Source organism: Flavobacterium pisciphilum (assembly GCF_020905345.1).
GTDB classification, from domain to species: domain Bacteria; phylum Bacteroidota; class Bacteroidia; order Flavobacteriales; family Flavobacteriaceae; genus Flavobacterium; species Flavobacterium pisciphilum.
On record NZ_JAJJMO010000001.1, the window covers coordinates 461,372 to 576,714 of the forward strand.

100 protein-coding genes, 2 tRNA genes and 3 rRNA genes (2 of these 105 running past the window's edge) are annotated in these 115,343 nt (G+C 33.5%); 69 read left to right on the forward strand and 36 right to left on the reverse strand.

Translation table 11 applies throughout. The annotated features are described in order from the left end of the window. Positions 1-424 carry the 5' portion of a TetR/AcrR family transcriptional regulator gene (locus LNQ49_RS01935; protein WP_229987098.1) on the reverse strand. Its footprint begins 173 nt before the window's first position, so only the first 424 of its 597 coding nucleotides appear in the window; the start codon lies at positions 422-424; its stop codon lies off the left edge, out of view. Positions 425-698: 274 nt separating this feature from the next. Between LNQ49_RS01935 and LNQ49_RS01940 the strand changes: the two genes are divergently transcribed. The 7 genes from LNQ49_RS01940 (at position 699) to LNQ49_RS01970 (ending at position 6,542) form a co-directional block, all read left to right on the forward strand. Then, a complete protein-coding gene (locus tag LNQ49_RS01940) occupies positions 699-1,430 on the forward strand; it encodes a YggS family pyridoxal phosphate-dependent enzyme (protein ID WP_229987099.1) in 732 nt (243 codons plus the stop codon). A gap of 30 nt (positions 1,431-1,460) precedes the next feature. Continuing rightward, positions 1,461-2,168 (forward strand): AAA family ATPase, encoded by a 708-nt coding sequence (locus tag LNQ49_RS01945; RefSeq protein ID WP_229987100.1) that lies wholly within the window; start codon positions 1,461-1,463, stop codon positions 2,166-2,168. A gap of 225 nt (positions 2,169-2,393) precedes the next feature. Next, entirely contained in the window at positions 2,394-2,693 is a 300-nt protein-coding gene (locus tag LNQ49_RS01950; protein ID WP_229987101.1) for an ArsR/SmtB family transcription factor, read from the forward strand. Between the two features lie 13 nt (positions 2,694-2,706). Next, on the forward strand, positions 2,707-3,813 hold the full coding sequence (locus LNQ49_RS01955) for an NADH:flavin oxidoreductase (protein WP_229987102.1): 1,107 nt from the start codon (positions 2,707-2,709) through the stop codon (positions 3,811-3,813). A gap of 95 nt (positions 3,814-3,908) precedes the next feature. Next, the gene (locus tag LNQ49_RS01960) at positions 3,909-4,646 is read left to right on the forward strand and encodes a DsbA family oxidoreductase (protein WP_229987103.1); all 738 of its coding nucleotides are present in this window, start codon (positions 3,909-3,911) and stop codon (positions 4,644-4,646) included. Positions 4,647-4,811: 165 nt separating this feature from the next. Further along, positions 4,812-6,092 carry an acetyl-CoA C-acetyltransferase gene (locus tag LNQ49_RS01965; protein WP_229987104.1) on the forward strand — a complete coding sequence of 427 codons (1,281 nt, stop codon included), beginning with the start codon at positions 4,812-4,814 and terminating at the stop codon, positions 6,090-6,092. Between the two features lie 6 nt (positions 6,093-6,098). Beyond that, the gene (locus tag LNQ49_RS01970; RefSeq protein ID WP_229987105.1) at positions 6,099-6,542 is read left to right on the forward strand and encodes a DoxX family membrane protein; all 444 of its coding nucleotides are present in this window, start codon (positions 6,099-6,101) and stop codon (positions 6,540-6,542) included. A gap of 14 nt (positions 6,543-6,556) precedes the next feature. Here LNQ49_RS01970 and LNQ49_RS01975 read toward each other — a convergent pair whose 3' ends face one another. Further along, positions 6,557-7,471, reverse strand: a complete 915-nt coding sequence (locus LNQ49_RS01975) for an EamA family transporter (protein WP_229987106.1) — start codon at positions 7,469-7,471, stop codon at positions 6,557-6,559. A 106-nt stretch (positions 7,472-7,577) separates the two neighbouring features. Between LNQ49_RS01975 and LNQ49_RS01980 the strand changes: the two genes are divergently transcribed. The 3 genes from LNQ49_RS01980 (at position 7,578) to LNQ49_RS01990 (ending at position 10,291) form a co-directional block, all read left to right on the forward strand. Then, complete coding sequence (locus LNQ49_RS01980; RefSeq protein ID WP_229987107.1) at positions 7,578-8,999, forward strand: aminotransferase-like domain-containing protein; 1,422 nt, start codon at positions 7,578-7,580, stop codon at positions 8,997-8,999. A 172-nt stretch (positions 9,000-9,171) separates the two neighbouring features. After that, positions 9,172-9,753 (forward strand): TetR/AcrR family transcriptional regulator, encoded by a 582-nt coding sequence (locus tag LNQ49_RS01985; protein ID WP_229987108.1) that lies wholly within the window; start codon positions 9,172-9,174, stop codon positions 9,751-9,753. Positions 9,754-9,805: 52 nt separating this feature from the next. Then, positions 9,806-10,291 (forward strand): acyl-CoA thioesterase, encoded by a 486-nt coding sequence (locus LNQ49_RS01990; protein ID WP_229987109.1) that lies wholly within the window; start codon positions 9,806-9,808, stop codon positions 10,289-10,291. A gap of 261 nt (positions 10,292-10,552) precedes the next feature. Here LNQ49_RS01990 and LNQ49_RS01995 read toward each other — a convergent pair whose 3' ends face one another. The 3 genes from LNQ49_RS01995 to LNQ49_RS02005 form a co-directional block, all read right to left on the reverse strand. Continuing rightward, positions 10,553-12,811, reverse strand: coding sequence for an acyl-CoA dehydrogenase family protein (locus LNQ49_RS01995; protein WP_229987110.1), 2,259 nt, complete (start codon positions 12,809-12,811; stop codon positions 10,553-10,555). Between the two features lie 108 nt (positions 12,812-12,919). Beyond that, complete coding sequence (locus LNQ49_RS02000; protein ID WP_229987111.1) at positions 12,920-13,705, reverse strand: SDR family NAD(P)-dependent oxidoreductase; 786 nt, start codon at positions 13,703-13,705, stop codon at positions 12,920-12,922. 61 nt (positions 13,706-13,766) lie between these two features. After that, positions 13,767-14,339: a Crp/Fnr family transcriptional regulator gene (locus LNQ49_RS02005; protein WP_229987112.1), complete on the reverse strand. Its 573-nt coding sequence runs from the start codon at positions 14,337-14,339 to the stop codon at positions 13,767-13,769. 277 nt (positions 14,340-14,616) lie between these two features. On the opposite strand from LNQ49_RS02005, the gene LNQ49_RS02010 reads away from it, so the two are divergent. Beyond that, positions 14,617-14,847, forward strand: a complete 231-nt coding sequence (locus LNQ49_RS02010) for a DUF4287 domain-containing protein (RefSeq protein WP_229987113.1) — start codon at positions 14,617-14,619, stop codon at positions 14,845-14,847. A gap of 335 nt (positions 14,848-15,182) precedes the next feature. Here LNQ49_RS02010 and LNQ49_RS02015 read toward each other — a convergent pair whose 3' ends face one another. From LNQ49_RS02015 to susR, 3 genes are all read right to left on the reverse strand, one after another. Then, positions 15,183-16,625 carry a DUF1254 domain-containing protein gene (locus tag LNQ49_RS02015; protein WP_229987114.1) on the reverse strand — a complete coding sequence of 481 codons (1,443 nt, stop codon included), beginning with the start codon at positions 16,623-16,625 and terminating at the stop codon, positions 15,183-15,185. Positions 16,626-16,933: 308 nt separating this feature from the next. Continuing rightward, positions 16,934-19,150: a glycoside hydrolase family 3 C-terminal domain-containing protein gene (locus tag LNQ49_RS02020; RefSeq protein WP_229987115.1), complete on the reverse strand. Its 2,217-nt coding sequence runs from the start codon at positions 19,148-19,150 to the stop codon at positions 16,934-16,936. Between the two features lie 219 nt (positions 19,151-19,369). Then, complete coding sequence (susR, locus tag LNQ49_RS02025; protein WP_428978331.1) at positions 19,370-21,028, reverse strand: SusR family glycan utilization regulator; 1,659 nt, start codon at positions 21,026-21,028, stop codon at positions 19,370-19,372. A gap of 227 nt (positions 21,029-21,255) precedes the next feature. Between susR and LNQ49_RS02030 the strand changes: the two genes are divergently transcribed. From LNQ49_RS02030 to LNQ49_RS02060, 7 genes are all read left to right on the forward strand, one after another. Further along, a complete protein-coding gene (locus LNQ49_RS02030) occupies positions 21,256-21,798 on the forward strand; it encodes a hypothetical protein (protein WP_229987117.1) in 543 nt (180 codons plus the stop codon). Between the two features lie 153 nt (positions 21,799-21,951). Next, positions 21,952-22,629, forward strand: a complete 678-nt coding sequence (locus LNQ49_RS02035; protein WP_229987118.1) for a response regulator transcription factor — start codon at positions 21,952-21,954, stop codon at positions 22,627-22,629. Continuing rightward, the gene (locus tag LNQ49_RS02040) at positions 22,622-23,884 is read left to right on the forward strand and encodes a sensor histidine kinase (protein WP_229987119.1); all 1,263 of its coding nucleotides are present in this window, start codon (positions 22,622-22,624) and stop codon (positions 23,882-23,884) included. Before LNQ49_RS02035 ends, LNQ49_RS02040 begins: the two co-directional genes overlap by 8 nt. Positions 23,885-23,954: 70 nt before the next feature. Then, positions 23,955-24,383: a PepSY-like domain-containing protein gene (locus LNQ49_RS02045; RefSeq protein ID WP_229987120.1), complete on the forward strand. Its 429-nt coding sequence runs from the start codon at positions 23,955-23,957 to the stop codon at positions 24,381-24,383. A gap of 172 nt (positions 24,384-24,555) precedes the next feature. Continuing rightward, positions 24,556-26,970 carry a TonB-dependent receptor gene (locus LNQ49_RS02050; protein WP_229987121.1) on the forward strand — a complete coding sequence of 805 codons (2,415 nt, stop codon included), beginning with the start codon at positions 24,556-24,558 and terminating at the stop codon, positions 26,968-26,970. A 9-nt stretch (positions 26,971-26,979) separates the two neighbouring features. Further along, positions 26,980-27,723 carry a COG4705 family protein gene (locus tag LNQ49_RS02055; RefSeq protein ID WP_229987122.1) on the forward strand — a complete coding sequence of 248 codons (744 nt, stop codon included), beginning with the start codon at positions 26,980-26,982 and terminating at the stop codon, positions 27,721-27,723. Positions 27,724-27,817: 94 nt separating this feature from the next. After that, on the forward strand, positions 27,818-28,699 hold the full coding sequence (locus tag LNQ49_RS02060) for a diacylglycerol/lipid kinase family protein (RefSeq protein ID WP_229987123.1): 882 nt from the start codon (positions 27,818-27,820) through the stop codon (positions 28,697-28,699). Between the two features lie 95 nt (positions 28,700-28,794). Here LNQ49_RS02060 and LNQ49_RS02065 read toward each other — a convergent pair whose 3' ends face one another. Further along, positions 28,795-29,493: a DUF1963 domain-containing protein gene (locus LNQ49_RS02065; RefSeq protein WP_229987124.1), complete on the reverse strand. Its 699-nt coding sequence runs from the start codon at positions 29,491-29,493 to the stop codon at positions 28,795-28,797. A gap of 325 nt (positions 29,494-29,818) precedes the next feature. On the opposite strand from LNQ49_RS02065, the gene LNQ49_RS02070 reads away from it, so the two are divergent. Further along, positions 29,819-32,200, forward strand: coding sequence for a TonB-dependent receptor (locus LNQ49_RS02070; protein WP_229987125.1), 2,382 nt, complete (start codon positions 29,819-29,821; stop codon positions 32,198-32,200). Between the two features lie 57 nt (positions 32,201-32,257). Further along, a complete protein-coding gene (locus LNQ49_RS02075) occupies positions 32,258-33,370 on the forward strand; it encodes a PepSY-associated TM helix domain-containing protein (protein WP_229987126.1) in 1,113 nt (370 codons plus the stop codon). A 35-nt stretch (positions 33,371-33,405) separates the two neighbouring features. Here the strand turns inward: LNQ49_RS02075 and LNQ49_RS02080 are convergent, their stop codons facing one another. From LNQ49_RS02080 to LNQ49_RS02110, 7 genes are all read right to left on the reverse strand, one after another. Further along, entirely contained in the window at positions 33,406-34,524 is a 1,119-nt protein-coding gene (locus tag LNQ49_RS02080; protein ID WP_229987127.1) for an ABC transporter permease, read from the reverse strand. After that, a complete protein-coding gene (locus tag LNQ49_RS02085; RefSeq protein WP_229987128.1) occupies positions 34,521-35,627 on the reverse strand; it encodes an ABC transporter permease in 1,107 nt (368 codons plus the stop codon). Before LNQ49_RS02085 ends, LNQ49_RS02080 begins: the two co-directional genes overlap by 4 nt. Before the next feature lie 106 nt (positions 35,628-35,733). Then, a complete protein-coding gene (locus LNQ49_RS02090; RefSeq protein WP_229987129.1) occupies positions 35,734-36,474 on the reverse strand; it encodes an ABC transporter ATP-binding protein in 741 nt (246 codons plus the stop codon). Continuing rightward, positions 36,474-37,382, reverse strand: coding sequence for an ABC transporter ATP-binding protein (locus LNQ49_RS02095; protein WP_229987130.1), 909 nt, complete (start codon positions 37,380-37,382; stop codon positions 36,474-36,476). Before LNQ49_RS02095 ends, LNQ49_RS02090 begins: the two co-directional genes overlap by 1 nt. A gap of 3 nt (positions 37,383-37,385) precedes the next feature. Beyond that, on the reverse strand, positions 37,386-38,273 hold the full coding sequence (locus tag LNQ49_RS02100; protein ID WP_229987131.1) for an HlyD family secretion protein: 888 nt from the start codon (positions 38,271-38,273) through the stop codon (positions 37,386-37,388). 7 nt (positions 38,274-38,280) lie between these two features. Further along, positions 38,281-39,546 (reverse strand): TolC family protein, encoded by a 1,266-nt coding sequence (locus tag LNQ49_RS02105; RefSeq protein WP_229987132.1) that lies wholly within the window; start codon positions 39,544-39,546, stop codon positions 38,281-38,283. Between the two features lie 61 nt (positions 39,547-39,607). Further along, positions 39,608-40,210: a TetR/AcrR family transcriptional regulator gene (locus LNQ49_RS02110; protein ID WP_229987133.1), complete on the reverse strand. Its 603-nt coding sequence runs from the start codon at positions 40,208-40,210 to the stop codon at positions 39,608-39,610. A 159-nt stretch (positions 40,211-40,369) separates the two neighbouring features. On the opposite strand from LNQ49_RS02110, the gene LNQ49_RS02115 reads away from it, so the two are divergent. Then, positions 40,370-41,200, forward strand: a complete 831-nt coding sequence (locus LNQ49_RS02115; RefSeq protein WP_229987134.1) for a helix-turn-helix domain-containing protein — start codon at positions 40,370-40,372, stop codon at positions 41,198-41,200. Between the two features lie 288 nt (positions 41,201-41,488). Here LNQ49_RS02115 and LNQ49_RS02120 read toward each other — a convergent pair whose 3' ends face one another. Continuing rightward, positions 41,489-42,247 (reverse strand): phosphatase PAP2 family protein, encoded by a 759-nt coding sequence (locus tag LNQ49_RS02120; protein ID WP_229987135.1) that lies wholly within the window; start codon positions 42,245-42,247, stop codon positions 41,489-41,491. A gap of 62 nt (positions 42,248-42,309) precedes the next feature. Continuing rightward, positions 42,310-42,465, reverse strand: a complete 156-nt coding sequence (locus tag LNQ49_RS02125) for a hypothetical protein (protein ID WP_229987136.1) — start codon at positions 42,463-42,465, stop codon at positions 42,310-42,312. Positions 42,466-42,703: 238 nt separating this feature from the next. Between LNQ49_RS02125 and LNQ49_RS02130 the strand changes: the two genes are divergently transcribed. The 5 genes from LNQ49_RS02130 (at position 42,704) to LNQ49_RS02150 (ending at position 45,941) form a co-directional block, all read left to right on the forward strand. Next, positions 42,704-43,252, forward strand: coding sequence for a DUF2199 domain-containing protein (locus LNQ49_RS02130; RefSeq protein ID WP_229987137.1), 549 nt, complete (start codon positions 42,704-42,706; stop codon positions 43,250-43,252). A gap of 252 nt (positions 43,253-43,504) precedes the next feature. Further along, complete coding sequence (locus LNQ49_RS02135; protein ID WP_229987138.1) at positions 43,505-43,918, forward strand: hypothetical protein; 414 nt, start codon at positions 43,505-43,507, stop codon at positions 43,916-43,918. Positions 43,919-43,968: 50 nt separating this feature from the next. Then, positions 43,969-44,349, forward strand: coding sequence for a hypothetical protein (locus LNQ49_RS02140; RefSeq protein WP_229987139.1), 381 nt, complete (start codon positions 43,969-43,971; stop codon positions 44,347-44,349). A 57-nt stretch (positions 44,350-44,406) separates the two neighbouring features. After that, positions 44,407-45,426, forward strand: coding sequence for a TQO small subunit DoxD (locus LNQ49_RS02145; RefSeq protein ID WP_229987140.1), 1,020 nt, complete (start codon positions 44,407-44,409; stop codon positions 45,424-45,426). Between the two features lie 119 nt (positions 45,427-45,545). Further along, positions 45,546-45,941 (forward strand): VOC family protein, encoded by a 396-nt coding sequence (locus tag LNQ49_RS02150; RefSeq protein ID WP_229987141.1) that lies wholly within the window; start codon positions 45,546-45,548, stop codon positions 45,939-45,941. Positions 45,942-45,999: 58 nt separating this feature from the next. On the opposite strand, the gene LNQ49_RS02155 is transcribed toward LNQ49_RS02150, so the two are convergent. Then, positions 46,000-46,473 (reverse strand): hypothetical protein, encoded by a 474-nt coding sequence (locus LNQ49_RS02155; RefSeq protein ID WP_229987142.1) that lies wholly within the window; start codon positions 46,471-46,473, stop codon positions 46,000-46,002. A 221-nt stretch (positions 46,474-46,694) separates the two neighbouring features. Between LNQ49_RS02155 and LNQ49_RS02160 the strand changes: the two genes are divergently transcribed. Further along, positions 46,695-47,399 (forward strand): DUF4328 domain-containing protein, encoded by a 705-nt coding sequence (locus tag LNQ49_RS02160; RefSeq protein ID WP_229987143.1) that lies wholly within the window; start codon positions 46,695-46,697, stop codon positions 47,397-47,399. A gap of 17 nt (positions 47,400-47,416) precedes the next feature. On the opposite strand, the gene LNQ49_RS02165 is transcribed toward LNQ49_RS02160, so the two are convergent. Together LNQ49_RS02165 and LNQ49_RS02170 are read right to left on the reverse strand one after the other, a co-directional pair. Continuing rightward, the gene (locus LNQ49_RS02165) at positions 47,417-47,806 is read right to left on the reverse strand and encodes a DUF1634 domain-containing protein (protein ID WP_229987144.1); all 390 of its coding nucleotides are present in this window, start codon (positions 47,804-47,806) and stop codon (positions 47,417-47,419) included. Positions 47,807-47,810: 4 nt separating this feature from the next. Then, positions 47,811-48,647, reverse strand: coding sequence for a sulfite exporter TauE/SafE family protein (locus LNQ49_RS02170; RefSeq protein ID WP_229987145.1), 837 nt, complete (start codon positions 48,645-48,647; stop codon positions 47,811-47,813). A 378-nt stretch (positions 48,648-49,025) separates the two neighbouring features. Here LNQ49_RS02170 and LNQ49_RS02175 point away from each other — a divergent pair, with 378 nt between their 5' ends. From LNQ49_RS02175 to LNQ49_RS02195, 5 genes are all read left to right on the forward strand, one after another. Beyond that, complete coding sequence (locus tag LNQ49_RS02175; protein WP_229987146.1) at positions 49,026-49,697, forward strand: response regulator transcription factor; 672 nt, start codon at positions 49,026-49,028, stop codon at positions 49,695-49,697. Between the two features lie 2 nt (positions 49,698-49,699). Then, the gene (locus tag LNQ49_RS02180) at positions 49,700-51,058 is read left to right on the forward strand and encodes a sensor histidine kinase (RefSeq protein ID WP_229987147.1); all 1,359 of its coding nucleotides are present in this window, start codon (positions 49,700-49,702) and stop codon (positions 51,056-51,058) included. Between the two features lie 96 nt (positions 51,059-51,154). Beyond that, entirely contained in the window at positions 51,155-52,441 is a 1,287-nt protein-coding gene (locus LNQ49_RS02185) for a TolC family protein (RefSeq protein WP_229987148.1), read from the forward strand. A 51-nt stretch (positions 52,442-52,492) separates the two neighbouring features. Continuing rightward, on the forward strand, positions 52,493-53,581 hold the full coding sequence (locus tag LNQ49_RS02190) for an efflux RND transporter periplasmic adaptor subunit (RefSeq protein WP_229987149.1): 1,089 nt from the start codon (positions 52,493-52,495) through the stop codon (positions 53,579-53,581). A gap of 37 nt (positions 53,582-53,618) precedes the next feature. After that, positions 53,619-56,723, forward strand: a complete 3,105-nt coding sequence (locus tag LNQ49_RS02195) for an efflux RND transporter permease subunit (RefSeq protein WP_229987150.1) — start codon at positions 53,619-53,621, stop codon at positions 56,721-56,723. 674 nt (positions 56,724-57,397) lie between these two features. Here LNQ49_RS02195 and LNQ49_RS02200 read toward each other — a convergent pair. Next, the gene (locus tag LNQ49_RS02200) at positions 57,398-58,240 is read right to left on the reverse strand and encodes an AraC family transcriptional regulator (RefSeq protein WP_229987151.1); all 843 of its coding nucleotides are present in this window, start codon (positions 58,238-58,240) and stop codon (positions 57,398-57,400) included. A gap of 101 nt (positions 58,241-58,341) precedes the next feature. On the opposite strand from LNQ49_RS02200, the gene LNQ49_RS02205 reads away from it, so the two are divergent. Together LNQ49_RS02205 and LNQ49_RS02210 are read left to right on the forward strand one after the other, a co-directional pair. Continuing rightward, the gene (locus tag LNQ49_RS02205; protein ID WP_229987152.1) at positions 58,342-59,274 is read left to right on the forward strand and encodes a ketopantoate reductase family protein; all 933 of its coding nucleotides are present in this window, start codon (positions 58,342-58,344) and stop codon (positions 59,272-59,274) included. Positions 59,275-59,714: 440 nt separating this feature from the next. Next, positions 59,715-60,131, forward strand: a complete 417-nt coding sequence (locus LNQ49_RS02210; RefSeq protein WP_229987153.1) for a TetR/AcrR family transcriptional regulator — start codon at positions 59,715-59,717, stop codon at positions 60,129-60,131. An 8-nt stretch (positions 60,132-60,139) separates the two neighbouring features. On the opposite strand, the gene LNQ49_RS02215 is transcribed toward LNQ49_RS02210, so the two are convergent. Continuing rightward, positions 60,140-61,048 carry an IS1595-like element ISBbi1 family transposase gene (locus LNQ49_RS02215; protein ID WP_005807145.1) on the reverse strand — a complete coding sequence of 303 codons (909 nt, stop codon included), beginning with the start codon at positions 61,046-61,048 and terminating at the stop codon, positions 60,140-60,142. A 541-nt stretch (positions 61,049-61,589) separates the two neighbouring features. Between LNQ49_RS02215 and LNQ49_RS02220 the strand changes: the two genes are divergently transcribed. The 16 genes from LNQ49_RS02220 (at position 61,590) to LNQ49_RS02295 (ending at position 74,993) form a co-directional block, all read left to right on the forward strand. Beyond that, the gene (locus LNQ49_RS02220; RefSeq protein WP_229987154.1) at positions 61,590-62,732 is read left to right on the forward strand and encodes an efflux RND transporter periplasmic adaptor subunit; all 1,143 of its coding nucleotides are present in this window, start codon (positions 61,590-61,592) and stop codon (positions 62,730-62,732) included. 11 nt (positions 62,733-62,743) lie between these two features. Beyond that, the gene (locus tag LNQ49_RS02225) at positions 62,744-65,905 is read left to right on the forward strand and encodes an efflux RND transporter permease subunit (protein WP_229987155.1); all 3,162 of its coding nucleotides are present in this window, start codon (positions 62,744-62,746) and stop codon (positions 65,903-65,905) included. Between the two features lie 130 nt (positions 65,906-66,035). Further along, positions 66,036-67,454, forward strand: a complete 1,419-nt coding sequence (locus LNQ49_RS02230) for a TolC family protein (RefSeq protein WP_229987156.1) — start codon at positions 66,036-66,038, stop codon at positions 67,452-67,454. Between the two features lie 261 nt (positions 67,455-67,715). Next, on the forward strand, positions 67,716-68,321 hold the full coding sequence (locus tag LNQ49_RS02235; RefSeq protein ID WP_229987157.1) for a Crp/Fnr family transcriptional regulator: 606 nt from the start codon (positions 67,716-67,718) through the stop codon (positions 68,319-68,321). Positions 68,322-68,384: 63 nt separating this feature from the next. Further along, entirely contained in the window at positions 68,385-69,125 is a 741-nt protein-coding gene (locus tag LNQ49_RS02240) for a GNAT family N-acetyltransferase (RefSeq protein WP_229987158.1), read from the forward strand. A gap of 192 nt (positions 69,126-69,317) precedes the next feature. Next, a complete protein-coding gene (locus tag LNQ49_RS02245; protein WP_229987159.1) occupies positions 69,318-69,692 on the forward strand; it encodes a DoxX family protein in 375 nt (124 codons plus the stop codon). A gap of 18 nt (positions 69,693-69,710) precedes the next feature. After that, on the forward strand, positions 69,711-69,920 hold the full coding sequence (locus LNQ49_RS02250; RefSeq protein WP_229987160.1) for a hypothetical protein: 210 nt from the start codon (positions 69,711-69,713) through the stop codon (positions 69,918-69,920). 91 nt (positions 69,921-70,011) lie between these two features. Then, on the forward strand, positions 70,012-70,392 hold the full coding sequence (locus LNQ49_RS02255; protein ID WP_229987161.1) for a VOC family protein: 381 nt from the start codon (positions 70,012-70,014) through the stop codon (positions 70,390-70,392). A gap of 29 nt (positions 70,393-70,421) precedes the next feature. Further along, positions 70,422-70,931: a DinB family protein gene (locus LNQ49_RS02260; RefSeq protein ID WP_229987162.1), complete on the forward strand. Its 510-nt coding sequence runs from the start codon at positions 70,422-70,424 to the stop codon at positions 70,929-70,931. A 39-nt stretch (positions 70,932-70,970) separates the two neighbouring features. Next, positions 70,971-71,444, forward strand: a complete 474-nt coding sequence (locus LNQ49_RS02265; protein WP_229987163.1) for a DUF1440 domain-containing protein — start codon at positions 70,971-70,973, stop codon at positions 71,442-71,444. Positions 71,445-71,515: 71 nt separating this feature from the next. Next, on the forward strand, positions 71,516-72,211 hold the full coding sequence (locus LNQ49_RS02270) for an alpha/beta hydrolase (protein ID WP_229987164.1): 696 nt from the start codon (positions 71,516-71,518) through the stop codon (positions 72,209-72,211). 51 nt (positions 72,212-72,262) lie between these two features. Beyond that, positions 72,263-72,712 (forward strand): SRPBCC domain-containing protein, encoded by a 450-nt coding sequence (locus LNQ49_RS02275; RefSeq protein WP_229987165.1) that lies wholly within the window; start codon positions 72,263-72,265, stop codon positions 72,710-72,712. Beyond that, positions 72,713-73,276 (forward strand): YdeI/OmpD-associated family protein, encoded by a 564-nt coding sequence (locus tag LNQ49_RS02280; RefSeq protein ID WP_229987166.1) that lies wholly within the window; start codon positions 72,713-72,715, stop codon positions 73,274-73,276. A 49-nt stretch (positions 73,277-73,325) separates the two neighbouring features. Next, the gene (locus LNQ49_RS02285) at positions 73,326-74,120 is read left to right on the forward strand and encodes a helix-turn-helix domain-containing protein (RefSeq protein WP_229987167.1); all 795 of its coding nucleotides are present in this window, start codon (positions 73,326-73,328) and stop codon (positions 74,118-74,120) included. Between the two features lie 86 nt (positions 74,121-74,206). Continuing rightward, positions 74,207-74,632, forward strand: a complete 426-nt coding sequence (locus LNQ49_RS02290; RefSeq protein WP_229987168.1) for a DoxX family protein — start codon at positions 74,207-74,209, stop codon at positions 74,630-74,632. Between the two features lie 16 nt (positions 74,633-74,648). Continuing rightward, positions 74,649-74,993 (forward strand): cupin domain-containing protein, encoded by a 345-nt coding sequence (locus LNQ49_RS02295; RefSeq protein ID WP_229987169.1) that lies wholly within the window; start codon positions 74,649-74,651, stop codon positions 74,991-74,993. A gap of 60 nt (positions 74,994-75,053) precedes the next feature. Here LNQ49_RS02295 and LNQ49_RS02300 read toward each other — a convergent pair whose 3' ends face one another. Then, positions 75,054-76,013 (reverse strand): bifunctional helix-turn-helix transcriptional regulator/GNAT family N-acetyltransferase, encoded by a 960-nt coding sequence (locus LNQ49_RS02300; protein ID WP_229987170.1) that lies wholly within the window; start codon positions 76,011-76,013, stop codon positions 75,054-75,056. 179 nt (positions 76,014-76,192) lie between these two features. Between LNQ49_RS02300 and LNQ49_RS02305 the strand changes: the two genes are divergently transcribed. Further along, on the forward strand, positions 76,193-76,627 hold the full coding sequence (locus LNQ49_RS02305) for a DUF6526 family protein (RefSeq protein WP_229987171.1): 435 nt from the start codon (positions 76,193-76,195) through the stop codon (positions 76,625-76,627). A gap of 29 nt (positions 76,628-76,656) precedes the next feature. Here the strand turns inward: LNQ49_RS02305 and LNQ49_RS02310 are convergent, their stop codons facing one another. Continuing rightward, positions 76,657-77,367, reverse strand: coding sequence for a LytR/AlgR family response regulator transcription factor (locus LNQ49_RS02310; protein WP_229987172.1), 711 nt, complete (start codon positions 77,365-77,367; stop codon positions 76,657-76,659). Next, positions 77,368-78,405 carry a sensor histidine kinase gene (locus tag LNQ49_RS02315; RefSeq protein WP_229987173.1) on the reverse strand — a complete coding sequence of 346 codons (1,038 nt, stop codon included), beginning with the start codon at positions 78,403-78,405 and terminating at the stop codon, positions 77,368-77,370. 164 nt (positions 78,406-78,569) lie between these two features. On the opposite strand from LNQ49_RS02315, the gene LNQ49_RS02320 reads away from it, so the two are divergent. The 5 genes from LNQ49_RS02320 to LNQ49_RS02340 all read left to right on the forward strand — a co-directional run bounded on the left by LNQ49_RS02320 (position 78,570) and on the right by LNQ49_RS02340 (position 86,383). Next, positions 78,570-79,955, forward strand: coding sequence for a TolC family protein (locus tag LNQ49_RS02320; RefSeq protein ID WP_229987174.1), 1,386 nt, complete (start codon positions 78,570-78,572; stop codon positions 79,953-79,955). 12 nt (positions 79,956-79,967) lie between these two features. Next, entirely contained in the window at positions 79,968-83,252 is a 3,285-nt protein-coding gene (locus LNQ49_RS02325; protein ID WP_229987175.1) for an efflux RND transporter permease subunit, read from the forward strand. Further along, positions 83,242-84,330, forward strand: coding sequence for an efflux RND transporter periplasmic adaptor subunit (locus tag LNQ49_RS02330; protein WP_229987176.1), 1,089 nt, complete (start codon positions 83,242-83,244; stop codon positions 84,328-84,330). Before LNQ49_RS02325 ends, LNQ49_RS02330 begins: the two co-directional genes overlap by 11 nt. A gap of 1,099 nt (positions 84,331-85,429) precedes the next feature. Continuing rightward, a complete protein-coding gene (locus tag LNQ49_RS02335) occupies positions 85,430-85,873 on the forward strand; it encodes a hypothetical protein (RefSeq protein ID WP_229987177.1) in 444 nt (147 codons plus the stop codon). 72 nt (positions 85,874-85,945) lie between these two features. After that, positions 85,946-86,383, forward strand: a complete 438-nt coding sequence (locus LNQ49_RS02340; protein ID WP_428978332.1) for a DUF6896 domain-containing protein — start codon at positions 85,946-85,948, stop codon at positions 86,381-86,383. Positions 86,384-86,561: 178 nt separating this feature from the next. Here LNQ49_RS02340 and LNQ49_RS02345 read toward each other — a convergent pair whose 3' ends face one another. After that, complete coding sequence (locus tag LNQ49_RS02345) at positions 86,562-86,801, reverse strand: hypothetical protein (protein ID WP_229987179.1); 240 nt, start codon at positions 86,799-86,801, stop codon at positions 86,562-86,564. Between the two features lie 596 nt (positions 86,802-87,397). Between LNQ49_RS02345 and LNQ49_RS02350 the strand changes: the two genes are divergently transcribed. Then, positions 87,398-87,802: a hypothetical protein gene (locus LNQ49_RS02350; protein ID WP_229987180.1), complete on the forward strand. Its 405-nt coding sequence runs from the start codon at positions 87,398-87,400 to the stop codon at positions 87,800-87,802. Between the two features lie 89 nt (positions 87,803-87,891). On the opposite strand, the gene LNQ49_RS02355 is transcribed toward LNQ49_RS02350, so the two are convergent. Continuing rightward, a complete protein-coding gene (locus LNQ49_RS02355) occupies positions 87,892-88,518 on the reverse strand; it encodes a hypothetical protein (protein ID WP_229987181.1) in 627 nt (208 codons plus the stop codon). Between the two features lie 272 nt (positions 88,519-88,790). Between LNQ49_RS02355 and LNQ49_RS02360 the strand changes: the two genes are divergently transcribed. The 8 genes from LNQ49_RS02360 to LNQ49_RS02395 all read left to right on the forward strand — a co-directional run bounded on the left by LNQ49_RS02360 (position 88,791) and on the right by LNQ49_RS02395 (position 94,749). Beyond that, a complete protein-coding gene (locus LNQ49_RS02360; protein ID WP_229987182.1) occupies positions 88,791-89,240 on the forward strand; it encodes a GNAT family N-acetyltransferase in 450 nt (149 codons plus the stop codon). Positions 89,241-89,355: 115 nt separating this feature from the next. Next, on the forward strand, positions 89,356-90,213 hold the full coding sequence (locus LNQ49_RS02365) for an EamA/RhaT family transporter (protein ID WP_229987183.1): 858 nt from the start codon (positions 89,356-89,358) through the stop codon (positions 90,211-90,213). A gap of 4 nt (positions 90,214-90,217) precedes the next feature. Continuing rightward, a complete protein-coding gene (locus LNQ49_RS02370; protein WP_229987184.1) occupies positions 90,218-90,709 on the forward strand; it encodes a DNA-deoxyinosine glycosylase in 492 nt (163 codons plus the stop codon). A gap of 74 nt (positions 90,710-90,783) precedes the next feature. Further along, positions 90,784-91,353 (forward strand): pentapeptide repeat-containing protein, encoded by a 570-nt coding sequence (locus LNQ49_RS02375; RefSeq protein ID WP_229987185.1) that lies wholly within the window; start codon positions 90,784-90,786, stop codon positions 91,351-91,353. Positions 91,354-91,487: 134 nt separating this feature from the next. Then, entirely contained in the window at positions 91,488-92,012 is a 525-nt protein-coding gene (locus tag LNQ49_RS02380; protein ID WP_229987186.1) for a GNAT family N-acetyltransferase, read from the forward strand. Between the two features lie 400 nt (positions 92,013-92,412). Beyond that, positions 92,413-93,174 (forward strand): MlaE family ABC transporter permease, encoded by a 762-nt coding sequence (locus LNQ49_RS02385; RefSeq protein WP_229987187.1) that lies wholly within the window; start codon positions 92,413-92,415, stop codon positions 93,172-93,174. Between the two features lies 1 nt (position 93,175). Next, on the forward strand, positions 93,176-93,952 hold the full coding sequence (locus LNQ49_RS02390; RefSeq protein ID WP_229987188.1) for an ABC transporter ATP-binding protein: 777 nt from the start codon (positions 93,176-93,178) through the stop codon (positions 93,950-93,952). A gap of 20 nt (positions 93,953-93,972) precedes the next feature. Then, entirely contained in the window at positions 93,973-94,749 is a 777-nt protein-coding gene (locus LNQ49_RS02395) for an MlaD family protein (RefSeq protein ID WP_229987189.1), read from the forward strand. 1,037 nt (positions 94,750-95,786) lie between these two features. Here the strand turns inward: LNQ49_RS02395 and rrf are convergent. The 8 genes from rrf to LNQ49_RS02435 form a co-directional block, all read right to left on the reverse strand. Next, positions 95,787-95,896 (reverse strand): 5S ribosomal RNA (gene rrf / locus LNQ49_RS02400). Positions 95,897-96,042: 146 nt separating this feature from the next. Further along, positions 96,043-98,926 (reverse strand): 23S ribosomal RNA (locus LNQ49_RS02405). A 130-nt stretch (positions 98,927-99,056) separates the two neighbouring features. Continuing rightward, positions 99,057-99,130 (reverse strand) — tRNA-Ala (locus LNQ49_RS02410). Positions 99,131-99,238: 108 nt separating this feature from the next. Further along, positions 99,239-99,312: transfer RNA gene (locus tag LNQ49_RS02415), tRNA-Ile, on the reverse strand. Between the two features lie 123 nt (positions 99,313-99,435). Continuing rightward, positions 99,436-100,949 (reverse strand): 16S ribosomal RNA (locus LNQ49_RS02420). The 16S, 23S and 5S rRNA genes sit together here with 2 tRNA genes alongside, the layout of an rRNA operon. Before the next feature lie 487 nt (positions 100,950-101,436). Beyond that, on the reverse strand, positions 101,437-101,709 hold the full coding sequence (locus LNQ49_RS02425; protein ID WP_229987190.1) for a hypothetical protein: 273 nt from the start codon (positions 101,707-101,709) through the stop codon (positions 101,437-101,439). Between the two features lie 107 nt (positions 101,710-101,816). After that, complete coding sequence (locus LNQ49_RS02430) at positions 101,817-108,716, reverse strand: S8 family serine peptidase (RefSeq protein ID WP_229987191.1); 6,900 nt, start codon at positions 108,714-108,716, stop codon at positions 101,817-101,819. Between the two features lie 319 nt (positions 108,717-109,035). Next, positions 109,036-109,719 carry a DUF4294 domain-containing protein gene (locus tag LNQ49_RS02435; protein WP_229987192.1) on the reverse strand — a complete coding sequence of 228 codons (684 nt, stop codon included), beginning with the start codon at positions 109,717-109,719 and terminating at the stop codon, positions 109,036-109,038. Positions 109,720-110,372: 653 nt separating this feature from the next. Here LNQ49_RS02435 and LNQ49_RS02440 point away from each other — a divergent pair. The 4 genes from LNQ49_RS02440 to LNQ49_RS02455 all read left to right on the forward strand — a co-directional run. Then, positions 110,373-111,869, forward strand: a complete 1,497-nt coding sequence (locus LNQ49_RS02440; RefSeq protein WP_229987193.1) for an ankyrin repeat domain-containing protein — start codon at positions 110,373-110,375, stop codon at positions 111,867-111,869. Positions 111,870-111,947: 78 nt separating this feature from the next. After that, a complete protein-coding gene (locus LNQ49_RS02445) occupies positions 111,948-112,433 on the forward strand; it encodes a DUF2271 domain-containing protein (RefSeq protein ID WP_229987194.1) in 486 nt (161 codons plus the stop codon). A 14-nt stretch (positions 112,434-112,447) separates the two neighbouring features. Beyond that, positions 112,448-114,637 (forward strand): PepSY domain-containing protein, encoded by a 2,190-nt coding sequence (locus LNQ49_RS02450; protein WP_229987195.1) that lies wholly within the window; start codon positions 112,448-112,450, stop codon positions 114,635-114,637. A gap of 22 nt (positions 114,638-114,659) precedes the next feature. Then, a protein-coding gene (locus LNQ49_RS02455; RefSeq protein ID WP_229987196.1) for an FAD:protein FMN transferase crosses the window boundary here: on the forward strand, positions 114,660-115,343 show its 5' portion. The gene runs 336 nt beyond the window's last position; only the first 684 of its 1,020 coding nucleotides appear in the window; it begins with the start codon at positions 114,660-114,662; its stop codon lies beyond the right edge, outside the window.

Here is a 115,343-nt window from a genome sequence, read left to right on the forward strand (position 1 = left end):
TATTTTGTAATGCATTCGTAATAAATTGTTTCATGATTATCCTAAAATCAGAGAATTTGGTTGTAGAATTCAATATATCATCAGCGTGTGGGGACTGCTTAATTACTTCAAAAAAAGCAACTTTTTTAGGGTGCTTAAACGTAAATGCCGCACGATTTTGCCATTGTATCCATAATCCTTCTTCAAAAGCCATATCTGGAGAAAAATTATCTATTGTAGAAGCAAAGAATTCTAAGGCTATCTCTGCTCCAATTTTCTTAATCAAATCATCTTTGTCTTTGTAATAAATATAGAGAGTCGCTACTGAAATATTACAGGCTTTGGCTAGCTTATTCATGCTAAATCCTTGAAAACCATACTCAACAATTAATTCAATTGCCTTAACCACAACCAGCTTCTCTTTATCTATATCTCTTACTCTCATAATTGAAATTTTTTAGCAAATATAAAAACATTAAATGAATGAACATTCTTTTATTAATGTTTTTTTTCATTAAATCAAAAAAAAGGCATTTCTATAATTTAGTTTAAAACACAAAACAAACCCTTAATAAACAAACATACCCAGTGATTTCAAGCGCTAACATTCACAAAACACAACTGAAAACCAACAGATTAAAAATAAAAAAAACTGGACTATTAACAATACTCAAAACTGGATTATTTTCAGAAATACATAACTTCCTACCTTTGCTCCTATGAAGGAGACGATTATTTTAAATTTGAAAGATGTTCATCAACGCATCGAAAATGCTTGTAAATTATCAGGCAGAGACATATCGGATGTGCAATTATTATTGGCAACCAAAACTGTTCCTGCAGAAAAAATACGCATCGCTATTGAAGCTGGCGAAACTTTGATTGGTGAGAATAAAATGCAAGAACTAAGAGATAAAGATTCCGAATTAAGAACATTAAATATCGAGCGCCATTTTATTGGGCACTTACAATCCAACAAAATAAAGGATGTTTTAAAATATGTTACATGCATTCAATCCCTAGACAGAATAAGTTTAGCTGAAGAACTTCACAAACAACTACAAAAACAAGGAAGAAATCTGGATGTCTTTGTACAAGTAAACACATCATACGAAGAAAGCAAATTTGGACTTGCACCAAAAGAGGTCATTGCATTTATTAAAGAAATAAAAAAGTACGATACACTAAATGTAAAAGGCTTAATGACAATTGGATTATTAGATGTACAAAAAGAAAAAATGCAACCTTCCCTAAGATTACTTCGAGAGATAAGAGATGAAATTTATGCTGAGGGAATAGAAAATCAGAAAAAACTACTGCTTTCTATGGGAATGTCACAAGATCTAGAACTAGCCATAGCCGAGGGTTCTAACATGGTGAGAATAGGCACATCCATCTTCGGAAACCGATTTTTAGGAAAAGACATATGGAATGAGAATATTGCAGAATAAACCATAATTTTGCATCAAATAAGAAATGAGATGAATCTATACGAACTTACCGTAAACGATACCGAAAAAATAGCCTTGAATGATTTGTTTTTCAGTGAAGAAAATAAAGCTGCATTGTCGCAAACCATAAAAGAACATCAATATCTTGACGAATTAAAAAAATACAATCTTAAAGTAGATAATAAGATATTATTATACGGACATTCGGGTTGTGGAAAAACAACCACAGCCAAAGCCATAGCAACTGCATTGAATAAAAATATTGTGATAATAAATCTTAGCACATTAATCAATGCTAGAATCGGAGAAACTTCCAGAAATGTAAAGGCAATATTTGATAAAGCGATTAGAGAAAGGGCAGTTTTGTTCTTAGATGAGTTTGATCAAATTGGAAAAAGTCGTGAAAGCGATGATAAAGACGTAGGCGAAATGCGCAGACTCGTAAACACAATCATACAATTAATAGATTATTTTCCAGAAGACAGCCTGCTGATATGCGCAACAAACCACTATAATATTATAGATACCGCACTATTGAGAAGGTTTCAAATACGATTAAAATTTGAAATGCCTGATGATAAAGAATTAGATACATACTACGATAAATTATTAGCAACATTCCCAATACATCTGCAAGATATTCCACGCAGGTATAAAATTTCATATGCCGAAACCAAAGATTACATTCATACAACAATGAAAAAACAAATCATCGAAGAACTGGAACTTCAAAAGTAAATTCTTAGTCAATTTCATTTAAACTCCTTTCAGACTTCCCTCCATTAGTCAATAATTATATATTTATACCCTAACAGTTTATACAAAATCTGTTAGGTAGACTCTACAAACACCTCTATTATCCCCCTAACTAATAATAAGTTAACAACTCCTTACCTATCTTAAATTTTTGCTAAAAATGCATTCCAATATTGGCATATCGGGAAAAGTCGATATATTTGCATTATGGAACACATCGAAATATTTAAAGCATTATCAAACAAGTCCCGTCTACAAATGTTGGAATGGCTAAAAGAACCCGAAATTAATTTTCCGAGGCAACAATCTTGTGGCTTTGAACACGGTGTATGTGTGGGAGAAATACAAGCCAAATCAGGACTTACCCAATCGACTGTTTCAGAATATTTATCTATTCTTCAACGTGCAGGATTCATAGAATCAACTCGTGTTGGACAATGGACCTATTACAAACGCAATGAAAAAAGATTTGCAGAACTAAGTAAAATAATTGAATTCAATTTATAAAAAAAGCATTAATATGAGCACAGATAGTTTATTCACGCCTTTTAAATTAAAGACGTTAGATCTTAAAAATAGAATTGTAATGGCGCCTATGACGCGTTCATTTTCCCCTAATGGAGTTCCTACAGATGATGTAGCAAATTATTACCAAAAAAGAGCTGAAGGCGAAGTCGGTTTGATTTTATCAGAAGGAACTGTTATAAACAGACCTTCATCATCAAATGATGCTAATATACCTCACTTTTACGGGGATGAAGCACTAGCAGGATGGAAAAAAGTAATCGATGGGGTTCATACAGCTGGAGGAAAAATGGGACCACAAATTTGGCATATGGGTATCATGGACAATCACCACTCTGGATGGGTTCCACCAGTACCTTTTGAAGGACCATCAGGGTTAAATCGACCAGGTTTTAGTAATGGTATAAGTATGACAACCAAAGATATCGAAGATACAATCCTAGCTTTTGGACAAGCTGCTGCAGATGCCAAAAGATTAGGTTTTGACTGTGTTGAAATACATGGAGCACATGATTATCTTATAGACCAATTTTTCTGGGATGCTACAAATCACAGAACTGATGCTTACGGTGGTAAAACACTTGCAGAACGTACCCGTTTTGCTGTAGAAGTAATTAAAGAAGTAAGAAAACAAGTGGGAGAAGATTTTGCAATAATCATCAGACTTTCACAGTTTAAACCAGCAGATTATACCTATAAGTTAGCCAAAAATGCACTAGAAATGGAAGCTTGGCTTGCTCCACTAGTAGATGCTGGAGTAGACATCTTACATTGTTCACAACGTCGTTTCTGGGAACCAGAATTTGAAGGCAGCGACTTAAACTTTGCTGGATGGGCTAAAAAAATTACAGGTAAACCAACAATTACAGTAGGTTCAGTAGGACTTTCAAGTGATTTCTTTGGTGCATTTGCTGGCGAAAGTTCACAACCAACATCTTTAGACGAATTAACAAGACGTATGGATAGAGGTGATTTTGATCTTGTAGCAGTTGGAAGACCAATACTAGCTGATCCAAATTGGGTTGCTAAAATAAAACATGGAAAGACAGAAGAACTAAAAGGCTTTACAAAAGAAGCTTTAGCACAATTAGTTATTGAATAAATTATATGAAACAAGTATAAGTTTCAAAAGAAAGCTGATTACTTTGACCCATTTAAGTAACCAGCTTTCTAATTAAAAAACAAAAATAAAACATTATGGAAATAATAGAAACACCTAAAATGAAAGTAGAAGTTTGGAGCGATATCATGTGTCCGTTTTGCTACATTGGAAAACGAAATTACGAAACAGCACTTACCAAATTCGCCGATAATAAAGACATTGAAATTGTTTGGAAAAGCTTCCAACTAGACCCAAATATTCCTGAACATTTTGACAAAAAAGAAAATGTTTACGAATATCTAGCCAACAGAAAAGGAATGAGCTACGAAAGTTCAGTAAAAATGCATCAAAACGTAGTTGAAACTGCAAAAAATGCAGGATTAGAGTACAACTTTGATAATGCAGTTGTAGCCAATTCATTCAATGCACATCGAATGATACAACTAGCCAAAACAAAAGGCCTTGGTGACCAAGCAGAAGAACGTTTGTTTTATGCTTATTTCACCGAAAGTAAAAACTTTGGAGATCCACAAGTTTTAGAAGAACTTGGAAAAGACATTGGTTTATCAGCCGAAGATGTAAAAGAAGCTTTAACTGATGACCAATATGCAGAAAAAGTAAAAAATGATGTTCAAGAAGCACAACAACTTGGTATAAATGGAGTTCCATTTTTCATTTTCAATCGCAAGTATGCTATAAATGGGGCACAATCACCAGATACTTTTTTACAAACATTGGAAAAATCATTTGGAGAGTGGAGAAAAGATAATCCAGCTACAAATCTTGATATAATCAATGGGCAGTCTTGTACTCCAGACGGGAATTGCAACTAATTAATATCAAATAATTTTGACATAAATAAATCTTCAGTTTTAAATATAAAGCTGGAGATTTATTATTTATACATAACTCAATACATTTGAATCTAAATTATTAAATTTATTATTCTAAAGTAAAACTTTAATAGTAAGACTTTCATTTAAATAAAATCCTAGACTATGAATAATAATGACAAAATAAGAAAAGTAGCAATCGTAGGATACAATAGAATTCCTTTTGCAAGAGCAAATACTGCTTACGCCAAAGTAGGAAATCAAGATATGATGATTGCAGCTCTAAATGGACTTATTGAAAAATACAGACTACAAGGAAAACTACTTGGTGAAGTTGCTGGAGGAGCAGTAATAAAACACACATACGACAGTAATCTTATTAGAGAGTGTGTCATGAAAACTGCTCTTGATCCTGCTACCCCAGCTTGTGATTTACAACAAGCCTGCGATACAGGAATAGAAAGTGCCATATATATTGCTAATAAAATAGCTTTGGGACAAATAGAATCTGGAATAGCTGGTGGTGTAGATTCTATAAGCGATATCCCAATTGCAGTAAGCGAAAATTTAAGGAAGGTGCTTCTCAATGCTAGGAAAGAAAAAACTTTGGGTGGAAAAATAAAACAGTTTTTCAAGCTACGTCCTAAAGATTTCACTCCTCTAGTTCCTCAAAATGAAGAACCACAAACAGGACTCTCTATGGGTGGTCATACAGAGATTACAGCCAAATATTATAAAATAGCCCGAGAAGATCAAGATGCCCTAGCCTTACAAAGCCATTTAAATATGGCAAAAGCCTACGATGAAGGATTCTTTAATGATATGATTACACCATTTCAAGGACTTGACAAAGACAATAACCTAAGAAAAGACAGTACTCTTGAAAAACTAGCAAAGCTACCTCCTGCATTTGATAAAACCAATGGTACACTTACAGCTGGTAACTCTACTCCTCTTACAGATGGAGCGTCGTGCATTCTTTTGGCTAGTGAAGAATGGGCAAAAGAACAAGGACTTCCTATTCTTGCCTACATCACTTTTGCTGAAGTTGCTGCCATCGAATATGTAAAAAATCAACAAAATCTTTTATTAGCCCCTCTATTTGCAGCAAGTAGAATGCTCGATAGAGCTGGATTGACATTACAAGATTTTGATTATTACGAAATACACGAAGCCTTTGCTGCTCAAGTTCTGGCAACATTAAAAATTTGGGAAAGTCCAGAACTCAGTAAAGAATTAGGACTAAAGAAAAGTCTTGGAGCAATAGACAGAAACAAACTCAATGTAAAAGGAAGCAGTCTTGCTGCAGCACATCCTTTTGCAGCCACAGGTGGAAGAATAATTGGAGTCATGACAAAACTACTCAACGAAAAAGGCTCTGGTAGAGGCTTTATATCAATTTGTGCTGCTGGTGGGCAAGGAATAACTATGATAATAGAAAAATAAATACAAATGAAAAACACACAACAATTTGCTCAAATCTTTCTAAGATTAGCACTAGGAATTGGCTTTATTTTACCCGTGATGGATCGATTAGGAATGCTTGGAGCAGCAGGAGAACCAAATGTAGGTTGGGGAAATTGGGCTAATTTTGTCGATTATACAAACTCCTTAATGCCTTACCTAAATCATGATGTAACTAATGTTATGGCGATTATCGCAACACTAGCAGAAATCGTGTTTGGAATCTTATTAATTATTGGTTTTAAGATCAAAACTACAGCTTATGGAAGCTTTCTGTTAACATTATCATTTGCTTTAAGCATGCTGATTTTTGCAGGATACAGAGCACCATTTAATTACTCTGTATTTACTGCAAGTGCTGCTTCTTTACTATTGGCTTCAATTCCATTTTACAATTGGAGCATTGATAAATTGATTGCTTCTAAAAAATAATCAATTTAAGACAATCAACTGCATTTTGTCAACGGAATCTCCTTTTGTTTATTTTTAAAAAGATGGTGTGAATTAAAAACCAATACCGAAATAAAAATGATTCCGTATGATAAGATTTGTAACGCCCCTATTTGTTCATGAAAGACAAAAGTTGCCAACCCAAAAGCGATCATAGGATTAATATTCAATAACATTCCTACTGTAGATGAGTTAAGACCTGTAAGGGCAAACAAATTCAGTAATAATGGGAAAATAGTAAAACCAAGAGCAATTATTTCAATACACAAATAAAATTTGAATTCAGTCGGAACAGGTCCGCTGTATGCAGGGAAAAACGGCAATAAAAACAATGCAGATAAAGTGATGTGAAAAGTAAGCACTATAAATTTATCAAAACCAACATTAACTCTCTGACTAACCAAATAGCTTGCATAAGTTAATCCAATTATAATGCTAAAAAACATATCCATGATATTAGCATACGACAAAAGCAAACATCCTGTAATGCTCAATCCTACTGATACCCATTGCGTTTTTGATAGTTTTTCATGCAAAATAAAATAAGCCAATAAGGTCGTTAGGATAGGACAAACTAAATAAGCAAGTGACGTTGCTTTAACGCTCACATGATTCATCACATATATGAATGTAAACCAGTTAGCCGTTAAAAAGATGCTCCCTCCTATATTTAACAAAATTGTTTTTCGTTTTTTATCAAGTGGTAATGCTTTAAAAGTTGCAACAGCTTCTTTTAGTTTTTTTCGTTTAAAAACAAAAGAGATTAATAGTAATAATATGCTACAACTAAAAACGCGATAGAACAAAATATCCAAAGACGCATAAGAATGTATTGGTTTTAATACCAAACTAAAGAATCCCCAAATTGTATATGCAGTAATAGCTGCTAGGTAATATTTCGAATTCTTCATTGGATTTTTTATTTACATTTTGTAATACTGCAAATTTCTCAAAAATAAAATAGCAATACAGATACAGTTTTATTAAATTGCAGCGCAACAGTTAATCATTTTAAAAATGAAAAACACCAACTATCTATATTTACAATTTGCTGATCGAATAGAGAAACAAATTAGATCTGGGCTCTTTAATGTGGGTGATAAACTTCCGTCCATAAGAGAAATATGTGCCGAAACCGGCTATAGTATGAGCACTGTAAGTAAGGCATACTATGAAATGGAAAGCCGTTCGCTTATAGAATCCAGACCTCAATCTGGTTATTATGTGAGTAATATTTCTTCAAGAACAATACCTGAGCCTACACCCAGTAGCCCAATAATAAGTTGTGCTAATATTGAACGAGAAGATTTAATAGATCAAGTTTACGGCAGTATGATGGACAAAAATGTTACAGTACTTTCGTTAGGTTGTCCTTCAAACGACCTCTTGCCTATTGCTAAATTAAATAAAGGGATGGTGCAAGCCATGCGTCAATTTCCAAATAGCGCAACTGGTTATGATGAAGTACAAGGAAATCTCAATCTAAGGAAAGAAGTGGCAAGATGGTCCTTTACTTGGGGAGGTACAATAACCGAAGATGATGTAATTACCACTCCGGGTTGCATTGGGGCAATATCACATTGCTTAATGACACTAACAAAACCGGGAGATACCATTATTACCGAAAGCCCAATTTATTTTGGAATATTACAATTGGCAAAATCATTGGGATTGTACATAATGGAATTACCTACCAATATGACAACTGGTATTGAACTAGATGCGCTAAAAAAAGCACTTTCTAGTAAAAAAATAGCGCTTTGCCTCGTAATGAGTAATTTTAGCAATCCATCGGGAAGCATGATGCCTGTTGAGCACAAAAAAGAAGTTGTTCGATTAATAGAACATTATAACGTTCCTCTTATTGAAGATGATATTTATGGCGATTTATACTTTGGTTCAAGCAGACCCACTAATTGTAAAACGTATGATGAGAGTGGCATTGTACTTTGTTGCAACTCCGTTTCCAAATCACTAGCTCCGGGATATCGTGTGGGCTGGGTTATGCCGGGGAAATTTAAAAAAGAAATATTACGTACCAAACTGTACCACACTATCTCCTGTCCTACTATTACCCACGAAGTAGTTGCAGATTTTCTTAAAAATGGCAGATACGAAAATCATCTTAGAAAAATACGTCAAACGCTACATCACAACAGTATTAATTACATCAATACCATTCTAGAATCTTTTCCTGCTGGAACAAAAGTTAGTCAGCCACAAGGAGGTTTTTTTCTTTGGTTGGAATTGGATAAAAAAATCGACACAGCTGTATTTTATCAGCTAGCGATGAAGCATAATATTAGTATTGCACCAGGGCGAATTTTTACATTTCAAGACCAATTTTGTAATTGTATGCGCTTAAGTTATGGATTGCCTTGGAGCAACGAACTACGCCAATCTATACAAACATTGGGCATGCTAGTAGGTAAAATGTAACTCGTGAACCCAACTGAAGTATATAAAACTTTTATTTATTTTAGTTACTCTGTGGTTTTATAAAACATACAACCCCAAAACTTTAGTCAAAATAAAATTTATTTTTTCACATACCGATTGGTATTTGTTTATTATATTTGTTATCTAACTTATTCAAAAATCGAAAAGAGCTATGAATACTTCTGAGTTTATTTTAGATAAAGTTGCCCCTATTTTTAACAAACAAGGTTATATCGGTACGAGTTTATCAGATATTACAAATGCAACAGGCCTTACCAAAGGGGCTATTTATTGCAATTTTTCTAATAAAGAAGATCTAGCATTAAAGTCTTTTCAACTCAATGTGAGTGTAGCTATAATACCGCTCTTTAAATTAATTGCTGCTACAGAAGGCAGTATAAACAAACTACGCGCAATAACTAATTACCATCGTACTTATTATGATTTGGTAAAAGACAGAGGCGGCTGCCCGATGCTAAGAGTTGGTGTTGACACCAAATTTGTCAATCCGTTATTATTTAAATCAGCCGAAAAACTATCGCAAAAGTTTATTACTGGATTAATCGACATCTTAAAAGAAGGAATTGACTCTGGTGAAATCAAACCAGATATAGATATAAATAAATATGCCCAAATAATTTTGTCGCTAATCGAAGGCAGTTCACTCTTGGCTTTCACCCATAATGATGAAACCTACATGAGCAATGCAATGGATTGTGTTGATGAAATGATAATAAAAACTATAAAGAAGTAAAAAAATTTAACTCTCTATATACCAATTGGTATGTGGTGTAATTTAACAACAAATGGAAAAAGTATTAAAGACAAAAACAAAAATCAGATTTCAAGATTGTGACCCATTCAATCATTTAAACAATGCTAAATATTTAGAGTACTTTATTAATACTCGTGAAGATCAAATTGCAGAGCATTATGACCTAGACATATTTAAACTCATGAAAACATCAGCACTAAGTTGGGTTGTTGCATCAAACCAAATAAGCTACATGAGACCAGCATTTACAATGGAAACGGTTCTAATCGAATCCCAATTAATTCAATACACAGATAATGTACTGCTAGTTGAGATGAAAATGTGGAACGAAGACGAAACGGAATTAAAAGCTGTACTATGGATTAAGTTTATCCACTATAGTTTTCAGACAAAAAAAGTAGCCAATCATTCTGATGATTTAATGCAATTATTTCAAGCTGTACTAGTTCCTGTTGAGCAAACTATTTTTGAAAATCGCTATATGGAAATCATAAAAAGATTAAAAGAAACAGCATAAACTGCTCTATTTAAACCACTAAGAGAGTAAGGTAAAGACTTAACTCTTCCTACTCTCTTAGTGGTTTCTTGTTTTTAAAATATTATTACTTGCGTAACTTCTTCTAATTCCTAAATCTGCTAAATCTGCGTGCGAAAACCTTAAACTTGTTATTCTGGATAAAGAAGAATCACATATCAAATTTGATTGTAATATCTACACCGCTTATATAATTCTTCGCTCTTCTAAATGAGAAAAATGAGAAAATAAAATAATTCAGTATTATTTTAAAATTGGTGCTGCTAGGCAACTTTCAGGAATATCAAATGCATTTACCAATGCCACTGCATCTGGTCTTATATCCCAACATAACTGATTAACCATTTTACGAATCGCTTTTGTTTTTACAGCTTCCATATATCCATCTTCAAGATACCAACCTTTGTTTTTCTCAATTTGTGCTAGCGCATACAATTGACATAATTTTGATAAAACATCTTTAACATTTTGGTCTTCAACACCCGCAATAGCAACTTGAAATTGCTCTAAAACAATTCGTTCAAGATAGGCTTGAGCAACATCAATCATTTGATGTTGAACCACGTTAAACGCATCATAAGGCTCTAATCCGCTATCAATAAGTTTTTTTATACGCTTTGCAGCAGATGCCAATGTTGTTTTTTCTCTGTGCTGAAATGCTAGCAAATGAAACTCATTGTCAAGTAAATGAGCATCATCTGTTTTACGAGTTGCAATTGGGTTTTTCTCAGAAATTACAGTTTTGGCATTTTCATAAACATAATTAATGATTCCCACTGCTCCCATTTCGCCAAATGATTTTCTAAATTCAGATAAGCGATTTTTGGCTACCAACTGCATCAATACCGTATTATCTCCTTCAAAAGTGGTATATATTTCGGTATCATTTTTTAAGGCGTCAATTCTGTTTTCAGATAAATATCCTTTACCGCCACAAGCTTCACGGCATTCTTGTAAAATATCTCTTGTGCTCCAAGTCGAATACGATTTCATTCCAGCAGCAAGTGCTTCGATTTCCTGCATTTCAGATTCTTCCTTATTTAAGAAACGACTCGTAAGGTATTGCAAAGCAAAATGTACAGCATAGGTTTTTGCTAGTTGCGGAATCAATCGGCGTTGGTGCATACGATAATTCAAAATAGGAACTTCCGATCCTCCTTCTGGGCCAAATTGTCTGCGTTGATCGCTGTATCTAATTGTTATTGCTAATCCTGATTTGGCTGCTGCCAATGCTGAACGAGGAATCCCAATTCGACCACCTACCAAAGTTCCAAGCATGGTAAAAAATCGTCGGTTGTCACTCGGAATTGGACTCTCAAATTCACCTTTCTCATTTACAGAAGCAAATCTGTCTAACATATTTTCTTTAGAGATAACAACATTATCAAAGCTAATAGTACCGTTATCCACACCATTTAACCCCATTTTATGCCCGCAATCGCCAATAGTAACTCCTTTTATGGTATGACCAGTTGCATCCCTTAAAGGCACTATAAATGCATTCACACCATAGTCAACATCATTGATTATTAGTTTTGCAAATACAGTTGCCATTTGTCCATGTACAGCTGCGTTACCAATATATTCTTTTTGTGCATTCGCATTCGGAGTATGAATAGTAAATGTCTGGTTTTCGTGGTTGTATGTTGCTGTCGTTTCAAGCCCTTTAACATTCGAACCATGATGCGTTTCAGTCATAGCAAAACAACCAGGTAGTTTTAATGAGCCTATATCTTTTAAATACTTACTATAGTGTTTTTCTGTTCCCAATGATTGTACACTCATTCCCCAAAGTCCAAATTGTACACCAAATTTTATCACCAAACTTAAATCATGATAGCTAAGCGTTTCCATAATAGCAAAATAATCGGCTATATTTTCTCCTCCGCCGTATTGCTTCGGATATGCCATATTACCTAAATTTTCATTGGCAAGGATTTTACACCATTCGTATACTTTTGCTCGATATACATTAATATCTGTAGAAGTTTCATATGCAAATTCAGGTTTACTGATAACCGATTTTACTCTTTTTATAATTGAAGCTTGTTCTCCATCTAAAATCTCAGTTAATTTATAGGTATCAAAACTACTCTCGGTTTTATAATTTGAAGTAAATGAAGTTGCTGTTTTTTTGAAAGCACCAATGGCCTCTTGACCAAAAACCCCAAGGTCGTTTTCAAGTTTTGTAAAAGCAGGCTCTAATTCTTTAAGACTCTGATCATCTCCCGAAAGAGCCACAACAATATCAAATATTGACTTAACCGACTCTTTATCTTGAATACTTTTCTCAATATCAAGTTTCCAATTTGTGAGTTGCTCTCTTGATGGCGGTACTGAAATATCAATTTTAGAAAGTAAAACGTCTTGGTCTTCTTTTGTAAGCCAGTTTTGTGATCGAATAAACTCTTGTAATGTAATGAACTCCTTTTGGGTTAAAAGATCATCCGACCAAACAAGATAAAAAAGAGGTATAAAGGATTTGAGTCTTGAATTTTCCATAGTAAACTTAAATTTTAACTTTCCATAAATTAATGAATTTAAACAACCAAAGTGCGTTAACAATGTCTTAATTAATTTAAAAAAGAGCTCTTATGTTAACTATTCCATCTAATTTACCTTGCTATTCATCATTCCGCTAACAATAGTAATCATAGTTTTTCTAGGTAATAATCTCGGTAAAAATGATTGCAGATAATTCATAGCACCTACAATTTTAAAGCTTTTATCTCTTAATAATGCTGAAATTCCTTGTTTAACAACTGTTTCTGGAGTATCAGCTGCCATCCCCTTAGTATTCGCTTTTGCAACCAATTGAAAACCTGTAGTAGTGTTTCCAGGACAAAGCGCTACAATGGTAACTCCTCGTTTAGAATATTCACCATACAATGCTTCAGAAAAATTTAATACAAATGATTTACTTGCGCAATATGTTGCAACGTAAGGACATGGTTGTAAAGCTCCTGTAGAAGCAACATTTATAATTCCACAATCCCCTTTTTGCAACATCTCAGGCAGCACTAAATGACATAATTTCACAAGTGCATTAATGTTTATTTCAATCATTTTATCGTAACCTTCTATACTTTCATCTAGAAAATTAACCCACTTACCAAATCCTGCATTGTTTACCAATAAATCAACCGACAATCCAGCTTGTTTAATTTGATTGTAAAGCTTCTGTGGAGTATCTTTTTGTAAAAAATCACCGGTGAATACTGCAACTTTTACATTGTATTCATTTGTAATTTTGTTGGCTATAATTTGTAATTTTTCTTCTGATCGAGCTGTTATTATAAGATTTGCTCCTTGCTTTGCTAATTCATAAGCAAATGCTTCGCCAATACCAGATGATGCTCCGGTAATAAGTACTGTTTTATTTTTTACTGTTTTCATTTCTTTATTTATTATCTGATACAAAATTCAGTAATAGTCAAAGAAATCTACTTGATGTATGTTAGGAAATTATTTGTTTTCTAATTCGGCTTAAACTTTCTGGTTTAATACCTATAAAAGACGCTATATATTGTAATGGTACATTTTGAATCATCGCTGGATTCTCTTTTAATATTTTCAGATACCGCTGTTCTGCCGATAAAGCAATAATTTCATTGGTTCTTTGTTCATTATAAACCAAAGATTTTTCATAAATAATTCTGGCAAAATCTGCCCACTTTTGGCTTTTATGACATAATACATCAAAGTTCTTTTTTGTAATTCGCAATACTTCGCATGCAGTCACACACTCAATATTATCTACCGCAGGAGTACCTGTAACAAAACTATTAAAAGAAGTAATAAATCCCGAAGGGCAATTAATATGTGTAGTAATTTGATCCCCATTCTGGTTGTAAAAAACTCTAATAAAACCCAAATTAATAAAATATAAGTACTGAGCTACTTTATTTTCATTTTCTAATATTTTTCCTTTACTATAACTTACAGGCTCAAAAAAACTTTCGACCAATATAACATCCGATTCATCAATAGCAATAATTCCTGCTATAAGCTCAAGTAATTTCGTATACATAAATTATTTTATTAAAACTGCTGGCTGTAATTATTTTTAACACAGGCCTAACACTACAAAGCTACAAACTCTTTCTGAGTAAAAAGAGTATACCATCAAGCAAGAAAAAAGTTTTGGCTAAAAGCCAAACAAAGAATTGAATGAGGGAATGGAATTTGAAATAACAGAAGGACCAAAAACCGTTGGCCATGGAAAAATAATTCAAATTATAAATTCTAATCTCAAAAATAAAATTTAATTTTAGTTTATCAAAAATTAACTAAAAAACCATCATTTTATGTCATTTCAAGCATATTTAAAAACTATTAAAGAAAAAACGGGCAACGGTCCAGCCGAGTTTAGAGCCTTGGCAGAACAAAAAGGATTCACATCAAGCGGAAAACTTACACCCACAACAAAAGCTGGCGATATTACAAATTGGCTTAAAGAAGATTTTGAATTAGGTCAAGGACACGGAATGGCAATCTATGCCCTGCTTAAAGGAATCAAAGACGAAAATAGTAAGTAGCGGGTCAAAGTTGCAAAGGTTCTGAGGCTCTGAGGTGCTAAGGCACTAAGGTCCAAAGTTGCAAAGGCTCAAAGCAGCAAAGGTTCTCTCCCCAATCTTGTCATTCCGAGGAACGAGGAATCTCATCAAGTGGCTTGAGTGTAACGGAGGAACAAAGGCTTTTTTAAGGCTCTGAGGTACTAAGGCACTAAGGTTCTAAGTTGCAAAGGGACAAAGTTGCAAAGGTTCTGAGGCTCTAAGGTTCTAAGAAAAGTGAAAACTATCATCACAACTGCAAACCGTCACTGCAAACTGAGACTGAAAACTGTCACTGAAAACTGAGACTGCAAAACTTATTATTCTATTGCTGCTACTACTGGGATTGGAACTATCTTTTTAATCGAAGGTATTGTCCATTTCCCTTTTAGCATTTGTTCTTTTGGAGAATATACACGCAATACTAAATTAAAATCTCCAGACGATACTGGCAACCAATTGCTTTCTCTGATTTTTCCTGGGTAGGATCTTTGGAAATAAATATCTATCGAACCATCTGCATTTCTAATCAATGAATCGCGATTGCCTATTGTAAAACGATTCAAAGGATTAGCAACTAATGCTCCTTTTGAGTCATAAGCTGTTAATGACCAAAAAGCATTAGCTAATGGAACTTCGTCTTGATTAAAATGAATAATATATTTATTAGTCCCATTAAGTTTATCGCCACTCTCATCTGCCATACAAGAAGAACTGATTATATCCTGAGGGAGGCTCACTTCAAGCCCTTCGTATGAAACCCTTGCTCTATGCTCATAATCGGTTCCAAAAGCCCCTAATTTTAAATCTATTGGAGTCCATCCATTTTCAAGCTTTGGAGACATTGCAATCTCTTTATTAAGTGTCTTCAATATTTTGTCAGGAAGTGTTCTTACTGTTGATTGCACTGAACTATTTAAAGCACCCAAATTGAATTTAGTTCCGGGTTTAATACCAATCGTAGCAAACATTTTTATTGTTTCGGCATCTTTATCACTTGGTGGATTATTAGCCATTAACTGATTTACATAATTAAAAAATTCCCCAATAGGTATTTTCGAAACAACATCATTTGGTGAATCTTTCGGAACTGATGAATCAATTTTACCCTTTGGAGCAATATAATCGGTAGCCCAACTACTCAGTGGAATTAATTTGTATTGACGTTGCAGCTTATAAACTTTTAATCCATCAACATAACTATTCATTTGAATTCTATTAATGATACGCACTATATTGGTAGGTGATTTTATCTCTTGCATTCCTATCGGAACTGGCTCACTAGATTTGGGACCTGTAATTAAAAAATTGGCAGCTCCTGTGCCTGTTCTTCTTTTGCTTAATGAGGAAAAAACATTGGTGTAAGCATCTTGCATTGAAAGCTGGTAATATCTCCCATAAGTATCAGGAACGGAAAGTACAACAGGTCCTTTACCTAAATCTAACCAAGCTGAAGAAGAATAAGTATCAGCATTAAGTTGTATACCATTTTTAAGAGTTGCATCGGGAAATGTAGATTTATGAACAAACTGATTTATAGGTGCTCCCATAGCACCAGCTTCTTCGACATTGGTTGCTTGTCTACGTTTAATGTCCATTAATACTAATGGCAAACCATACAAATAAGCCATTTCGGCTGTTTTGACAATTGTACTATCATTTTCAACAATAGCTACTTTTTTTTCACTAGTTGCCTTTTTTTCTTCTTTCTTACAGCCAATGAATGAGTAAATTATAAAAATTATTAGAATAAAGTTCTTCATGTTTTCTGAATTTAAATGCAAAGCAACTATACTTTGCGATTAATAAATATTTTAAGAACAATCAATAAACTCTTTTATATTATGTATTTCTCTCTACTATTAAGCGGGAACACTTTAAAAATTAATTCTATTTTATAACTTAACCTATCTGAACAGATGAAATTTGTTTGATTAAAAAAAACGAAACTGACATAGTAAATTTAAGCAAAAAAATCCCGATTACCACAAAAGATAATCGGGATTGTGCAAACTAACTAACCAACTATTGAAGTACTAATTATGAAACTTCAAAAGCATCTTTTGTGAATCTATTTTAAAGTAAATTTCACTTTCGTTTTAATATCTGTAGAAGAAGCTCCAATTAGTGCCTCAAAGTCACCCGGTTCGGCAACCCAGTCATGCTTAACAGGGTCAAAAAAGCTTAAAGCTGCTTTGTCAACTGTTATTGAAACTGTTTTTTCTTCTCCAGCTTTCAGACTTACTTTATCAAATCCTTTCAATTCTTTAATCGGACGTGGTAAAGAAGATTTTAAATCGCTTATGTATAACTGAACTATTTCTGAACCGTCTTTAGTTCCTGTATTTTTAACTTTTACAGTAAATGTAATTTTATCAGCAGCAGTTATTGTTTTTGCATCAGCAGTAACTTTACCGTATTGGAAAGTTGTATAGCTTAATCCATGTCCGAAGCTGAACAATGGTTTTACTTTTTGCTTATCTGCCCAACGGTAACCTACAAAAATACTTTCGTTATAAGTAACCTCTTCTTTTCCTGGAAATTCTCCCAAAGCATGCGCTCCGTTATCTTTTAATTTTACAGGGAAAGTAAATGGTAATTTTCCAGAAGGGTTTGTATCTCCAACTAAAACTGAAGCTAGAGCATTTCCTGTCTCAGATCCTAAAAACCATCCTTGTACAATTCCTGGCACTTCATTAACCCATGGCATAGCTACTGCGTTTCCAGAGATATTTATGAATACAAGATTTTTATTCGCTTTAAGTAATTCTGTTACAATTTTATCTTGATTGTACGGAAGGTCTAAACTTAAACGGTCTACTCCTTCTGCATCTTGATAATTACTTTTGTTTAATCCTCCGATAAATAAAACTACATCTGCTTTTTTAGCAACATCTATAGCTTCTGCTAATAATTGTTCAGCCGAACGTTTTTCTGATAAATCTTGTCCAGATGCAACACCATTATAGCTGCTTTCTGCATCACCTATATAACCACGAGCATAGATAACCTCTGCTTGTGTACCTACTCTTTTCTTTAAACCATCTAATGGCGAAATCTCATATTTTGCTTTTAATGATGAACTACCACCACCTACTGTCATCATCTTGATTGCATTTTCTCCAATAACTGCAATTTTCTTAGTTTTGTTAAGATTAATTGGCAATATGCTATTTTTGTTTTGCAACAAAACGATTCCTTCTTCAGCAATTTTACGACCTGCAAGACCATGCTCTTCTGTACCAAACGAACCATACGGTCTGTTTTTATCCATGTTAGTAAGGAATGCTAATCGAAGTATATTACGTACTTTTTGATCTAATTCTTTAGTCCCTACTTGTCCAGATTTAATTAAATCCAAATATGGTTTTGCTAAATAATAATTGTCATAAGCATTACTTGTTCCTGCAGATAAACCATTAGTCCAAGTTCCAAATTCCATGTCTAGCCCATTAGTAATTGCTTGACGTGTATCACTAACACCACCCCAATCGGCAACAACAGCACCTTTAAATCCCCATTCTCCACGAAGAATATCATTTAATAAAAACTCGTTATGACAGTTAGGCTGTCCTTTGTATTTATTATAAGACCCCATTATAGTCCAAGCATCTCCTTCTTGAACAGCTGCTTTAAATGCTGGTAAATATATTTCGTACAATGCACGATCATCTACATTTACATTCACTGTATGGCGGTTTGTTTCTTGGTTATTCAATGCAAAATGTTTTACACAAGCTGCTACACCATTTTGCTGCACTCCTTTGATATAAGGCACAACCATCTTTGAAGCCAAAAATGGATCTTCACCCATATACTCAAAGTTACGTCCATTAAGTGGTGATCTATAAATATTTACACCTGGTCCTAATAAAACTGTTTTATTACGGTAACGTGCTTCCTCTCCTATTGATTTACCATATAGTGAAGACATTTCTTTGTTCCAAGTTGCCGCAAGAGCTGTAAGCGCTGGAAAAGCAATACATGAATCATTTGTCCATCCTGCTTGATCCCATTCATCCCATAACACTTCTGGGCGGATACCATGAGGACCATCTGTCATCCAGAAATCAGGAATTCCTAAACGTGGTACTCCAGGTGAACTAAATTTAGATTGTGCATGGACCATTGCCACTTTTTCTTCTACTGTCATTCGTGCAAGTGCATCTTCGACACGTTCTTGAATTGGCTTTTTATCATCTAGATAAACGGGCACTTTATTTTGTGCATTCATTCCGAATGTACCTAATAAAAGCAAAACAACAACTGCTTTAATGTTTCTAAACATAACTACTTATTTATTAATAATTTATTTTAATACAAAGACAAAATTTAAATCCTAGTTAATCTTAAATAAGATTCCTGCAATTATATTGTAAAGCTAAAACGATATAGTATACTTAAAAAGTCCTATTATAGAAAAGTAGCGAAGTAAAAACATAACACACTAAATACAAGTGTATTACAATTATTTAAAGGTCTAAAAAAGTAGTGGAATTGAAATGAATTATTGAGCTTTTACCGCAATTAAACCGATTTTAACAACCATTTCTTCAAATTCATTACGAGAAACAGCCGCCTTATTTCTAGCTCGTGTGCGATAATTGTAAATAGTACTTAAAGAGTAACGAAGAAAAGCTGCAATTTTTACACTATCGTTAATACCAAGTCGTATTAAAGCAAAAATTCGCAGTTCAGTATTTAATAATTCTCCTTGTTTAAGTACGATTTGTTCTTCGCTAATAAGCAATGAATTAAAATCTTTTACGAAAGTAGGATACAGATTTAGAAAAATGGTATCAAAATTCTTGTACAACTCTTCTAGTTCATTATCAACCAAAGTATTTGATTTTAGAATCTTATACAATTCATCAAACTGTTTGGCTGTAGCTTTCTTATTTAATGTAATGCGGTAATTTTCGAGCTTATTGATGTAAGTAGAACATAAGCTAAAGAAATGAGCAATATACTCCTCTTTAATATGATTGGACTCTGATAATTGAGCGTTTCTTTCTTGTAGCTGATTGTTTGTTTTACTAATGTCAGCATTTAATTTTACTAGTTCTTCACTTGTTTTCGAAAGCTCTTCTTTTATTCTGGAAACTCTCTTCATCTGCTTATAAACATAAATCACTGCCAACACAAGAAACCCTGAAAGTACACTTATTAATATCAAATACAATTGCAACTGGCTTTTACTTTTAGCCTCTTTGTCTAAATAAGCGGTATTGATAATCGAATATAGTTCTGACATTTGAAGCGTACGGAATTGTACATTACAAAAAATAGCATCTTCAATAGCCGATTTTGTCAATTTATAAGCAGTATCTACATCACCTAATTTGTAATAAACCAAAGCCAACTCTTGAATTGAGGCATTATCTTTTATTGAGTTTTTTAAATCTGCTGTTGCTGATATAGCGAAATAGGTCTTTTTTAATTCTAAATTCTCTTTCTTTTTATTAATACTTCCCAAAAGATAAGCAATCATAGCATACTGCGGATTGTTCTCTTTTGTTTCTTTTAGTAATTGTACCAACTCTTTCTCAGTACGATCAATTTGTCCTTCAGCAATATTCTTTTCTGCTAGATTAATTTTGTACTTCAGCGATTGAGGGTCTAATATTCCTAATAATGAATCACGATATTTTATAACCTGCTCTACATACATCGGATTATAACTATTGGTAGAATAATGCGAGAAAAACTCACGGTATCCTTCATAGTAATCTGGAAGTAATTGCGGTGATAATAACTTCTTATTTATGCTTTTTAAGATTTCTTCAGACTCACGATATCTTCCTGATGAAGAATAAAGATTTGCTAACTGCAATTGAGCTGTTTCTTCTAAATCTTTTTTATGCAATTCCTTAGCAATCTTTAGATTCTTTTTGACATATAAGATGGCCGAATCTGAATTGAATTTTTGGTATTCTTTGTATAAACTTTTGTTATAATTGTACTCTTGATAATCAGATAAATCAGTAGACTTTATCTTTTTAAAATTAGCAATTCGCTCTTCTTTTAAATCTACGTATTTCTGTTTGTTTTTCAACGCCTGATTTAGTTTTACAAATACCGAATCGACCCTGTTCCCAGCATAAGCAGGATAGCATATAATAACTAGGAAAAGAAGTAAAAAAGTATTTTTAAAAACCGTTTTCAATGTAAATAATTAGGATAGCCAAAGATAGTAAAGTGTAATTAAAGAAATATTTTTTTTTAAAGGTTCTCAAGGACTACTATTTTTTAAAGGTTCTGAGAAACTAAGGCGCTAAGAAACTTTGCGTAAATCTTTGCTATCAAAAAAAGATCGCATTAATTCTTTCGTTGTTATTAAAAAATTCTAATAATTCATATCTTCGTTTTATCAAAAACCTCAAACAATCAACTATGTACAAAGTAAATTTTCTGGCTCTTATTTTCCCTTTACTATCGAGTATAATGGTAATGCAAAATGAAAAATCGCAATCAAAATACTATTCTAATAAAAGTATAAATCAAACGGTTATTGAGCAAAAAACAGGAGATCAGGATCAGGAAAACGCAAAAAAATGGTTGATAAAAGCTATTGAAACTAATTTTAGTAAAGAAACTTTTAAAATGAGTGATATCACAACCAAAAACTATGCGGAGTATAAAAGTGATGCCATAAATATAGAATATGATAATGGCCTTACGCAAGAAACCTTTGAAAAGAAATGGAAGAATAAATTTGATACTAAATATGTTGGTACAGAAGCTTTCCTTATTCCTACACAAGATTATGGAAAAATAAAAGTTATGAGTTGCAAATTTTTATCGTTAACCAAAGACAAAGCATATATTTTTGAAACCGTAGTTAGAGATCTTACTTATAAACAAAGCTATAAAAGAGATATAAAAGTGATCCAATCTGGCAAGTCATTTTTAATAGCCGATGTAAAAGAATATTAAAAAAAATGAACCATGCGAGTTATGTAAGTTCGTTTAAACTAAGCCCTTTAAAACTTATATTTTCCTAAATAACTTATATAAGTCAATTATATAAAAAAGCACCCAAAATCATAAATTCAGATTTCATTCAAAATTGAATCGTTAAATTGCGGTATGAAAATTTTGATAATAGAAGACGAATTAGAAATAGCAGCAAGTATAAAAAGCTACTTTAAGCCCAATGGTATTCATTGTGAGACCTCTGGAACTTACAAAGATGCCCTTGACAAAATTAATCTTTATGATTATGATTGTATATTATTAGACTTAATGCTTCCTGATGGTGACGGATTTGATATATTAAAAGAATTAAAAAAAAGAAATAAAACCGAGGGGGTTATTATTATCTCAGCCAAAGAAACATTAGATACCCGAATTGAAGGATTTAATCTTGGTGCCGATGATTATTTAACGAAGCCCTTTCATTTATCTGAATTACTAGTAAGAATCCAAGCGCTTATACGACGCAAAAATTTTAAAGGAAACAATATTGTTGCTTTTAATGAGATTGCCATAGATATACTATCTAAAACAGTATCGGTAAATGATATAAAACTAGATATCACAAAAAAAGAAATAGATTTATTACTATTTTTAATAGGCAATGAAAACAAAGTACTCTCCAAAGGGGCTATTGCTGAGCATCTTTCGGGAGATATGGCTGATATGCTAGACAATCATGACTTTGTTTATGCGCATATAAAAAACCTAAAGAAAAAACTAAACAAAGCTGGAAGTGGTGACTATATAAAAACGGTTTATGGTTTAGGATACAAATGGGACAATGAATAAAAAGCTACTAAATAAAACAACAACAACCTTTTTGATATTTTCAGTTTTTATACTGCTAATAGCTGTTCCTGCTTTTTATTATATCACAGAGCGGCTGTATATTGAAGAAACCGATGAAACCCTCTCTTTACACAGAGATGAATTCTTAAATGAGGAATTGCCTAAAATTAATATCAACGATATTGCATTATGGAATAAATACAATCGGAATGTTCAAATTATCCCATCACATATCGTTAGTAAAGACACGATTTTTGATAAAATATATTTTGATGAACTAGAAGATGAAAACGAACCTTATAGAGAACTTAATTCTCCAATAGTTATAAAAGGACAGCCTTATACCTACGTAGGAAGAATTAATCTGATAGAAAAAGAAGATTTAATTGTTAGTATTGCATTATTGTTTTTAGTCGTAATTATCATTTTACTTTTAGGAATATTGATAATTACTAAAATTTCATCCAAAAGACTTTGGGCTCCTTTTTATGATACATTAAATCAAATTCAAGGATTTGAAATTGATAAAAACAAGACGCCTAACTTTATGCACACAGATGTAGAAGAGTTTAACAGACTTAATAAAAGTTTAGATCGTCTTATTGAAAAAAATACCGATATTTATAACAATCAAAGAGAGTTTGTCGAAAATGCAGCACATGAATTACAAACACCATTGGCTCTTTTTCAAACAAAAATAGATACTCTTTTTCAGCTTGATGTCACCAAAGAGCAATCAGGGGTTTTGAGTTCTCTAAACAAAGATGTTTCTAGATTAAACCGATTAAACAAAAATCTTTTGTTGTTATCTAAAATTGAAAATGGTAATTATCTAGACAAACAACCTATTGTTATAAATGAATATTTAAAAAAACATCTTGATTTTTTCACTGAGCAAGCAAAAGCAAAAAATCTCAATATAGTTATAGAATATGCTGAAAAATTAAAAATAGAAGGCAATCCTTCATTAACAGAAGTGCTTATTAATAATTTGTTTCTTAATGCCATTAGACACAATATCAAAAATGGAGAAATCATTATTATAATCACTGGAGAATCTATCACATTTTTAAATACGGGTCAGGAGACCTCATTGGTTATCGATAAATTATTTAATCGTTTTTCTAAATCAAATCCGTCTTCGCAAGGGAATGGTCTGGGAATGGCAATTATAAAGAAAATCACCGAAATAAGTCATTGGAAAATTGATTATGCTTTTGAAAATAATTTACACCGTTTTACCGTTAAATTTTAAAAATTCAAACTTCCTACAGAATCATGCTCTAATTTTGCACTGTAGATTTATTAATTGAAACTAATAACATATGAAAAATTTACTAATATCGCTATTCACAATACTAATTTCAACTTTTACCATAGCTCAGGATTTATCTCAAAAAGATGTTCCCGGAATTGTAAAATCGACTTTTTTAATCAATTTCCCAGATGCTACTAATGCAAAATGGGAAAAAGAAAAAGACAACTACGAAGTAACATTTACTTATGAAAAAGAAACTCAATCGGCTTTATTGGATAGCTCAGGAAACCTTATTCAAACCGAAGTAAAAATAACAAAAGATGAGTTACCAAAAAGTATTTTACCATACGTAAAAGTGAATTATCGTCGTAAAAAAATCAGAGAAGTTGCCAAAATTAAAGACGCAAACGGTAAAATATTTTTTGAGGTAGAAATCTATAAAAAGGCTCTAATATTTGATCACAAAGGAAATTTTGTAAAAGAAATAGCCGAATAAATCCTATCGCTTTTGCCTAAAAATGTATTAGAATTTCACTAACATCAATACATTTTAAACTAAGAAACATTTTTGACAACTTAATTTATACAAGCTATATAGAGCAGCTCTCTATAATTAGCATAGAATTTTATTGCCTTTTTTTTGAGGGCAAAACAAATCACATCAACTAATGAAAGCAAACGTAATCATATTCTTTTTTTTGATAGTACTTGTAGTTTCAAAGACAACTGCTCAAAACAAATCGGTCACAATCTCGGGAATGATAAAGGACAAGAATTTAAAAACATCTATTGCCTATGTCAATATCACGTTAAAATCATCCAAGAATCAGACATTTGTTGCTGGAGTAGTTAGTAATGAAGAAGGACGTTTTACATTTTCAAATATTAACTCTGGAAATTATATACTAGAGATTAGTTTCATAGGGTATAAAACCAAAACACAAGCCTTATTTGTTGGAACATTATCAGACTATCTCGATTTATCGACCCTAGAACTTGAAGAGGATATTAATGCTCTAAATGAGGTAATAATAAATGCGTCTAAAGCAGACGAGGTAAGTTCTAAAATGGATAAAAAAGTCTTTTCTGTAGCCGATAATATTACCCAAAGTGGTGGATCAGTACTGCAATCTATGCAAAGCCTTCCAGGCGTTACAGTCCAAGACGGAAAAGTACAGTTGCGAGGTAACGATAAAGTAATGGTTCTTATTGATGGAAAACAAACTGCACTAACTGGTTTTGGTAACCAATCAGGATTGGACAATATTCCTGCATCAGCCATTGAAAAAATAGAAATCATAAACAATCCTTCTGCTAAATTTGATGCTAATGGCAATGCTGGTATTATTAATATTGTTTACAAAAAAAACAAACAAGAAGGCTTTAACGGAAAAGTAGGTATTGCCTCTGGATACGGCGCCTTGTGGCAACGTAAAACCAATTTACCTACAATACGCCCTCAATACGAAGTTACTCCTAAAATAAACCCTTCGCTTTCGCTTAATTACCGTAAGAATAAAATAAACACGTATTTACAAGCCGATTATTTATATACAGAAACGCTAAATAAAAACGAATTTGTTACCCGAACTTATGATGATGGCACAGTTGTAAACCAACAGACTAAAAGAAATCGTAACACTCATTTTACAACTATTAAAACTGGAATTGATTGGAATTATAATGAGCAGAATACATTTTCGTTTTCAGGTATGTTTGGAAGTGAAAAGATTATTGATAATGGAGATCAACCTTTCTTTAATCAAGACTACTCGCAACGTTTACGCCTATGGCAATTTTTAGAAGATGAATTAAAAACAACTGCAATGCTATCAGCATCTTACCAGCATAAATTCAAAGAAGCTGGACATAAACTAAATGCAGGAATTAATTATACCTATCATAGAGAAGATGAAAAATATTTCTTTGATAACATTATGCCCACTTTTACTGGTAAAGACTCTTTTAAACTACTTTCTGACGAAAAAGTAATTGATATAAATGTCGATTATATTCAGCCTTTAAAATACGGACGTTTTGAAACAGGATTAAAATTTAGAAATAGAGAAATTCCAACAAACATGCAGTTTTATCCAGGGATAAATTCTCCTTTAGATCCTGATGCAGGTGGCTGGGCTACTTACAAAGAAATTATTCCTGCATTGTATGGAAACTATATCTTTGAAAACAACAAAATCGAAGCCGAAGTTGGTCTGCGTGTAGAATATGTAAAATTGCAGTACGATGTAAACCCAGATCATCCTACATACAAAAGTGATGGTTATGACTATACACAGCCCTTCCCTAGTGTGCGATTTGGATACAAGATTAACGATACTAATAAATTAACTGCTTTTTATAACCGTAGAGTCGACAGACCAAGTGAAGTAGACATCCGAATTTTTCCAAAATATGATGATGCTGAAATTATAAAAGTGGGGAATCCTGCCCTTAAACCTCAATTTACTACTGCATTTGAGCTAGGGTATAAAGCAACTATTGGCAAAGGATATTTATTTACATCACTCTACCATCGTTTTGTAAACGGAACAATTAGCCGAATTGCTACAACTGCTCCGGGGAGTAATCTCATTTATGCTGTGTTCCAGAATGCAGGCAAAAGTTCTTCTACTGGTGTAGAAATGGTATATTCTAAAGAAGTTAATTCATGGTACTCTTTTAATCTAAATGGAAACGTATACCAGAATGAAATAGATGCATTTACCGTGACAAATTTATACCCTGTTCCAACGATCTACTTTGGCGAAAAACAACGAATTGTTTCTGGAAATGCAAAATGGAACAATACTTTTCAGTTTAATAAAACGGTTAGTGGGCAATTATCAGCAGTATACCTTGCTCCTGATGTTATTCCGCAGGGAAGAATAAACTCTCGTTTCTCAATAGATTTAGGGGCTAAAAAATCAATACAAAAAGGAAAAGGTGAAATTTTCCTTAATGCAACCGATATACTAAACACACTTGTAATTAAGAAAGAAATACAAGGTAATGGATTTAGCTACAACAGCAAAGATTACTACGAAACGCAAGTTGTCCGATTTGGGTACAGTTATAAATTTTAAAAAGTAACTATGAAAAAATTACCTAAAATTACGATTGCATTTTGGATTATTAAAATTTGTGCCACTACTTTAGGAGAAACTACTGGTGATTTAATGTCTATGACTCTAAATATAGGCTATGGTTGGAGTTCTATCATTCTTTTGCTTTTATTTATAATTGTTTTATCAGCACAATTAATTTCTAAAAAACATATTCCACCACTTTATTGGGCTGTTATATTAGCAACAAGTACAGCTGGAACTACCATGTCTGATTATATGGATCGTACTCTCGGTCTTGGCTATGCAAAGGGATCCATGCTATTAGTTATACTCTTAGCTTCAACTCTTTTTCTTTGGAAGAAAACAGAAAAGTCATTAAACATTACAACCATAAATAGTTTCCGAGGAGAAATATTCTACTGGACAGCAATCTTATTCTCGAATACTCTAGGAACTGCCTTAGGAGATTTTATCGCTACTAATACTGGACTAGGTTTTCTTGGTGGTGCTCTTTTAATAGCAAGTTTGCTCTTAATCATTGCTCTATCCTATTACTTTCTTACAGTCTCACATATTGTATTATTTTGGCTGGCTTTTATTCTCACACGCCCATTTGGCGCAACATTTGGTGATCTACTTACGAAACCAATTGAAAAAGGAGGTTTAAATTTAGGTACAATTGGCTCGTCGTTACTTTTATTTATTATTCTTTGTAGCTTAATATTTTTTTCTAATTTTAAAAACAAAAACACTGAAAAAGTTGCAGTTTGAAATCCAAAAAATTCTACTTAAAATTTAAAACTATTTTATTCATTAAAAATATTTAGATTGCAAACAGTATCTTTACAAACAAATTTTTAGAATAATGACATACATCCATTTTATAGTTAACCCGATTTCGGGAAATGGTAAACACAAAATTACAGACACATTTTTAAGAAATACTTTTCCAAGTTCTGAGTTTAAAATTGAAGTTGATAATACAAATCATAAAAAACACGCCATCGAACTAACGAAGGCTGCTGTTGCCAATAACCCTGACTACATTGTAGCTTGTGGAGGTGATGGTACTATAAATGAAGTTGCATCTTGTCTGATTGGTACTTCTATTAAACTAGGTATTATTCCTGTTGGATCCGGAAATGGTTTGGCTTCAAATTTAAATATCCCTAGAAACTTTGAAAAAGCAATCGAAATTATTCGAAAAGGAGCTGTATCTACCATTGATGTGGGTAAAATAAATGATCATTATTTCTTTAGCAATACCGGAATCGGGATTGATGCTTTAATCATAAAAAAATACGAACACTCAGGAAATCGTACGCTTATTGCTTATGTAAAAGCTTCTTTATCTTCTAGTTTAGAATTTAAAACTCGCAATACGTTATTGTCTTTTAATGATAAAAAGATAAATGCAAAACCATTCTTATTGTTCATTTCTAATTCAAATGAAATGGGGTATAATATGAGCTTAACGCCAAAAGCAAGTTTAAATGATGGTTGGTTGGATTTAATTATTGTTCCTAAATTATCATTTATCAAAAAAATGGCTTTGGGATATCATGTATTGCGCAATAGTGTTGAAAAATTTAGAAAAGCGGAGCATGCTCTAATACAAAATCTTGATATTGAAGTTCCTGATGCTACACAACTGGATGCTCAAATAGATGGTGAATCATATATTTTTGACACCAATAAAATCAACATATCAATTATTAAAAACGGACTTACAGTTATAACTGACTAACGAGATTCGTTTATTTATAAAACAGCATCCATTTTATGGATGCTGACTATTCAAATTAAGAGCAAATAGCTCTATTGTCACTTACCAAATTGAGACTAATAAAAATCACAATAATACCTCCATTCATCCGTCTTTGAGTTTTTAGCTAAAAAAATAATTCCATTATCTACAATATTCAAATTAGCTTTTTCATCCGAAGAAACTTGAATTAAAAACTCAAAATCATCACCAAAATAAATTCCAGATTGGCAAAATGTTGGGTACCCTCCTACCTTATGTCCAAAATTATTCTCTACCATATCATAATAATCTTCGATTACACCAGAATTTTCAAGTTCTAAGATTTCATCTTCAATTTCATCTGGTATTCCACAATCATCCCAAACAGGATAATCTTCCTCTATAATTTTTGGTTGTAATGGGAATGCTTTTATATGAGAATTCTCGTTTGTTAACTCTTTAACAATTAGCTCATCTGTTTTTTTATACGTTCTAATGAGCCAATTAGCACCATTTTCTGTTAGATCAAAAGGCAAATCGGCAGCTATAAAAATGGTTGCTACTTTTATGTCGGATAAAGCACTGGGTACAAAAGGAAGATCTTCAAAACAAAGCTGCATTAAGGGCAGCATTAAATTGCCTTTATCGTCTTTTGGAATTTCTTCATTTTCAGCATATAAATAAACACGTCCAATCCAACTTTCATTAACTGAATTTGTTGGTTTAAATCCTCCTGTAGTAAATGTCGTTGCTCTCTTAGCGAGTTGATTTTTTATTGATTTTGCGTCAGTCATATTTGTAAGAATAATAAATCAAATATACTCAAAAATTGATATACAGTATATACTTTACTATACTATTTCCTTTTATAAATAAATACTCTAAATATAAACGGAAACCTTAGTTCTGACAACTGCAACATTCTTTTTCTGGCTAATAGCAACATACGAGTAAAACCTAATTTATGAAGAAAATAGCTCCTAAAGTACTATATGTCATTAAACTAAAAAAGAACTGTTGCCAAAAATAAAAAAAAATTTAAGACCTAAAATTATCATAATTAACACCATTTTATATATTTGTAATCAGTCTAAATAAGGATAACGAATTAATTTTTCTATGAAAACAATAACCAAAACACTTAAAAACAATGTTTTAGCAAAAGTGTTTCTTGTGTTTCTTGCACTCTTTCTCTGCTCAGAAACAGCTTTTTCTCAATCTCATTTGGGAACAATTACAGGTAAAGTAATTTTAAAAGACGGAAATTCTGTACAAGGTGCTAGAGTGAAAATTTCTGAATTAAATAAAATAACAACAACTGATTCTGACGGGAAATATGAACTTAAAAACATTCCTTTTGGAAGTTATGTCGTTGATGTTCTTATGAACGGGTACGACTCTTCACCACTACCTGTATTGATAGATCAGAATACTACTTCTGTTAATCTTGATTTTGAACTTTCTTATACTTCTCAAAAGCTAGAAGAGGTAATTGTGAGTTCTGGTGGAAATAGATTTGCGAGGAAAGAAAGCGAAGAGGTTTCGAAAATGAACCTGCGAAATATGGAAAACCCACAAGTTTATACTATTGTAAGCAAGGAACTTATGAAAGAACAAGTTGTAACTGATTACAATAGCGCTTTTAAAAATGTCCCTGGTGCAGGTATCGCCGAGGTTAGAAACCAAGGAAGAACTACCAGTATTTCAAGAGGTTTTGCAACGCCTCAATTGGTAAGAAATGGTGTGGGAAGTTTTACTTATAATACAATTGACCCAGCAAACTTAGAGCGTATTGAAGTTATTAAAGGCCCATCGGCTACTTTGTTTGGTAGTACAATTTCTTCTTTTGGAGGTTTGTTTAACAGAGTAACAAAAAAGCCTTTTGATTTCTTCAAAGGTGAAGTTGCATATTCTACTGGTGACTGGGATTTAAATCGTTTTACTGCTGATATAAATACACCTATCAATGCTGAAAAAACGGCTCTTTTTAGAATAAATACTGCTTTACATAGTGAAAGAAGTTTTCAGGACGCAGGGTTTAATAAAAGCTTTTTTATCGCACCAAGTTTTTCTTATCAAGTAAATGAAAGATTGTCTTTACTTATTGATGCTGAATTTAGCGCTTCAAAAGGTACCTCACCTACTAGATTGACTCCGTACTCGGGCAAAGACGCTACAGCAAAAAGCATTACAGATTTAGGAATTCCGTATAAACTTTCATTTGCAAATAATACAGTTAATTATACAGGACAGCAATACAATATATTCGCGCAATTAAAATATAAAATATCTGATGCTTGGACTTCACAGACTATTGTCTCTCGTACAAAATCATCTTCTGAAGGATATACTGTAGCTTTAACGGCTATCAGCAACGAAACATTGAGACAAACTGTTACAAATCAAGATTACCCTTATTATGGAACTGATATTCAACAAAACTTTAATGGTGATTTCAAGATAGGTAAATTACGCAATAGAGTTGTTGCTGGTTTTGACTTTTATAGTCTTCGTGCAACCCGCAATGATGCATCGATAAACATGCCTGCGATAAACTTCAAAAAACCTGGTGATGCTTACAACAATTTTAATGCTGCCAAAATAGAACCACTATTTGCAACTGCTAAATACAACAATTTTGTATCTAATAACGAACGAACATATAGTGCATACGTTTCGGATGTATTGAATGTTACAGATAAATTAATTGTAATGGCTGGGGTAAGAGTTGACAGATATATTAACAAAGGTGTTTATTATCCTAGTCGTGATTCTATTGCAGGAAGCTATAATCAAACTGCATTTTCTCCTAGATTTGGAGCGGTTTATCAAATTATTAAAGATAAAGTATCTGTTTTTGGAAATTACATGAACGGTTTTAATAATGTTGGAGGATCAGACTTTAGCGGAAATACATTTAAACCCAACCAAGCAAATCAATTTGAAGGTGGTTTTAAATTTGACTTTAATAAAATCAGTGCTACTTTTAGCTATTATGATATTAGTGTGACAAATATTACTCGTGATGATCCTGATCACATAAATTTTCAGATTCAGGACGGAACACAACTTAGTAAAGGTTTTGAAGCCGAACTTATTGCAAATCCAATTCGCGGCTTAAATATCGTTGCAGGTTATACATATAATGATAGTAAGTATACTAAAGCAAATGCGACAATTGATGGATTGCGTCCTACGACTGCTGGCTCCCCAAGAACAGCAAATCTTTGGGCTAGTTACCGACTCGTTGAAGGTCCAGCATCTGGTCTTGGAATAGGATTTGGAGGGATTTACGGAAGTGAATATTACCAAACAAATACTACTGCCTTTAAATTTAGTATTCCATCTTATACCGTTTTAGATGCATCTGTATTTTATGACAGACCAAAATATAGATTGGGTTTAAAAGTTGATAATCTTACAAATGAAAAATATTGGTCGTACCGTTTAGCAGCGCAAAATCCTACAAGAATTACAGGTAATATTACATTGAAATTCTAGATGCTTCATCTAGTCATTTCTAATGATATTATTTACATTTGGATTTTATTATAAATTATGACCAAAAAGTTTAAAAAAGCAATAAGACAAATACATTTGTGGCTCGGTTTAGCATCGGGCCTCATTGTTTTTATAGTGAGTATAACCGGATTTCTTTATGTTTTTGAAAATGAAATCCGTGAGTTTTCACACAAAGAATACTTGCATGTACCAGCCATGCAAAAAGATTTTATAGGTCTTAAACCTATAATTGAGAATTACGAGCGTTTGGAGCCAAAGCAAAAAATAGCTGCTATAAAAATAATTAAGAATGAACCCAACGCAACGGTTCAAATTTCTACTAAGAAGAAAAAAACATATTATTTTAATCCTTATGACGGAACTTTAGTCAACCAAAAAGGAGCTGATTGGCTGAATATTGTTTTAGAAATCCATCGTACCCTCTTACTGGGAGAAGTTGGTGGACTCATTCAAGCTTGGTCGATAGTTATTTTTCTTATTATCTTAATAACTGGGCTTATATTATGGTTCCCAAATCAAGTACGCTTATTAAAGCAATCGCTAACAATAAAATGGAGTGGTTCTTTTAAAAGAGTTAATTTTGACTTACATCAAGTTTTAGGATTCTACGCATCCCTTTTTTTACTTATAATTGCTTTTTCGGGAATCTATTTTAAATTTGATACTCCCAAAGATATAGTAGGCTTAGTTACTGGATCTACTTTAAGAAAAGGGGATGAAGTATTGAATACCAAAAAAATTGATTCTACAACAATTCCTGTTCGTTACAGCCAAATATATGAAGATGTAAACTCCAAATATCCGGGTGCCACTTCAATATCATTTTCAATTAGAAAAACTGGAGAACTTAGATTAAGAATGATTTATCCAAATAAATGGGCAAGAAATCATAACATTATGTTCTATGATGGAAAAACAGGTCAATTATTACGAACTAAACTTTACAAAGACAATAATGCAGCTGATCTTTATGAAGCAAGCAATTATGATTTGCATACGGGCGAATTTTTTGGTCTTACTGGAAAAATAATTTGGAGTATTGTCAGTTTAATTGGTGCATCCTTAACCATAACTGGATTTATTATCTGGTGGAAAAAAGGAAAAAAATCCAAATCAAAAAAGGTAAAACCTAAAAAAGCCTTTAGATAACAAACCTTATAAAACGTCTTAAGTTATACATTAACTTAAGACGTTTTTCTATAATTAAAAATCGCAGCAGTATTCAATACAATTGCAAAGCAAACGATGATTCCTAAATGTTGCTTGATGTCATTAAAACCACTTCCCTTAATGATTACCATTCGCATAACATCGATAAAATAACTTACTGGGTTAAATCTTGAAACTGTTTTTGCCCAATCTGGCATACTGTCTATTGAGGTAAAAAGCCCGCCCATTAAAACAAATATCATAATAAAGAAAAACATGATTAGCATGGCTTGTTGCTGGGTTTCGCAAAAGGTGGAAACCAAAAGCCCAAATCCTAATATAGCAAGCAAATAAATCGTTACAAAGCCATATAAGACCAAGATACTACCCAACGGAACTATACCATAAAAAATCCAAGAAACGATTAGACCTAATCCGAAAACGATGTTTCCTAGAATCCAAAACGGAATTAATTTCCCTAAAATAAAATGATACTTTTTTATAGGGGAAACATTAATTTGCTCAATTGTTCCGCCTTCTTTTTCTTTAACAATATTTAAAGACGAAAGAAATCCTCCAACTAAGGTTACTAGCATTGCCAATACACCCGGAACCATATACAAGCGATAATTTAGATACGGATTATACCAATTTGAAGATGTTATTTCGATAACAGGTATTGGATTGAATTTACTGGATGTCGTGTTTTTTATTCTAATTTGATTATTAAATTTCTGAATAATAGCAGCAATATAGCCACCTCCTAACCCTGCTTTTGCTCCATTTACAGCATTTATGGCAATGAAAAGTTTTTGTTGATTTTCACGCAATAATTCCTGTTCAAAATTATGTGGGATTTCAAGAATAATATCTGCTTTGTCTTCTTCAACCAATTGTATCGCTTTGTTGTATGATTGTGAATAGCCCGTTAATCTAAAATAACCCGAAGAAACAACTTTGGTGATTAAGTCTCTCGAATAATCGGAGTGGTCATTATCTATCACTGCTAAATTGATATTCTTAACTTCATAGTTTGCAGCAAGTGGCAAAATAATAAGTTGCACTATAGGCATTGCAAGAATAATGGCTAGTATAGCGCGGTTTCTGAATATTTGCTTGAATTCTTTAATAAGTAAAAATCGTAATATTCTCATGACATACGTATTTTAAAGCTTTTTAGGCTAATAAATAATAAAACCAATGTTGTACCTAAAAGGATCAACGTTTCTTTCCATACATCCGAAAAACCTAGTCCTTCGATCATAATTCTTTTAACAATGATATAGTACCATTTTGCAGGAACAATATTCGAAAATAGTTGCAACGGTACTGGCATATTTTCTACAGGAAACATAAAGCCACTGAATAATAATGTAGGCAACAACATTCCCATGAGGGAAAGTAACATTGCGGTTTGCATAGAATCCGTTTTTACCGAAATAAATATTCCGAGTGTGAGGCAAGTAATGATAAACAAGATACTTTCGCCAAAAAGCAAAAATAAATTGCCTTTTATAGGCAACTCTAAAACAAAGAAACTCAACAATAAAATCGAAACTACATTTATAGTCGATAGTATTAAATACGGAACTGCTTTTGAAATGATTACTAGTAATGGTTTGAATGGTGAAACCAAGAGGATTTCCATCGTTCCCATTTCTTTTTCTTTTACAATAGAAATGGCAGTCATCATAACACAAATAAGCATCAAGACCAGAGCCATAACTCCGGGTACAAAGTTGGGAGCTCCTTTTAACTGTGGGTTATAAAGCATTTTTATTTCAGGCTGAATGCGATATGGGACTCCATTGAGTTCGTTCATTTGCATTTGGTAATCACTTATAATTGACGAAACGTAATTGGTGAGTGTGGTTGCCTGATTTGGGTCTGATGCATCAGCAATAACTTGAATTTGAACTTTATTCTGATGCAAAAGAGTGTTGTTGAAATTTTCAGGAAATACGATTGCCATCTTTATTTTTCCAGTTTTAAAAGCTGCTTCTAGCTGATTGCTTCCCTTTAAAACCTCATCAATTTCAAAATAACGACTGGCTTCAATTTTGTTAATTATTTTTTGAGAAGCTATATCTTTAGCATTATCTACAATTACAATTTTTGAGTTTTTAACCTCATTTGTTAAGGCAAAACCAAATATCAGAATCTGAACTATTGGCGTCCCGAAAAGAATAAATAATGTTTTCCTGTCACGCAGTACGTGCAAAAATTCCTTTTTTACAAATGTTAGAAACTGTTTCATTTATGTAGATTTTATTTTTTATAGGTCATAAATGGTATCACTTACTATCTTTTGATTTTTGTTTATAACAAAAGTATTCCTAATGGCGATTTCATTTATGTAGACTTTATTCTCCTCGTTTTGCTGCTCTTGCAAGATGATAAAACACCTCATCCATACTATCAACTCCGTATTGTTTTTTTAAGTTAGCAGGGCTATCCAATGCTTCTATTCTACCATCAACCATAATCGAAACGCGATTGCAATATTCGGCCTCATCCATATAATGTGTTGTGACAAAAATGGTAATTCCATTTCCTGATGCCTCATATATTAAATCCCAAAATTGCCTACGTGTCACGGGATCTACTCCTCCAGTTGGTTCATCTAGAAATACAATTTCTGGTTTGTGAATAATTGCTGTAGAGAATGCTAATTTTTGTTTCCATCCCAACGGGAGCGATCCAACTCTCTTATTTGCCTGATCTTCCATTCCTAATTGTGCTAAAAGAGCTTCGCTATTTTCTTTGATAGCCTTATTACTAAGACCATAAATCCCTGCAAAAAAAGTAATATTTTCTAATACCGTAAGATCGTCATACAAAGAGAACTTCTGACTCATATAACCGATGCTTTTCTTAATCTTTTCAGTTTGTTTGTACACATCAAATCCTGCAATATTGGCTTCGCCTGATGTTGGTTTAGACAAACCACACAACATTCTCATTGCAGTTGTTTTACCAGCTCCATTCGCCCCTAAAAACCCGAAAATCTCTCCTTTTTCTACTTCAAATGTAATCTTGTCAACGGCGATAAAATCACCAAATCGCTTTGTTAACCCTTTACAAATAATCACTTTATTTTCCATTAGCTCAGCAATTTTATAAAACTGTCTTCAATCGTTACATTCGCTTCTTTAATTTCAATTTCGTTCAGCCCTTTTTCTTTAAGATATTTTTCTAAACCTGCGCTATTGGGATTTCCATTAAACGAAAAATGAGCAAATTCACCAAATGCATAGCTTTCTTTCCTTTCTGGATATTCGGCTAAAAAAGGCAACAGTTTACGCATATCATTTGCCTTAATAGCAAATAAGGGATCCGGATAACTTTTTATGATGTTTTCAGGGGTATCCATCTGCAATATCTTACCATTCTGAATAAGAGCAATTCTATCACAAAGATTAGCTTCATCCATATAGGGTGTCGAAACAATAATGGTAATATCTTGTGCTTTTAAACGTTTTAGCATTTCCCAAAATTCCTTTCTAGAAACAGGGTCAACCCCAGTTGTTGGCTCATCCAGAAATAGCACATTTGGCTTATGAATTAATGCGCAACATAAAGCCAGCTTTTGTTTCATTCCGCCTGATAATTTGCCTGCTCTTCGATCTTTAAAAGGCTCAATCTGAATATAAATATCTTTGATTAAATCATAATTTTCTTGAATTGTTGTGCCAAATAATGTTGCAAAAAAATTAAGGTTTTCTTCAATCGTTAAATCCTGATACAATGAGAACTTTCCGGGCATATACCCTATCGTGCTCCTAATTTTCTTATAGTCTTTTACAACGTCTAATCCATCAATAGAGGCTTCACCGCTATCGGGTAGCAAAACTGTGGTTAGGATTCTAAAAATACTTGTTTTACCAGCCCCATCAGGTCCGATAAGACCAAAAAGTTCGCCTTTATCTACTGAAAAAGAAACACTATCGACTGCTATCTTTTTTTCCTTACCGTAGGTTTTCGTAATATCTTTTACAATAACAGCTCCCATACCTTAGAATTTTATTTCGCCGTACATTCCAATTTTAAGATAACCATCGTTCTTTACTCTTACTTTAACAGCATATACTAGATTGGCTCGTTCGTCTTTTGTTTGAATCGTTTTTGGTGTAAACTCAGCTTTATCGCTAATCCACTCTATAACTCCTTCGTGTTCTTTATACGTTTTGTCTGTAGCATCTACAAACACTTTTACTTTGTCATTCAACTTTACATTGGGTAATTGATCTCCCGTAATATATACTCTTAGCACAATGGTCGACAAATCGGCAATTTTATATAATGGCTTACCAACAGTTGCCATCTCTCCCATTTCAGCATATTTAGTAAGTACCGTTCCTGTAATTTTATTGACAATTTTAGACTTTAATAATTGGTCGTTTATCTGACTTACCTGTACTTTCAGTGTTTGGGTTTCATCATCAATTCCTGTTGTATTAATATCCAATTGTTTTTGCAATGCATTGATTTGTTTTTGCAAAACTGCTACTTTAGTGACAGCATCATCCAATTGTTTTCTTGTTGCAGCATCAGCTTTTACCAAATTTCGCATGCGCTGCTCGTCTATATTGGCTTGTTTTAATTGCTCTCTGTATACATCCAATTGCGAGTTAATATCTGGCTTCTTACTTTGGGTCGCTTTTATCTGAGCCAATAATTGTTCTCGCTTAAGCGAAAGCTGTATCGTATCGATATAACCGACTACCTGACCTTCTTTTAATGTATTCCCTTCTTCTACTTTTAATTCTTTGATTATCCCACTAGCTTCTGCAGGAATAATTGTTTCTACAGCTTCAAAAGTACCAGTTGCATCAAATTCATTTTTATTACCAGAGCATGATATCACTACTGCTGCTGTTATTATAAATATTACTTTTTTCATCTTAAGATTAGTTACCAGTTATTAATTTTTGTCTGTATTGTGCCAAGAGTAATTCTGTTTCGTGAATGATTTTATTCTGTTTTGCTTCGTTTTCATCATTTACATTTTTTAGATAATCATTAGTATTAATGACTCCGTTTTCAAGCTGTGCCAAAGATGCTTTTTTTACATTAGCACGCAAATTCACAATCTCCCCATCAGAAACAAGATATTCTTGTAGCTTGCTTATTTCAGCATTTTGCTGTTTTAAAGATTGTTTGGTATTAAAAAGAAAAGTCTCTTTATCCGCTTCGACTTCTAGCTTGTTGATATCAATAATTTCTTTTTGCTTTTTAGAGGTATATAAACCTGTCAATGACCAATTAAGTCTTAGTCCACCAACATAATACCATTCAAAACCTTCTTGCAAAAAATTCAGAGCTGGATTAGCAATACCGCCTTGTACAAAAAAGTTAAGCTTAGGTCTGTTTCCTGCATTAATAGACTCTTTATTAATCTCAATACTTTCATCTCTAAATTTAAAAAGGGCTAATTCTGGACGATTTATTTCTTGAATTGAAATAATAGTTTGTGGTGTTTCTAATTTTGTATCGCTACTTAGTTCTTGATTCATAAAAAGCCCCAACATATCAAGATAAGCTTTTTTATAACTGCGAATACTTATTGCCTGCTGATCGGCTTTTAGATACTCCGCTTTAAGCAAATCAAGACTACTTCTGTAGGCCGTTCCGTTTTTAAGCTGTGCTTCTACAGTTTTCATTCCGATAGAAATATCATTTTTAAGCAAAGCATTTTGTGCCAATTGCTCTTCATATATTAAAATCCCAAAATAAATATCTGTCACCCTTTGTTTCACTGCATATAAATCTACAGCTAGTTGTTGTTGCTGGACTTTACTTTGTGATGTTACAATTTCTTTTTGTTGTTTGATATTACCGCCATCATATATAACCTGATTAACTTCCCCATACGCTTTATATTGATCTTTATTTAAAGTTGGAACATCAATACCAGGTAAACTAATTGGTAGTTTCGTAACATCCGATTGATAGGTAGCTTGTGCATTAATATCAATTTTTGGATAATATCCTTTTGCAATATTGCCAATCGTAAACGCGCTGCTTTTAGCAATGAGCTCTCTCTTTTTAGACAGCGGATAATTTTCTTCTGCTGATGCATAACAATCCTGAAGTTTTAACAACTTAGAATCTTGCTGTGCATAAAAATAAAGTACAGGAAAAAGAACCAGTATAATTACAAATAACCTTTTCATATTCAATTTTTTATTATTTAATTTTAAATTTTAATATCTTGAAATTTAAACTATAAAATAGCTAGGCTTCAATCATTACTTTAAACCAATTTACAATCAAAACTTTTCTTTCTTCTACGAATGAATTTAATTCTGTAGCGCTCATAGCCCCTACCGATTCGAAAATTGGTCTGATTATAAAAGGAAAAATCGACATGGATAAAACATTTACAATAAAATGTAAAGGATGTATGTCCGGTCTCTTTTCCATAAGCTGTTTTACAAAAAAAGATTCATTTATTAATTTCCCTGCTTGTATTCTGTTCTCAAAAAGCGCTGGGTTATTCCGTATTTCACTAAACACGAATAATGGCAAGCCGGGATTTTGACTTAACATTGTGATATAAGCTTCAGCTAATAATGCTACTTTTTCTACCAAAGTTGTTTTTTGATCATTAACAACTGGTACAATTACACCAAATAACTCACTAAGTTTTTCAACCATTACTAGCTCAAAAAGTTTCTCTTTACTTCTGAAATAATAGTTCAACAAAGCCAAATTAATACCAGCTACTTCAGCAATATCACGAGTGCGTGTAGCTGAATATCCTTTTTGAGTAAATACTATTCTAGCTGCTTCTTTAATTTTTTCCTCAGTACTTGCGTCTTTATTTTTTGCTGCCATAACTATCTAATAATCTTTAGCAAAGTTAAAATTTATTCTTAATTAAACAAAAGATTTAATCATTTGATTAAAATTAAAACAAAAAAAATCTTCAATGCATATTTTGATTATATTTGAAAGCTAAATCGATTTAAAAAACCACTATTATCTCATCACAATATGGATCTAAAACTTTTTGTTCCTCAAAGTAAATTGTTGAAAAATTATATCGATTATTTTTACATTCTCAAAAAGTCCCCTGATTCAGAAAACATAAGCTACTTTACTTTTCCTTATGTTAATACAATAGTATCTATTAATCAATATCCAGAATTCATATTCGAAGAAAACAGGCTAACGGTTAAAAAAAACACTAACAATCCAATTCTTGCTACATTATTATGTGGGTATACAAAGCCTATCGAAGTTAATATTCCAGACTACATCCATGAAATAACTATTAGTTTTAAACCTCTTGGAGTAAATGCTTTTTTAGAAAATAATCTGAATTTTTATAACGACAAATCGTTTACTTACTTTAACCCCTTTAGTGATTTTACAGCATCCATGACAGAAATCATGAATACTGCTCTGGGTGAAGAAAAAATAAAAAAATTAGAGCAATACCTTATCAGTAAATTCAATGGATTTAGCCACCCATTTTTAGGTTCTATCTTAACAGACATGCAGCATACAGAAGGCAATTACACAATTAAAGACCTTGCTGATAAATACAAAATAAGCCGCAAGACATTATGCAAGCATTTTGAGATACATATTGGAAAAACACCATCTGAACTTCGAAAAATTATTAGGTTCCGTCAAACGATGCATCAACAAATGAATATTAGCACAAAGAATAACCTTTCTGACGTTACTTATCAGCTTGATTTTTTTGACCAATCCCATCTTATCAAAGATTTTAAATCTATAACTGGTTTTACTCCTAAAAATTTCTTTAAAAAAATAACCTCGCATGAAGATGGAAACATCAATTGGCTGTATATATAATTACCCTAGGGTTACATTTTTACAATTTTAAATAACTTCAACTAGATATTTTTGTTAGATAATTCTCATCTTTTATAATCACAATCAGTATGCTTGTATCATTAATAACATATTTGTTTAGAATTGTCTTAAATCTGATTTAAACCAAACAAAATTATTTAAATCAGACTATTTCCAAAAATATAAATACAAATTTAACTCCATAATAGACCAGAAAACCAGTAGATTGAAAAATGCAAAAATAGAACCGCGCTATTTTTGCATTGTTATTTTCAAAATTGGAATCCTCTAAAACATCATTGCAAATCCAAATCCGATTTGTTTACCATTATAAAAAGGAGTTATTACCGAGGAAACATTTTTTTCTCTCTCTCCAAAGATTTTCTTAGTAACGTAAGGACTTACCCAATAAGCGATTTTTGTACTCATTATTCCTATCCCTGCTCCTGCTGCAACATCAGTAAGCCAGTGTCTGTCATTAACCATTCTAAATACTCCTGTTCCTGTAGCAACAGCATAACCTGCAATACCATACCAGATGGACTTATCCTTATACTCTTGATACAAAAATTCAGCTCCAGCAAAAGCTGTTGCAGTATGTCCTGAAGGAAACGAATTTTTTGAACTCCCATCTGGTCTTTCGATCTTTGTAATAGATTTAAGTCCCAATATTGTAGCTGTCATAATTACATAAGACGTACCCAATATTATGGTTCTGTCTTTTAAATTATTCTTCCCTTCAATCCCTAATCCATTCAGAGCATAAACAGTAGCTGCAGGGGCATATTGCGAAAAATCGTCAATAGTTATCCTTTTATCTATATCCTCTTTTACCTCATCATGAATTTGAGAATTGAAACCTTTTAAATAATCACTTTCAAGACCTATAAGCCCATAGCCAATTAAAACACCCGGAATAATAAGCTGTTTGTAATTAAACTTCAAATTCTGTACTGTATCATTTTTTACAGTTACTGTATCTTGCACAGTATTTTGAGCATTAATACTCATAATGCTCAACAATGAAAACAGGATGATTTTTTTCATTTTGTTTTTTAAAATTAAAGATTAATAAGACATGAATTGATAAATAAACATGCGTCAATTTTTTAAGAATGATTTCCTACCAAATGACATTTATAACAATGCAGGTCTAAGTAATCCCAAACCCCATTATCAGTTATTATTTTTGAAATTTCATTTTTTTGAGCACTAGTCTTAGAGACATCAAATGCCAGAATCAATAAAAGAAAGATGTTTTTCATTTTTAATTGTATTTAATGAATAAAAAAACATTTAACTAATTCTGTGGTATTCTACTATTTTGAACAACCATATTTTACCTAAATATACTACAAATTTCATATCCAATTTTGAATAAATTCTGTATTTTGAATAATCTCTACTTTTTTATTAAATAGAAATTATTAACTTGTGTTTTACTGATTGAAATTTCCTAGTCGGACTTTCACTTAAATACTAATAAAACTAATTTTCAATACATTGAAACTGATTCCATTTTTAAATACAGAAACTAACAGAACGGCTTATAAATGCAATTGCTGTGATAAGATATATAATGATCTTCCGCTTTGCTTTGGCTCTGATTATCCTGAATATTATTTTTCTGTTCCTCCCGAAGAGAGAGAGCAAAGAATTGAATTGGAAGAAAGTTTATGCGTTATTGATAACAAATATTTTTTTCATCGTGGTCGATTGACGATTCCAATTATTAATCACCATGAAGATTTTGCATTTGATATTTGGACATCTATAAGTCCAGAGAATTTTGAAATCAGAATAAATTTGTGGGAAGATGAAGATCGTACCAAACAAGAACCGTATTTTGGTTGGTTACAAACTATGGTTCCAAATTATGGTGAAACACTAAGCCTAAAAACAATTGCAATCGAACAAGGAATTGGTTTTATTCCTGAAATAAAATGCATAGAAGAAAATCACCAACTTACTATCGATCAAGAAAACGGAATAACCTATGAAAAAGCAATAGAAATGGTTGAAAATATATTGAGAGATTCCCATAAATTATAATAAACTGAGGTAAATCTTAATTAAAAAAAATGAAAAGAATCCTTTTATTTCTAATATTCCTACTCTTTGTATCATGCAATGAATCTGAACTAAAAAGACAACGGATTAAATCAGGATTCATTAATAAACTAGAAATACAGAGTTTAGAAAAGAATTAGAACTCAAAAGCACATTCACAAATTGTAAATCATTTAATTAATCAAAAATATTTTTAAGGTGATTCTATAAAACAACAATGTCTAAACTAGCTCCATGAAAACAAGCCATTCATTTTGTATTGTAATTATTCTATTCTCCTTTCTGTTTACTTCTTGTATAGAGAAGAATTCCGATGACCCAAATGAAGTATATCAATTATGGTCAGGGCGCGAACCCGAAAAGGATGTGAAGATTCTTAAAGGGCAATATTGGCAATCTGCTCATTTTACACTAGAGTATAAAATGTATATACAACTATATGCAACTGAGAAATGGTTAAAAGAATTCATCAAAATAAATAACTTAAAAGTTCACACCTCAGAAATCGATTTACCAGAAGACGCTCCTTCTTGGTTCCGACCAAAAATAGGTTTAAAAGCATTTTCATCTCCCGAAAATAATCAAGGTTCAATTTATTTTATAGATTTGAAAACGGGATATTTACTTTTTCATGAAATTCAATTATAAGAAGTAACCTCATAATCTTTCTTACCAAAAATACCCTATCTTTGAAAAATATGGCAAACAAACGAACCTATTCCCAAAAAATGCGACTTGTCGTGATACTACTTACAGTAGTGTTTGCGCTTGCTCCGTGTTCGGTTAAGAGTTCTTTGTTTTCTGTTTTTGATATCGAGTACTTCCAGACCCTTAATAAGAACCAAACAGCACAAACTGGAACTTCTTATTGCGAAGTACAAGAATCTAACGTTAATCAATCAGAAAATAGTGTTACAAAACTCAAGAAACAAATTCCTGTTTTACCTGTTTCTGTCCCTCAAAATCAAATCTTATTAGCAACTGCATTACATAATCCCCATATTAATGTAAATGTATCAGCTGTAAATAAACCTCCTTTGTATATTTTATATAAACGATTAAAATCCGATTTGGCATAATCAAGAGCTATCGCGCATTTTATTTACCCAAGTTTAAAAAAATTAAAATATACACTCATGAAAAATATTCATACGAATCAGCCCTATACAGTGGCTGGTCTTTTTACGCTTTCTATTAGGCTAGTTATTGGTTGGACTTACTTTTCGGCTTTCTGGAGAAGGCTTGTTCTTGAAAACAAATTAATTCAGGATGAAGCTGGATATATTGGCGAAAAATTCAATCATTTCCTTCCGAATGCCTTAGGAATTAAACCTATAATCGAATATTTAGTTACCAATCCCGAAGCACTTTGGTGGTCAATGGTAAGCTTTACTATTATCGAAGCTATTGTAGGTTTACTCATTATGCTGGGCTTCTTTACTCGATTAATGAGCATCGGAATATTTAGTTTAGCCATGGGGATTTTATTAGGCTCTGGTTGGATTGGAACTACTTGCTTGGACGAATGGCAAATTGGTGTCTTAGGAATTGCTTGTGGATTTACGCTCTTCTTAAGCGGAAGCGGTTCTTATTCGTTGGACAATTACTTCATGAATAAAAATTATGTTTTCACTAAAACAAAATGGTTCTCATGGCTCGGTTCAGGGCCTTTACATATTCCTAAACTTAAACCAATTGTTTTGGTTGGTTCATTACTGATATTGGCGCTTACATTATATACCAACCAATATTTTCATGGTGGTGTATTTGGAAAACTACATAACAAATCGGTAAAACCAAAAGTAGAAATCAGTGATGCAACTATAAAAAACAATTCTTTGCAATTTCAAATATATCGCACAGAAGGTGTAGATGTTTACGGTTCTTTTTTAATCGGAATCCAACTAAAGGATGAGCATGGAGCTATCGTTTTGGATTTAAAAGGAGCTGATTTGGCTAAGTTCCCAAAGACTGATATAAAAAACAAATATGTGACTAAAGTAAAACCGGGTAAGCATAGTTTAATCATTCCACTTGGAGCAAAAGCGATTCTGAATATTGATTTAACGAATCTACACCTGCAAGAAAACACCAATCACACTATAATCTTAACCGACATTAGTGGAACGGAATGGACAAGCACTGTTCTAAAATAAAGCATAAAATTTAGGCTTAACGAAATAGAAACTTATTTTTATTTGTATTTTCGTACAATAAGACATGCTTTTCTATTTCGTTAGGCTTATAAAACTAAAAAAAATTAAATAAATTCAAAATGGTAAAATTCGGTTATACAATATTATATGTTAGTGATGTAAACAAATCAATTTCATTTTATGAAAATGCATTTGGCTTTACAAGGAAATTCGTAACTCCAGAAAATGATTATGGAGAACTTAGTACAGGAGAAACTACAATTGCGTTTGCATCAAAAGAACTAGCAAATTCAAACTTAAAAGATGGCTTCATAGAAAGCGATTTAACCAACAAACCTTTCGCTACAGAATTGGGTTTTATAACTGATAATGTAGATGAAGTAATTGCAAAAGCTAAAGAAGTTGGTGCAACCATTTTACAAGAAGCAAAACAAAAACCTTGGGGACAAACTGTTGCTTATATCAGAGATATAGACGGTTTTTTAATTGAGGTTTGTACACCAATGGGAATTTAAAAAGAAAGGGCAAAATCAGAGATATTTGCCCTTTCTTCATCATATATCGATTAGAAAATTACTTTTTTATTAAATCATATTCCTCTTTCTTAATTAAATTATTCTTAACCATTTTAGCCAACCACTCTTCTGCCAATTTCCTTGAAGCACTATCCATTTTAACCAAACTAAGAGTTGAGTAATTACCATAATCATAACTTATATTGGACTTTCTGCATAATGCTTGAAGATAGTCGAAATAAGCTTTTTCATATTGAAATTTTTCAGCCATAATTTTCGCATAGAACATTACACTATCTGTACTTACCGGCTCGACTGTTTCCATCATATTATAAAAAAGTTCATCATACGAATCTCGATCTCCTTTTTCGCGAATTCTATAAATCAAAGTATCTTCGTTGGTAGTAAGTTCATTCATCGTAATGACTTCCTCAGGATTAACTTCAACCGTATCATTGGCTATGTTATTATTGGGAGTATGTATATTCTCTTTACATGAAAACAAGGAAAAAAGAAGTAAAATATATGCCATTTTTGATTTCATAATTTTCAAAATTAATGAGTGTTCAGTTTCAGTATTCGGTCTCAGTATTCAGTTTCAAGTTTCAAGTTTAACTGCGATTGTAAACTGTAAAGCGTACACTGCGGCTATAAACTGCAAACTAAATCATCAAATTTAAATAGTATTTGTATTATAAAATAGAATATATTCGCTCTACTTAAAAAACCAACCAAAGATAAACAAAACTACAGATGGAAGAATTAAGACCTAACGGTCAAAGAGCAAAAAACGCAATCTTGTTAATATGGATTGTTTTAGCAATTAATGTTGTTTCATTAGTTTCAAATCTACTTCAATACAATTTACTACATACGGTTGGCAATGGAGGTTTTATAACGCCAGATGAAGCAAATGCAAATGACAGTACACAACAAATTATTGCTATCATTTTTCTTATTGTTTATATCATTTCAGCAGTAACTTTTATACAATGGTTCAGACGGGCTTATTATAATCTTCATTTAAAAGTTGGCCATTACTTATCTCATAATGAAGGTTGGGCTGCTGGAGGCTGGTTTGTTCCAATAGTATGCCTTTATAGACCTATACAAATAATGAGAGAACTATACGATGACACTGCTCTTTATTTATCAGGTAAAGGAATAAAAACAGATAAAAATCTCACAAATAAAGCATTGACTCCATGGTGGACACTTTGGATTGTTAGTAGCATAATGGGACAATTTATTTATAGATATGATGCAGTTGCAACATCTATTGATGAATTAATTAATAGTACAATTGCAAATATTATAATGGATATTATTGGAATACCACTTGCCTTAATTACTATAAAAATCATCAAAGATTATTCTCAAGTTGAGCCTTTATTAATTGAAACCAAAGAGAATGAAGAAGAGCCTCAACCGGCAGAACTTTTAGTGGAATCAAACTAAAGATTATTTTTTAACCACTAATGAGAAAATCCTAATGAAACACTTACTAGAATTATAAAAATTACAATTAGAGTAATTACTACATACAGATAATCTTTCTCTAGTAAAAAAGAAAATAACGACAACAATACGCGTAACACAGGTGTGAGAAAAAGAAGTATCACACCAAAAAATATAATTGATTCTCCATTTCCTTGAAGGACTCCGTTATAAATTGCTGTTATTACTTCAAAGATGTTTCTGTCATTTTCCTTAAATACCGAATAATCTTCAATATCGCCACCGTGATTCATCAGATAAATGATGCCTCCAATAAAAGCTACAGATAATGAAATCCATACTCCGTAGCGCAATAAGTTTCCTATAATAGTTTGAAAATCTTTTTCTCCAAATTTTTCGTGTATCATACCCTTAGATTTTTCCATTAAGTCCATTATAGATCATGTTTATTGCAAGTACAAAAATAAGACAGGCAAAAAAGATACGAAGCTTTTTAGGATTTGTTTTTACTAATAACTTAGCACCAGCCATGGCACCAAATAATACACCTATAACTACTGGCATACATATTCCTGGTTCAATATACCCTTTCTGGATATAAATCACAGAACTAGCCATTGCTGTAACTCCCATCATAAAATTACTAGTTGTGGTAGATACCTTAAACGGAATTCTCATAATATTGTCCATTGCAATTACCTTAAAGGCTCCAGAACCTATTCCTAGTAATCCCGACATCATCCCAGCAATTCCCATCATACTAAATCCACCAACAACATTTTTTGTTCCATAACTTACTACTTCCCCATCATGTGTGGGATAGGTTCCTTGTAAATGTAGCTTCTTTGCCAATGGACTTGACTCTAAAACAATGTGCTCTTCCTTTTTTCGCAATGAATTAATAGCTGAGAAAATTAATGTAAGTCCGAATAAAACAGCAATAAAAGAGGTTGGTGCAATTGTAGAAAGTAATGCGCCACCAACAGCACCAATAGTAGTTGCTATCTCAAGGAAAATTCCCAAACGCATATTGGTAATTCCCTCTCTTACATACGCTGCAGCGGAACCTGATGAAGTTGCAATAACCGATACTAAAGCCGCTCCAATAGCATAATGGATATCGACTCCCAAAACAACTGTTAATAAAGGTATAATGATTATTCCGCCTCCTAACCCTGATAATGAACCTATAAAACCTGCTAAAAAAGCACCAAAAAGCATAATCAGAGTAAATGTAAGTACTGTCATTCGAATGTATTTATATCGCCACTAATTTACGAATTGATATTAATTATTAGAGAATTCTGTTTCATAACAAAATATTAAAAAAACCTCATCGTGATTATAACCTTAAATTTTAATAGTACATTCCCGCAATTAAGTAGTATTTTTGATAATCCTTATAAAATAATTTGTGCTGATTACGTCAAAAATAAACGTTGATTGCTAATAAAAACGCAGATGATACCGATTTTCCGAAGAGAAGATGCTGATAAAACATTTTTTCTTTCCCTTATTTTCAAAAATCCGTTTAATTCTGAATTTTCACCTTAGCGAATCTGTTTAATTCACGTTCATTTTAGACAATCTTTACAATTTGAATAAATATAACAAACAAACGATTATATGAATGTTTTACTCATTGAGGACGATAGACGCATAAGTGAATTTATAGTAAAAGGTTTAGAAGAAAACAATTTTACAGTGCATTTGGCCGAAACTGGTGAAATTGCCAGAGACTTACTTCAAGAAAACACTTGGGATATTATCTTAATGGATATTATGCTACCGGGCATAGATGGGATACAGTTAACCAAATTAATGCGTTTTAAAAAAATCTACACTCCCATATTAATGCTTAGCGCACTTAGTAATACCGATGATAAAGTAAATGCTTTAGATTCTGGTGCAGATGATTATCTTGTAAAACCTTTCCATTTTCAAGAGTTAATTTCCAGAGTCAATGCACTCACCCGAAGAACTAAATTTAATTATGATAAGGTTGAAACATTATACACTTGTGGAAGCCTGACTATAAACCCAGAAGAGCATAAAGTTACTGAGAACAGCATCCCTATTGATTTATCTCCAAGAGAATATAAATTACTATTGTTTCTGTTAGAAAATAGAAATAAAGTAATGTCAAGAACCCAAATTCTAAATGCAGTTTGGGGAATTAATTATGATAATAATACCAATGTGGTCGATGTTTACATTTCTTATTTAAGAAACAAAATCGAACAAAACCATAAATTTATCCATACCATAAAAGGAACAGGATATATGATCAAAGAATAGTCATGAAAATACGCAATAGATTTACATTAATATCATCATTCACTTTTAGCATCGTATTTATAATTGCTTCGATTATAACATACTTATCGTTTTATAGCTATTCAGAAAAGATAATGTATAATGAACTTCAAAAAACGTGTTTGCTTACTGGTATCTTCTATTTAGAAAAAGATGAATTACCAGAAAATCAACATTTAATCATTGGGCAACAATTCAAAGAAAATTCTCTGGAAATAGTGACCCGCGTTTATAATAAGCAAAACGAAATTGTTTATGGCGAAAAAGAAAGTGATAAGAATATAACTGCTGGAAGGCTAGATCATATTAGAAAATATAAAAAATTAAGCTTTAAATCAAAACATCATTTTTATTTCGGAAGCTATTACCGTGACAACCAAGGAGATTTTGTGGTTTTTGTTAAAAAGAATGATCTTGAATTTAAAACTATTACAAACAGATTACTAATCATCATGATACTGGTTTTAGTCATTGGACTTATAATCATATATGTGGTTAGCCGTAAACTATCAAACCTTGCTTACAGTCCGATTAAAAACATTGTGAATCAAGTAAACGAAATCGAAGCTTCATCACTAGATAGACATATTATATCGCCAGAAAGCAAAGACGAAATACAAGAACTTATAGAAACCTACAACAACCTGTTTAAGCGTCTCTCAGATACTTTTGTAATTCAAAAAAACTTCATAAACTACGTTTCTCATGAATTTAAAACGCCTCTAACTGCAATATCAGGGAACCTTGAAGTATTTGCACAAAAAGAAAGAACGAGTGCAGAATATAAAGAAATGTCTGAAAAAGTGCTAGAAAATGTATATCAAATAGAAGATACTCTCAATACCCTTATGATGCTTTCAGGTCTAAGAGATAATACAGAACTTAATGAGGTTTTTAGAGTCGATGAACTCGTATGGGATATTAACGACCAATTACCAGATGTACACAAACTAAAAGACGCCCAAATACAAATTGCAATAGAAATCACTAATGATAAACTCCTTTCTATAAAAGGAAATAGCAATGAGATTAAAATTGCACTGTATAATATCATAGAGAATGCTGTTAAATACTCTAATGGCAATCCTATAAAAATAAGCTTATTACAGCAAGACAACCAATTAAAAATTATAATAGAGGATCACGGAACTGGAATTAGCGAAAACGACTTGAAATTTATCAAGCAAACTTTTTACAGAGGTGAAAATGTAAATGAAATTAAAGGTAGTGGCGTAGGACTTTCTTTGGCAAACATTATCTTCAAGCAAAATAATATTCATTTTACAATTACTTCTAAAAAAGACGAAGGCACAACGGTAACACTACTTTTTCCGCCACTCTAATCGTTTTCTAATGTTGGTCTAATCCTCTTTTAATATACATCAAATTATCATTTAATATACCGCAAGTAGCTTTGCAATATATTAAAACAACATAATTTGAAACGTATAATCTTAACCCTACTCGTTATTGTATCGCACAAAGCTGTGGCACAAATCACTACAAAAAACGATACAATTGTTCTTTCTCGAACACAGGCCGAGGCTTTGTTTCTAGACAAGAACCTTTCTCTTATTTCCGAAAAACTAAATATCGACATTGCCGATGCACAAGTTATTCAGGCGAAGTTATGGCCAAATCCCACTCTTAATGTAGGCGAGATAAATCTTTGGAAGAACTCTACTGTTGAAGACCTACCTCCTATGCTGGGTAATTTTGGTAGAACAACTCAAGTTAATGTCGAGTTAGAGCAACTTATCCAAACAGCGGGAAAAAGAAGAAAGATGATCGCCATGGAAAAAGTTGGTGTAGATATCGCTAAAGAATATTTTAAAACTTTTCTACGCAATCTGAAAATTGAGTTTAGAGGAAATCTAACCGAATTGCAATTTGTACAAGCTCAAGAGGCTGTTTACCAAAAACAACTTTCTTCGATGCAAACATTACTCAAAGCCTATAGCAATCAAGTTACACAAGGGAATATCGGTAAAGGGGAATACATTAGATTAAAAGCATCTGAATTACAATTCTTAAAAGAGATAAGCGAACTTAAGAAAGAAAATAATTCGCTGCAAAAAGAACTTAAAGTTCTTATGAATCTACCTGCAACAAGTTATATCAAACTTACTGATGATGGTTTTCTTCCTGATAATAAGAACATCGATTCTATAAATCTAGGCAATCTTTTAGCTTCTGCTGTAGAAAATAGACCCGATATGAAAGTGCTTAAACTAGAGAATGAATACAATAACAACAAGTACAAGTACGAAAAAGCCATGCGAACGCCTGATGTAACTCTAGGTGTGACTTATGATCGTGCTTCAAATATCATGAAAGATTTTGTTGGAGTAGGTTTCTCAATGGACCTTCCTTTTTTAAATAGAAATCAAGGAAATATAAAAGCTGCAAAAATAAGCATCGACCAAGGTAAATTACTAACCGAAGAAAAAGTAATAAGTGTACAAGCAGAAGTTTTACAGGCGTATGAAGATTTAATAGTTACCAGAAAACTATACGAAAGTGTTGATTCTAATTATGAAGGTGATTTGGATAAACTTTTAGAAAGCTATCGCAAAAACTTCATGCAGCGAAACACCAGCATACTAGAATATCTTGATTTTGTAGAAGCCTATTTGGAGAACAAATCAATACTACTGAATTCTAAAAAAGACCTTAATAAAAACCTTGAAGAACTACGCTATATCGCAGGTCAGGAAATTAACTAATTATCCGAATCTAGAATACTGCACTAATTGTCTAAAATAATAACAAACATAATGAAGAAACATATTTTACTTCCTATCCTTGGATTAATGCTCGTTTACGGATGTGGCAAAAAAGAAGAAATTAAAGATACAAAAGACGAGAAGTTCTGTATTGATAAAGACTTAAAAGAAAAAATCACTATCGAGTCTGCACAAAAACGTGCCGTTAGTGAATCTATAAATCTTACTGGAAACATTACTTATAACAATGACCATGTAGTACAATTTAATAGCCTTGTAGAAGGAATTATAACCAAAACTACTTTTTCATTAGGTGATTATGTAAAGAAAGGGCAAGTACTAGCAGAAATAAAAAGTACAGAGCTTAACAGTATGCAATCAGAAAGTAAATCAATACAATCACAATTATCAGTTGCTAAACGCCAATTACAAGCTACAAAATCAATGTTTGATGATGGAATTGCATCACAAAAAGATTTAATGCAAGCACAAAGTGAATTGGATGTTTTAAAATCTTCGCTTGAGAATGTAAAAGCAAATCTAGCCATGTTTAGCGCTAGTAGCGAAAGAGCCGTTTTTCAGATCAAAGCGCCAACTGAAGGTTATGTGGTTGCTAAAAATATTAGCCCCGGAATGCAGATAACTAGCGGTAGCGAACCCCTTTTTACAATTTCTGATCTAAAAGAAATTTGGGTATTGGTAAATGTTTATACCAGTAATCTAAAAAACGTATCCGAAAATATGCTAGTAGATGTTACAACGCCAGCTTACCCAGGAGAGGTTTTCAAAGGAAAAATAACCATGCTATCTAAAGTTTTTGATGCCGAAGAACATGTGCTAAAAGCAAGAATTGTAATGGAGAACAAAAACTTAAAATTGAAACCGGGAATGACTGCCGATATCATTATCGATAAACGCTTAGGTGACGAAATGTTAGTTGCTATTCCTGCAAAAGCAGCCATTTTTGACAATAATCGCGACTATATCTTAGTCTATAAAAATGATTGTACAATCGAAACCAGAGAGATAAACCCAATTATAAAAAACAATAACTGGATTTATTTTAATAAAGGAGTTAAAGAAGGTGAAAAGGTTATTACTAAAAATCACTTGTTGATTCACGAAAGATTAAAAAACTAAGTATCCTCCATAAAAACGGATAAACACAATACAAGACATGAAAAAATTTGTACAAGGTTTAGTGGCATTCTCGTTAAAAAACTCACTCATAGTTTTTTTCCTGACAGCAGTGTTACTAGTAGCCGGAATTGTAAGCTATATCAATACGCCTATAGAAGCTTTTCCCGACGTAACCAATACCCGAGCAAGAATAATTACACAATGGCCTGGAAGAAGTGCTGAAGAAGTTGAAAAATTCATCACACTGCCTATTTCCAAACAAATGAATACAATACCAAAAAAAGCCGAAGTACGCTCTATTTCGCTATTTGGACTATCGGTAGTAACCGTATTATTTAATGAAGATGTTGATGATTTTTACGCACAGCAATATGCTTCCAATCGCCTTAACGGATTAGACTTACCCGAAGGAGCCGATGTAGATATTGAACCGCCATCCGGAGCAACAGGAGAAATATTCCGATATGTTATAAAAAGTGATTTACCAATACGCGAAATCAAAGCCATTCAGGATTGGGTAATTGAAAAAGAATTGGTGTCAGTTCCGGGAGTTGCCGATGTAGTAAGTTTTGGTGGAGAAGAAAAAATCTTCGAAATAAAAATCAACCCTACACAACTAGAGAATTATAATCTATCAGCACTAGATGTTTACGAAGCTGTCTCCAAAAGCAATGTAAACGTTGGTGGTGATGTAATACAACGTGGGGATCAAGCGTATGTAGTAAGAGGTGTTGGTCTTATCAATAAAATAGAAGACATTGGTAATATACTTATAGAAACCAAAGGAGCATCGCCAATATTAGTAAAACACGTAGCCGAAGTAAAGATATCTGCTAAACCAAGATTGGGTCAAGTAGGATTAGATGGAGATGATGATGTAGTTGAAGGAATTGTAATTATGCTTCGTGAAGAAAATCCAGGTGAAGTTATAAAAAAGCTAAAAGACCGCTTAAACGAACTTAACGAAAGAGTACTTCCGGATAATGTAAAAATAATTCCGTTTATAGACCGTACTCAATTGGTAGATACAACAGTAAAAACGGTTACAAAAAACCTTATCGAAGGGATATTACTTGTATCCTTAATAGTGTTTATTTTCCTTTACAATTGGCGTACATCATTAATTGTAGCATCAGTTATTCCGCTTTCATTCTTGTTTGCAATAATCATGTTGCGAATCCAAGGATTGCCTGCTAACTTAATATCTATGGGAGCTCTGGATTTTGGGCTTCTGCTCGAAGGAACACTGGTCATAGTCGAACAGGTCTTTGTGTCGCTGGAAAAGAAAGCGCATAAAGTAGGCATGGAACGTTTTAATAAGATGAGCAAAATGGGGCTTATCAAGAAAAGTATTGGTAGCGTAGCTACTTATATTTTCTTTGCTCTAATTATTTTGATTGTTGCGCTTATGCCAATATTCTCTTTCACTAAAGTAGAAGGAAAAATGTTCTCTCCCCTAGCCTATACTTTAAGTTATGCATTATTGGGATCATTAATATTGTCACTTACTTATGTACCAGCAATGTGTAAAGTAATGTTGACCAAAAATATTGTCGAGAAAGAAAACATGATTTCGCGTTTCTTTAGAGAAAACCTATTTAAATTATTTAAATGGAGTACTCGCCACCGTAAAGCAACCTTATATGGTTTCTTAGTATTGCTTGCTGTATGTTGTGCAAAATTTGCATATTATGGTTCAGAATTTATTCCGAAACTAAATGAAGGAGCAATATATGTAAGAGCAACTTTGCCTAACAGTATCAATCTTGATGAAGCCGTGAGACTTACAAAAGAGATGAAAGCTAAAATAAGGAAATTTGAAGAAGTAAAATTTATACTTACGCAAACAGGAAGACCGAATGATGGAACAGATCCAACAGGATTCTTCAATATCGAATTGCATATTGAATTGTTGCATCAGGATGAATGGAAACGTAAAATTAGTAAAGAGGACTTGATCGCTGAGATTAAGAAGGAGCTGGATGTATATCCTGGAATTGGCTTTGGTTTTAGCCAACCTATTCAGGACAATGTAGAAGAATATGTCGCAGGTGTGAAAAGTCCTCTTGTTATAAAAATATTCGGAAATGACTTATTCCAACTAGAAGAAATGGCAGCAAAAGTTGCTACATCTATCAAAGACGTAAGAGGAATTGAAGATATAAATGTCTATAAAAATATTGGCTTACCAGAATTAAGAATACAGCTTCATGATGAAAAAATGGCACGTTATGCTATAACAACTGCCGATGCACAAGCTGTAATCCGAATGACTATTGGAGGACAAGCGGCAACCAAGTTTTATGATGACGAAAAGATCTTTGATATTAGTTTACGTTTTGAGAAAGAATACCGAGACTCAAAAGAAAAGATTGAAGACATACTTATTCCGACCATGAATGGCAAAAAGGTTCCTTTAAAAGAAATCGCTACTGTAGAATACAAAACAGGTCCAACATTTATATATCGTGAAGGAAACAGCAGATATATTGCTGTAGGGTTTAGTATCGAAGGTCGAGATTTAGGAAGTACAATTAGCGAAGCACAGAAAAAAGTGGCTGCTGAAGTAAAGCTACCTAAGGAAAATGTAATGAAATGGGCAGGAGAATTTGAAAGCAAAGAAAGAGCATCTAAGCAATTGGCACTTATTGTTCCAGTAGTATTAGTGTTGATATTATGTCTGTTGTATTTTAACTTCGGTAACTTTAAAGATACCCTAGTAGCGATAAGTGCAATGCCGTATGCCTTTATTGGTGGTTTCTTATCATTATGGATAACAGGAACAGTGTTTGGAATATCGGCAGGAATAGGTTTCATTATACTCTTTGGAGTCAGCGCGATTGATAGTATTGTCCTCATCGGAATCATAAAAGAAAATATGAGAGCCAATATGCATCTAAAAGACGCAATATCAAATGGTATTTACAGCAGAATACGTCCTATCGTAATGATAGCACTTATGGGATCCCTTGGATTATTACCCGCAGCATTGTCTACAGGAATGGGTTCAGAGGTACAAAAACCATTGGCAATTATGATTGTAGGAGGATTAATAACTTGTATGATATTATCATTAACAGTATTACCACAAGTATTTTACCTAGTATATCGTAAAAAAGACACCAGTACTATAGATTCGTAATCATCTTACTTATATTCAATTCAAAAACACCTTTAAGCAAAATGTTTAGAGGTGTTTTTTTTTATAATTATGTTGCATCAGAGTTATACCGCAAAGAATCACAAAGAGAATACGCAAAGTATCAAAAACTAAGTTTCCCTTTGCACCTTTGAGCCTTAGCAACTCTGAACCTCAGAACCTCCATCACAGTCAAGTTCCATAATGAGATTCCTCGTTCCTCGGAATGACAAGATTGAGGAGAGAACTTTGCCAGTACGCTTATAAAACTTAGAACCTTAGAACCTCAGTAACTCAGAAGCTAACCTTTGCCCCTTTGAGCCTTAGCAACTCTGAACCTCCGAACCTCCGTCACACTCAAGCTTCTTAATGGGATTCCTCGTTCCTCGGAATGACAAGATTGAGGAGAAAACTTTGCCACTATGCTTATAAAACTTAGCACCTTAGAACCTCAGTAACTCAGAAGCTAACCTTTGCCCCTTTGAGCCTTAGCTCCTTTGTCCCTCCATCACACTCAAGTTCCTTAATGAGATTCCTCGTTCCTCGGAATGACAAGATTGGGGTTTGGTTTATGTTAAAAAATGTTGCCACTATGCTTATAAAACTTAGAACCTTAGTACCTCAGAGCCTTAGCAACTTTGCTCCTTTGCTCCTTTGTCCCTTTGAGCCTTAGCAACTTAAACCAACGCAGTCTTCAATAATTTCTTAAATTCAGATGGAGATTTTCCGGTACTGCGCATGATGAACTTATTAAAATGGCTACTGTCTATGAAACCCAAATCATTACTTATTTCAGAAAATGTCAAATTGCTTTTACCTAATTTTTCAGTTACAACCTTAAGTTTTGTTTGTTCGATATAATCTCTTAGAGTTATATTTAAATGAGTTTTAAAATACTCCCCGATATAATTAATAGAAACATTAAAATAGCTTGCCATTTCTTTTTTCTTCAGCAAGTGGGGATTGGCAATATTCGAGCGGATGTAACTCAAAATAGTATCGATTTTTAAAACCTCAGTTGATTTAATATTAAAATCGTTTTCATTAAAGCTGGCATTCCTTCGTATTATCTGAATAAGCGACATCATCAGGCTCTTAATTATAATTTCGTTCTGTTCTTTTTGTTTGGCAACTTCGTCCAATATTTTCAAAATAACCAATTCGCAAAATGCTTTATCTTCATCCAGCAAAATCAAATTTCCATTGAGCTGATTGTGGTAATAAAACAGTTTTTCTATTTCCTCTATTTCCTTTTTATTTGAAAAGAAATTAGGCAAGAAACGCAAACAATGAAATTTAGTCGGTTCGAGTGTTTTAAAAGAATGATAGTCTTTTGGCGTAAGCAAATAGATATCATGCTGTTTGTAATTATGATGAATAGAATTTAGGATATGATTCCCTGTACCATATTCGATATATAGCAACTCAAAAAAGTTATGCCTATGCAGTTCTTTCTTCCAAGTTAATTCTTCAACCGAATAAATTTCGAAGTCCTTATATATAAAAAATGTATTATTCATAATCCTTAAATTATACAAATATAACCTATATTTTTACATCAATTAATGAATGTGAACCTATTTACTTTGCATCTATAATTTAAAACCTTAAATACTAAAAGATGAACTCAGATACAATAAAAATAGGAATTCTTGGAATTGGTGGAATCGGTGGATTTGTAGGCGCACCATTGGCAAAAAAGTACAAAGACAGTGCGACCCAAATCATATTTATTTGCAGAGGCGAAACTAAAGAAGCCATACAAAATGAAGGTTTACTATTTGAATCTAAAAACACAACTGAAACCATATTCCCTTATTTAGTATCAGATACTCCAGCAGAAATCGGAATCTTAGATGTATTACTAATTACTAGCAAATCATACTCTATAAGCGAAATAGTGAACACGTATAAAGATTGTATTAGTGCAGATACAATTATAATCACTTTACAAAATGTGGTTAATGCCAAAGAAATCATCCGAGAAACATTGCCAACGCAGGGGCAAATTATGGAAGGATGCATTTATGTCGCTTCGAATGTAAAAAAACCGGGAAGAGTCCAGCATGTTGGTGGACCAGGAAAGATTTTTGTTGGTGGAGAAAAAGAAAACAAATGGGTAATAGACCTATTAACAGCAGGAGGATTAGACATTACTTATGTTCCTAATATTAATCAGATCCTTTGGAAAAAATACTTATTTGTAGCTCCGGTTGCAGGAATAACATCGGCTTACAAAGTTACTTTTGGACAACTTTTAGAAGATAAAAACCTAATGCGTATTTTAGAAAATATGATGATTGAAATTCAGTCCCTTGCAAGCAAGAATAACATTAGCTTGACAGATGAAGACATTGAAACTTCAAAAGATTTATTGACAAAATTCCCATTTGAATCCAAGTCATCTTTACAATTGGATTTTGAAAACAACAACCAAACCGAAAAGTATTACTTAGTCGATTATGTAATCGAAAACAGCCATAAAAACGGAATCCCAACTCCTTTTTATGATGGCATAAATGAAAAGATTATTTCACAAAGTTACGTGGTATAAACTCAAGATTAGAGTAATTCCTTCAAGGTTATAAAGCCCTTGAAGGAATTAAATAAATTTAAAGGATTCCTCCTTTCGCTTCTCTCATCTAACATTTCACAATTCTCATTTCACTTCCCCCATCTCACCTCTCACATTTCCCCCTAACATCTAACTTTTCACATTTTACCTCTCACATTTCACCCCAACATCTAACTTTTTTCATTCTACATCTCACATTTTCACAAAAAACACCCCATTTTAGGGCTATTTATGGAACGATAAGAAAAAACTATGAAAGAAACATTTTTTAATTCTAAAATTCGTCATACATTTGCCTAACGGTGTTAAACAATTTAATACTTTATAAAAATGGCAAGCAAAGATCGAATTTTAAGACAAAAAGAAGAGACCAGAAAAAACATTCTGGATGCTGCCTGTACTATTGTAAAAGAAGATGGATGGCAAGGTCTAGTATGCGAAAAATTGCAGATAAGATTGAATACACTGCTCCAATCATTTATGAATACTTTTCGAACAAAGAAGCAATATTACAAGAATTAACAGGTAGAGGTTTCGTTAAGCTGACAATCGACCTAGAAAAAGCAAAAGCTAAATTTGACAATCCAGAAGAGCAGTTAGAAGCTATGTGGATGGCTTATTGGGATTTTGCATTTACTAATACCGATATGTATCAATTGATGTTTGGAGTACAAATGACTTGCTGTAATGAGCGATGTTCTGCTTCAGAAGCACCATACAAACTATTCGTAGCCGTTATTTCAGAAATAATGAAAGATAGTAAACCATCAGAAGAAGTAATAAAACAAAAATACTTTACATTCTTTTCAGTTATACACGGTTTAATTTCAATCTGATTATCCGTTTATGCACCTGTTATATTCGCAATTACTAGTCTGTCAAAGAGTTTGTCTCCAAAATACCGTCTGTTTAATTTGTAAATAAACTCGTTGAGATACAACTGTAAGTATTTCCTTTTGATTTTATGGTAGTTGCCCAGCAATGTCCGTTTTGCATTACTGATTGCGATATGCACCCATTTGAGTGTTTCCTTGGTGGTTTTGGCGTCTGATTTCTCGGTGACGTGCAATTCCACCAGATCGGAGATGTCAACGTAAGAAGTGCTTTTGTCCGAAAATACGATGGCATCATCCTCCATGCAGTCCCTGACCACGCCGTTGATTCCTTCACTTTGATGGCTATCCAGTACCCTGGCCTTGAAATAACGCACATGCTTCTCCTTTTTGCCCGTTTCGATATCTTCCAACGGGGTGCTTTCGGCCATCACCGCAACGTTCTGCTTTCCCTCGGCTCCCCGGCCACGTGTACCCTTGCCTCGCTCGATTTCCTTACTGGCCACCGAAAAGTAACCCTCATCCAGTTCTATCATCCCTTCCAGTGTATACCTTGCATCCCGGTTGCCCATCGCCCTGCGGAGTTTGTGTACCATCGCCCATACCGGTTCGTAACGCTTCAATCCTAATTGCTTCTGGAGTTCGTTGGTGGAGAATCCCTTTTTTGTGCAACTCATCAGGAACATCGTTTTGTACCACACCAGAAACGGCAGCTTGGAGCTCTCCATGATCGTACCGCTGCGCAACGAGGTGCGGAAACGGCAACCTTTGCATTCATAACTCCATTTACCCTGTAACCAATAATGGGAAGTGCCCCCGCATCGCTTGCAGACAACCCCTTCCTTATCACGCTGCTCCTTGAAATGCAAACGACAATCTTCCTCCGAACCGAAATGAGCCGTAAAACTGAATATGTTCATAATCCCTGCTTTTTGAGCGCTAATATACTAAAAATATTAGGTGTGTTTGCGGAGAATCAGAATTTCAATCAACATTATCAACAAAAGTGAAACATTAGAAAAAATAAACGTACAAATTTTAAAAGATGCCATTGGTGGAATCATAAAATCGATACGTTAAAAAAAATTTAATCCTCACTTAACACTGATAAATAATTTAATGTAGTAATTTTGAACCAAATTTTGTCATCTACCACGGAGTCAAAATTTTTTTTTCCTTTTCTACTTAACACCGATAAATAATTTAATACAGTTTTCAAGTCCAATCCTTATTAGTTAGAATGGAATTGAAATTTTTTCAAAACTTCACTTAACAGTGATAAATAATTTAATACCGATTATAATTCACTTATAACTGGAAGGAATAATTATATGGATTTTTACAACTTATTACTTAACACCGTTAAATAACCTAATGCAATTAAATGTGAATCAAATAAATACAAACCCCAATCCGAATTTAAATAACTCAAATGTTCAACAAATTAAAATCAATGCTAAAATGAAAAAAATATTTTTAACCAGTATCCTGCTTGCCCTAGTTGTAATGGGATGCGCAGATAAGGCTCAAGCACCAGCTCCTGCAGCCCCATTATTACCTGTACTAGCAATTAAAAACACAAATGCTACAACAGATTCTGAATATCCAGCATCAATACAAGGAACAATTGACGTAGAGATTCGCCCACAAGTAAGCGGAAACCTAGACAGAGTTTTAGTCGATGAGGGTGCATACGTTTCAAAAGGACAATCATTATTTAAAATAAACGAACGTCCATTTCGTGAGCAACTTAACAATGCACTAGCAAATCTTCACGGAGCCGAAGCAGCATTAATCAATACTCAATTAGAAATTGATAAGCTAACTCCACTTGTACAAAACAAAGTAGTTTCAGACTATCAATTAAAAACTGCAAAAGCTTCACATAGAATCGCTGCTGCAAATATTGAGCAAGCCAAAGCAATGGTAGAATCGGCAAAAATCAACCTAAGCTATACTACGATTACTGCTCCAGTGAGCGGGTACATAGGAAGACTTCCAAAAAAACAAGGAAGTTTAGTTTCAGTATCTGATGTAGAGCCGTTAACAAAACTATCAGATGTTCATGAAGTATATGCTTATTTCTCATTGGGAGAAACTGACTTTATCAATTTCAAAACACAATATTCAGGAAATACTGTAGGTGATAAAATCAAAAACCTCCCTCCTGTTTCATTAATCCTAGCTGATGGTAATGCATATACACAATCAGGAAAAATCGATATGGTTGATGGACAATTTGACAAAAACACAGGAGCAATTACACTAAGAGCAACTTTCCCTAATGCAAACGGGACATTACGTTCAGGAAACACAGGAAAAATCCGTTTAGGAATTCAGCATGATGATGCAATTTTGGTTCCACAATCTGCAACTATAGAAATGCAAGACAAAGTTTTCGTTTATACACTAAGCAAAGAAAACAAGGTAAATAAAATGCCAATCACAATTATGGGTAAAACAGGAACAGATTATCTTATTAAAGATGGTGTGAAATCTGGTGATCAAATCGTATTAAGCGGTGTCGACAAACTACAGGAAGGACAAGTAATTCAGCCAGAGAAATCGACTGCTAAAGTTGCCCAAATAATTAACAAAAAATAATTTAGCGAAAAATGTTCAAAATATTCATACAAAGACCTGTACTGGCAACTGTTATCTCCATTCTATTGGTGATATTGGGTGTACTTGGACTTACAAAATTACCCTTACAACAGTTTCCCGATATTGCACCGCCATCGGTTTTGGTAACAGCAGTATATCCGGGAGCAAGTGCCGAAACGGTCTTGCGTTCAGTAGCACCATCACTAGAAGAGTCTATAAATGGTGTGGAGAACATGACCTATATGAGTTCAACAGCCAGTAATGATGGTACACTAGCGATTACAATTTTCTTTAAATTGGGTACAGATGCCGATCAAGCTGCAGTTAACGTTCAGAACAGAGTTGCCCAAGCAACAAGTCAGCTACCCTCAGAGGTAGTGCAGCAAGGGGTAACTACTGCAAAACAACAAAATAGCTTTATTATGGGTATTGGTTTATATACCGAAGATGAAGCAAAATACGATCAAACATTTATTGCCAATTATGCACAAATTAATATTATTCCCGAAATAAAACGTATTCCAGGAGTAGGTTCAGCAAGTATATTTGGTGGAGTAAGAGATTACTCAATGCGTGTATGGTTAAACCCAACACAAATGGCAACGTATCAGGTTACACCAAATGAGGTGATGAAAGCCATACAAGATAAAAGTTTAGAAGCAGCTCCGGGTAAATTTGGAGAACGAAGTAAAGAAGTTTTTGAGTACGTTATTAAGTACAAAGGAAAGCTAACCAAACCCGAAGAATATGAAAAAATAGCTATACGCTCTAATGCCGATGGTTCGATACTACGTTTAAGAGATGTGGCAAGAGTAGAACTTGGAGCCTATTCATACAACAGTTTAACTCGTTTAAATGGTAAAAAAGGAGTCGTAATAGGTATTATACAATTAGCAGGATCAAACTCAAACGATATTCAGGTAGCTATTAACAAGCTAATGGAAAAATCGGCTAAAAGCTTCCCTGCTGGAATAAAACAAAACGTATTCTATAGTACAAAAGTTTCATTAGACCAATCAATAGATCAGGTAAAACACACATTAATAGAGGCTTTTATATTAGTATTTATAGTAGTATTTATATTCCTGCAAGATTTTAGATCTACATTGATTCCAGCAATTGCAGTTCCAGTAGCTATTTTAGGTACCTTTTTCTTCATGCAGTTATTTGGCTTTTCGATAAATCTATTGACCTTATTTGCCTTAATCCTAGCGATTGGTATCGTCGTGGATGATGCCATTGTCGTCGTCGAGGCTGTGCATGCAAAAATGGAACATAAAAATTTATCGCCAAAAGCAGCTACAAATGAAGCAATGCACGAAATTACAGGAGCAATTATTTCGATAACCTTAGTAATGGCAGCCGTGTTCTTGCCAGTAGGATTTATGGAAGGTTCTACAGGAGTTTTCTATCGTCAGTTTGCCTTCACGCTAGCAATTGCAATTTTAATTTCGGCTGTAAACGCATTAACTTTAAGTCCAGCACTTGCTGCTTTATTCTTAAAAAATAATCATGCAACACATAATGATGATGCTGAAGCAAAAAAAGGATTTAAAGAAAAGTTCTTTATAGGATTCAACAAAAGTTTTAATTCATTAACCAACCGTTATGTAGGGAGCTTAAGATTCTTAATTCGTAACAAATGGGTTAGTTTAGGAGGATTAGCAGTAATAACAGCTGCAACAATCTTAATGGTAAAAACAACTCCTGCTGGATTTATCCCAACAGAAGATCAAGGGTTTATTGCAATTGCAGTTAATACACCATCAGGAACATCATTAGATGGAACTCAGAAAGTAATGACTGAGGCAGAAAACACACTAAGAGGATTAGATCCTTCAAGATTCGTTACTGCAATTTCAGGATTTAACTTATTAACGAATTCAACAAGTCCATCATCGGCAGTTATTTTCGTATTGCTTAAACCAAATGAAGAGCGTGGAGAGATTAAAAATATCGATCAAATTATGGCTGATGTGCAAGCAAAACTAGGTGCAATTTCAGGAGGTAGTTTCTTTGTGTTCAGCTTCCCTACCGTTCCGGGTTTCAGTAATGTAGAAGCATTGGATTTAGTACTGCAAGATAAAACAGGAGGTAAACTAGATAAATTTAGTGGCATCTCACAGACTTTTATCGGCGAACTAATGAAACGACCAGAAATAGCTGTAGCATTTACCACCTTTAAAGCCGATTATCCACAGTTGCAATTGGATATTGATGATGAAAAAGCAGATCAATTGGGCGTAAATGTAAAAGACATTCTACAAACCATGCAAGCTTATTTTGGTAGTGCACAAGCATCAGACTTTAACCGATTTGGTAAATATTATAGAGTTGTTGTACAAGCAGATATTGCAGATAGAGCCGAGCCATCATCAATCAATAACGTTTTTGTAAAAAACAAAAATGGCGGAATGGTTCCAATAAATACTTTGGTAAAACTAACCCGTATTTATGGTTCAGAAACAGTTTCAAGATACAACTTGTTCAACTCTATTTCGATTAATGCCATTCCAAAACCAGGATTTAGTTCAGGAGATGCCATTAAAGCAATAGAAGAAGTAGCTGCACAACAATTGCCAGCAGGATATAGCTATGAATTTTCAGGGCAAACCCGTGAAGAAATTTCATCAGGAGGACAATCAACAACCATTTTCCTACTCTGTCTTATATTCATTTATTTCCTACTTGCTGCACAATATGAAAGTTACATCTTGCCATTGGCAGTAATACTATCAATCCCAGTAGGAGTATTTGGAGTATTCGTAGCAATTGGATTAACAGGAATCGAGAACAACATTTATGTACAAGTTGCCCTAGTCATGCTTATAGGATTACTAGCCAAAAATGCGATTCTTATTGTCGAGTTTGCTTCACAGCGAAGAAAAGCAGGAAAATCATTAGTCGCAGCGTCGATAGAAGCTGCCAAACTAAGACTAAGACCAATTATCATGACGTCACTAGCATTTGTAGTGGGAATCATCCCAATGATGAGTGCCACAGGACCATCTGCAAAAGGAAACCACTCAATAAGTATTGGTGCTGCGGGCGGAATGATTTCAGGAGTAATTCTTGGGGTATTAATCATCCCAGTTCTATTTATCGTATTCCAACATTTACAAGAAAAGGTTTCTGGAAAATCATTAGCCGTAATACATAACGAAGAAAAATAAAAATGGAAAATTATATAACATCAGTTCTGATAACAGTATTTGTTGTCTTTACATTAATATCCTGGAAAGTTTCAAAAGTACTTGAAGCACCAGAAGACAAATGTCAAAAAAATTAATGATACCATATAAAATGAAAAATTATATAACAAAAACTGTTGCGATACTAGTACTCCTCGTAACATTCATATCCTGTAAAGTTTCCAAGGATATTGAAGTTCCAAAAGATGCATTCCCTGATAATTTCAGGGGTGCATCCGCTTCAAGCGATACAACAAGTACTGCTAATATGGAATGGAAAACTTTCTTTACAGAGAAAGACATTGTAAAACTGATAGACAGCGCAATTACAAAAAACAATGATTTGCAAATTGCAACCAAAAATATTGAAATTGCACAATATCAATTAACACAGGCAAAATGGGGAAATATTCCTGAAGTAAATGCCTTTATAAACGGAAGTATCAATAATCCATCTAAGAATAGTTTCAACGGACATAATCTAAATCAATCTTTAAATAAGAGTCATATCGAAGACTATTCAGCAGGAATCGGACTCTCGTGGGAAGCTGATATTTGGGGTAAAATTCGCAGTCAGAAAAAAGAAGCTTATGCAGGATATCTTCAATCAGAAGAAGTGAAGAAAGCATTACAAACAACTATCGTTTCTAATGTTTCCAAAGGATATTACAATCTTTTAATGCTAGATTCTCAATTAGAAATTGCCAAAAAGAACTTGAAATTAAATGACAGTACCACCTTCATCATCAAATTAAAATACGATGCAGGTCAGGTAACATCATTAGCCATTCAACAATCAGAAGCACAAAAACTAATTGCAGCCCAATTGATTCCTTTATTAGAACAAAATATCGCTATTCAAGAAAATGCATTAAGCGTATTAACGGGTACATTCCCTAGTTCAAAAGAAAGAACCATTACACTGAATTCGATCGAGTTAAAACAAAACTTAACAGCAGGAATTCCGTCATCATTAGTAAGACAAAGACCTGATGTAAAAAGTGCTGAATTAGCATTGGTAAAAGCAAATGCAACTGTTGGTATCACAAAAGCAAGCTTATATCCTTCTCTTAAAATTACAGCAAGCGGAGGACTAAATTCATTCGAAACAAGTAATTGGTTTAACATTCCAGCTTCCTTATTCGGAACAGCGCTTGGTGGATTAACACAACCTTTGTTAAACAATAAAAAAATAAGAACACAGTACAATATTGCCAAAGTCGAAAGAGAAAAAGCAGTATTAAACTTCAGACAATCAGTACTAGTTGCTGTTAGCGAAGTATCTGATGCTTTGGTAAAAATTGAAAAACTAGAAAGCCAACAATTCTTTCTAAAAGAGCGAGTAAAAACATTGCAACAAGCAATTTCCAACTCAAATATGCTCTTTAAAAACGGAATGGCTGACTATCTAGAAGTCATTACAGCACAAGCCAATATATTGCAAAGCGAGCTAGAACTGGCCAATATAAAACGCGAACAATTAACCGCCAATACCGAGTTGTATAGAGCACTTGGTGGAGGATGGAAATAATACCTATTACCCGTTAATTATTTATTTTTTGAGATGACGCTGTAAGACTTCGGTTTTACGGCGTTTTTTTTATGGAGCTACTTCCTGCTGTACACTGTATCTTTTATAGCATCCCGATGAATATCGGGACCACCATAAAAGGATGCCGTTCCTTCCAATAGCTTTCGGGACAGGGCTAGAGACTAAATTTCACAAAATAGTTACTCCATTTTAAAACATTTTAGTCATAATTAAATACATTTGATAAGATAATTGTGACGCATGATAATTGATAGAAACAAACACCTCAACAAACTCAAATTAAAATTCCAAAGCTATGCTCCTATTACAGAAACATCATGGGAATTAGTAAAAGAAATTGTTGAATTCCAGCATTTAAAAAAAGGAGAAATCCTTTTAAGAAATGGACAAGTTGCCAAAGAAATGCACTATATCTGTACAGGCGCTTTAAGAGCTTATATTACCGATAAGGAAGGAAACATTTACAACAAGAACATTTTTCTCGAAGATTATCTGGCAGGCTCAAAAGTTTCATTATTGCAACAGACTCCTTCCAATTTTACAATCGAAGCACTAGAAGATAGTATCCTTATTTCTATTAACTACAAAAAATACAGAGAGCTCATTAACCAGAATGATGATTTAAAAAACTATTATATTGCCTATCTCGAAAAAAACTGGGTAATCGAAAAAGAAGAAAGAGAGGTTTCAATCGTTATGGAAAATGCTACCGAAAGATACCTCAACTTACTAGCAAAACATCCTGACATTCTGCATAGAATTCCCCTACTCCATATTGCTTCTCATTTGGGAGTTACTCCAACACAGTTAAGCCGAATAAGAAAGAGTTTAGACAAAAATACCTAAATCAACATATGTAAAGATTTAAATAAAACACCAGTCTTATCTTTGACTAAAATTGTATTGAAAATGGCTAAAAATATAAATCTAATTACAGACAACATTGACAATCTTACTAGTTTATGGAAAACAGTAGGAGCCCCTTTCCAGTCCTACCATAAAAATGAAGATTTTGAATATTGCAAAATAGAAAATTCTGGTTGGCCAAATAAGTTATGGTTTACCCAAGACATTAATCCAGAGAATACTAAAAAAGTAATTGAAACAATACAATCCAATCCAGCTTTGGTGATTCCGTATTGGGACATTTATAAAACAAATTCTAATGAAATACTAGAAGCCAAAGGTCTGGTAAAAAAAACGGAGCAAGTAGCAATGGCGCTTCAACTCGGCAACCCATTTGAGTTACAAAACACACTACAATATAAACGCATTTTAAATGAACAAGATGCAAAAATCTGGTCCGATTTATATCCAAATGCTTTTGGATACATCATTAGCAAAGACATCTTGGTTCACAATTACAAGGACGTACAATTCCATTTGGTTACATTCCAAAATCAACCAATAGGTACTTTTATGTTATTTCAAACAAAAAATAATATAGGGATTCATGGTGTTGGTGTAATTCCTGAGATGAGAAGAAAAGGCTTTGCCGAAGAAATCATGAAATATGCTCTTAATCTTGCTATAGATTTAAATGCCGAATATGCTTTATTACAAGCATCAGTAATGGGAAAAGGAATCTATACTAAACTAGGATTTGAGGATTTGTTTATCATAAAAAACTACATTTTAAAAAGCGAGTAATAATAGCCTAGTAAAAAACAGCACACAACTACAGTAGGCTTCATAATCTTTATAAACTGCCGCAAAGCAATTAAACCTATAAAAAAGCAATTGTCCCATACGCCCCCAAAATAGTCGTAAATGCCTATTTAACATAAAAACAATATTTGTAATTTCGTTAAGCAATTAATTAACCACTTAAAAACTAACGAAATGAAATCAACAAAAATTATTTTCTGGACAACTACCATTATCATTTTTTTATTTGAAGGAGTCATGCCGGCACTTACTTCACAAACCGAACTAGCAAAAGAAGGAATCCGTCATTTAGGTTATCCTGGCTATTTCGGAAATGCATTAGTAGTCTTTAAAATTTTAGGAGTACTAGTATTAATAATCCCAAAAGTGCCAAGTCGTCTTAAAGAATGGGCTTATGCAGGTTTTGCTTTTGATTTTATTTTTGCTTCAATAAGCCACTTTGCTGTTGATGGAACAGGTTTTCAAGCCTTTTTCCCTTTAATTTTTCTGGTAATCTTGATTATATCTTACATCAATTACCACAAACTATTAAGCCATAAGAGCATCTAGTTTTAAATTTAGAAAACCATGATAGAAGTTTTCAAAACAAATGTTCAAGAAGTAGAGCAATCAAAAATAATTGTTGAAAAGCTTCTTGAACATTTTCCAAATAGCAACATCAATTTTGATTTAGAAGATTGTGATAAAATTTTACGGGTACATGATCTGAAAATTTCGAATAAAAAAATAATCAAGTTGCTAAACTCCTATGGCTATCTATGTGAGGTACTTGCATAACGAAATAACATACAAATAATTGGTTTTTAAATATTTAAAGCATTAAATATTGTAATTTTATTCTATTGTTAATCATTAAATTATAGGAAAAATGGAAATCCCAACCACACATCAAACTGTAATGCCCTATTTAATTTTAAATGGTGCACTGCAATTCATTGACTTCACAAAAAATGTTTTCAATGCCGAAATAACTAATATGCATTCCTTACGTGAAGATGGAACAGTAATTCACTCCGAAATTACAATTGACGGAAGCACCATAATGTTTACTGATGCATCCAAAGACTGGAAACCTCAAACAGCAAATTTATTTGTATATGTTGATAGTGCTGATGAAACCTATAAAAAAGCACTTGAACATGGGGCTATATCATTAATGGGATTAAGCAACCAAGATTACGGCCGAACCTGTGGCGTAACAGATCCTTTTGGCAATGTATGGTGGATAACTTCAACTTTAAACAGCTAATAAATATAATTTTAAATTAATCAATTAGGATGAAAACGAAGCTTCAAAAAAAAATCACTGAAACCTTTGAACAATTAAATGAAATCCTCTCCTCATTTTCTGAGAGCGAATTAAATATAGCACCATACAAAGGGAGTTGGACAGCAGGACAAGTTGTGCAACATTTAATAATGGCAAGTTCAGGATTCCCTGAAATGTGTAGCGGTCCTACCGAAAAGACCAGTCGCAAACCTGATGAAAAAGTTAAAGATATCGAAGCCCTTTTTCTGGACTTTAGCATAAAAATGGAAGCAGCGGAATTCATTATGCCTCAGGATATTGAATACAATAAAAATTCGCTAACTTTATCTCTTCAAAAAATTGAAGATGAATTATTACACATATCCGAAACTTATGATTTAACTTTAACATGTCTCAGTTTTGAAATTCCAACATTTGGAAAATTCACAATTTACGAATGGGTTAATTTTACACTTATTCATATACAAAGACATATAAAGCAATTAAATGCTATTTTTCGAGCAGTAACAAACAAGTAGAATACCAATTCTTTTTAAGCGCTAAAAACAATCATCTATATGAAATCAAAAGTTGGAACAGTTTTATTATCGGGTTTAGTCGCTGGCGCAATGGATATTATTTCCTGCATTATTATTTATGTAGTTATACTGCAAAAAACCACAACAACTAAAATTTTACTATCTATTGCTAGTGGTATTTTTAAAAAAGATGCCTACTCTGGAGACCCAAAAATGGCCTTTTATGGACTAGGAATACATTTTATAATTGCTACCCTATTTGCACTATTCTACTTTAAAATTTATCCATATATCCCATTTTTAAAAAAGAACACCCTACTCTCAGGATTTATATATGGTATTTTTGTTTGGATTGTAATGAATCTAATCGTTCTTCCAATAGCATTTCCGATTTTACCACCTAAACATTTAGATTTCCCATTACTATTATCAATCCTAATACTGATGTTTTGCATTGGACTTCCTGTCGCATTTATAACAAAGAAATACTACGCATACACATCAAATAGATAATTAATCATTTAAGTCCAAAAAGATAAAACCAGTGTTATCAACAAAATTATTTTAACTTTAAAATTATTATCATGGCAACAAAAGATTTAAACATTGTATTGGTACATGGCGCATGGGGTGATGGCTCACACTGGCAACATATTATTCCTGCTTTGCATAAAGAAGGATACAAAGTTCGAAGTGTACAAAACCCATTAACCTCTTTAGATGATGATATTCAGAAAACAAAAGATTTGATTGATGCACAAGATGGTAAAGTATTATTGGTAGGGCATTCGTATGGCGGTTCTGTAATAAGCGGTGCGGGACATCATGACAAAGTAGTAGGTTTAGTTTATATCGCTGCATTTGCACCAGATAAAGGGGAAAGCCTAGGAGGCATATTTGCGCGTCGAGAACAACCAGCTGGAGGAGCAAGCATATACCCAGACGAGAAAGGATACTTGTGGATTAAATATGATGAATACCATAAAAGTTTTTGTCAGGATCTCGATGAAAAAGAAACCTTAACAATGTCATTGGCGCAAAAACCAATTCATGGTAGTTGCTTTGGAGCAGAATCTGGAGAACCAGCATGGAAAAACAAACCTAGTTGGTACCAAGTATCCAATAATGATCACATGATACCACCAGCAACACAAATAGAAATGGCTAACAGAATGAATCCGAAGAAAATAATTCATCTCGATGCAAGTCATGCCTCATTGGCTTCACACCCAAAAGGAGTACTAGAACTAATTCTAGAAGCTGCAAAATCATTTGAATAACTTTAAGTTCTGTTCCTATCTTTAGAATAAATAATTTAAATTATCATAGCAATGCAATTAACAATTAACAACAGTATCGAGATAGATGCTCCCGCTCTAAAAGTATGGGATGCATTAACAAATCCTGAAAAAACTAAAGCATATATGTTTGGTTGTGAAGCTCTATCTGATTGGAAGATTGGAAGCGAACTTCTTTGGCAGGCCAATTACGAAGGACGAGATATGATTTTTGTAAAAGGACATATTGTAAGTATAGAACCCAGTAAGAAACTTATTTATTCTACTTTTGATCCCAATTCTACCATTGCAGACATACCCGAGAATTATCTCAATGTAACTTATGAATTGACCGAAAATAACGGTAAAACAATTTTGAATGTTTCGCAAGGCGATTACTCAAAAGTGGCAGACGGTCAAAGAAGATATTGCGAAGGATTAAATAATGGTGAAGGCTGGAATCCGATTTTAGTAGAAATAAAAAAACTTGTAGAAACAAATTAAATGATAGCATTATTTTTTGAAAATCAATCTGAATTTAGAAAATGGTTAATAATAAATCATCAACTAGAGACTGAATTACTGGTTGGTTTTCATAAAATAAATAGCAATAAACCCAGCATGACATGGTCACAATCTGTAGACCAAGCGCTCTGCTTTGGATGGATTGATGGTGTTCGTAGGTCAATAGACAAGGACAGCTACTCTATTCGTTTTACACCTAGGAAATCAACAAGTATCTGGAGTGCCATTAATATCCAGAAAATCGAAGATTTAACCCAGCAAGGATTAATGCAACCTGCAGGACTTGCCAGTTTTAAATTGCGTAAAGAAGACAAATCCAGAATATATACTCACGAAATTGCCGAAGTTCACTTCACAGAAGAATTTGAAAAAATATTCAAAGCCAATAAAAAAGCTTGGGATTACTTTCAAAATCTAGCTCCCTCCTATAAAAAAGTTTCTAAAAATTGGGTCATGAGTGCCAAGCAAGAAGCTACTCGAATTAAACGCCTCAACGAGCTGATTACTGATAGTGAAGCTTCTAAAAATAAATGGAAAAATTAACCTGAATTTATTCTTATTTTTGACTGAAGTAAAATCATAATTCAAAGACATGATTGATATAAAAACTTTTGACAATACTATTGGTTTAGAGAAACCTAGACGAATTTTAAAATATGTATTAATCTTTTGTACTTCGGGATCAGTAACCATTTCTGTAGATGAAAATGAATTTGAATTAACAGCAAATACGGTACTTACTATCACTTCTGGTCAGATTCATTATTTTAAAAATATTCATAATGCAAAAGGAATCATTCTTGAATTTACTTATGATTACTTCTGTAAAAATGATAATGATATCGAGTTAATCTTTCATAATGGCTTGTTTTGTCATTTTGCAATGAATGAAGTTATTCCAGTAGATAACAGTCAAATGATCTTGCAAGAGCTGCAATTAATTGAAAAAGAAGTAATTCAAACTCCATATCAATATCTAATTTCGACACACAGCCGAATCGAATTGATCCTCATAGAAATAAACCGTTCTAAAATAAATCGTGGTGATGAAATTTATAAACCCGATGCATTATTCCTTGCCTTTTTAGAAACAATACTTAAAAACTTTGAGAAAAACTTATCTGTAAATGATATTGCTACGCGCCTAGGTACAACTGAATCAAAGCTAAACGAACTCTCAAAACTACATACGAACAAAACGGCACAAAATGTAATTTTTGGATTAATCATATCCGAAGCAAAACGCCTTTTTACTTACGAGAAATTATCTGTAAAAGAAGTTGCCTATATGTTAGGTTTTAACGACCCTTTTTATTTTTCTAATTTTTTCAAAAAACACACTAAAATAGCCCCAAAATCATATAAAGAAAAAGTTGTAATGGAATAGTACATGCTTTTTCCAATATTCTCTATTCTTTAGAAAACAATCCTACCCCACCTTTGTCCTGATACTAATTACTAATAAAAAAGTAAATGAAAAAACATCAGGACACAGCAATTCTTCTATTGCGTATTGCATTGGCAATTGGCTTTTTATCAGCCGTTTCAAGTCGTTTAGGATTATGGGGAGCACATTCTTCGGGATGGGATAATTTTGTTGCATACACCGAAAAAGTAAACTCTTTTGCTCCTCAAAAGAGTATTCCAATTATTGCAATACTAAGCACAGTATTAGAAACCACATTTGCATTACTCCTCTTAATTGGCTACAAAACCAGACTAATGGCAACTGGAGCAGCAATTCTAACCACTTTATTTGCACTAGCAATGACCTATTCTTTTGGCATCAAAGACCCATTAGATTACTCCGTATTTGCCTTTGCAACAGCAGCATTCCTTTTGTCAACTATGCCACAATACCGTTGGAGCATAGATCAACTCCTTGAAAAGAAAAACTAATTAAAACTAAACTCAAATGAAAAAGCAAATCACAAAAAGTAACGAAACCAATTGGAAACCATTAGTAGAAGAAGGCATAAAAACAGCAGGTATTTATGTAAAAGTGCTTCGTTTTGATGAAGCAACACAAAGACCTCCTACTTTTTTATTAAAATTTGATGCAGGCGCTTCTTACCCTAATCATAGTCATCCAGCAGGTGAAGAAATATATGTTTTGGAAGGAGAAGTACGATTTGGCGCAGACCAATTAAATAGTGGCGATTACTTATATATGCCCCCAGGAAGTACCCATTCGGCATTTTCTAAAGAAGGTTGCATCATGTTGTTTATGGTTCCTGAAGAAGTAGTCATCTTAAAATAAACAGTTAAAATAAAACCTTCAAGAATCAATTATTTTGAAGGTTTTATTTTAATCAATAGGTTATTCTAAAGTAAGTAACATCTGAATATTGGCACGCTCATAAGGTGTAGGATGTCCTGCAACTTTCTTAAAGCCCAATTTATTATACAAGCTAATGGCTGGTTTTAAAATAGTATTGCTCTCTAAATATATCGTTGTGGCTCCAACTTCTTTTGCTTTCTCTATAACAGCCATTCCTAATAAATAGCCTACACTTTTGCCTTGTGCCTTTGGAGAAACCGCCATTTTTGCCATTTCAAAATCATAATTTTTATCTTTATCATCCATTTTAAGCATTGCACATACCCCTATTGGTTCATTATTATATATTGCAACAAATATATAACCGCCTTTATCCAGAATATACTCCTTAGGATTATCTAGTGCTTTGTAATCAGCTTCTTCCATTTTAAAATAAGTAGAAATCCATTCTTCATTAAGCGCTCTAAATGCTGGATAATGTTTAGGTTCACATGCAATTATTTCGACCTTATCACTTTCTCTCTCCTTTCTCAATTCCTGAACTCGACGCAATAAACTTTTCTCGTCTAATAAGTATTGCCACTCCTCTATTGCTCTCCACAAATCATTATTGGCCTGAGATGCTATATCTTCAATCGCATTATTTAAATCCAGATATAAATCTTGTATCTTTTCAGTTATTTCATTTCCTTTTGCCGAAAGAGCTACTATATTTCTTCGTCCATCAGCTTTGTCTTTCTTCTCTACAACATACCCTTGTTTCGACATTTCACTAATGATTTTACTCACCGAAGGATGAGAATGTCCAATTTCATTTGCAATATTTGTGATTGTTTTAGTTTCACCTTTAGATAAGGCATAAAAAACAGGAAACCATTTTGGTTGCATTTTTATGTTATACAGCTCATATATTCTTCCTGCATCTTCAGTAAATCTATCTGTAAAAATTCGCAATTTGCTACCCATTGCTACTTTTCCGAGCTCGTTAAATAATTCCATTTCTTTTATAAATATTAATTACGTAATCAGTTACGTAAATGTAATTATTTTTTTCAAGCTACCAAGAAAAACAATAAAAAAAATAAAAACCTTCTCTCTGTTAAGATATTGGCTTTATATTAACTTACTAAATAATGCCATAGAATATGTTTTGATTATCTTTAAAAAAATTAATTGTTATGGAAACACAATCTTATAAAAATCATGTCCGGTATTACCCGCCCCATCATTTCGTATATTATCCAGTAATACTAATTTTACTTCTATTTAGTATTTACTTTTCATTTACATCTGAAGAAAAACTAATCTGGATATTTATCAGTTTCATTTTTGTAGTTTTATTTGGATTAGCATTCATGCTCCGTCAACATTATGCCCTCACCCTACAAAACCGTATCGTCAAATTGGAACTTCGTTATCGTTATTTTTCTATAACAGGGAAAAGATTAGAAGAGTTTGAAGATCAATTAACCAATGAGCAGTTATTTGCCTTACGATTTAGTCCTGACAATGAAATTGTGATGCTTACTGAAAAAGCATTGAATGAAAATCTTTCAGGAAACTCTATAAAGAAATCGATTAATGACTGGAAAGGTGATTATGAAAGAGTGTAATGATTTGTGCTCTTAAAAACTGATTTTTACTAAAGAGAAGCTTTGTTTCTTAATCGATCAGATAGTTCCCTTTTATAAGTAATACCTATTGGCAGTCTTTCCTTTTTAATTACAACGAAATCTTTATCGGTAGTATCTATTTTATCCAAAGCAACTATATACGATTTATGAATGCGCATAAAACCCAATTCGGGGAGACATTTTTCAAATTCGCTAGTCGTTATGGAGGCAAGATAGGTTCTCTTTGTAGTGTGCAATTTCACGTAATTACCAAAACTTTGTGCAAACAAAAAAGTGTCTAACTCTAGTTCTAAAAGATGTCCATCGACTTTTACACTAACTGTATTTGCGACAATTCCTGTGGCTTTGTTTGAAACACTTTCAATAGAAAAGAAACGGTCAATTGCTTTTAAGAATCTAGGAAAATATATGGGTTTTAATAAATAATCAATAACTCCATAGTCATAACTTTCTAAGGCAAATTCAGAGTAAGCAGTAGTTAAAATTGTTTTGGGTGGCATCGGAATTATCTTCAATAATTCGATACCGCTTATTTCAGGCATATTGATATCTAAAAACATCAAATCGACTTTATTCTCTCTAAGATAATTCATGGCTTCAATGCCGTTATAACATTGAAAAACTAAATCTAACTGTGGGTTTTGTTTGATATAATTCACCAAAACATAATGAGCTGCAGGCTCATCATCAACAATAATACATTTCTTTGGCTCTTTCATTTATACAAACTTCTTGAGTTGCAATTTTAAATCTACGATATAGGTATTATTATCATCTTGAATATCTAATTTATATTCTTTACCATAAATTAAATTCAATCTTTCAATAGTGTTTTTCAATCCTATTTTGGTTGAAACAACATTAGTTTTTTTGGTTGGAATCGAATTGATAACATGAAGGTGTAACAAACCGTTTTCTACCGTGATAAAAATACGAACAAAACAGTTTTCAATTGCACAGGTTCCGTGTTTAAATGCATTTTCAATAAAAGCAATTAACAACATCGGAGAAACCTTATATGCATTTTCATTATCAATTTTACAATCATACGTAATATCACAACGATATCCAACTCGCTCTTTTTCTAATTGAATATAACTATTAATAAACGAAAGTTCTTCTTCTAGCGATACACATTGCTTATTGTTACTCTCAAGTTGGTATCGCATTAATTGAGATACTTTCATGATTAAGTCAGGAGTACGATCAGGAAATTCAAGACTAATTCCGTAAAGCGTGTTGAAAGTATTAAATAAAAAATGTGGGTTTAATTGTCCTTTAAGCGCATTAAGTTGCATTTGATTAAACAACAATGTTTCATCTGTTTGCCTCTTATTAATTCTATAAAATTTAAAAACAATAATCGGACTCAATATACATACTAAGGTTCCTAAAACACTTGCTAGCTGATAAGCATAACTTCTTTGATGTGAGTTTTGGTACAAGCGACATTTGCTAAACATATCCAAAGTCGTTACTTCATACAATACTACAGAAAACATTACAACACCTAAGATTGTCAAGAATATATAAGTTAATGGCCTTTGATCTTTAAATAATATTGGAAGAAGAAAAAAGCGATTGAACTGAGCATGCATGTATAATATAAAGTAAAAAAAAACGCCCATTAAGATGGAAGCCAATGAACTAAATAACATCCAATCATTTTTTAATGTATAAATTGTGAATGAAAAGATAACAACAGCAATCTCCTGCCACCATTTGTTATCTAATATGTTATTTAATTTTTTATTCATTTTTAATACTTAAATAGTTTACAAATTAACCACATTTTTTTAATTTTTGACCCCAATAAATGACCAATTCAATTCATCATTTATTATTGTATTACATCATTTAACAACGGCTATTTCGGCGTAAGTAAAATATTTTTGTTTCATAATTTCTTATTTTGAGTTTTATGTATTTCAAAAAAATTACGCTATTATTTTTATTGTTTTCCGTTTTGGGAGGTTTTGCACAAACACTATCATTAAAAGATGCTATCAAAATAGGTCTTGAAAATTACGGTAGTGTCAAGGCAAAAAGCAACTATGCCAATGCATCCAAAGAAACGCTTAAACAAGCAAACCGGGATTATTTACCCAACCTAAATTTATCGGCACAGCAAGACTACGGAACTATAAATGGACAAAATGGTGCATTATATGGTTTTAATGGTTTAGGAACTGCCTCATCAGGTCCCGCTTTGCCAGAACAAAACTGGAATGCCTCATTTGGAGCGCTATATCTAGTGAACATGAATTGGGATTTTTTCACTTTTGGAAGAATCAAACAAAAAATTAATCTTGCCAAAGTCGAAGTTCAAAGTCGTGAAAATGATTTGCAACAAGAAAAATTTCAGCAAGAAATCAAAATCTCAGCCGCCTATCTTAATTTGCTAGCAAGTCAGCGCTTATTGATTTCACAAGAAAAGAATTTAAAACGTGCTGTAGTTTTCAAGAATACAGCAGTAGCAAGAGTTAAAAACGGTTTGCTTGCGGGTGTAGATTCTACATTGGCAACAGCCGAAGTATCACGTGCTAAAATTGCTTTAAATCAAGCCAAAGATTTTGTAAAAGAGCAAAACAGCAAACTCGTTATTTTAATGGGAGTTCCAACTCAGGATTTTATTCCAGATTCCTTATTTGTGAGTCAGATTCCAAGAGAAATGATACAGCCTACATCATCTAATGACAGTTTGCATCCAGTACTTCAATACTACAAAACCAAAATTGATTACAGCAACCAACAACTTAAGTTATACAAAAGAAGCTATTACCCGACGATGAGTATGTTTGGCGTTTTGCAAACTAGAGCCTCAGGATTTAACTCGGATTATGTAACCGATCAAACCTCTTTTAACCGAAACTATGTAGATGGTATTAACCCCGATCGAACCAATTATTTGGTAGGTGTTGGTATTACATGGAATCTTACCACGCCATTTAGAGTGAGCAAACAAGTAAGCGCACAAAAATTTATCTCACAAGGATTGCAAGATGAATACAACCAGATTGATACTGAGCTAAAAGCACAATTGAATTTTGCCGATGCAAAAATTAAAATCACAATGGATAATTATGCTGAAGCTCCTATTCAAGTAAAGGCAGCGGCACAGGCCTATTTACAAAAATCAACATTATACAAAAACGGATTAACCACATTAACTGATATTACCCAAACGCTATATACGCTAAATCGTGCCGAGATAGACCGCGATATTGTCAATAATAATGTATGGCAATCTTTCTTACTCAAAGCAGCAGCCACAGGCAATTTTGACTTATTTATAAATGAATTTTAATTATAGATCCTAATGAATTTAATACGTTTTGCACTTCGCAAACCCATTTCCATACTGGTTTTGGTTGCAGGTTTATTCTTCTTCGGAATTGGTGCTATCAAGGACATCAAGGTAGATATCCTTCCGAAAATGAATTTGCCAGTTATTTATATCGCACATCCCTTTGGTGGATATACTCCCGATCAGATGGAAGCTTATTTTGCCAAAAATTATGTCAATATTCTTCCATTTGCCAATGGCGTAAAATCTGTTGAAACTAAGAATATTCAAGGGTTAATGATTATGAAATTAACCTATTATGAAGATACCAATATGGCACAGGCTGCTGCCGAGTTAAGTTCGTTATCGAATAGAATTCAAGCTGCATTTCCTCCCGGAACACAACCGCCGTTTATCATCCGTTTTGATGCTTCTTCTCTACCAATTGGACAATTGGTTTTAAGCAGTAAAATACGCTCTAATAATGAATTACAGGATTTAGCCAATGTTTACGTACGTGCCTCATTTACTTCTATCCCAGGTTTATTATCTCCAGCTCCCTTTGGCGGAAGCCCAAGAACAATCGAGGTTAACGTAGATCCAGATTTATTACGTTCGCATAATATGACCCCCGATCAAATTGTTGAAGCCATTCGTGTAAACAATCAAACGGCTCCATCTGGAAACGTTCGTATGGGAGATACCAATTATATTACTCCAACCAACAATACAATTAAGGAAGTTAAAGATTTTGAAAAGATTCCATTGTTTAAAGGAAGCGTTCAAAACTTAAAATTAGGCGATGTTGCTACCGTAAAAGATGGTGCCGATATCACTGCTGGTTATGCTTTGGTAAACGGAAAACGTTCTGTGTATATAAGTATTGCCAAGGCAGGAGATGCTTCGACTTGGGATGTGGTTCAGAAATTAAAATCAGAGCTTCCAAAAATTCAAAGTACTTTACCCGAAGAAGTAAAACTATCATACGAATTTGACCAATCAGTTTATGTAATCAATTCGGTTAAAAGTTTAATTACAGAAGGTATCATCGGTGCAGTATTAACCGGATTAATGGTTTTACTTTTCCTTGGTGACCGACGTGCTGCTTTGATTGTAATCCTGACCATTCCGATTTCGATTATCTCAGGAGTTTTATTCCTGAAACTATTTGGTCAAACCATCAACTTAATGTCTTTAAGCGGACTTGCTCTTGCCATAGGTATTTTAGTAGATGAAAGTACGGTTACGATTGAAAACATTCACCAGCATCTCGATATGGGAAAGCCCAAGGCACTCGCCATTTGGGATGCCTGTCAGGAAATTGCTTTGCCTAAATTATTAATTCTTCTTTGTATTCTAGCCGTATTTGCACCTGCATTTACAATGGTTGGTATCCCGGGTGCATTATTCTTGCCATTGGCATTAGCAATTGGATTCTCGATGGTTATCTCGTTTTTACTTTCTCAAACTTTTGTGCCTGTAATGGCAAACTGGTTAATGAAAGGACATCCTGTACATGAACATGACCCTAGTATTACTGATGATGAAGCCGAATTTAACGATAGCGGATTAACTCCTGAATCTGAAAAAGACCTCATTACTCAGAAAAAAGCAATGGTCGAGAGAGAAGATCTTAATAATGATGGAAAAATAAGTCATTTTGAGAAATTCAGAATTCGATTTATGCGCACTATAGACCGTCTTTTTCCATATAAAAAAGGAGTAACTCTAGCCTATCTTTTCGGAATTACTTTCTTAGCAATTGTACTGATTACTTTTATCGGAAAAGATGTTTTCCCTAAAGTTAACTCTAGTCAGTTTCAATTAAGAATGCGCGCTCCCGACGGAACTCGTTTAGAACGTACCGAAGAAAAAGCAATTCTAGTACTTAAAGAATTAAACAAAATGGTTGGCAAGGAACATATCGGAATTTCTTCTGTATATGTGGGGCAACACCCATCGTTGTTCTCAATAAACCCAATCTATTTGTTTATGGCAGGTTCACATGAAGCCGTATTTCAGGTGAGTTTAAAAGACTATCATGCCGATATGGATGATTTTAAGGATGAATTTAGAGCGCGACTTAAAAAGATTCTTCCTGATGTGAAAGTATCTTTTGAGCCTATTGAGCTTACCGATAAAGTTTTAAGCCAAGGCTCCCCTACTCCTATTGAAGTAAGAATCGCTGGAAAAGACAAAAAGCGAAATGAGCTTTACGCCAACCAGATCGTCGAGAAACTAAAGAAAATATCTTATTTCAGAGATGTGCAAATTGGACAGCCAATCCATTATCCTGCAATGAATATTGATATTGATAGAACTCGTGCTGCCGAATTAGGTGTTGATATGAATGATATCTCCCGTTCGCTAGTGGCTTCAACATCTTCATCCAGATACACTGAAAAAAATACATGGGTAGACGAAAAAGCTGGATTATCATATAGCGTTCAGGTACAAGTACCTTTAAATAATATGAAAAGCAGAACTGATATTGGTGAAATTCCAGTACTAAAAAATTCGCTTCGTCCTGTATTAAGTGATGTTGCCAAAATTACACCAGGTTATGTAAGTGGTGAAAACGACAACTTAGGAGCTATGCCCTACATTACAGTTACTGCCAATATTAGCCAAACCGATTTAGGAACAGCTGTAAAAGATGTAGATGCAACATTAAAATCTCTTGGCGAATTACCTCGTGGTTTATTCATTACTCCAATAGGTATGAGTAAGGTATTGGTTGAAACATTAAGTAGTTTACAAGTTGGATTATTGGTTGCTATTTTCGTAATCTTTTTGATGTTGGCAGCAAATTTCCAATCATTCAAAGTATCGTTGGTAATCTTAACAACAGTACCCGCAGTAGTATTGGGTTCTTTATTGATGTTAACAATTACAGGTTCGACGCTAAACTTACAATCCTACATGGGAATCATTATGTCGGTTGGAGTTTCTATCGCCAATGCCGTTTTATTAGTTACCAATGCCGAACAATTACGAAAACACAATGGCAATGCATTAGAGTCGGCTCGTGAAGCTGCAGCATTACGTCTTCGTCCGATAATCATGACCTCAGTAGCAATGATTGCCGGAATGTTACCAATGGCAATTGGTCACGGTGAAGGAGGCGATCAAGTATCTCCATTAGGTCGCGCAGTTATTGGCGGATTACTATTCTCGACATTTGCAGTACTATTAATTTTGCCACTTATTTTTGCATGGGCACAAGAAAAAACAACGACACAATCTGTTTCTTTAGATCCTGAAGATGAAGAAAGTATTCACTATATATCCTCATTAAAATCAAAAAATGAAAAATAAAATATTACAATCGGCCATGCTATTTTTCGTAGCAGTAAGTTTATTAAGCAGCTGTAATTCAAATAAAAAAGAAGAAGCTGTTGCTGAAATTGAACCAAAGACAGAAACGTTTCTTTTGCAAAAAGAAAAGCTATCTACCGAATTGCGAATGCCAGCAGAATTATCTGGTTTTCAACAAGTAGATTTGTATGCCAAAGTAAGCAGTTTTGTACAATTACTTAAAGTAGATATTGGTTCAAAAGTAACCAAAGGACAACTTTTGATTGTACTAGAAGCACCAGAAATCACCTCACAACTTGCAGCAGCAGAATCGAGATTAAAATCGATGGAAGCTATTTACAGCACTAGTAAAAGTACTTATAATCGTCTTTATGAAACTAGTAAAGTAGAAGGGACAATTTCTAAGAATGATTTAGAATTAGCAAATGGAAAAAAGAATTCTGATTATGCACAATACCAAGCGGCTGTTGCTGCGCACAAAGAAGTAGCAATTATAAGAGGATATCTTGAAATTCGTGCTCCTTTTAACGGAATTGTAACCGCTAGAAATATTAATTTAGGTGCGTATGTAGGTCCATCTGGAAAAGGATCAGATTTACCATTATTAACTATTCAGGAACAAACAAAATTACGTCTTGCCGTATCTATTTCAGAGTTGTATACGGGCTATTTAAAACAAGGTGACGAAATGACTTTTAATGTAAAATCATCACCTGAAACTTTTAAAGCTAAAATCCAACGTATGTCTGGAGCATTAGACCTAAAGCTACGTTCAGAACGTGTAGAAATGGATGTAAACAATACAAACGGAGATTTATTACCCGGAATGGTTGCCGAAGTTTTACTTCCGCTAAATGCAAAAGACAGTACCTTTGTAGCTCCTAAGACTGCCGTTGTAAGTTCAGCCGAAAGTATCTATATTATAAAAGTTGTTAATCATAAAGCAACTAGAGTCTCTGTAAAAAAAGGAAGAGAAATTGATGATAAAATTGAAATATTTGGTGATTTAAATAGCAATGACAAATTGATAAAAATTGCCAGCGAAGAAATTAAAGAAGGTGATGTTGTAAAAGAATAACTAGCTCTCTTTTATAGATTACAAAGCACTGTACGCAATTGTTAAACACGGCATTTTAAAATCTGAAAAGATTTAAAATGCAATTTAAAAATTGCCTTAAAGGACGATAACTGATAAAGTATCGTCCTTTTTTATGGCTTTTTGTTTCAGGTTTCTTTTGTTTCAAGTTTCTTTTGTTTCAAGTTTACGCTGAATATACCCAATCTTGTCATTTCGAGGAACGAGAAATCTCCAAGAGTAACTCGACAATTTAAGAAAAAACAATCAGTTAGTTTCTTTCAGGTTTCTTTCGTTTCAAGTTTACGCTGAATATACCCAATCTTGTCATTTCGAGGAACGAGAAATCTCCACAAGTAACTCGACAATTTAAGAAAAAATAATCAGTTAGTTTCTTTCAGATTTCTTTTGTTTCGAGTTTACGCAGAACATACACAATCTTGTCATTTCGAGGAACGAGAAATCTCCATGAGTAACTCCACAATTTAAGAAAAATAATAAGTTAGTTTCTTTCGGAGATTTCTTTTATTTCGAGTTTACGCAGAACATAGCCAATCTTGTCATTTCGAGGAACGAGAAATCTCCACGAGTAACTCGACAATTTAAGAAAAAACAATCAGTTAGTTTCTTTCAGATTTCTTTTGTTTCGAGTTTACGCAGAACATACACAATCTTGTCATTTCGAGGAACGAGAAATCTCCACGAGTAACTCGACAATTTAAGAAAAAACAATCAGTTAGTTTCTTTCAGATTTCTTTTGTTTCGAGTTTACGCAGAACATACACAATCTTGTCATTTCGAGGAACGAGAAATCCCACGACTCGATACATTACTATAGACCATTTTTATTTAGCAAAGTTTTTTACATTACTTTATTGCTCTGTTTTTAATATGCTTTTTTACAAAACTCCCTTTCTTTTTAAAACTTATTTTTCTAATATTGTTGCTACGAAATACATATACGTAGCTACAGTACAATATTAACCTCACTGTCAAAAATCTTTCAACTTTGCTCCCATCTCATTCTTCAAACTCTTTACAAAAACGAAAATATAATTAAAGTTATGCCTTGTGCATTCTATGATAAAAAACAAAATAATCTATGGCAAAAATTAAAATGACACTATTGCTTATGCTTTTCATCACCACTACTGGATTTAAAATTGAAGATAGTAGTATTGAAGGTTTGAGTATTAAATTTAGAAAGATTTCTGAAGACTATATGAGGCCAGGTGAACCAATGCCTTTAATACAACCAATGCCAATAGAAGCAGCAGAAGGAATGAAATTTGTCAAATTGAAACTTACCTTGAAAAACGAAGATAAAAAAGATTGCATTTTTGATTTTGCTGATGTATACATTTCATCTGAACAAGATAGTTTATATAGATTCTTAAAATTTCAAGCCTATTTTATAGGTACAAAAACGAAAATCAAGCCAAATAAAGAAATTTATAGAATTGCATTATTTGAGTTTCCTGATAAATTAGAACCTAAAGAACTTTTTATTGAAGATAAGAGATACAAAATAATTGAGGATAAGTAAAGCTAAATGTCTTGCTAAAATTCATCAATCATTAATGAAAATTTCAATAGCTCCTATAATAAGCCAGCAATTATGATCAAAGAAATTTTAACTGACTATATCTGTTTTATAAGAACTTTTGAAGTTCTATTGAAAAATAAATATAAAATGGATATAAATCCATGTTCGTTTTCAGGAACCCTTTTTGAGAAAAAAGGAACTATAGACGGAATTGAATATTGGTTTCATGGAAGTGGTTGTACAGTTGAAAAAGATGGTGTTTTGTGTAAGTATGATATTTCAATAAATGAAATTCAATTTACACAATGGGATTTTACTGAATTTATCAGAACTCATCCTGAATATCAAAAACTAAATTATAGTTCTGACTATATTGAATATGAATTATACCAACTTATAAATAAAGGAACTTTAGCTTGGCTAATTGTAAAAGGAGATATTTTTGGATGTGTTTTTAAAACTTATAGAGTTCTTAAGGTCCCCCCGCTAGCGCTAGCGTCTCGCTCGTGAACACAAAATATGGAACTTTATACTTTTCCTAAAATGATTATTTTTTCAAGAAGATTATAATTTAGATTGTATGCACGAGCGAGACGCTCGCGCCAGCAATGAGTTTTCCAGCAATAAAAACTAAACAAAAAAAACCTCGATTTTATAAAATCGAGGTTTTTTTATTTGATTAAAAATTTTATTCAACATCCAAATAAGGATTTAAAATCTCTGCTAATTTATTCAACCAATAAAAACTATTTTCTAAAGTGACAACTTCGTTTTGAAGGGTTTCATTTTCCCTCATAACTCCTAAAGCAAGTATATAATTTGCTTGTCTTATCGCCTTAGCCATTTCTTTTGGATCGATTGTATTGTTAAAAAAATTCACTAACCTAATTTCGGATTCTTTTGAAAGGTTGTTTTTGTTTGTACTCATAATGTGAAGATTTAAGAATAAAACCCTCATGCCTTAGCAGTCTTACGCTTCTTCACGGCGTCAAAGTCCTTTCGGAGCTTTACTACATAACATAAGGGAAATTTTATTTTGTTCTTAATGTGAAGATTTAAGAACTGTAAATATAAGAAAAAACCTTCATTTAAAATATTGTATCGATGAAAAAATGATAGTTATTCCAATTAAATGGGGCAACTAATGATTTTTAGCAAAGTAATCAAAAAATACTGAACAAGAGATAAACTATTTAAAATCTTGAAACAAGAAAATTTATTAATTCAAAAAAGGCGCAAATTCACCAAAATTAAATTTTGATGATTCTATTTTTAATACTAATTTAGGATAGTAATGAGTCAACTTTTTTCAGGACATTACAAAAACTAAAAAAGTATAAAGAGATGAATGAATATTATTTCAACTATCATCATGGAAAAACAGACAAGCCAAGCGTCGTCTTGTTTTTCACGTTTCTTGTCTCTTTTGCTACGCTCCTATTATCGTGGGTATTTGCCAATGGCTTGCTAGCGGTTTTTTCCATTCTCATTGCAGTCGGCTCGTTCAAATACTTGATAAAGCGAATGCATAAAAAAATAAGACAGACAGAGCATATCATTACCAATGAAGATGATTTTTCTTGTTCTAAGTACAAACAGCTAGCCTACAAAGATATTGTTCATATCCATGTTCCTATAAAAGAAATTGGAGCTTTAGGATCTGATATATATGAACGTTATAAGCGCTCGGATATCGAACTGCCCTATTTAACTTTTACAATAACAATGTTGTCTGGAGAAAAATTGACTTGGACACTCAATGAATGGGGAGGACTTTATAATTCTAAAAAGGACTTTGAGACCTTCTTTGCCTTTCTTATCCAAATTACGCTCAAAATTCATGAGTTACATACAGTCGAAGATAATGAAATCAGGTATTTAACAATCCTTGATAAAAATGGCGACTGGAACATCAAGCCTGTTAAATAACCAAAGAAATGCAGAATTAAAAATAAATAATCCTAATAACGCCGAAAATTTTTCTGTGTTATCAGGATTAATCTATCTAAATCTCCTTTCTAACTTTCAATTCGTTTTTTTACTATTTCTAAAAGCTCTTCTTTAGTCATAAATGTGTTTAAGAAATCTTCTAAATTTCCCTCATTAGAAATTTCTCTAAAAAAGACTTCATGATCGGTACCAAATAATGTAGGATTCTCCGGATTTGGGTCAGATAGGCATATATAATAGTTATCAGGAAAACCATAACTAGAAAAAAGATAAATAAAATCTGGAGAAGGATCATTCGTAACCGCTGTTATTTCGCTTAGATCAGTATCTTCATCCATAAAATCTTCATTCCATTCTTCATAGTCTTCAGTTCCTTCTTTAAAAGGTGTAAAAGGTTGCCCTTCCCAAAACATCTGCCCATAACCTTCAATTGTTAATCGGTAATATTTTTCGATTATTTTATCATAAAAAGCCTTTTTGTCTTTTTTAAAAAGTTCAATATTTTGACTAATAAACTCAGCAATACCATAAATTGGTTCTGAATCCTCGGCCGTTTCCCAAGGAGTATCAATTGGTCTTCGATAAAGAACCGTATTAAAAGTAATTGACATAATATCGCTATATGTAGACAATCCTTTTACCATACTTATGTTCCCACCCAATTGTTGAATTCTATCTAAAATTTCCTTTTTCATTTATATTATTCTTTGAATCTAAATTAAGGTAATTCATTTACAAATCAAAAAATAGCTAATTATAATATTCAAAAATAAAAATGCAACTTAAAAACAATCCATTCTTAAAAACAAAATCAGTAGTAAGGCTCCGTTATTATCAGTTTACCAGTGCACCACTCGTTTTATTATTAATAATAACTTAATATTTTCTTTTTAATTTTGAGTATATGTAGTCAACTACGTATATTTGCATATAAATTATTTTATAGAATGTAAATCAATAAAAAGAAATGGAAAATAAATCAACTCACCCATTGACCAATATAATAAGTACCGAATTAATTAATGATCAAGATCAAATAAATCTTGCCTTATTTATACGCAGACAAGTATTTGTTGAAGAACAACATGTATCTGTAGAACGTGAGTCTATGGATGATACTGAATCGATTCATTATCTAGCAACTTATAATGAATTGCCTGCTGGAGCAGCTAGATATAGAAAAACAACTAAGGGAACTAAAATCGAGCGAATTGCTGTACTGAAAAATTATAGAGGCAAAGGAATTGGGGAAGCCATTTTGCTTAAAATACTTGACGATGTAAAATCAGAAGAAGTAATATACTTACATGCACAAGTCAATGCAATCGAATTTTACAAAAAAAATGGTTTTAAAGAAACTGATAATTATTTTGTAGATGCTGGAATCGATCATGTCGAAATGGATTTCGTTAAATAAACTTCCTTTTTAAGAAAATAAAAAGCCTCCAAATAGCTATTTTGGGGGCTTTTTTAATAAAATAGAAGTAAATTTGGAGCAAATAATTTCTCTTAAAATAAACCAGAAAAAATATATGTTATTTCTAATATTAAGTATTTTATGCAGTGTAAGCGTTGGTGTTATATTTAAAATAGCTCGCAAGTACAATACTAATAATACTCAAATCGTTGCATGCAATTATATCTTTGCCCTTGCACTTTGTTATATATCATTTAATCCAGATACTGCAGCAATCACGGCTACAGCTCCGTGGAGTTTGTATATTGTAATTGGAATTTTATTGCCTTATATATTTCTCTTTTTAGCACTCTCCATAAAACACATGGGAATTGTAAAGACAGATGCTGCACAGCGCTTGTCGCTATTTATTCCTATTCTAGCAGCTTGGTTATTGTTTAAAGAAGAATTTAATATCCTTAAAATTACAGCACTTATAATTGGCTTCCCTGCGTTATTACTTATCCTCAATAAGCCCACAGAAAAAACGACTAATAAATGGGTCTATCCCACAATTGTTTTGTTAGGTTTTGGAGTAATCGATATCCTTTTTAAACAAATAGCAACTCACACAGACCTTCCCTACACGACTTCTTTGTTTGCAATTTTTGCTATCTCAATGACTATAATGATAGTAGTTGTTCTGTATGAAACTCTTTTTAAGAAAGTAAAACTAACTGCTAATAATATCCTTTTTGGTGGATTGGTTGGTATTCTTAATTTTGGAAACATTCTCTTTTATCTAAAGGCACATAAGGAGTTTTCAGAAAATCCATCAACGGTTTTTGCTGGAATGAATATGGGAGTTATCATTATAGGAAGTCTTATTGGTATTCTAATCTTTAAAGAAAAACAAACCAAGTTGAATTACCTTGGTCTTTTCTTAGCTTTGATAGCGATTGTTTTAATTGTAATTTCTCAAAATAGCAACTAACAAAATGGAAAGTTATTCTTTTGAACCTATAGCATCTCCAAATGCCTCTATTTTAATTCTTGGAACCATGCCCGGAATAAAATCATTGGAACTAGGGCAATATTATGGTCATAAACAAAATAACTTTTGGAAATTACTATTCACTATTTTAAAAGAAGATCCTACAGACGATTACGAAGCTAAAAAGGAAGTCTTAATAAAAAATAACATTGCCGTATGGGATGTTTTAAAATACTGCGATAGAGTTGGGAGTTTGGATAGTGCCATTAAAAATGAAATAACAAACGATTTTGATACATTCTTAAAAGAACATCCACAGATTAAATCCATCTTATTTAATGGACAAAAAGCAGCTGCATTTTTTAAAAAATATATTAAAGTAAGTGATGATTATAAACTAATTACACTCCCATCTACAAGTCCCGCAAATGCAAGTAAATCATTTGATTTAAAACATAAAGAATGGGAAGTAATTTTAGAATTACAACAAGAATAATTCAAATCTGGAATTCGTAACTAAATAATTTTGTTTATTTGCACCAGCCATTTACTCCCTCCATCCCCATTAATATGACAGATTATTTTCTTGATAAAGAATACAAAGACATCACCTACACTATAGATGGTCTGAATTTCAAGGATTTTGAATGCTGTACTTTTAATAATTGTAACTTCTCAGCTTGTACTTTCTTAGCTGTTACTTTTATTGACTGTATATTTAATAATTGCACATTTAGTGAAGCCAAAATAAACTATGTCGCTTTTAGAACTGTAACCTTTAATGACTGCGAAATTAAAGATGTGAATTTTGCCATGTGTGATAAACTTATATTTGAAGTAAATTTTAATAATTGCATTTTAGATTTTTCTAAGTTCTATACTCTAAAGATAAAAGGAACTTCATTTACCGATTGTAGTTTGGTTGCGGTAGATTTTATGGCTAGCGATATCACAAATGTGGTTTTTGATAATTGTGACTTGTATCGCTCTGAATTTGATAGAGCCATTGCAAACAAAACCGATTTTAAAACCAGTTACAATTATACATTAGACCCTTCTAGAGTAAAACTAAAAAAAGCAATTTTTTCTTTGAAAGAAGTCAAAGGCTTACTTTTTAAACACGATATTATAGTGCATTAACGTTTTCTGCCAAGTTTCGCTAAAAAGGAATCCAGAGAGTAAAAAAACAATCCTATAAATTATTCTGTAACTGACTAAAATTTATCCTTTTTTAATATATTTACTTATATCATAATCACGAAACGTATCGCATCATGAATACTCAAGAACATACTATCCGAAATGCTAAAACAGCCGAGTTTGAAGAAATCGGAAAATTGATGGTTCAAGTTTATTCACAATTAGAAGGTTTTCCAAAAGAATCAGAACAACCCAACTATTACAAAATGCTTGCTAACATTGGTGATTTAACCAATAATCCCGATACACAACTTCTAGTTGCCGTTACCACTGATAATAAAATCGTTGGTAGTGTGGTTTATTTTAGCGACATGCAATTTTATGGCTCAGGAGGAATTGCAACCCAAGAGCAAAATACCTCTGGTTTTAGATTATTAGCTGTAAACCCAAACAATCGGGATCAAGGAATTGGCAAGCTCTTAATAAAAGATTGCATTGAAAAAGCCAAACACAAAAAACACCATCAATTGATTATTCATTCAACTATGGCAATGCAAACTGCTTGGAAAATGTATGAAAGACTAGGCTTTAAAAGATCCGAAGATTTAGATTTCATGCAAGGAGAACTTCCTGTTTTTGGATTTAGACTATTACTTTAAGTATAAAACATACTTTTGGCAGTATTAGCTAGTCATATAATGTGCCCATTTATTTCTATTCCTGCTTTAGCAAAAGACAATAGATTTTACATTTATTGCGCCCTTCATCCTATTTTTATATTAAACACGGCACCACTATGTTAATTATATAACTATTTTTTAAAGTTATATAATGCAATTCGCATGTAAAATACTGAACTTTAACAATATGTTTCTTAGTATAACTTATACTAAATCAATTATTTAAAAAGCGGATTAAAATCAAATTATTTTAATCCTATCCTATTCTTTAAAATATAGCCCGAAAAAAGGAGCTCTATTTTTTCAATACACAAGATTTTACATTTTTTAATGCACCTAATAGGATTATAAAATAATTTTCACCAATTAAAAATATATTATGCCAACTTTATACTTTAAAAATACATTTACAGATATAGGCGATGCAACACTTTTTACCAAAAAGTTTTTCAAAGAGGTGTTTGTTCCTCCCTATGAAACCAAAGAATTCTTTAGGCAATGTTATCTCATAGGCTATAAATCACTCCCTTTAGTGGCTATTACTGGTTTTATAATGGGATTAGTGCTCACACTACAAACAAGACCAACATTGGCAACTTTTGGGGCTGAATCTTGGTTACCTGGTATGGTCGCATTGTCTTTAATTAGAGAAATTGCTCCTGTAATTACAGCATTAATTTGTGCTGGTAAAATTTCATCAGGAATCGGAGCTGAACTAGGTTCTATGAAAGTAACAGAACAAATAGATGCAATGGAAGTAGCCGCCATTAATCCGTTTAAATATTTAGTCGTTACGCGCATTTTAGCCACAACATTAATGGTACCACTACTAGTCATTTTTGCTGATGCCATCGGAATACTAGGTGGTTATGTTGGAATAACAATTCATAGCGATGTAAATGCCTACCGATACATCTCACAGGTTTTTGAATCATTAGACTTTATAGATATTATCCCCGCTACTATTAAAACTTTTTTCTTTGGTTTTTTTATAGGAATGATTGGCTGTTACAAAGGGTTTAATGCCTCAAATGGTACTGAAAGTGTTGGTAAAGCAGCAAATTCAGCGGTAGTTACAGCTTCTCTGACCATTTTTATTTTAGATATGCTCGCAGTACAAATCACTGATTTATTTTTTTAATATGAAATCTAAACAAGAAAATAGCGCACAAACTGTCACTCCTAATAAACGAACTCCTGTAATCGAAATCATAGACTTACATAAGTCTTTTGATGATAATGATGTGCTAAAAGGAGTAAATCTCACCGTTAACAAAGGTGAAGACTTAGTCATTTTAGGAAGATCAGGCGAAGGTAAATCGATAACTATAAAATGTATTGTTGGATTGGTAATTCCTGATAAAGGAAGCATAAAGGTATTGGGAGAAGAAATAATTGGTTTAAAGAGAACTGAGCTGAATCAAATAAGAGTCAAAATTGGATTTCTTTTTCAAAGTGGTGCCTTGTATGATTCTATGTCGGTAAGAGAGAATTTAGAGTTTACATTAAAACGACATTCTAAAAAGCTAACTGCTCAGGAGACAGAATCTCAAATTTTGGATGTTCTTGATAGTGTTGGTTTAGCTGATGCTGTAGATAAAATGCCCTCAGAATTATCTGGTGGTATGCGAAAACGAATTGGTCTTGCTCGTACTTTAATTCTAAAACCAGAAATTATTTTGTATGACGAGCCTACTACAGGACTTGATACAATTACATCTAAGGAAATAAGTGAACTAATCTTAGATATTAAGAAAAAACGAAAAACAACTTCTATAATTATTACCCATGATATGTCTTGCGCCAAACTAACAGCTGATCGGGTAATGATTTTAAAAGACGGTGTAATACATGCTGAAGGAAAATACGAGGAATTAGAAAAAAGCGAAGATAAATGGGTAAGATCATTTTTTATATAAACATTTAACAATAAGAAATTATGAATAAGGAATCTGGATTTAAATGGAAACTAGGAATGTTTGTAACAATAGGTTTAATCCTTTTTATGTTAACTATTTATTTTATTGGAAAACAACAAAATTTATTTGGTTCAACATTCCATATAACATCAACTTTTAAAACTGTAAGTGGTTTACAAGTGGGTAACAATGTGCGTTTCTCAGGAATTAATATAGGTACTGTCGAAGACATACAATTAATAAACGATTCATCTGTGGTTGTAAAATTAGTTATCAAAGATGAAGTTAGACAATTTATAAAGACAGATGCTAGAGCTAGTATTGGTTCTGAGGGATTAATGGGCGACAAAGTCCTAACTATTTCACCTGGTAATAATTCAAATAGAATTATTGCTGATAATGGTAAAATTGCTTCTATAGATGCTATAGAAATGGATGACATCATGAAAAGTGTAAAAAAAAGTGTTGATAATGCTGGTGTAATATCAGAAGAGCTTGCCGTCTTTACTCATAATATGAATAATGGTGACGGTGCATTGTCAAGATTACTGACGGATCCAAAACTTGCAAACACATTAACTAAAACAATTACCAATTTGGAAAGTGGTACACAAGGATTTAGTCAAAACATGGAAGCTGCAAAAAGTAACTTCTTGTTTAGAGGATATTACAAAAAAAAGGAAAAAGAGAAAGAAAAAGAGAAAGAGGAAGCAGATAAAAAAGCAAAAGAAGAACATGAGAAGCTAGAGAAGGCAAAAGAAAAAAAAGAAGAAGCCCCTAAGGGGAAAGAAAACTAGAAACATTTCTACTTTGTCTTCAAATAAAGTTACTACTTCAAAAACTGCATTAGGTTTTAGCAATAAAGCATAATTAGGCTCTCAGACGTAATTATTTTTTTAATTCCACACAAAGACACATTGTTTCGTAAATAAAACAACTGTGCGCTTTTTTGAGGGGTTATGCCTTATTCTTGAAATGGAACCCTTTAGCAGAATATTAAGCCTAGCTACTTTATGTGATTCCTCCTTCGTCGGAATGACAAGTTTGGGGAGAGAACTTTGTCACTATGCTTATAAAACTTAGCTCCTTAGAGCCTTAAAAGAACCTTTGCCTCTTTTAAAAATAACATACTTTATGTTAGCTTCTTTATGTGATTCTTCGTTCCTCAGAAAGACAAGTTTGCGTCTAAAATAACTCAAGAATCCAGATTCCTTTAAACCTTTGTCACTCTGAGCCTTTGTCACTTTTTAAAAATGTGATTCCTCCTTTGTCGGAATGACAAGTTTGGGGAGAGAACTTTGTCACTATGCTTATAAAACTTAGCATCTTAGAGCCGCAGTACCTCAGAGCCTTAAAAGAACCTTTGTCACTTTTTAAAAATGTGATTCCTCCTTTGTCGGAATGACAAGTTTGGAGAGAGAACTTTGTCACTATGCTTATAAAACTTAGCACCTTAGAGCCTCAATACCTCAAGAGCCTTAAAAGAACCTTTGTCTCTTTTTAAAAATGCGATTCCTCCTTCGTCGGAATAACAAGTTTGGGGAGAGAACTTTGTCACTATCCTTATAAAACTTAGCACCTTAGAGCCTCAGTATCTCAGAGCCTTAAAAGAACCTTTGTCTCTTTTAAAATTAACTTACTTTGTGTTAGCTTCTTTGTGCGATTCCTCCTTTGTCGGAATGACAAGTTTGGGGAGAGAACTTTGTCACTATGCTTATAAAACTTAGCACCTTAGAGCCTCAGTACCTCAGAGGCTTAAAAGAACCTTTGTCCCTTTCTAAAAAAAGTTTAAAACAAAAAAAATCCCCATCAAATTCATGATGAGGATTCTAAAGAAAGGCGACGACATACTCTCCCACATAACTGCAGTACCATCTGCGCAGGCGGGCTTAACTACTCTGTTCGGGATGGGAAGAGGTGAGCCCCGCCGCAATAACCACCTTAAGGTCGTTAGTTGCTTTGGACAACTTTTCAATCGTTTGTTATCATCTAGGATAACAACCAATCAAACAATATCTTAACATACTGAGATAAAGAAACATAAATACTATTAGAAAGTTTCTCCCCCACACCGAAGTGTGGGGAAAAGCGTACATAAGCTTACGGATTATTAGTACTACTCGACTATGACATTACTGCCTTTACATCTATAGCCTATCAACGTGGTCATCTCCCACGATCCTTAAAAGAAATCTCATCTTGTGGTGGGTTTCGCGCTTATATGCTTTCAGCGCTTATCCCTTCCAAACGTAGCTACTCTGCGGTGCTCCTGGCGGAACAACAGATACACTAGAGGTTTGTCCAATTCGGTCCTCTCGTACTAGAATCAGATCCACTCAAATTTCTTGCGCCCACAGTAGATAGAGACCGAACTGTCTCACGACGTTCTGAACCCAGCTCGCGTGCCACTTTAATGGGCGAACAGCCCAACCCTTGGGACCTTCTCCAGCCCCAGGATGTGACGAGCCGACATCGAGGTGCCAAACCCCCCCGTCGATATGAGCTCTTGGGGGAGATCAGCCTGTTATCCCCGGCGTACCTTTTATCCTTTGAGCGATGGCCCTTCCATGCGGAACCACCGGATCACTATGCTCTACTTTCGTACCTGATCGACCTGTATGTCTCTCAGTCAAGCTCCCTTATGCCATTGCACTCTACGCACGGTTACCAAGCGTACTGAGGGAACCTTTAGAAGCCTCCGTTACTCTTTTGGAGGCGACCACCCCAGTCAAACTACCCACCAAGCAATGTCCCCCGCAACGCGGGGTTAGGCCTCAGATAAACAAAGGGTTGTATTTCAACAATGACTCCACAACGCCTAGCGACGCCACTTCACAGTCTCCAACCTATCCTACACATCATTTATCCAAGGTCAATACTAAGCTATAGTAAAGGTGCACAGGGTCTTTTCGTCCCACTGCGGGTAAGCGGCATCTTCACCGCTACTACAATTTCACCGAGCTCATGGCTGAGACAGTGTCCAGATCGTTACACCATTCGTGCAGGTCGGAACTTACCCGACAAGGAATTTCGCTACCTTAGGACCGTTATAGTTACGGCCGCCGTTTACTGGGGCTTCAATTCAATGCTTCTCCGAAGATAACATCTCCTCTTAACCTTCCAGCACCGGGCAGGTGTCAGGCCCTATACTTCATCTTACGATTTTGCAGAGCCCTGTGTTTTTGATAAACAGTCGCCTGGACCTCTTCACTGCGGCCAGCATTGCTGCTGGCGACCTTTCTCCCGAAGTTACAGGTCTATTTTGCCTAATTCCTTAGCCATGAATCTCTCGAGCACCTTAGGATTCTCTCCTCGACTACCTGTGTCGGTTTGCGGTACGGGTACTTATTACCTGAAGTTTAGAGGTTTTTCTTGGAAGCCCTTAGGCGCACTATCTCTTTGACCGAAGTCTCCGAGTACTATCGTATTTCCCCAAGCCGTGTGGATTTGCCTGCACAGCTTATAGGTAGGTACTTCAACGAACTATTCCGTCAGTTCGCGGCGCTTTCATCACTCCGTCACCCCATCACAGTAATAAGTAGTACGGGAATATTAACCCGTGGTCCATCGACTGTCCCTTTCGGGTTCGCCTTAGGTCCCGACTAACCCACAGCTGATTAGCATAGCTGTGGAAACCTTAGTCTTTCGGTGTGCGGGTTTCTCGCCCGCATTATCGTTACTTATGCCTACATTTTCTTTTCTAACCAGTCCAGCATACCTTACGATACACCTTCAACCCTGTTAGAATGCTCCCCTACCACTTTGACCTAAGTCAAAATCCATAGCTTCGGTAATATGTTTATGCCCGATTATTATCCATGCTCGTCCGCTCGACTAGTGAGCTGTTACGCACTCTTTAAATGAATGGCTGCTTCCAAGCCAACATCCTAGCTGTCTGGGCAGACAAACCTCGTTCTTTCAACTTAACATATATTTGGGGACCTTAGCTGATGGTCTGGGTTCTTTCCCTCTCGGACTTGGACCTTAGCACCCAAGCCCTCACTGCTGAGAAACATTATATAGCATTCGGAGTTTGTCAGGAATTGGTAGGCGGTGAAGCCCCCGCATCCAATCAGTAGCTCTACCTCTATATAACTTTAAATTCAGCGCTGCACCTAAATGCATTTCGGGGAGTACGAGCTATTTCCGAGTTTGATTGGCCTTTCACCCCTACCCACAGGTCATCCGAAGACTTTTCAACGTCAACCGGTTCGGTCCTCCACTGTGTGTTACCACAGCTTCAACCTGCCCATGGGTAGATCACACGGTTTCGCGTCTAACACTACTGACTAAAGCGCCCTATTCAGACTCGCTTTCGCTACGGATCCGTGGCTTAACCACTTATCCTTGCCAGCAACGTTAACTCGTAGGCTCATTATGCAAAAGGCACGCCGTCACCCCACGAAAGGGCTCCGACCGCTTGTAAGCGTATGGTTTCAGGATCTATTTCACTCCGTTATTCACGGTTCTTTTCACCTTTCCCTCACGGTACTGGTTCACTATCGGTCTCTCAGGAGTATTTAGCCTTAGCGGATGGTCCCGCCAAATTCAGACAGGGTTTCACGTGCCCCGCCCTACTCAGGATACCACTATCCTTTACACTCATTACCTATACGGGACTATCACCCTCTATGGTTCTACTTTCCAGTAGATTCTAATTCTTTGTGCAAGAAATGTCGTGGTCCTACAACCCCAACATTGCCGTAACAACATTGGTTTGGGCTAATCCGCGTTCGCTCGCCACTACTTACGGAATCACTTTTGTTTTCTTCTCCTCCGCCTACTTAGATGTTTCAGTTCAGCGGGTTTGCCCACCTATCGGTGTACTATGTCTTCAACATAGTGGGTTGCCCCATTCAGGTATTTACGGATCAATTCGTGTGTGCCGATCCCCGTAACTTTTCGCAGCTTATCACGCCTTTCATCGCCTCTGAGAGCCAAGGCATCCCCCATACGCCCTTATTTTGCTTATTGTACCAGCCTTAAAATTAATTAAGACCGTTTTCTTTATTTACAGTATTACTACCGTCAATAAAAAATGCTTTCTACTTTTTATTATTTTCTTATCTCAATATGTCAATGAACTTTTTTCCTTTCGGAATAGTGGAGAATAACGGAGTCGAACCGTTGACCTCCTGCGTGCAAGGCAGGCGCTCTAGCCAGCTGAGCTAATCCCCCAATTTCAATTTTAGAATTTTGAATTCAGATTTTAAACCCTATTTCAGATTCAATTTCTTTTGGTGAATTCCAACTTCTAGAATTTCCTTTTTTTTAAGTTTAAAATAGTAGTCCCGGGCAGACTCGAACTGCCGACCCCTACATTATCAGTGTAGTACTCTAACCAGCTGAGCTACGAGACTCTGTTTTTACTTAAATTGTATTATTTGAACTAACAGCAGAGTAATATAATCTTTAGAGATGTAACAAATAGACATTTCGTCTTCTTTCCCTAGCGTGCATAAATGCTAACACTAAGGCTCTAGAAAGGAGGTGTTCCAGCCGCACCTTCCGGTACGGCTACCTTGTTACGACTTAGCCCTAGTTACCAGTTTTACCCTAGGCAGCTCCTTGCGGTCACCGACTTCAGGCACCCCCAGCTTCCATGGCTTGACGGGCGGTGTGTACAAGGCCCGGGAACGTATTCACCGGATCATGGCTGATATCCGATTACTAGCGATTCCAGCTTCACGGAGTCGAGTTGCAGACTCCGATCCGAACTGTGACCGGTTTTATAGATTCGCTCCTGGTCGCCCAGTGGCTGCTCTCTGTACCGGCCATTGTAGCACGTGTGTAGCCCAAGGCGTAAGGGCCGTGATGATTTGACGTCATCCCCACCTTCCTCACAGTTTGCACTGGCAGTCTTGTTAGAGTTCCCGACATGACTCGCTGGCAACTAACAACAGGGGTTGCGCTCGTTATAGGACTTAACCTGACACCTCACGGCACGAGCTGACGACAACCATGCAGCACCTTGTAATTTGTCTTGCGAAAAATCTGTTTCCAAATCGGTCAAACTACATTTAAGCCTTGGTAAGGTTCCTCGCGTATCATCGAATTAAACCACATGCTCCACCGCTTGTGCGGGCCCCCGTCAATTCCTTTGAGTTTCATTCTTGCGAACGTACTCCCCAGGTGGGATACTTATCACTTTCGCTTAGCCACTGAGATTGCTCCCAACAGCTAGTATCCATCGTTTACGGCGTGGACTACCAGGGTATCTAATCCTGTTCGCTACCCACGCTTTCGTCCATCAGCGTCAATCAATTAGTAGTAACCTGCCTTCGCAATTGGTATTCCATGTAATCTCTAAGCATTTCACCGCTACACTACATATTCTAGTTACTTCCTAATAATTCAAGTTTAGCAGTATCAATGGCCGTTCCACCGTTGAGCGATGGGCTTTCACCACTGACTTACTAAACCGCCTACGGACCCTTTAAACCCAATGATTCCGGATAACGCTTGGATCCTCCGTATTACCGCGGCTGCTGGCACGGAGTTAGCCGATCCTTATTCTTACAGTACCGTCAAGCTGGTTCACGAACCAGGGTTTCTTCCTGTATAAAAGCAGTTTACAATCCATAGGACCGTCATCCTGCACGCGGCATGGCTGGATCAGGCTTGCGCCCATTGTCCAATATTCCTCACTGCTGCCTCCCGTAGGAGTCTGGTCCGTGTCTCAGTACCAGTGTGGGGGATCTCCCTCTCAGGACCCCTACCCATCGTAGCCTTGGTAAGCCGTTACCTTACCAACTAGCTAATGGGACGCATGCTCATCTTTTACCGTTGTGACTTTAATAGTGACTTCATGCGAAGTTGCTATGCTATGAGGTATTAATCCAAATTTCTCTGGGCTATCCCTCTGTAAAAGGTAGATTGCATACGCGTTACGCACCCGTGCGCCGGTCTCTACTCCCGAAGAAGTATACCCCTCGACTTGCATGTGTTAAGCCTGCCGCTAGCGTTCATCCTGAGCCAGGATCAAACTCTTCATCGTATATTTTTTATATTATATTGCGACTAATGATTCTATCGGTTATATTCAAATCTTGCGATTCTATTACTCTTTATTCTATGTTTCGAAATCTCTTTCGAAACGGCTGTCAATTCAATATGTCTAGGAACGTGTTCTTTTTATTTGTGTCGCTTGTTTCTCAAAGCGGGTGCAAAAGTAGTGAACTTGTTTTTAACTGGCAAGACTTTTTTGAAGTTTTTTTTAAGAAATTTTTCTCTCAAAAATCATTCGTAAATCTTAGCAGTATTTCAAAGAACTCCGTGTTTTGCGGGGTGCAAATGTAACTTTCGTTTTCCAAACTCACAAGCTTTTTTTAATCTTTTTTCAGAAAAAATTTTCCGTTTGATTAAAGTCTCTTGTCAGTATTTCAGATGAACGTTTTTGTTTGTTGCGGGTGCAAAACTACCACCTTTATCTAGATAAACAATACTTTTAAACCACTATTTTTAGTTTATTTTACCTTTAAGTCTTAACCATCTGATAACACCAACTTTACAAGCCCTCCTTTTTTAGGTTTTGTGGGGTTTTTCTGCGGGGGTGTTTGTGCTGTCCCTGTTTTTAGTGGGCTTTCGGGGGTTTGGCTGTTTCTGTTTTGCTCCCCTAGCCCTGATAGCAGCGCAAATCCTTTCTCTTTTTTCTTTAAAAAGGGAAAGATTACAGCGAATAGCAGGTTAAAGCTCCTAGAAATTACAACGCTTGCTTCTTTTTGGTTCTTCTCTCCTATTATATATAGTAAAAACATGCTCCTATATATAGTATTACGAATCCTCTCCTATATATAGTATCATAAAAAAGCGACTCCTATTATATAGGAGTCGCTTTGGAATAAACTAATTATTATAGATATGCTTACTCGACAATTAACTTTTGAGTTGATGTATTACCATCTTGCTCTACTTTTATAACATAAACTCCTGTTGGTAGTCTATGAATATTCAATTCTTTGTTTTCTGTTTCGGTTGTGAAAACTACTTTTCCAGCCATATCAGATATTCTAATACTTTTTGAACTAGTAGATGTTGTTTGCACATACACTTTTCCGTCTTTGATTGGATTTGGATATATAACAAACCCTTCGATTTCATTTGTATCTACCCCCAGAGCACAAACTGTTGTTGATATATTTATTGTACGAGTTGCAAAGGTTTCGTTTTGCAATGCATCTTTCGCCGTATAGGTTAAGATGTATTGCCCTGGCGTGCTTACATCAACTGTCCCAGAAACCAATACACCTGAAGTAATATCTACATCTAGGTTGTCTTTGGCAGTATAACCTGCTTCAATATATGGACATCCTTTATCTAAGGATACTACTACATTACCAGTCAGTGTAATTATAGGTTTAGCTCTCTCGATTGTTACTGTCCAATTTTCAATTGTACCATTTTGCGCCATTACATTATAAACTACAGGAAGGGAATAGTTTAATACCGTAAGTCCGCTGTTCTGCAAATAAGTGCCTATACGTAATGTAGCAAAATCGGATATTTGAAAAACTGGAGTCAACGTACTTAAGTTGGCGTTGTTATTAACAAAAACCTTAACCGTTTTTAAAACTGGATCTATTACACTAGCTCCTACTTGATTGGCTACTGAGTACGCTATAAGAGTTGCTTCTGTGTTTTTGGCATTTAAAATTACTGTGTAATTTGTTTGAGAAGCTTTATCCTCTGAAACTACTGTAATCAACAAACTATTAGTATAATCTGAGATAGTTGTTTTTGAGTTTAATTGTTTTACTCCGTCTATATGCAGTTCTGCACCTGGCGAAACCACAAAGTCGGCAATTAAATTAGATACATTAATTCCATACGGTACTGTTTTAGTAGCATTACTACCTACTATATCAGTATTAATATCTGATACTAGTCCTGGATTTGATACAACTGTAAAATTATATGCCATCAATTTGCTCTCTGTACTTAAACCTACGAGTATTTTAATGGTATACACTTCTGAAATCCCTGTATTAAACCCAACTCCTTCTACAGTTAAAGTAACTGGATTTGTATAATCATTTGTTGTAACACCACTTACTTGTGTAACTCCATTTATCTTTGCAAGACTTTGCATTCCTAATGAGAAATTAGCAATGGCATTAGTTATATCTGCTCCATCATTTAACAATACAGTATATGTTTTAGACGCTGTATCATAAGATGCTGAAAGCTGGTTAACAAAATCTAGTTTTTGCAACAAAACTGGTACATTCCAAAATTTCCCATCTCCTATACCGTCTGTATCAGCATTCAATATTACTGCCGTATTATCATTTAGTGAACTATCAAACACAAATTGCTTATCTCCTTCTGAAAAGGAGTAATATGCTACTAACCCTGGCTCATTTCCTTGATATTTTGTCATTGCATTACTTGCAATTGTTGCCTGATCACGAACACCAGCCCAAATACGAACTTCATCTATGTTCCCATTTAAACCACGTGTTAAAGTGGTATTATTTCCTACATAAGCAGGGTTAGCTGTATTAGAATTCGCTGCATTTGCAGTACCAGTACTTGTAAATGGCACTGCTACCCCATCTATATAAACCGTATAGACATTGGCCGCACTTACTGTATAAGCAATATGATGCCAAGTATTTTGTTTAATAGAATTTAATCCTGTATTAATAACATATGACCCTGTTGGTGTAGCTATGGAAAACACAAGGCTATTTTCTTTATATAAAGTAAGATTAGCTGTATTATGCACAAAAACCAATACTGTGCTTTTATCTAAAATTCTTCCAAAAACACTTGGCTGCTTCTGATTTACCCATGCTTCGAATGTATAATTATTAGTAAGGTTTAATACTGGTGTGTTATCAGTAATTACAATGTCATTTACACCATCAAAAGTTCCAGTAACATTTGTAGGGTAATTTGAAGCATGCGTCAATGTCACAGATTTAGAATCATTTGTAATATCGGTATCGCCTGCCAATTGAGTATACACATCTATTACATAATCGCCAGGAACACTTAAATCTGCTTTTGTATTAAAGGAAACAGTAGCTGTTCCAGCTGCAGCAATAGGTCCTGCAACATTTTGAACTACTTCATTTGCTCCATTAATTTTGTATGCTATTGGAAAATTTAAAATTGGAACACTTGATAAATTACGTATAACAGCAGTTACTACAACTGGCGTGTTTCCAGGTTTTGTTGGTGCTGTAATTCTTTCTACACTTGCATTAGCAGTTGTAAATGGCAATACATTAACCGTATATTCTTCTATCTCAAAATCTTCATTTGATGTTGTCAATCCATCAATAGTTGGCCCAAGATTCACATTATAATACTCATTTGGTGAGCGATACATTTGTATCACCCTCATCAATTTTTCGCCCGGCGTAGTATTTGCAGGAATCGTAACTCCTCCTACCAAAGTGAAATTATTTCTAAAATAATGTGTACTCAATGTTGACACAATTCCTGGTGACGCTGTAGTAGACACTGTATTTACCCAAAAATTACCTGCGTAAAATTCATCTGTTAAGTTACCATCTCCATTTAAATCAACAACCATCATTGTAAAAACACCTGGTCTTGTTGTTAAATCTCTTGTAATTGCTTCTCCTGTTCTAACAATCGTTACCTCTGGCTGATAAGTAAATCCTGGGTATACCGGAATTTTTATGTTCTTAAAGTCAGAATAAGCTGTAGTAGCAGATGTATTTACTACATTATCCCACTTAAGTTTAGAAATTGCATATCCATTTGTATTAGTATGAACTGGCAATTCATTATTATTAAAGACTATTTTCTCTTTGTTATTATTAGAATTATTATCGTCTGATACATCAACACCGCTCGTTATGTTATATTCTTTTCCAACAATAGACAAATCTGCTTTTATTGCAAAAGTAAAACTAACTGTTCCATAAGCAGCAATAGCAGGAACAACATCAGTCACTTTTGGCCCTCCATCTACTTGATAAAATACTGGGTAGTTCACCAATGCAACTGGCCCTAAGTTGCTAACTCTAATTGTTACGACACTTTCATTTGTTTTTTTTCCGAGAGCTTCTGGGGTTACAATAGTTACCACACTTGCGTCATTTACAGTTGGTTTTGTAACACAAGTAATATCTGCAATCCAACCTCTTCCGTTTTCGATTTCATCAGAAACAAATCTAAATGTTAGTTCTCCACCTACTGCAGTAGAGGTTAATGATGGTGGCAAGCTATTGCCTGTAAAAGCCCCTAATAATGGAGCGTTTACATTTGGACCATTATAAATATATAAGAAATCATAATCTAGCTCAACATCAAAATCTGTAAAATTCACATTTATACTATTACCAACAGTTCCAGGTCTAAAAGTCAATACTTGTGTTGCTGAATCTTGATAATTATTAAAACGTGTACCTGCATCTGTAAATACTGACGAACAAGTAGTTTTACTAGCAACTGAACCCATTAAAACATCTGTGCCTGCATTAGAAACATTGCTGGTAGCTGTATTATTATCTACTACCACGTCTCCTACATAATTCACATTAGCAACTACTGTATAGATTCCCTGAGTTGAAAAATTTGCTGTTTGTACAAAGCTATAAGATAGCTCACTTAATGGATTAACTGGTCCTGTAATTGTTTCAACCACTTCTGTTCCTCCATTAATTTTATAAGAAACTGGAATATTACTTATCGCAACTGGAGAATGATTAAAAATTTTAATTTTCACTACTTCTGTTGCCGTAAGCCCTACATTCGGAATAAATGAAGTTAATTCTAAATCAGTAGCTGTAGCTTCATAGAAATTGACATTATCAATAAAAACAGAATTATAAACATAGTCATTACTTACTATAATAACATCATTATCACTAACTGCTTCAAAGGCAACACTAAATACTGTACCTGCATAAGCTGAAAAATCATAAATCAATTCAGTATCACCGCTTAATTCTGTTCCTCCATAAACACTTTGGTTTTTATAACTATTTACTGGATTTCCATTGACCAAAACTCTAAAAAAGTTTTTATTAACTGTGCCAACAGTATTCCATAATAAATTAAATTTCATTCTAATATTCTTTCCAGCAAGACTTGTTGCGTCTATATCACAAAAAGATACTTTTTTTATATAATCTGGATTATTTGTAAATGCATTTGCAACTGTACTAACTACCCAAGGAGAAGAAGTTGTACGGCTTGATCCTTGCATTTTTGCACCATCTAACAATTGTGCATCTATATACTCATATTTTACATTTCCAGTTGCTCCATTAGAAAAAACATAATTGGTTGCTTTTCTATTATTAAAATCTTCAAGAAATGGCAAGCTTAAAGCATTTAAAACAGGTTGAGAAACTGGCTCAACATTAACTGCTCTAACTCGTTCGGAAACTATTCCAGTAGCTATATCTACTGTACGAACAGAAAACCAATTATCATCACTTACTGTAAGGTTGTTAAATGTATAAGTCGGATCTGTAACTGTAGCTACAACATCAAAGGCATATCCATTCATTTTTAAAACTTCGTATTTTGCTCCTACAATAGGATCCCAATCCATTTTATAAGATGATGTACCACATACTGATGGCGCAATAACTAAATTTTTAGGCTCTGTAATAATATTAAATACTTCTTTTGAAGCATCTACTTTTGAGCCTGCAATGATTCTGATTTTAGCATTTGCTACTATGCCTGATGGTACTTGCCATGCAAAATTTCTTGCTGCTGATGGAACATCTTTTGCAAGCATTACATAATTAATTCCTCCATCTACAGAATATTCTATAGTAAATGTTTTTGCTTCCCCTTCATAATCCCAACGAATATATTCGGTTGTATCTGGATTAAACTTTTCACCTCCTACAGGATACGTAAGAATTAATTCTGGTGCAACATAATCATATACAACTGAAAATTCCTGACTGTTTAAAGGGATTTTTGCTCCTGTGATTATAATTTTATAAGTCCCCGCTGCAGGGTTATCCAATGTTACTTGCTCAATATTATTCATACTGTCAACTCCTCGTATAGCATTTTCATTAGGAGTTGTTGGATTTAATACCCAAGGTAAAGTTGTAATGCCGTCCTTTACAATTTTAATATCCAAATCATTAACCTGAATCAAACCTGCTCCTGGTGTCCCTGGTAAATCAGAATACGCAAGCATTACTTTTAAAGAAACCAATCCTGATGGAACTACAATTTCTTTTTCAAAAGATGCCCCATTTATAACAGTTCCCGTATAAAACATTTTTTTATCCAACGCTTTAATTGCTCTAAGACCGTTTAAATTTCCAAAACCATATTTATAATCTGGACCTGGATTCCCCTCATCTTTTGCAGTATTTGCGACTAAAGCCTTCATCAATGAAGCTAGTGGTTTCTCTCCATAAATATTTTTATATCTTTCATATAACAAAGCTACTGTACCAGTAGTACCAGGTGTAGCCATGGAGGTTCCGCTCATTATTTGGTATGAATTGCTGTAATCAAGAGAATATACATTTGTACCTACAGCAGTAATTTGAGGCACCAAACGCCCATCAATTGTTGGTCCAAAACTACTATAACTACTAATTAAATCATTTGGATTGTTAGCCGCAACATGCAATGAATTTTTCGAATTCTTTGTCGATGTATTAAATCCTCCTCCAGCTGGATTTGCTGTTTGTGCATTTCCATTAGAATATATATTTAAAAGATAAGTATTCGTTGCTGTAACATAATCATCGCCATAATCTGATGCACTATATTTAAATGTATTAAAACCTGAAGCAAGATTTATTCCATAAGAATTTGATGTGATTTCGATTCCATCTTCTGCAATTGATTTTAATCGTTCACTTGCAACCGACAAACCGTTCGATTGTGTATTAAAATTCCATCCATACATCTGCACTTCTGGAGCCATCCCTTTTGCTATTGGATCTAACAAACCAGCCCCTCCAATAGTTCCTGACACGTGTTCTCCATGCGAAGAGTTAGATTCATATTCTTTTGCTGTAACTCTACCTGTGTGATCTTTGTGTTTTTCAAGATTTCCATCCCAAACACCTACTTTAACCCCTTTTCCTGTTAATCCATATCCTAATCCAGAAATAGTAGAGCCTAAAATATTTGCTTTATGCGAAGTCACTCCTGGTCTATTATCACTTTCTACAGGAGCTGGAATTAAATCTATATTTTGCACCCAATTAATTTTTGCAATTTCTTCTAATTTTTCTTTAGAAACCTGCAGATAAATTTGATTAAATGGCTCTTCAATTCTTATGCTTTTCACAAATAAACTTGACAAATCATGTGAAATTACTTTTGAGTCAACTCCCTTGAAATAACTTACTACTACTTTTATACTATTCCCTTCTAAAGCATAATCTGGAATACTATTATTGGCTAGCATTTTATCCAATTTATATTGTGGATCGACTATAATTGAAGTTCTTATATTATCAGAAATAGCCCCTTTACTATAAAATCCAGGATCTATAGCAGCATAATAAGCATTGTTTGATACATAAGTGAGTAAAGTCACTCCTTGCCTTTTTAATTTTTGTTGTTCTTCTAACGAAGGTATTTTGGTAAATTGTAACAAAGTATATTCCGTTTGTGGACTTTGTTTTTTACTTGTACTCTTCTTAAGTTCTCTAAACTGCTGTTTAAAATTTGCAGTAGTTGAAATTTTATTTCCATTTATAGAAATAGAAAAATCATTTTCAAGTCTATTTTGCGACCATATAGAAATCGCAAAAAGCATCATAATAAAGCTTAGTAATTTTTTATTCATATCTTAAAATATTTGGTTAAAAACGGTAGTTAAAGAGTAAACCTACAAAATAAATCATAAAGAACAAACTATAACCACACCTATATAACTAAATAATAGACACATAACCAACACAAAGCCCATTTATATAGCTAAATCTTGGTATTAACACATAAATAATTAAAACAATTATTTTTAAATCTACACAAACAAAAAGTAAGTAAATACTTACATTAAAATACAACCTTATTTTCTAAAAACTTTTTAGAGTTTAACCATAAAAAAAGACCTATCAAATGTTCTTGATAAGTCTTTCTAATATTGTAATTAAGTAGAGTATCTACTTTGTAGTCTTCTGCTCTTTAACTTTTTCCTGCCAATAATTACTAAGATCATCGTAATTAACTGGATGTGCTGGCGCTTGATATTGTAATCTACCAGACTCAAAAGCACGAATTAGGATTGTTTCTATTAAATAATCTTCATTCACTTCATAAGGAGCATATTCTTTTTTTAAACTTATATCAAAAACATTAGCTGTTGTATTTGCCCAAAATGCTTTCCATCCACTTTTTAAAGTTTTTACTAACTCAAATGTCGTAGTACCAGTTTGGCGATGAATAAGCTTTACTAATATTTGTCCTTGTTTACGAGATAACTTCTTTAGTTTTCCTTCAAATTCATTATTAAGGTAGTCCTCAACAATTTTAAAATATTTCTTTTTCTCTCTGTTTGAAGATAAACGCGCCATTCCTTTATTAAGGGCTACTAACCTATCTGAAGCCAATCTAGCAAATGGAAATGTTTTATAAACTCTATTTTGAAGAATTAAAAATTGCTTTTGAGCTTCGGGATCTAGCTTTTCTTTTGAAATAATAATCTCAGGCAACTGGATCGTATCATTTAATATAGAATCCTTTTCGGTCAAAACATATCCCATTTGTTGGGGATTATTTTTATCGATTTGGGCTTGACCAACAAAAGACGCTAAGAGAAAGCAAAATAAATAGGTTATAAACTTCATTGAGTTATTAATTTGAATGTAAAATTATACATTATATATACAATTGTAATACCAAATTTATAAATTAGGAGTAATAAATTGTATTTAATTATCAATTAAGATGTTAAATACTTTTAAAAGCAGTACTCTTTATTTTGATACTTACTGTTATAAATCTAATAGTATTCGTGGCAACTAAATAAAAAAATCAAAAGAAAAGTTAGCTTGTGGAGTGGTATTAACTGATTTTCTATCAATTTCAAAATTAACTAACTCTTTCTTTTTAACTACAATTTTGATGTTAAGAATCCATTCAATTATCAACAACAAATAATGTCTTTAAAAAGATATTTTACCGTCAGCAATAATATCATTCGTAATTATTCTCAACCCAATATTTTTTCTACCAAAAGTTTTAGAATTGGCTTTGCTTGATTAACATTCGTTTTACATAAATCCTCTAGTTAAAACTATACAATAGAAACTGCAAAAGCTTTTTAACAAGAAATAAATCTGAAGCTGCCAATTATTTGCATTTTTTGATAAATTAAACTTGGTTTAAAGATATTAATATTTACATTTGCTTTATTCTTATTTATTCTAAATAGATTGGTTATTTCCATCTAATAAAAAACAAATCTTGTCAAAAATCAATAAACAATAAATACCTAAATATGAAGAAGAATATTTTTATTTCTTTAGCATTAGCTGCTACTTTATTTGTTAGTGCTCAACAAAAAAACACGTTACTAGAACAATCTTTTTGGAAGACTTCACCAGATGTAACTGCTGTTAAAGCCGAAATAGAAAAAGGAAGCAACCCTTCTCAGCCTAATCAAAGTGCTTTTGACCCAGTTGTTATAGCTATTAATAATGATGCTCCAAATGCAACTATAAAATTCCTTTTAGAACAGCCAGGAAATCCAGTAAATAAAATGACGCATGATAACCGTATTTATTTACACTGGGCAGCTTACAGAGGAAATGTTGAACTTGTAGAATATCTTATTGCTAAAGGTTCTGATATTAATCTTGAAGATAGTAAAGGTACAACCCCAATTGCTTTCGCAGCTAGTAATGGACAACCTAATCAAGCTTTATACGAGACTTTTTTTAAAGCAGGAATTGACCCAAAGAAAAAATATAGAGACGGAGCTAACTTATTATTAATGGCAGTTTCTAATGATAAAGATTTAAGCCTTTCAGCTTATTTTGCAACTAAAGGAATGTCTTTAAAAGATACTGATAACGAAGGAAACACAGCGTTTAATTATGCTGCTAGATCTGGAAATATTACCATTTTAAAGAAGCTTTTAGAAAAAGGAGTTAAGTTTAATGATAATGCACTTCTTATAGCAGCGCAGGGAGCTCGTAGAGAGACAACTCCTTTTGAAACTTATAAATATTTAGTTGAAGAAATTAAAATAAAACCAACTGCAGTAAGTAAATCTGGGGAAAATGTTTTTCATTATTTAGCAGGTAAACCTAATCAAACTGAAATCGTAAAATATTTCCTAGCTAAAGGTGTAGATGCAAACAAAGCAGATAAAGATGGAAATACACCATTAATGATTGCTGCTTCGGCTAAGGATACTGCTGTTTTAGAACAATTCCTTCCAGTAGTAAAAAATATAAATACTCAAAACCTTAAAGGTGAATCTGCTTTAACATTTGCAGTGAAATCTGGAACTCCTGAAACTGTTGAAATTCTTTTAACTAAAGGAGCTGACGTTACGGTTAAAGATAAAGATGGAAATAATTTAGGGGTTTATTTGGTACAATCTTATCGTCCACAAAATGGTCGTGAAGCAGGTCCAGCAAAAGATCCTTTTGAAGCTAAAATAAAGTTACTTCAGGACAAAGGATTAAACTTATCTGAACCTCAAAAAGATGGAAGTACTTTATATCACGTTGCAATTACTAAAAATGATTTAACATTGCTAAAAAAATTAGCTTCTTTAAAGATTGATGTAAATGCAAAAAACAAAGATGGCTTAACTGCGCTACATAAAGCTGCAATGGTTTCTAAAGATGATTCTATCTTAAAATATCTAATGTCTATTGGTGCAAAAAAAGATATTCAAACTGAATTTGACGAAAGTGCCTACGCACTAGCAAAGGAAAATGAAACATTGACAAAAAATAACGTCTCTCTTGAATTTTTAAAATAACATGATACTGTTTGTGATTCTTCTAAATAACAATACGTAATCGCAATACTAAATCCAATAAACAAAGGTAATTACACTATGAAATCAATATTTAAAATAGCTCTTACTGGAGCACTTATCTGCCTACTATCTGTACAAGCTTCTGCACAGGCTTCAAAATACAAATGCATGCTTCAAATGTCTAACTATATGGGAGAAGGTGCCTATATAGTTGTTTCTCTTATCAATGCTAAAGGAGAGTATGAGAAAACACTTTATGTAATGGGAGACGATAAAAAATGGTACAACACTCTAAAAGAATGGAATAAATTTCATTCTAAAAAACCATCTGATAATATTAGTGCTAAAACTGGTGCCTCTGTAACTGGTGGTGACAGAAGCATTACTACAATAGAAATTGAAGATTCTAAAATCAATTCAGGATACAAATTAAGATTTGAAAGTGCTGTTGAAGATCAAAAATATTATGTAAATGATTTAGAAATTCCTCTTACAACTGAAGGGTTAGCTGCTAAAACTGAAGGTAAAGGATATATTCGTTACGTAAGATTAAATAAAATATAATAGCATAGCATATAATGATTCTTTCTTTTTGGCGTTACTCTCACTTGGCTTTGGCTTTGTTTTCTTCTTTGTTTCTACTAGTTGCATCTGTTACAGGTATAATTTTGGCAGTTGATGCTGTACAAGAAAAAACACTTCCTTACCGAGCAACAAATTTTGATACAATAACTCTAGAACAGACATTGCCTGTTTTAAAAAAGCTATATCCTGAAATTACAGAATTAAGTGTAGATCACAATCAATTTGTAACACTTCAGGCTATAGATCAAGACGGTAATGATGTCAATGCTTATATTGATCCATTAACCGCCAAGGAGATTGGTACGCCTTTAAAAAAGACAGAATTTATTCAATGGGTAACCGCTTTTCATCGTTCTTTATTTTTAAAAGAAACAGGACGTTTTTTTGTTGGGTTTATCTCATTTTTACTTTTTTTAATTTCGATTTCAGGTTTTGTACTTGTTGTTAAAAGACAACTAGGAGTCCGTAAATTCTTTTCGAAAGTAACCAAAGATTATTTTTCTCAATACTATCACATTGTCTTGGGAAGATTGAGTTTAATACCAATTTTGATTATTGCGCTCACTGGAACTTATCTAACATTGGAAAGGTTTAACTTTTTCATGGATAAAGAAAAAAAGCAGCAGGAAAAATCAATTACGGTTGCGGAACAAAAAGATGACAAAACATCTATATTCAAACACACTCTTTTATCAGATGTTAAGAAGATAGAATTTCCTTTCTCTGATGATCCTGAAGAATATTATATTATTCAATTGAGTGACCGTGAAATTGAAGTTAATCAGGTAACTGGGGCTCTAGTAACAGAGAAACTTTCTCCAACGAGAACACAATTAGCTCTTTTAAGCCTTAATCTTCATACCGGAAAAACCAATGCTATTTGGGCAATAATTCTTGGAATTACGTGTCTAAACATTCTGTTCTTTATTTATTCTGGTTTTGCAATGACTTTAAAAAGAAGAGCAAGCCGAATCAAAAATAAATGCAAAGCTGATGAAAGTAAATTTATCTTATTAGCTGGTTCTGAAAACGGAAGTTCTTTGCGATTTGCCAATGCAATTCACAAGCAATTGATTGCAAACGGTGAAAAAGTTTTCTTGAGCGAATTGAACAATTTTAAAACTTTCCCCAAAGCAGAACACATTATTATTTTTACATCAACACACGGTTTAGGTGACGCCCCTTCTAATGGAGACAAGTTTGCATCTATCCTAAAAAAACACAATCAAGAACATAAAGTTCATTTTTCTGTTGTTGGGTTTGGATCAAAAATCTATCCTAGCTTTTGCGGTTTTGCTTATGAAATTGATGCTGCATTAGAAAAACAAAATTGGGCTAATCGTTTACTTGAAGTTCAGACTATAAATGATAAATCTGCCGAAGAATTTGTAAACTGGGTTAGATTATGGAGTGATAAAACTGGAATTCCGTTATCTCCAACACCTTCTTTGTATAATGAAGTTCCTAAAGGATTACAGAAATTAACAGTAATAGATAAAACTCTTGTTACTGATTCAGAACATACTTTTATACTTACTTTACGTGCAGGAAGCAGCACCAAATTTACTTCAGGTGATTTACTAGCCGTTTATCCTGCAAATGACAATAGAGAACGCCTCTACTCTATTGGAAATCATTCAGGCAATGTGCAATTAGTTGTAAAACTGCATTCACATGGCTTAGGCTCTAGTTATTTAAATGATCTTGAACTTGGTTCTGTCATTAAAGCAAGAATTTTAAAGAATCAAGCTTTTTACTTTCCTAAAAATTCTCCTAAAGTGGCTTTTATTTCAAACGGAACTGGTATTGCTCCTTTCCTTGGAATGATTGAACAAAATAAAACAAAAACAGAAACTCATTTGTATTGTGGTTTCAGAATGGAAACTGAAACTGTTTCTGGATATAAAAAGTTTGCTGAAACCATGATTCAGAAGCAACACCTTCATGGTTTTCATTTAGCATTATCACGTGAAGCAGAACATTTTTATGTAATGGATTTGATAAACCGTGATGCTAATTTCTTTGTTGATTTATTATTACAAGGTGGTGTCATTATGATTTGTGGTTCATTGGCTATGCAAAAAGATGTAGAAACTGCTCTTGATGTATTATGCCTATCTAAACAAACCAAAAGCATATTGGACTTTAAAAATAATGGGCAAATATTGACTGATTGTTATTAGCAATATCCAAAAGATACTATTCATGCAAACTAATAGAAACTCTATAAAGCAACTTTTATTTTTTTTAGTACTTAGCTGTAGCTTTTATACTCATGCGCAAGCTCAAGTTTTACGAAAAAGAACTACACTCCTCATGGGAAGCCGTTTTGACATTACAATTGTCGCAAACGATTCTCTGACTGCTGAACAAAATATTGATGCTTCTATTGCCGAAATTACTAGAATAGAAAATTTAATTTCAGATTGGAAATCAGATTCACAAGTTTCCGAAGTAAATCAAAATTCTGGAATTCGACCTGTTAAAGTAGATCGAGAAGTTTTTGAATTAACACAAAGAGCAATCCGTTTATCGGAAATGACAAATGGTGGATTTGATGTTAGTTTTGCCGCAATGGATAGAATCTGGAAATTTGACGGATCGATGACCGAAATGCCTTCTCCAGAAAGCATTAAAAAATCGGTAGAGAAAGTTGGCTATAAAAACATCATTTTAGACTCTGTACAATCTACTATATTTCTGAAGATAAAAGGAATGAAAATAGGATTTGGTGCACTTGGAGAAGGCTATGCGGCTGACAAATGCCGTGATATGATGCTAGCAAAAGGAATTAATGCTGGAATTATAAATGGTTCAGGGGATATGAGTACATGGGGGAAACAACCTAATGGTGCGCCTTGGAAAATTGGCATCACCAATCCGTTTAAT

What these genes read in the sequence shown, in the direction of transcription:
- LNQ49_RS01980 (WP_229987107.1), top strand. Translation starts at nt 7,578, where the DNA reads ATGAAAAACACCAACTATCTATATTTACAATTTGCTGATCGAATAGAG.
- LNQ49_RS02080 (WP_229987127.1), bottom strand. Translation starts at nt 34,524, where the DNA reads ATGAGAATATTACGATTTTTACTTATTAAAGAATTCAAGCAAATATTC.
- LNQ49_RS02430 (WP_229987191.1), bottom strand. Translation starts at nt 108,716, where the DNA reads ATGAATAAAAAATTACTAAGCTTTATTATGATGCTTTTTGCGATTTCT.
- LNQ49_RS02205 (WP_229987152.1), top strand. Translation starts at nt 58,342, where the DNA reads ATGAACTCAGATACAATAAAAATAGGAATTCTTGGAATTGGTGGAATC.
- LNQ49_RS02300 (WP_229987170.1), bottom strand. Translation starts at nt 76,013, where the DNA reads ATGGAATTATTTAACGAGCTCGGAAAAGTAGCAATGGGTAGCAAATTG.
- LNQ49_RS02370 (WP_229987184.1), top strand. Translation starts at nt 90,218, where the DNA reads ATGGAAAGTTATTCTTTTGAACCTATAGCATCTCCAAATGCCTCTATT.
- LNQ49_RS02385 (WP_229987187.1), top strand. Translation starts at nt 92,413, where the DNA reads ATGCCAACTTTATACTTTAAAAATACATTTACAGATATAGGCGATGCA.
- LNQ49_RS02200 (WP_229987151.1), bottom strand. Translation starts at nt 58,240, where the DNA reads ATGAATAATACATTTTTTATATATAAGGACTTCGAAATTTATTCGGTT.
- LNQ49_RS02210 (WP_229987153.1), top strand. Translation starts at nt 59,715, where the DNA reads ATGGCAAGGTCTAGTATGCGAAAAATTGCAGATAAGATTGAATACACT.
- LNQ49_RS02335 (WP_229987177.1), top strand. Translation starts at nt 85,430, where the DNA reads ATGGCAAAAATTAAAATGACACTATTGCTTATGCTTTTCATCACCACT.
- LNQ49_RS02135 (WP_229987138.1), top strand. Translation starts at nt 43,505, where the DNA reads ATGAAAACAAGCCATTCATTTTGTATTGTAATTATTCTATTCTCCTTT.
- LNQ49_RS02225 (WP_229987155.1), top strand. Translation starts at nt 62,744, where the DNA reads ATGTTCAAAATATTCATACAAAGACCTGTACTGGCAACTGTTATCTCC.
- LNQ49_RS02435 (WP_229987192.1), bottom strand. Translation starts at nt 109,719, where the DNA reads ATGAAGTTTATAACCTATTTATTTTGCTTTCTCTTAGCGTCTTTTGTT.
- LNQ49_RS02295 (WP_229987169.1), top strand. Translation starts at nt 74,649, where the DNA reads ATGAAAAAGCAAATCACAAAAAGTAACGAAACCAATTGGAAACCATTA.
- LNQ49_RS02015 (WP_229987114.1), bottom strand. Translation starts at nt 16,625, where the DNA reads ATGAAGAACTTTATTCTAATAATTTTTATAATTTACTCATTCATTGGC.
- LNQ49_RS02195 (WP_229987150.1), top strand. Translation starts at nt 53,619, where the DNA reads ATGAAAAAATTTGTACAAGGTTTAGTGGCATTCTCGTTAAAAAACTCA.
- LNQ49_RS02360 (WP_229987182.1), top strand. Translation starts at nt 88,791, where the DNA reads ATGGAAAATAAATCAACTCACCCATTGACCAATATAATAAGTACCGAA.
- LNQ49_RS02345 (WP_229987179.1), bottom strand. Translation starts at nt 86,801, where the DNA reads ATGAGTACAAACAAAAACAACCTTTCAAAAGAATCCGAAATTAGGTTA.
- LNQ49_RS02330 (WP_229987176.1), top strand. Translation starts at nt 83,242, where the DNA reads ATGAAAAATAAAATATTACAATCGGCCATGCTATTTTTCGTAGCAGTA.
- LNQ49_RS01985 (WP_229987108.1), top strand. Translation starts at nt 9,172, where the DNA reads ATGAATACTTCTGAGTTTATTTTAGATAAAGTTGCCCCTATTTTTAAC.
- LNQ49_RS02440 (WP_229987193.1), top strand. Translation starts at nt 110,373, where the DNA reads ATGAAGAAGAATATTTTTATTTCTTTAGCATTAGCTGCTACTTTATTT.
- LNQ49_RS02340 (WP_428978332.1), top strand. Translation starts at nt 85,946, where the DNA reads ATGATCAAAGAAATTTTAACTGACTATATCTGTTTTATAAGAACTTTT.
- LNQ49_RS02050 (WP_229987121.1), top strand. Translation starts at nt 24,556, where the DNA reads ATGAAAGCAAACGTAATCATATTCTTTTTTTTGATAGTACTTGTAGTT.
- LNQ49_RS02315 (WP_229987173.1), bottom strand. Translation starts at nt 78,405, where the DNA reads ATGAATAAAAAATTAAATAACATATTAGATAACAAATGGTGGCAGGAG.
- LNQ49_RS02375 (WP_229987185.1), top strand. Translation starts at nt 90,784, where the DNA reads ATGACAGATTATTTTCTTGATAAAGAATACAAAGACATCACCTACACT.
- LNQ49_RS02260 (WP_229987162.1), top strand. Translation starts at nt 70,422, where the DNA reads ATGAAAACGAAGCTTCAAAAAAAAATCACTGAAACCTTTGAACAATTA.
- LNQ49_RS01940 (WP_229987099.1), top strand. Translation starts at nt 699, where the DNA reads ATGAAGGAGACGATTATTTTAAATTTGAAAGATGTTCATCAACGCATC.
- LNQ49_RS02010 (WP_229987113.1), top strand. Translation starts at nt 14,617, where the DNA reads ATGTCATTTCAAGCATATTTAAAAACTATTAAAGAAAAAACGGGCAAC.
- LNQ49_RS02220 (WP_229987154.1), top strand. Translation starts at nt 61,590, where the DNA reads ATGAAAAAAATATTTTTAACCAGTATCCTGCTTGCCCTAGTTGTAATG.
- LNQ49_RS02120 (WP_229987135.1), bottom strand. Translation starts at nt 42,247, where the DNA reads ATGAAAAAAATCATCCTGTTTTCATTGTTGAGCATTATGAGTATTAAT.
- LNQ49_RS02030 (WP_229987117.1), top strand. Translation starts at nt 21,256, where the DNA reads ATGTACAAAGTAAATTTTCTGGCTCTTATTTTCCCTTTACTATCGAGT.
- LNQ49_RS02075 (WP_229987126.1), top strand. Translation starts at nt 32,258, where the DNA reads ATGACCAAAAAGTTTAAAAAAGCAATAAGACAAATACATTTGTGGCTC.
- LNQ49_RS02005 (WP_229987112.1), bottom strand. Translation starts at nt 14,339, where the DNA reads ATGTATACGAAATTACTTGAGCTTATAGCAGGAATTATTGCTATTGAT.
- LNQ49_RS01995 (WP_229987110.1), bottom strand. Translation starts at nt 12,811, where the DNA reads ATGGAAAATTCAAGACTCAAATCCTTTATACCTCTTTTTTATCTTGTT.
- LNQ49_RS01960 (WP_229987103.1), top strand. Translation starts at nt 3,909, where the DNA reads ATGGAAATAATAGAAACACCTAAAATGAAAGTAGAAGTTTGGAGCGAT.
- LNQ49_RS01975 (WP_229987106.1), bottom strand. Translation starts at nt 7,471, where the DNA reads ATGAAGAATTCGAAATATTACCTAGCAGCTATTACTGCATATACAATT.
- LNQ49_RS02095 (WP_229987130.1), bottom strand. Translation starts at nt 37,382, where the DNA reads ATGGGAGCTGTTATTGTAAAAGATATTACGAAAACCTACGGTAAGGAA.
- LNQ49_RS02275 (WP_229987165.1), top strand. Translation starts at nt 72,263, where the DNA reads ATGCAATTAACAATTAACAACAGTATCGAGATAGATGCTCCCGCTCTA.
- LNQ49_RS01990 (WP_229987109.1), top strand. Translation starts at nt 9,806, where the DNA reads ATGGAAAAAGTATTAAAGACAAAAACAAAAATCAGATTTCAAGATTGT.
- LNQ49_RS02395 (WP_229987189.1), top strand. Translation starts at nt 93,973, where the DNA reads ATGAATAAGGAATCTGGATTTAAATGGAAACTAGGAATGTTTGTAACA.
- LNQ49_RS02450 (WP_229987195.1), top strand. Translation starts at nt 112,448, where the DNA reads ATGATTCTTTCTTTTTGGCGTTACTCTCACTTGGCTTTGGCTTTGTTT.
- LNQ49_RS02085 (WP_229987128.1), bottom strand. Translation starts at nt 35,627, where the DNA reads ATGAAACAGTTTCTAACATTTGTAAAAAAGGAATTTTTGCACGTACTG.
- LNQ49_RS01970 (WP_229987105.1), top strand. Translation starts at nt 6,099, where the DNA reads ATGAAAAACACACAACAATTTGCTCAAATCTTTCTAAGATTAGCACTA.
- LNQ49_RS02365 (WP_229987183.1), top strand. Translation starts at nt 89,356, where the DNA reads ATGTTATTTCTAATATTAAGTATTTTATGCAGTGTAAGCGTTGGTGTT.
- LNQ49_RS01950 (WP_229987101.1), top strand. Translation starts at nt 2,394, where the DNA reads ATGGAACACATCGAAATATTTAAAGCATTATCAAACAAGTCCCGTCTA.
- LNQ49_RS02110 (WP_229987133.1), bottom strand. Translation starts at nt 40,210, where the DNA reads ATGGCAGCAAAAAATAAAGACGCAAGTACTGAGGAAAAAATTAAAGAA.
- LNQ49_RS02215 (WP_005807145.1), bottom strand. Translation starts at nt 61,048, where the DNA reads ATGAACATATTCAGTTTTACGGCTCATTTCGGTTCGGAGGAAGATTGT.
- LNQ49_RS02020 (WP_229987115.1), bottom strand. Translation starts at nt 19,150, where the DNA reads ATGTTTAGAAACATTAAAGCAGTTGTTGTTTTGCTTTTATTAGGTACA.
- LNQ49_RS02245 (WP_229987159.1), top strand. Translation starts at nt 69,318, where the DNA reads ATGAAATCAACAAAAATTATTTTCTGGACAACTACCATTATCATTTTT.
- LNQ49_RS02045 (WP_229987120.1), top strand. Translation starts at nt 23,955, where the DNA reads ATGAAAAATTTACTAATATCGCTATTCACAATACTAATTTCAACTTTT.
- LNQ49_RS02060 (WP_229987123.1), top strand. Translation starts at nt 27,818, where the DNA reads ATGACATACATCCATTTTATAGTTAACCCGATTTCGGGAAATGGTAAA.
- LNQ49_RS02240 (WP_229987158.1), top strand. Translation starts at nt 68,385, where the DNA reads ATGGCTAAAAATATAAATCTAATTACAGACAACATTGACAATCTTACT.
- LNQ49_RS02380 (WP_229987186.1), top strand. Translation starts at nt 91,488, where the DNA reads ATGAATACTCAAGAACATACTATCCGAAATGCTAAAACAGCCGAGTTT.
- LNQ49_RS02235 (WP_229987157.1), top strand. Translation starts at nt 67,716, where the DNA reads ATGATAATTGATAGAAACAAACACCTCAACAAACTCAAATTAAAATTC.
- LNQ49_RS02100 (WP_229987131.1), bottom strand. Translation starts at nt 38,273, where the DNA reads ATGAAAAAAGTAATATTTATAATAACAGCAGCAGTAGTGATATCATGC.
- LNQ49_RS02040 (WP_229987119.1), top strand. Translation starts at nt 22,622, where the DNA reads ATGAATAAAAAGCTACTAAATAAAACAACAACAACCTTTTTGATATTT.
- LNQ49_RS02055 (WP_229987122.1), top strand. Translation starts at nt 26,980, where the DNA reads ATGAAAAAATTACCTAAAATTACGATTGCATTTTGGATTATTAAAATT.
- LNQ49_RS02160 (WP_229987143.1), top strand. Translation starts at nt 46,695, where the DNA reads ATGGAAGAATTAAGACCTAACGGTCAAAGAGCAAAAAACGCAATCTTG.
- LNQ49_RS02390 (WP_229987188.1), top strand. Translation starts at nt 93,176, where the DNA reads ATGAAATCTAAACAAGAAAATAGCGCACAAACTGTCACTCCTAATAAA.
- LNQ49_RS02230 (WP_229987156.1), top strand. Translation starts at nt 66,036, where the DNA reads ATGAAAAATTATATAACAAAAACTGTTGCGATACTAGTACTCCTCGTA.
- LNQ49_RS01945 (WP_229987100.1), top strand. Translation starts at nt 1,461, where the DNA reads ATGAATCTATACGAACTTACCGTAAACGATACCGAAAAAATAGCCTTG.
- LNQ49_RS01965 (WP_229987104.1), top strand. Translation starts at nt 4,812, where the DNA reads ATGAATAATAATGACAAAATAAGAAAAGTAGCAATCGTAGGATACAAT.
- LNQ49_RS02320 (WP_229987174.1), top strand. Translation starts at nt 78,570, where the DNA reads ATGTATTTCAAAAAAATTACGCTATTATTTTTATTGTTTTCCGTTTTG.
- LNQ49_RS02150 (WP_229987141.1), top strand. Translation starts at nt 45,546, where the DNA reads ATGGTAAAATTCGGTTATACAATATTATATGTTAGTGATGTAAACAAA.
- LNQ49_RS01955 (WP_229987102.1), top strand. Translation starts at nt 2,707, where the DNA reads ATGAGCACAGATAGTTTATTCACGCCTTTTAAATTAAAGACGTTAGAT.
- LNQ49_RS02070 (WP_229987125.1), top strand. Translation starts at nt 29,819, where the DNA reads ATGAAAACAATAACCAAAACACTTAAAAACAATGTTTTAGCAAAAGTG.
- LNQ49_RS02105 (WP_229987132.1), bottom strand. Translation starts at nt 39,546, where the DNA reads ATGAAAAGGTTATTTGTAATTATACTGGTTCTTTTTCCTGTACTTTAT.
- LNQ49_RS02310 (WP_229987172.1), bottom strand. Translation starts at nt 77,367, where the DNA reads ATGAAAGAGCCAAAGAAATGTATTATTGTTGATGATGAGCCTGCAGCT.
- LNQ49_RS02000 (WP_229987111.1), bottom strand. Translation starts at nt 13,705, where the DNA reads ATGAAAACAGTAAAAAATAAAACAGTACTTATTACCGGAGCATCATCT.
- LNQ49_RS02170 (WP_229987145.1), bottom strand. Translation starts at nt 48,647, where the DNA reads ATGACAGTACTTACATTTACTCTGATTATGCTTTTTGGTGCTTTTTTA.
- LNQ49_RS02155 (WP_229987142.1), bottom strand. Translation starts at nt 46,473, where the DNA reads ATGGCATATATTTTACTTCTTTTTTCCTTGTTTTCATGTAAAGAGAAT.
- LNQ49_RS02305 (WP_229987171.1), top strand. Translation starts at nt 76,193, where the DNA reads ATGGAAACACAATCTTATAAAAATCATGTCCGGTATTACCCGCCCCAT.
- LNQ49_RS02265 (WP_229987163.1), top strand. Translation starts at nt 70,971, where the DNA reads ATGAAATCAAAAGTTGGAACAGTTTTATTATCGGGTTTAGTCGCTGGC.
- LNQ49_RS02285 (WP_229987167.1), top strand. Translation starts at nt 73,326, where the DNA reads ATGATTGATATAAAAACTTTTGACAATACTATTGGTTTAGAGAAACCT.
- LNQ49_RS02165 (WP_229987144.1), bottom strand. Translation starts at nt 47,806, where the DNA reads ATGATACACGAAAAATTTGGAGAAAAAGATTTTCAAACTATTATAGGA.
- LNQ49_RS02445 (WP_229987194.1), top strand. Translation starts at nt 111,948, where the DNA reads ATGAAATCAATATTTAAAATAGCTCTTACTGGAGCACTTATCTGCCTA.
- LNQ49_RS02115 (WP_229987134.1), top strand. Translation starts at nt 40,370, where the DNA reads ATGGATCTAAAACTTTTTGTTCCTCAAAGTAAATTGTTGAAAAATTAT.
- LNQ49_RS02425 (WP_229987190.1), bottom strand. Translation starts at nt 101,709, where the DNA reads ATGTTTTTACTATATATAATAGGAGAGAAGAACCAAAAAGAAGCAAGC.
- LNQ49_RS02290 (WP_229987168.1), top strand. Translation starts at nt 74,207, where the DNA reads ATGAAAAAACATCAGGACACAGCAATTCTTCTATTGCGTATTGCATTG.
- LNQ49_RS02190 (WP_229987149.1), top strand. Translation starts at nt 52,493, where the DNA reads ATGAAGAAACATATTTTACTTCCTATCCTTGGATTAATGCTCGTTTAC.
- LNQ49_RS02355 (WP_229987181.1), bottom strand. Translation starts at nt 88,518, where the DNA reads ATGAAAAAGGAAATTTTAGATAGAATTCAACAATTGGGTGGGAACATA.
- LNQ49_RS02280 (WP_229987166.1), top strand. Translation starts at nt 72,713, where the DNA reads ATGATAGCATTATTTTTTGAAAATCAATCTGAATTTAGAAAATGGTTA.
- LNQ49_RS02035 (WP_229987118.1), top strand. Translation starts at nt 21,952, where the DNA reads ATGAAAATTTTGATAATAGAAGACGAATTAGAAATAGCAGCAAGTATA.
- LNQ49_RS02325 (WP_229987175.1), top strand. Translation starts at nt 79,968, where the DNA reads ATGAATTTAATACGTTTTGCACTTCGCAAACCCATTTCCATACTGGTT.
- LNQ49_RS02145 (WP_229987140.1), top strand. Translation starts at nt 44,407, where the DNA reads ATGAAAAATATTCATACGAATCAGCCCTATACAGTGGCTGGTCTTTTT.
- LNQ49_RS02140 (WP_229987139.1), top strand. Translation starts at nt 43,969, where the DNA reads ATGGCAAACAAACGAACCTATTCCCAAAAAATGCGACTTGTCGTGATA.
- LNQ49_RS02180 (WP_229987147.1), top strand. Translation starts at nt 49,700, where the DNA reads ATGAAAATACGCAATAGATTTACATTAATATCATCATTCACTTTTAGC.
- LNQ49_RS02065 (WP_229987124.1), bottom strand. Translation starts at nt 29,493, where the DNA reads ATGACTGACGCAAAATCAATAAAAAATCAACTCGCTAAGAGAGCAACG.
- LNQ49_RS02175 (WP_229987146.1), top strand. Translation starts at nt 49,026, where the DNA reads ATGAATGTTTTACTCATTGAGGACGATAGACGCATAAGTGAATTTATA.
- LNQ49_RS02255 (WP_229987161.1), top strand. Translation starts at nt 70,012, where the DNA reads ATGGAAATCCCAACCACACATCAAACTGTAATGCCCTATTTAATTTTA.
- LNQ49_RS02270 (WP_229987164.1), top strand. Translation starts at nt 71,516, where the DNA reads ATGGCAACAAAAGATTTAAACATTGTATTGGTACATGGCGCATGGGGT.
- LNQ49_RS02250 (WP_229987160.1), top strand. Translation starts at nt 69,711, where the DNA reads ATGATAGAAGTTTTCAAAACAAATGTTCAAGAAGTAGAGCAATCAAAA.
- LNQ49_RS02090 (WP_229987129.1), bottom strand. Translation starts at nt 36,474, where the DNA reads ATGGAAAATAAAGTGATTATTTGTAAAGGGTTAACAAAGCGATTTGGT.
- LNQ49_RS02125 (WP_229987136.1), bottom strand. Translation starts at nt 42,465, where the DNA reads ATGAAAAACATCTTTCTTTTATTGATTCTGGCATTTGATGTCTCTAAG.
- LNQ49_RS02350 (WP_229987180.1), top strand. Translation starts at nt 87,398, where the DNA reads ATGCATAAAAAAATAAGACAGACAGAGCATATCATTACCAATGAAGAT.